Origin of the sequence: Streptomyces sp. NPDC101227 (genome assembly GCF_044767545.1) — a bacterium.
Classification (GTDB): Bacteria; Actinomycetota; Actinomycetes; order Streptomycetales; family Streptomycetaceae; genus Streptomyces.
The window spans coordinates 169,258-284,600 of sequence record NZ_JBIWOD010000001.1; the positions used below are offsets into that span (position 1 = coordinate 169,258).

Annotated in this window: 95 protein-coding genes and 2 tRNA genes (2 of these 97 only partly in view); 69 read left to right on the forward strand and 28 right to left on the reverse strand. The window is 71.3% G+C overall.

Annotation, left to right across the window (positions count from 1 at the left end):
• The 7 genes from ACIRPT_RS00800 to ACIRPT_RS00830 all read left to right on the forward strand — a co-directional run.
• Positions 1–274: the 3' end of a sialate:H+ symport family MFS transporter gene (locus ACIRPT_RS00800; RefSeq protein ID WP_403820196.1), read on the forward strand. 1,271 nt of this gene lie to the left of the window's left edge; only the last 274 of its 1,545 coding nucleotides appear in the window; its start codon lies beyond the left edge, outside the window; the stop codon is at positions 272–274.
• 812 nt (positions 275–1,086) lie between these two features.
• Positions 1,087–1,464, forward strand: coding sequence for an MmcQ/YjbR family DNA-binding protein (locus ACIRPT_RS00805; protein ID WP_403498662.1), 378 nt, complete (start codon positions 1,087–1,089; stop codon positions 1,462–1,464).
• A gap of 194 nt (positions 1,465–1,658) precedes the next feature.
• Positions 1,659–2,816, forward strand: a complete 1,158-nt coding sequence (locus ACIRPT_RS00810) for a CaiB/BaiF CoA transferase family protein (RefSeq protein WP_403820198.1) — start codon at positions 1,659–1,661, stop codon at positions 2,814–2,816.
• Positions 2,816–3,841 (forward strand): LLM class F420-dependent oxidoreductase, encoded by a 1,026-nt coding sequence (locus ACIRPT_RS00815; RefSeq protein WP_403820200.1) that lies wholly within the window; start codon positions 2,816–2,818, stop codon positions 3,839–3,841. Before ACIRPT_RS00810 ends, ACIRPT_RS00815 begins: the two co-directional genes overlap by 1 nt.
• A gap of 27 nt (positions 3,842–3,868) precedes the next feature.
• Entirely contained in the window at positions 3,869–5,011 is a 1,143-nt protein-coding gene (locus ACIRPT_RS00820) for an acyl-CoA dehydrogenase family protein (protein ID WP_403821722.1), read from the forward strand.
• Positions 5,012–5,091: 80 nt separating this feature from the next.
• Positions 5,092–6,306 carry an acetyl-CoA C-acetyltransferase gene (locus ACIRPT_RS00825; protein WP_403497844.1) on the forward strand — a complete coding sequence of 405 codons (1,215 nt, stop codon included), beginning with the start codon at positions 5,092–5,094 and terminating at the stop codon, positions 6,304–6,306.
• 35 nt (positions 6,307–6,341) lie between these two features.
• Complete coding sequence (locus tag ACIRPT_RS00830; protein ID WP_403820203.1) at positions 6,342–8,546, forward strand: 3-hydroxyacyl-CoA dehydrogenase NAD-binding domain-containing protein; 2,205 nt, start codon at positions 6,342–6,344, stop codon at positions 8,544–8,546.
• Positions 8,547–8,579: 33 nt separating this feature from the next.
• Here ACIRPT_RS00830 and ACIRPT_RS00835 read toward each other — a convergent pair whose 3' ends face one another.
• The gene (locus ACIRPT_RS00835; protein ID WP_403820206.1) at positions 8,580–9,326 is read right to left on the reverse strand and encodes a MerR family transcriptional regulator; all 747 of its coding nucleotides are present in this window, start codon (positions 9,324–9,326) and stop codon (positions 8,580–8,582) included.
• Between the two features lie 92 nt (positions 9,327–9,418).
• Between ACIRPT_RS00835 and ACIRPT_RS00840 the strand changes: the two genes are divergently transcribed.
• The 5 genes from ACIRPT_RS00840 (at position 9,419) to ACIRPT_RS00860 (ending at position 15,725) form a co-directional block, all read left to right on the forward strand.
• Positions 9,419–11,251 (forward strand): AMP-dependent synthetase/ligase, encoded by a 1,833-nt coding sequence (locus ACIRPT_RS00840; RefSeq protein ID WP_403820209.1) that lies wholly within the window; start codon positions 9,419–9,421, stop codon positions 11,249–11,251.
• 117 nt (positions 11,252–11,368) lie between these two features.
• Entirely contained in the window at positions 11,369–12,829 is a 1,461-nt protein-coding gene (locus tag ACIRPT_RS00845; protein WP_403497852.1) for an amino acid permease, read from the forward strand.
• 175 nt (positions 12,830–13,004) lie between these two features.
• Complete coding sequence (locus tag ACIRPT_RS00850; protein ID WP_403820213.1) at positions 13,005–13,847, forward strand: CPBP family intramembrane glutamic endopeptidase; 843 nt, start codon at positions 13,005–13,007, stop codon at positions 13,845–13,847.
• The gene (locus ACIRPT_RS00855; protein WP_403820216.1) at positions 13,837–15,111 is read left to right on the forward strand and encodes a sensor histidine kinase; all 1,275 of its coding nucleotides are present in this window, start codon (positions 13,837–13,839) and stop codon (positions 15,109–15,111) included. Before ACIRPT_RS00850 ends, ACIRPT_RS00855 begins: the two co-directional genes overlap by 11 nt.
• Positions 15,075–15,725, forward strand: a complete 651-nt coding sequence (locus ACIRPT_RS00860; protein WP_403820219.1) for a LuxR C-terminal-related transcriptional regulator — start codon at positions 15,075–15,077, stop codon at positions 15,723–15,725. The genes ACIRPT_RS00855 and ACIRPT_RS00860 overlap by 37 nt, the downstream gene beginning before the upstream one ends.
• 71 nt (positions 15,726–15,796) lie before the next feature.
• Here the strand turns inward: ACIRPT_RS00860 and sph are convergent, their stop codons facing one another.
• Positions 15,797–16,777, reverse strand: a complete 981-nt coding sequence (sph, locus tag ACIRPT_RS00865; RefSeq protein WP_403820222.1) for a sphingomyelin phosphodiesterase — start codon at positions 16,775–16,777, stop codon at positions 15,797–15,799.
• A gap of 115 nt (positions 16,778–16,892) precedes the next feature.
• Entirely contained in the window at positions 16,893–18,038 is a 1,146-nt protein-coding gene (locus tag ACIRPT_RS00870; RefSeq protein WP_403820224.1) for an acyl-CoA dehydrogenase family protein, read from the reverse strand.
• A 213-nt stretch (positions 18,039–18,251) separates the two neighbouring features.
• Between ACIRPT_RS00870 and ACIRPT_RS00875 the strand changes: the two genes are divergently transcribed.
• A complete protein-coding gene (locus ACIRPT_RS00875) occupies positions 18,252–18,839 on the forward strand; it encodes a TetR/AcrR family transcriptional regulator (protein WP_403821725.1) in 588 nt (195 codons plus the stop codon).
• A 44-nt stretch (positions 18,840–18,883) separates the two neighbouring features.
• Here ACIRPT_RS00875 and ACIRPT_RS00880 read toward each other — a convergent pair whose 3' ends face one another.
• The 4 genes from ACIRPT_RS00880 to ACIRPT_RS00895 are packed head-to-tail and all read right to left on the reverse strand — an operon-like array spanning position 18,884 to position 23,206.
• Positions 18,884–20,359, reverse strand: coding sequence for an aldehyde dehydrogenase family protein (locus tag ACIRPT_RS00880; RefSeq protein WP_403820227.1), 1,476 nt, complete (start codon positions 20,357–20,359; stop codon positions 18,884–18,886).
• The gene (locus ACIRPT_RS00885) at positions 20,356–21,237 is read right to left on the reverse strand and encodes an oxygenase MpaB family protein (protein ID WP_403820230.1); all 882 of its coding nucleotides are present in this window, start codon (positions 21,235–21,237) and stop codon (positions 20,356–20,358) included. The genes ACIRPT_RS00880 and ACIRPT_RS00885 overlap by 4 nt, the downstream gene beginning before the upstream one ends.
• 19 nt (positions 21,238–21,256) lie before the next feature.
• Positions 21,257–22,588 (reverse strand): DUF6114 domain-containing protein, encoded by a 1,332-nt coding sequence (locus ACIRPT_RS00890; RefSeq protein WP_403820233.1) that lies wholly within the window; start codon positions 22,586–22,588, stop codon positions 21,257–21,259.
• 18 nt (positions 22,589–22,606) lie between these two features.
• A complete protein-coding gene (locus ACIRPT_RS00895; protein WP_403820236.1) occupies positions 22,607–23,206 on the reverse strand; it encodes a DUF6230 family protein in 600 nt (199 codons plus the stop codon).
• 157 nt (positions 23,207–23,363) lie between these two features.
• Between ACIRPT_RS00895 and ACIRPT_RS00900 the strand changes: the two genes are divergently transcribed.
• Together ACIRPT_RS00900 and ACIRPT_RS00905 are read left to right on the forward strand one after the other, a co-directional pair.
• Complete coding sequence (locus ACIRPT_RS00900) at positions 23,364–24,293, forward strand: oxygenase MpaB family protein (RefSeq protein WP_403820239.1); 930 nt, start codon at positions 23,364–23,366, stop codon at positions 24,291–24,293.
• 4 nt (positions 24,294–24,297) lie between these two features.
• On the forward strand, positions 24,298–25,167 hold the full coding sequence (locus ACIRPT_RS00905; protein ID WP_403820241.1) for an oxygenase MpaB family protein: 870 nt from the start codon (positions 24,298–24,300) through the stop codon (positions 25,165–25,167).
• 89 nt (positions 25,168–25,256) lie between these two features.
• On the opposite strand, the gene ACIRPT_RS00910 is transcribed toward ACIRPT_RS00905, so the two are convergent.
• Positions 25,257–26,756, reverse strand: a complete 1,500-nt coding sequence (locus ACIRPT_RS00910; RefSeq protein ID WP_403820244.1) for a M1 family metallopeptidase — start codon at positions 26,754–26,756, stop codon at positions 25,257–25,259.
• 164 nt (positions 26,757–26,920) lie between these two features.
• On the opposite strand from ACIRPT_RS00910, the gene ACIRPT_RS00915 reads away from it, so the two are divergent.
• The 3 genes from ACIRPT_RS00915 (at position 26,921) to ACIRPT_RS00925 (ending at position 32,125) form a co-directional block, all read left to right on the forward strand.
• On the forward strand, positions 26,921–28,900 hold the full coding sequence (locus ACIRPT_RS00915) for a Xaa-Pro dipeptidyl-peptidase (protein ID WP_403820247.1): 1,980 nt from the start codon (positions 26,921–26,923) through the stop codon (positions 28,898–28,900).
• A 115-nt stretch (positions 28,901–29,015) separates the two neighbouring features.
• On the forward strand, positions 29,016–30,311 hold the full coding sequence (locus ACIRPT_RS00920) for a M14 family metallocarboxypeptidase (RefSeq protein ID WP_403821728.1): 1,296 nt from the start codon (positions 29,016–29,018) through the stop codon (positions 30,309–30,311).
• A 77-nt stretch (positions 30,312–30,388) separates the two neighbouring features.
• A complete protein-coding gene (locus tag ACIRPT_RS00925) occupies positions 30,389–32,125 on the forward strand; it encodes a BCCT family transporter (protein ID WP_403820250.1) in 1,737 nt (578 codons plus the stop codon).
• Positions 32,126–32,174: 49 nt separating this feature from the next.
• Here ACIRPT_RS00925 and ACIRPT_RS00930 read toward each other — a convergent pair whose 3' ends face one another.
• Entirely contained in the window at positions 32,175–33,161 is a 987-nt protein-coding gene (locus ACIRPT_RS00930) for an FAD-dependent oxidoreductase (protein ID WP_403820253.1), read from the reverse strand.
• Between the two features lie 185 nt (positions 33,162–33,346).
• On the opposite strand from ACIRPT_RS00930, the gene ACIRPT_RS00935 reads away from it, so the two are divergent.
• Together ACIRPT_RS00935 and ACIRPT_RS00940 are read left to right on the forward strand one after the other, a co-directional pair.
• Positions 33,347–35,341 carry an FUSC family protein gene (locus ACIRPT_RS00935; RefSeq protein WP_403821731.1) on the forward strand — a complete coding sequence of 665 codons (1,995 nt, stop codon included), beginning with the start codon at positions 33,347–33,349 and terminating at the stop codon, positions 35,339–35,341.
• 388 nt (positions 35,342–35,729) lie between these two features.
• A complete protein-coding gene (locus ACIRPT_RS00940; protein WP_403820256.1) occupies positions 35,730–37,292 on the forward strand; it encodes an SDR family NAD(P)-dependent oxidoreductase in 1,563 nt (520 codons plus the stop codon).
• A 93-nt stretch (positions 37,293–37,385) separates the two neighbouring features.
• Here the strand turns inward: ACIRPT_RS00940 and ACIRPT_RS00945 are convergent, their stop codons facing one another.
• The gene (locus ACIRPT_RS00945) at positions 37,386–39,824 is read right to left on the reverse strand and encodes a Tex family protein (RefSeq protein ID WP_403820259.1); all 2,439 of its coding nucleotides are present in this window, start codon (positions 39,822–39,824) and stop codon (positions 37,386–37,388) included.
• 165 nt (positions 39,825–39,989) lie between these two features.
• On the reverse strand, positions 39,990–40,859 hold the full coding sequence (locus tag ACIRPT_RS00950) for a hypothetical protein (RefSeq protein WP_403820262.1): 870 nt from the start codon (positions 40,857–40,859) through the stop codon (positions 39,990–39,992).
• 264 nt (positions 40,860–41,123) lie between these two features.
• On the opposite strand from ACIRPT_RS00950, the gene ACIRPT_RS00955 reads away from it, so the two are divergent.
• Positions 41,124–42,089 carry a GlxA family transcriptional regulator gene (locus tag ACIRPT_RS00955; RefSeq protein ID WP_403820265.1) on the forward strand — a complete coding sequence of 322 codons (966 nt, stop codon included), beginning with the start codon at positions 41,124–41,126 and terminating at the stop codon, positions 42,087–42,089.
• A gap of 318 nt (positions 42,090–42,407) precedes the next feature.
• Positions 42,408–43,052 (forward strand): DJ-1/PfpI family protein, encoded by a 645-nt coding sequence (locus ACIRPT_RS00960; RefSeq protein ID WP_403820268.1) that lies wholly within the window; start codon positions 42,408–42,410, stop codon positions 43,050–43,052.
• Between the two features lie 15 nt (positions 43,053–43,067).
• Here the strand turns inward: ACIRPT_RS00960 and ACIRPT_RS00965 are convergent, their stop codons facing one another.
• Positions 43,068–43,838: an enoyl-CoA hydratase/isomerase family protein gene (locus ACIRPT_RS00965; RefSeq protein WP_403820271.1), complete on the reverse strand. Its 771-nt coding sequence runs from the start codon at positions 43,836–43,838 to the stop codon at positions 43,068–43,070.
• Between the two features lie 54 nt (positions 43,839–43,892).
• On the opposite strand from ACIRPT_RS00965, the gene ACIRPT_RS00970 reads away from it, so the two are divergent.
• The 3 genes from ACIRPT_RS00970 to ACIRPT_RS00980 all read left to right on the forward strand — a co-directional run bounded on the left by ACIRPT_RS00970 (position 43,893) and on the right by ACIRPT_RS00980 (position 46,504).
• Positions 43,893–45,557, forward strand: a complete 1,665-nt coding sequence (locus ACIRPT_RS00970) for an ABC-F family ATP-binding cassette domain-containing protein (protein ID WP_403820274.1) — start codon at positions 43,893–43,895, stop codon at positions 45,555–45,557.
• Between the two features lie 67 nt (positions 45,558–45,624).
• Positions 45,625–45,698, forward strand: a tRNA-Met gene (locus tag ACIRPT_RS00975).
• A gap of 314 nt (positions 45,699–46,012) precedes the next feature.
• On the forward strand, positions 46,013–46,504 hold the full coding sequence (locus ACIRPT_RS00980; RefSeq protein WP_403820277.1) for an ATP-binding protein: 492 nt from the start codon (positions 46,013–46,015) through the stop codon (positions 46,502–46,504).
• On the opposite strand, the gene idi is transcribed toward ACIRPT_RS00980, so the two are convergent.
• A complete protein-coding gene (gene idi, locus ACIRPT_RS00985) occupies positions 46,479–47,090 on the reverse strand; it encodes an isopentenyl-diphosphate Delta-isomerase (protein ID WP_403497898.1) in 612 nt (203 codons plus the stop codon). The two genes, ACIRPT_RS00980 and idi, sit on opposite strands and share 26 nt — an antisense overlap.
• Before the next feature lie 548 nt (positions 47,091–47,638).
• Here idi and ACIRPT_RS00990 point away from each other — a divergent pair.
• The 18 genes from ACIRPT_RS00990 (at position 47,639) to ACIRPT_RS01075 (ending at position 69,594) form a co-directional block, all read left to right on the forward strand.
• Entirely contained in the window at positions 47,639–49,453 is a 1,815-nt protein-coding gene (locus ACIRPT_RS00990) for a DUF5941 domain-containing protein (RefSeq protein WP_403821734.1), read from the forward strand.
• Positions 49,450–50,187, forward strand: coding sequence for a sugar phosphate nucleotidyltransferase (locus tag ACIRPT_RS00995; protein WP_238576330.1), 738 nt, complete (start codon positions 49,450–49,452; stop codon positions 50,185–50,187). Before ACIRPT_RS00990 ends, ACIRPT_RS00995 begins: the two co-directional genes overlap by 4 nt.
• The gene (locus ACIRPT_RS01000; protein WP_403497900.1) at positions 50,175–51,236 is read left to right on the forward strand and encodes an iron-containing alcohol dehydrogenase family protein; all 1,062 of its coding nucleotides are present in this window, start codon (positions 50,175–50,177) and stop codon (positions 51,234–51,236) included. The genes ACIRPT_RS00995 and ACIRPT_RS01000 overlap by 13 nt, the downstream gene beginning before the upstream one ends.
• A complete protein-coding gene (locus tag ACIRPT_RS01005; RefSeq protein ID WP_403497902.1) occupies positions 51,214–51,993 on the forward strand; it encodes a CDP-alcohol phosphatidyltransferase family protein in 780 nt (259 codons plus the stop codon). Before ACIRPT_RS01000 ends, ACIRPT_RS01005 begins: the two co-directional genes overlap by 23 nt.
• Positions 51,994–52,016: 23 nt before the next feature.
• Positions 52,017–52,889 (forward strand): glycosyltransferase family 2 protein, encoded by an 873-nt coding sequence (locus ACIRPT_RS01010; protein ID WP_403821737.1) that lies wholly within the window; start codon positions 52,017–52,019, stop codon positions 52,887–52,889.
• Positions 52,890–52,967: 78 nt separating this feature from the next.
• Positions 52,968–53,897 carry an ABC transporter permease gene (locus ACIRPT_RS01015; RefSeq protein WP_403820282.1) on the forward strand — a complete coding sequence of 310 codons (930 nt, stop codon included), beginning with the start codon at positions 52,968–52,970 and terminating at the stop codon, positions 53,895–53,897.
• Positions 53,890–54,693: an ABC transporter ATP-binding protein gene (locus ACIRPT_RS01020; RefSeq protein ID WP_403820285.1), complete on the forward strand. Its 804-nt coding sequence runs from the start codon at positions 53,890–53,892 to the stop codon at positions 54,691–54,693. Before ACIRPT_RS01015 ends, ACIRPT_RS01020 begins: the two co-directional genes overlap by 8 nt.
• 483 nt (positions 54,694–55,176) lie before the next feature.
• Positions 55,177–56,043 carry a squalene synthase HpnC gene (gene hpnC / locus ACIRPT_RS01025; protein ID WP_403821740.1) on the forward strand — a complete coding sequence of 289 codons (867 nt, stop codon included), beginning with the start codon at positions 55,177–55,179 and terminating at the stop codon, positions 56,041–56,043.
• Positions 56,040–56,993 carry a presqualene diphosphate synthase HpnD gene (gene hpnD / locus ACIRPT_RS01030; protein WP_403820289.1) on the forward strand — a complete coding sequence of 318 codons (954 nt, stop codon included), beginning with the start codon at positions 56,040–56,042 and terminating at the stop codon, positions 56,991–56,993. Before hpnC ends, hpnD begins: the two co-directional genes overlap by 4 nt.
• Before the next feature lie 100 nt (positions 56,994–57,093).
• A complete protein-coding gene (gene hpnE, locus ACIRPT_RS01035; RefSeq protein WP_403820291.1) occupies positions 57,094–58,551 on the forward strand; it encodes a hydroxysqualene dehydroxylase HpnE in 1,458 nt (485 codons plus the stop codon).
• Positions 58,552–58,616: 65 nt separating this feature from the next.
• Positions 58,617–59,681 (forward strand): polyprenyl synthetase family protein, encoded by a 1,065-nt coding sequence (locus ACIRPT_RS01040; RefSeq protein WP_403497910.1) that lies wholly within the window; start codon positions 58,617–58,619, stop codon positions 59,679–59,681.
• Positions 59,682–59,846: 165 nt separating this feature from the next.
• Positions 59,847–61,853, forward strand: coding sequence for a squalene--hopene cyclase (shc, locus tag ACIRPT_RS01045; protein WP_403820294.1), 2,007 nt, complete (start codon positions 59,847–59,849; stop codon positions 61,851–61,853).
• Positions 61,853–62,509 carry a 1-hydroxy-2-methyl-2-butenyl 4-diphosphate reductase gene (locus ACIRPT_RS01050; protein WP_403820297.1) on the forward strand — a complete coding sequence of 219 codons (657 nt, stop codon included), beginning with the start codon at positions 61,853–61,855 and terminating at the stop codon, positions 62,507–62,509. The genes shc and ACIRPT_RS01050 overlap by 1 nt, the downstream gene beginning before the upstream one ends.
• Before the next feature lie 5 nt (positions 62,510–62,514).
• Positions 62,515–63,540 (forward strand): adenosyl-hopene transferase HpnH, encoded by a 1,026-nt coding sequence (hpnH, locus tag ACIRPT_RS01055; RefSeq protein WP_403820299.1) that lies wholly within the window; start codon positions 62,515–62,517, stop codon positions 63,538–63,540.
• A 174-nt stretch (positions 63,541–63,714) separates the two neighbouring features.
• Positions 63,715–65,616, forward strand: a complete 1,902-nt coding sequence (gene dxs, locus ACIRPT_RS01060; RefSeq protein WP_403820302.1) for a 1-deoxy-D-xylulose-5-phosphate synthase — start codon at positions 63,715–63,717, stop codon at positions 65,614–65,616.
• Positions 65,613–66,998: an aspartate aminotransferase family protein gene (locus tag ACIRPT_RS01065; RefSeq protein WP_403820305.1), complete on the forward strand. Its 1,386-nt coding sequence runs from the start codon at positions 65,613–65,615 to the stop codon at positions 66,996–66,998. Before dxs ends, ACIRPT_RS01065 begins: the two co-directional genes overlap by 4 nt.
• A 102-nt stretch (positions 66,999–67,100) precedes the next feature.
• A complete protein-coding gene (locus ACIRPT_RS01070) occupies positions 67,101–68,258 on the forward strand; it encodes a hypothetical protein (RefSeq protein ID WP_403820308.1) in 1,158 nt (385 codons plus the stop codon).
• A gap of 130 nt (positions 68,259–68,388) precedes the next feature.
• Entirely contained in the window at positions 68,389–69,594 is a 1,206-nt protein-coding gene (locus tag ACIRPT_RS01075; RefSeq protein ID WP_403820310.1) for a serpin family protein, read from the forward strand.
• A gap of 64 nt (positions 69,595–69,658) precedes the next feature.
• Here ACIRPT_RS01075 and ACIRPT_RS01080 read toward each other — a convergent pair whose 3' ends face one another.
• Entirely contained in the window at positions 69,659–70,465 is an 807-nt protein-coding gene (locus tag ACIRPT_RS01080) for a tyrosine-protein phosphatase (RefSeq protein ID WP_403497926.1), read from the reverse strand.
• Positions 70,466–70,742: 277 nt separating this feature from the next.
• Between ACIRPT_RS01080 and ACIRPT_RS01085 the strand changes: the two genes are divergently transcribed.
• Positions 70,743–71,543, forward strand: a complete 801-nt coding sequence (locus tag ACIRPT_RS01085; RefSeq protein ID WP_403820313.1) for an SGNH/GDSL hydrolase family protein — start codon at positions 70,743–70,745, stop codon at positions 71,541–71,543.
• Positions 71,544–71,612: 69 nt separating this feature from the next.
• Here the strand turns inward: ACIRPT_RS01085 and ACIRPT_RS01090 are convergent, their stop codons facing one another.
• Positions 71,613–72,074 (reverse strand): ATP-binding protein, encoded by a 462-nt coding sequence (locus tag ACIRPT_RS01090; RefSeq protein WP_403497930.1) that lies wholly within the window; start codon positions 72,072–72,074, stop codon positions 71,613–71,615.
• Between the two features lie 136 nt (positions 72,075–72,210).
• Here ACIRPT_RS01090 and ACIRPT_RS01095 point away from each other — a divergent pair, with 136 nt between their 5' ends.
• The 3 genes from ACIRPT_RS01095 to ACIRPT_RS01105 are packed head-to-tail and all read left to right on the forward strand — an operon-like array spanning position 72,211 to position 74,264.
• A complete protein-coding gene (locus ACIRPT_RS01095) occupies positions 72,211–73,077 on the forward strand; it encodes a helix-turn-helix domain-containing protein (protein WP_403820316.1) in 867 nt (288 codons plus the stop codon).
• Between the two features lie 6 nt (positions 73,078–73,083).
• The gene (locus ACIRPT_RS01100; RefSeq protein ID WP_403497933.1) at positions 73,084–73,362 is read left to right on the forward strand and encodes a DUF397 domain-containing protein; all 279 of its coding nucleotides are present in this window, start codon (positions 73,084–73,086) and stop codon (positions 73,360–73,362) included.
• Positions 73,359–74,264, forward strand: a complete 906-nt coding sequence (locus ACIRPT_RS01105; RefSeq protein WP_403820319.1) for an SAM-dependent methyltransferase — start codon at positions 73,359–73,361, stop codon at positions 74,262–74,264. Before ACIRPT_RS01100 ends, ACIRPT_RS01105 begins: the two co-directional genes overlap by 4 nt.
• Positions 74,265–74,276: 12 nt before the next feature.
• Here ACIRPT_RS01105 and ACIRPT_RS01110 read toward each other — a convergent pair whose 3' ends face one another.
• The gene (locus ACIRPT_RS01110; RefSeq protein WP_403497936.1) at positions 74,277–75,911 is read right to left on the reverse strand and encodes an FAD-dependent oxidoreductase; all 1,635 of its coding nucleotides are present in this window, start codon (positions 75,909–75,911) and stop codon (positions 74,277–74,279) included.
• Positions 75,912–76,159: 248 nt separating this feature from the next.
• Here ACIRPT_RS01110 and ACIRPT_RS01115 point away from each other — a divergent pair, with 248 nt between their 5' ends.
• The 7 genes from ACIRPT_RS01115 to ACIRPT_RS01145 are packed head-to-tail and all read left to right on the forward strand — an operon-like array spanning position 76,160 to position 81,419.
• On the forward strand, positions 76,160–77,284 hold the full coding sequence (locus tag ACIRPT_RS01115; protein ID WP_403820323.1) for a SchA/CurD-like domain-containing protein: 1,125 nt from the start codon (positions 76,160–76,162) through the stop codon (positions 77,282–77,284).
• A gap of 60 nt (positions 77,285–77,344) precedes the next feature.
• A complete protein-coding gene (locus tag ACIRPT_RS01120) occupies positions 77,345–77,779 on the forward strand; it encodes a cupin domain-containing protein (protein ID WP_403497939.1) in 435 nt (144 codons plus the stop codon).
• Entirely contained in the window at positions 77,776–79,044 is a 1,269-nt protein-coding gene (locus ACIRPT_RS01125; RefSeq protein WP_403820326.1) for a beta-ketoacyl-[acyl-carrier-protein] synthase family protein, read from the forward strand. The genes ACIRPT_RS01120 and ACIRPT_RS01125 overlap by 4 nt, the downstream gene beginning before the upstream one ends.
• Entirely contained in the window at positions 79,041–80,330 is a 1,290-nt protein-coding gene (locus ACIRPT_RS01130) for a ketosynthase chain-length factor (protein ID WP_403820329.1), read from the forward strand. The genes ACIRPT_RS01125 and ACIRPT_RS01130 overlap by 4 nt, the downstream gene beginning before the upstream one ends.
• Positions 80,331–80,346: 16 nt before the next feature.
• Positions 80,347–80,604: an acyl carrier protein gene (locus tag ACIRPT_RS01135; RefSeq protein WP_403820332.1), complete on the forward strand. Its 258-nt coding sequence runs from the start codon at positions 80,347–80,349 to the stop codon at positions 80,602–80,604.
• Between the two features lies 1 nt (position 80,605).
• Positions 80,606–81,076 carry an SRPBCC family protein gene (locus ACIRPT_RS01140; RefSeq protein ID WP_403497946.1) on the forward strand — a complete coding sequence of 157 codons (471 nt, stop codon included), beginning with the start codon at positions 80,606–80,608 and terminating at the stop codon, positions 81,074–81,076.
• A gap of 13 nt (positions 81,077–81,089) precedes the next feature.
• Complete coding sequence (locus ACIRPT_RS01145) at positions 81,090–81,419, forward strand: TcmI family type II polyketide cyclase (RefSeq protein WP_403820335.1); 330 nt, start codon at positions 81,090–81,092, stop codon at positions 81,417–81,419.
• Between the two features lie 95 nt (positions 81,420–81,514).
• Here ACIRPT_RS01145 and ACIRPT_RS01150 read toward each other — a convergent pair whose 3' ends face one another.
• The 4 genes from ACIRPT_RS01150 to ACIRPT_RS01165 form a co-directional block, all read right to left on the reverse strand.
• Complete coding sequence (locus ACIRPT_RS01150; RefSeq protein ID WP_403820338.1) at positions 81,515–82,543, reverse strand: methyltransferase; 1,029 nt, start codon at positions 82,541–82,543, stop codon at positions 81,515–81,517.
• Between the two features lie 61 nt (positions 82,544–82,604).
• Positions 82,605–83,666: a nitrous oxide reductase family maturation protein NosD gene (locus ACIRPT_RS01155; RefSeq protein ID WP_403820341.1), complete on the reverse strand. Its 1,062-nt coding sequence runs from the start codon at positions 83,664–83,666 to the stop codon at positions 82,605–82,607.
• Positions 83,667–83,827: 161 nt separating this feature from the next.
• The gene (locus ACIRPT_RS01160) at positions 83,828–84,037 is read right to left on the reverse strand and encodes a hypothetical protein (protein WP_403820344.1); all 210 of its coding nucleotides are present in this window, start codon (positions 84,035–84,037) and stop codon (positions 83,828–83,830) included.
• 65 nt (positions 84,038–84,102) lie between these two features.
• Positions 84,103–84,951 (reverse strand): caspase family protein, encoded by an 849-nt coding sequence (locus ACIRPT_RS01165; protein ID WP_403820347.1) that lies wholly within the window; start codon positions 84,949–84,951, stop codon positions 84,103–84,105.
• 237 nt (positions 84,952–85,188) lie between these two features.
• Here ACIRPT_RS01165 and ACIRPT_RS01170 point away from each other — a divergent pair, with 237 nt between their 5' ends.
• The 6 genes from ACIRPT_RS01170 (at position 85,189) to ACIRPT_RS01195 (ending at position 94,932) form a co-directional block, all read left to right on the forward strand.
• On the forward strand, positions 85,189–86,052 hold the full coding sequence (locus ACIRPT_RS01170; protein ID WP_403820350.1) for a DNA/RNA non-specific endonuclease: 864 nt from the start codon (positions 85,189–85,191) through the stop codon (positions 86,050–86,052).
• A 6-nt stretch (positions 86,053–86,058) separates the two neighbouring features.
• Positions 86,059–87,021, forward strand: coding sequence for an alpha/beta fold hydrolase (locus ACIRPT_RS01175; RefSeq protein WP_403820352.1), 963 nt, complete (start codon positions 86,059–86,061; stop codon positions 87,019–87,021).
• 75 nt (positions 87,022–87,096) lie between these two features.
• Complete coding sequence (locus ACIRPT_RS01180; RefSeq protein WP_403820354.1) at positions 87,097–88,218, forward strand: AAA family ATPase; 1,122 nt, start codon at positions 87,097–87,099, stop codon at positions 88,216–88,218.
• Entirely contained in the window at positions 88,199–92,353 is a 4,155-nt protein-coding gene (locus ACIRPT_RS01185) for a trypsin-like peptidase domain-containing protein (RefSeq protein WP_403820357.1), read from the forward strand. The genes ACIRPT_RS01180 and ACIRPT_RS01185 overlap by 20 nt, the downstream gene beginning before the upstream one ends.
• A 28-nt stretch (positions 92,354–92,381) precedes the next feature.
• Positions 92,382–93,449, forward strand: a complete 1,068-nt coding sequence (locus ACIRPT_RS01190) for a trypsin-like serine peptidase (protein WP_403820360.1) — start codon at positions 92,382–92,384, stop codon at positions 93,447–93,449.
• A 265-nt stretch (positions 93,450–93,714) separates the two neighbouring features.
• Positions 93,715–94,932: an MBL fold metallo-hydrolase gene (locus ACIRPT_RS01195; protein ID WP_403820363.1), complete on the forward strand. Its 1,218-nt coding sequence runs from the start codon at positions 93,715–93,717 to the stop codon at positions 94,930–94,932.
• 93 nt (positions 94,933–95,025) lie between these two features.
• On the opposite strand, the gene ACIRPT_RS01200 is transcribed toward ACIRPT_RS01195, so the two are convergent.
• The 3 genes from ACIRPT_RS01200 to ACIRPT_RS01210 all read right to left on the reverse strand — a co-directional run bounded on the left by ACIRPT_RS01200 (position 95,026) and on the right by ACIRPT_RS01210 (position 98,340).
• Positions 95,026–96,111: a PP2C family protein-serine/threonine phosphatase gene (locus tag ACIRPT_RS01200; protein WP_403820366.1), complete on the reverse strand. Its 1,086-nt coding sequence runs from the start codon at positions 96,109–96,111 to the stop codon at positions 95,026–95,028.
• Positions 96,112–96,375: 264 nt separating this feature from the next.
• The gene (locus ACIRPT_RS01205) at positions 96,376–97,131 is read right to left on the reverse strand and encodes an IclR family transcriptional regulator (RefSeq protein ID WP_403820369.1); all 756 of its coding nucleotides are present in this window, start codon (positions 97,129–97,131) and stop codon (positions 96,376–96,378) included.
• A gap of 78 nt (positions 97,132–97,209) precedes the next feature.
• Complete coding sequence (locus ACIRPT_RS01210) at positions 97,210–98,340, reverse strand: PP2C family protein-serine/threonine phosphatase (RefSeq protein WP_403820372.1); 1,131 nt, start codon at positions 98,338–98,340, stop codon at positions 97,210–97,212.
• 471 nt (positions 98,341–98,811) lie between these two features.
• On the opposite strand from ACIRPT_RS01210, the gene ACIRPT_RS01215 reads away from it, so the two are divergent.
• Genes ACIRPT_RS01215 through ACIRPT_RS01235 form a run of 5 tightly spaced genes read left to right on the forward strand, consistent with a single transcriptional unit; the run spans position 98,812 to position 102,798 of the window.
• Positions 98,812–100,725, forward strand: coding sequence for an ATP-binding protein (locus tag ACIRPT_RS01215; RefSeq protein WP_403820375.1), 1,914 nt, complete (start codon positions 98,812–98,814; stop codon positions 100,723–100,725).
• Positions 100,715–101,167, forward strand: coding sequence for a roadblock/LC7 domain-containing protein (locus ACIRPT_RS01220; RefSeq protein ID WP_403820377.1), 453 nt, complete (start codon positions 100,715–100,717; stop codon positions 101,165–101,167). Before ACIRPT_RS01215 ends, ACIRPT_RS01220 begins: the two co-directional genes overlap by 11 nt.
• A gap of 2 nt (positions 101,168–101,169) precedes the next feature.
• Positions 101,170–101,574 (forward strand): DUF742 domain-containing protein, encoded by a 405-nt coding sequence (locus tag ACIRPT_RS01225; protein ID WP_403497968.1) that lies wholly within the window; start codon positions 101,170–101,172, stop codon positions 101,572–101,574.
• Entirely contained in the window at positions 101,552–102,172 is a 621-nt protein-coding gene (locus ACIRPT_RS01230) for a GTP-binding protein (protein ID WP_403820380.1), read from the forward strand. The genes ACIRPT_RS01225 and ACIRPT_RS01230 overlap by 23 nt, the downstream gene beginning before the upstream one ends.
• A complete protein-coding gene (locus ACIRPT_RS01235; protein ID WP_403820383.1) occupies positions 102,169–102,798 on the forward strand; it encodes a GAF domain-containing protein in 630 nt (209 codons plus the stop codon). Before ACIRPT_RS01230 ends, ACIRPT_RS01235 begins: the two co-directional genes overlap by 4 nt.
• 63 nt (positions 102,799–102,861) lie before the next feature.
• Here ACIRPT_RS01235 and ACIRPT_RS01240 read toward each other — a convergent pair whose 3' ends face one another.
• Entirely contained in the window at positions 102,862–104,142 is a 1,281-nt protein-coding gene (locus ACIRPT_RS01240) for an acyl-CoA dehydrogenase family protein (RefSeq protein WP_403820386.1), read from the reverse strand.
• Positions 104,143–104,431: 289 nt separating this feature from the next.
• Positions 104,432–107,719 carry an amidohydrolase family protein gene (locus tag ACIRPT_RS01245; RefSeq protein ID WP_403820389.1) on the reverse strand — a complete coding sequence of 1,096 codons (3,288 nt, stop codon included), beginning with the start codon at positions 107,717–107,719 and terminating at the stop codon, positions 104,432–104,434.
• A 191-nt stretch (positions 107,720–107,910) separates the two neighbouring features.
• Between ACIRPT_RS01245 and ACIRPT_RS01250 the strand changes: the two genes are divergently transcribed.
• Complete coding sequence (locus ACIRPT_RS01250; protein WP_403820392.1) at positions 107,911–108,834, forward strand: alpha/beta fold hydrolase; 924 nt, start codon at positions 107,911–107,913, stop codon at positions 108,832–108,834.
• Between the two features lie 48 nt (positions 108,835–108,882).
• Here ACIRPT_RS01250 and ACIRPT_RS01255 read toward each other — a convergent pair whose 3' ends face one another.
• From ACIRPT_RS01255 to ACIRPT_RS01265, 3 genes are all read right to left on the reverse strand, one after another.
• Positions 108,883–109,785, reverse strand: coding sequence for a transketolase family protein (locus ACIRPT_RS01255; protein WP_403820395.1), 903 nt, complete (start codon positions 109,783–109,785; stop codon positions 108,883–108,885).
• A gap of 98 nt (positions 109,786–109,883) precedes the next feature.
• Positions 109,884–110,606 (reverse strand): transketolase, encoded by a 723-nt coding sequence (locus ACIRPT_RS01260; RefSeq protein ID WP_403820397.1) that lies wholly within the window; start codon positions 110,604–110,606, stop codon positions 109,884–109,886.
• A gap of 79 nt (positions 110,607–110,685) precedes the next feature.
• Positions 110,686–110,979 (reverse strand): YiaA/YiaB family inner membrane protein, encoded by a 294-nt coding sequence (locus tag ACIRPT_RS01265; protein ID WP_403497976.1) that lies wholly within the window; start codon positions 110,977–110,979, stop codon positions 110,686–110,688.
• A 169-nt stretch (positions 110,980–111,148) separates the two neighbouring features.
• Between ACIRPT_RS01265 and ACIRPT_RS01270 the strand changes: the two genes are divergently transcribed.
• From ACIRPT_RS01270 to ACIRPT_RS01280, 3 genes are all read left to right on the forward strand, one after another.
• Positions 111,149–111,222 (forward strand) — tRNA-Pro (locus tag ACIRPT_RS01270).
• 318 nt (positions 111,223–111,540) lie between these two features.
• Positions 111,541–114,255 carry a DUF4132 domain-containing protein gene (locus ACIRPT_RS01275; RefSeq protein ID WP_403820400.1) on the forward strand — a complete coding sequence of 905 codons (2,715 nt, stop codon included), beginning with the start codon at positions 111,541–111,543 and terminating at the stop codon, positions 114,253–114,255.
• Between the two features lie 142 nt (positions 114,256–114,397).
• Positions 114,398–115,343: the 5' portion of an AAA family ATPase gene (locus tag ACIRPT_RS01280; protein ID WP_403820403.1), read on the forward strand. Its footprint extends 224 nt past the window's final position; only the first 946 of its 1,170 coding nucleotides appear in the window; the start codon lies at positions 114,398–114,400; its stop codon lies beyond the right edge, outside the window.

Sequence of the window (115,343 nt, forward strand, 5' to 3'; positions counted from 1 at the left end):
CCGTGCCGCCTCACTCGGCTTCGTCTACAACGTGGGGGCACTGGGCGGGGCGGTGGCGCCGGTCCTGGGGGCCCGGCTCGCCGAGGGGATGTCCCTCGGGCGGGCGCTGGCCGTGCTCACGTTCGGGCTAACGCTCCTCGTCATCATCCTGGTGGGCGGGGATGTTCCACGAAGGCTGGGGCGGCTCCTGGACCGTGAGGCGCCCGATGACCACCTTGTCCCGACGGGCGGCCCCGGTGCCCTGCCGGAAGGGGCTCCCACCGGCTCCGGGTAGGGCACGGCTCACTCGGCGCCGTCGTCCCGCCCGCCCCGCACCACCCGCGCACTCCTTCGGGCGCCGTTCGCGCCTCGACCTGGGGATATGCCGCGCCGCTCCACCCCGAACGGAGCAGTACCCCGGCGGCGACGGGCTGGTTCTCCGCGCCGGCCTTCCCTTGGACCTCGGTCACCCCGGAAGCGCGCTGCCGGTGGTCTTCGCCAACATCCGCCCTGACCGTCCGCGTTGAGGGCGGCAAGCCAGGCGAGACACCATCTGGGTGCAGGGCGGTGCAGGGCGGTGCAGGGCGGTGCAGGGCGGTGCAGGGCGGTGCAGGGCGGTGCAGGGCGGTGCAGGGCGGAGGCGGTCCGTGACGCGGGCCAAGCCGGGGGCGAGGGGGAGGCGCAGCGCCGTGGCGCGGAGGGGAGGCCCCGGCGGGTCGAAGCCGGGGAGCGGCGCCCCCATGAACAGCGCGCTGCCCGCACCGGCCCGCATATGGGCCCGCGGCCCGGCGAGATTCTGCCGGACCTCGTGCTCCGGACCGATGAACGAGGACAGCGGCCGAGCAGCGGCAGCGGCAGCGGCGGCGCCGGCTCGGTGAACCGACGAGCCGAGGCGGCTTCGGAACGCTGCGGAAGTCGAACGGGCCGGCGGCGAGTTGCGGGTCCGGCATGGCCGCCTTGTCCCTCCGTCGGCCCTGCGTCCGGCGCTCCGCGGGCCGTTGTCAGTGGTCGCGGTTAGCGTGGAATGCGATGGGCCGGGCGTGCGCGCGACACGCCGGCAGGGGCATCGCGGGCGGTGCGGGAGGGGGCACGGACGTGGAGGAGCTCATGGCGAAGGCGGGTCCGGCGGCGGTACGGGCACGGGTGCGCAAGTTCGCGCTGGGGCTGCCCGGGGCGGTCGAGGAGTTTCCGTGGGGCGAGAGCGTCATCAAGGTCAACAAGAAGGTCTTTGTCTTCCTCGGCGTCGGTGACGGCAGCCATCCGCCGGGGATCACGGTCAAGCTCAAGGACCTGGAGGCGCATGCCCATGCGCTCACCGCGCCGGGCGCCAAGCCCGCCGGCTACGGCCTGGGCAAGGCCGGCTGGGTGCAGATTCCGCTGACGGAGACGGCGGCTCCGGCCGCCGAGCTGCTCTGTGACTGGACCGAGGAGTCCTATCGCGTCATAGCCCCGAAGAAGCTCATCGCCGAGCTCGACGGGGGATAGCGGCGCAGCGACAGCAGGCGCGAAAAGGCCCGTGACGGTGATGACAGTTGAGCATCGCCGTCACGGGCCTTTTCCGGTGGCCGGCACTTGGTCCGGGGGGCTTGTGGAAAGTGGAACACGTTCTTAACATCACGGGTGTTACATCAGAAGTGTCACAGTGGCTTTCGAAGTGCGGCGGAAGGACAGGGGGCGCGATGGCAGAGTCAGGGAACGGCCCGCTGAGCGGGGTGCGGGTGGTCGAGCTCGCCGGAATCGGCCCCGGCCCGTTCGCGGCCATGCTGCTGGCCGACCTCGGCGCGGATGTGGTCCGCGTCGACCGGCCCGGAGGCTCCGGGCTGCGCATCGACCCGGCGTACGACGTCACCAACCGCAACAAACGCTCGGTGCTGGTGGATCTGAAGGCCCCCGAAGGAGTCGCGCAGGTCCTCGATCTGGTCGAGCGGGCCGATGTGCTCGTCGAGGGATACCGCCCCGGCGTGGCCGAGCGGCTCGGCGTCGGCCCCGAGGAGTGCCTGGCCCGCAACCCCGGGCTGGTCTACGGCCGGATGACCGGCTGGGGGCAGCAGGGGCCGCTCGCCGACACCGCCGGGCACGACATCGGCTATATCGCCATCACCGGAGCCCTCGGCATGATCGGCCCGCCCGACGGCCCGCCCGCCATCCCCGCCAACCTGGTGGGCGACTACGCCGGCGGCTCCCTCTATCTGGTCATCGGCGTCCTCGCGGCTCTCCAGCACGCGCGCTCCGAGGGCGGCCGGGGCCAGGTCGTGGACGCCGCGATCGTCGACGGCACGGCCCATCTGACGGCGATGATCCACGGCATGCTGGCGGCCGGCGGCTGGCAGGACCGGCGCGGCGCCAATCTGCTCGACGGCGGGACGCCGTTCTACGGGGCGTACGAGACCGCGGACGGCGGCTATATGGCCGTCGGCGCGCTGGAGAAGCGCTTCTACGCCGAATTCATCCGCCTGCTCGGTATCGAGGAGGAGGCCCCCAGCCGCGACGACCTCGCCGCCTGGGGCGAGCTGCGTACCGTCATCGCCGCCCGCTTCAAGACCCGTACGCGCGACGAATGGACCGCCGTCTTCGAGCGGTCCGACGCCTGCGTGGCGCCCGTACTGTCCCTGCGCGAGGCCCCGCACCATCCGCATCTCGCCGCCCGCGGCACCTTCGTCGACCACGGCGGCATCAACCAGCCCGCGCCCGCCCCACGCTTCTCGCACACCCCGGGGACGGTGCGCAGACCGCCCGCGCAGCCCGGCGCGGACACCGAAGAGATCGCCCGCGACTGGCAGATCCCGGCCCTGATCCCCGGTCCGGCCCGCCCCGAGCCGCAGGAGGCGGACAACTGATGGAACTCGCCACGACGCTCCAGTACGCGGGCGACCCCCGCCAGTCCGCCGAAGAGGTCGCCGCCCTGGAAGCCGCCGGACTGGACGCCATCTGGGTCGCCGAGGCCTATGGCTTCGACTCGCCGACCATCATGGGTTTCCTCGCCGCCCGCACCGACCGCGCCAAGATCGGCTCGGCGATCCTGAACGTCTACTCCCGCACCCCCGCCCTGATCGCCCAGACCGCCGCCGGGCTCGACGCGATCTCCGGCGGCCGGGCGCTGCTCGGCCTCGGCGCCTCCGGCCCGCAGGTTGTCGAGGGCTGGCACGGCAAGCCGTACGACAAACCGCTGGGCCGCACCCGCGAGACCATCGACCTGTGCCGCCGCATCTGGCGCCGCGAGGTCATCGACCACCACGGCATCACCGATATGCCGCTGCCGAAGGAGAAGGGCGGAAAGCTCGGGAAGCCGCTGAAGATCCTCACCCGGCCGGTGCGCCCCGAAATCCCCGTCTATGTAGCGGCGCTCGGCCCCGCCAACGTCCGGATGACCGCCGAGGTCGCCGACGGCTGGCTGCCCGCCCTCTTCATCCCGGAGAAGGCGGGCGCGGTGTGGGGCACCGCACTCGCCGAGGGCGCCGCCCGCCGCGACCCGGCGCTCGGGCCGCTGCAGACGGTCGCCGGCGGCTTGCTGGCGATCGGCGAAGACGCCGCAGCCATGCGGGAGTTGGCGCGCCCGATGATCGCGCTCTACGTCGGTGGCATGGGCGCCAAGGGCCGGAATTTCTATCACGACGTCGCCGTCGCCTATGGCTACGAAGCGGCCGCGGACACCATCCAGGAGCTGTACCTCGCCGGGAAGAAGCGGGAGGCCGAGGCCGCCGTACCGGACGAGTTCTGCGAGCTGATGTCGCTGTGCGGGCCCGAGGGCTACGTCCGTGAGCGCATCGCCGCCTTCCGGGAGGCGGGCGTGACGATGCTCAACGTCCACCCCATAGGGCCCGAGCCCGCGAAGCTGATCGAGACCGTCAAGAACTGGCTCTGAGGAGGGCCCGCAGCGATGACCGCGCAGATGAAGCGCCAGATCTTCACCGAGGATCACGAGGCCTTCCGGGAGACCGTACGCACCTTCCTGACCAAGGAGGTGACGCCGCACTACGAGCAGTGGGAGAAGGACGGCATCGTCAGCCGGGACGCCTGGCGGGCGGCCGGCCGGCAGGGGCTGCTGGGCCTGGCGGTGCCCGAGGAGTACGGCGGCGGCGGGGAGGGCGACTTCCGCTACAGCGCCGTACTGGCCGAGGAGTTCACCCGGGCCGGCGCCGCCGGGCTCGCCGTCGGCCTGCACAACGACATCATCGGGCCGTATCTCACCACCCTCGGCACAGATGAGCAGAAGCGGCGCTGGCTGCCCGGCTTCTGCAGCGGCGAGATCATCACCGCCATCGCGATGACGGAGCCGGGGGCGGGATCCGACCTCCAGGGCATCCGCACCTCCGCCGAGGACCACGGCGACCACTGGATCCTCAACGGCTCCAAGACCTTCATCTCCAACGGAATCCTCGCCGACCTGGTCATCGTCGTCGCCAAGACGACCCCCGAGGGCGGGGCGCACGGCCTGAGCCTGCTGGTCGTCGAGCGCGGCATGGAGGGCTTCGAGCGGGGCCGCAACCTCGATAAAATCGGCCAGAAGTCGCAGGACACCGCCGAGCTGTTCTTCCACGACGTACGGGTGCCCAAGGAGAATCTGCTCGGCGAGCTGAACGGCGCCTTCGTCCATCTGATGACCCATCTCGCGCAGGAGCGGATGGGCATCGCCGTCGCCGCGATCGCCGGGGCCGAACACCTCCTGGAGATCACCAGCCAGTACGTCAAGGAGCGGGAGGCCTTCGGGCGGCCGCTGGCCAAGCTCCAGCACATCCGTTTCGAGATAGCCGAGATGGCCACCGAGTGCGCCGTCACCCGAGCCTTCCTGGACCGCTGCATCGCCGACCACTCGGCCGGCGAGCTGGACGCGGTGCACGCCTCGATGGCCAAGTGGTGGGCCACCGAGCTGCAGAAGCGGGTCGCCGACCGGTGCCTGCAACTCCACGGTGGCTACGGCTATATGACGGAATACCGCGTCGCCAAGGCCTTCACCGACGGCCGTATCCAGACGATCTACGGAGGCACCACCGAGATCATGAAGGAGATCATCGGCCGTTCCCTGCTCGGCTGACCCCGACCGGCCCCGGTCCCCGGCCCCGTCCGTCGCCCCGCCCCGCCCCGCCTCACCCCTCATCCGAAAGGCTTGTTGACTTGAGTACCGAAGCGTACGTATACGACGCGATCCGCACCCCGCGCGGCCGCGGCAAGGCCAATGGCGCACTGCACGGCACCAAGCCGATCGACCTGGTCGTCGGCCTGATCCACGAGGTGCGCCGCCGCTTCCCCGGCCTCGACCCCGCCGCCATCGACGACATCGTGCTCGGAGTCGTCGGCCCGGTCGGCGACCAGGGCTCCGACATCGCCCGGATCGCGGCGATCGCCGCCGGACTGCCCGACACCGTTGCCGGCGTCCAGGAGAACCGCTTCTGTGCCTCGGGCCTCGAGGCGGTCAACATGGCCGCAGCCAAGGTCCGTTCCGGCTGGGAGGACCTGGTGCTCGCGGGCGGCGTCGAGTCGATGTCACGGGTGCCGATGGCCTCCGACGGCGGCGCCTGGTTCGCGGACCCGATGACCAACTTCGAGACCGGCTTCGTCCCGCAGGGCATCGGCGCCGACCTCATCGCCACCGTAGAGGGCTACTCCCGCCGCGATGTCGACGAGTTCGCCGCGCTCTCCCAGGAGCGGGCCGCCGCCGCCTGGAAGGACGGCCGCTTCGAGCGTTCCGTGGTCCCCGTCCTGGACCGCAACGGCCTGGTCGTCCTCGACCACGACGAACACCCGCGCCCCGGCACGACCGCCGACAGCCTCGCCGGCCTCAAGCCCTCCTTCGCCGCCATCGGTGACGCGGGCGGCTTCGACGCGGTCGCCCTGCAGAAGTACCACTGGGTCGAGAAGATCGACCACGTCCACCACGCGGGCAACTCCTCCGGCATCGTGGACGGCGCGGCCCTCGTCGCCATCGGCTCCAAGGAGGTCGGCGAGCGCTACGGCCTGACCCCGCGGGCCCGCATCATCTCCGCCGCCGTCTCCGGATCCGAGCCGACGATCATGCTCACCGGCCCCGCGCCCGCCAGCCGCAAGGCCCTGGCCAAGGCCGGCCTGACCATCGACGACATCGACCTCGTCGAGATCAACGAGGCCTTCGCCGCGGTCGTGCTGCGCTTCGTCAAGGACATGGGCCTGAGCCTGGACAAGGTCAACGTCAACGGCGGCGCCATCGCCCTGGGCCACCCCCTCGGCGCCACCGGCGCGATGATCCTCGGCACGCTGATCGACGAGCTGGAGCGGCAGGACAAGCGCTACGGCCTGGCCACCCTCTGCGTCGGCGGCGGTATGGGCATCGCCACCGTCATCGAGCGCCTCTGACCCCCTCGTCCCACCCCACTACGGAGTACGCACCCATGAGTGAATCCGCTGCCTCGTCGACCATCCGCTGGGAGCAGGACGAGACCGGTATCGTCACCCTGGTCCTGGACGACCCCGACCAGTCCGCCAACACCATGAACAACGCCTTCAAGGCCTCCCTCACCGCGGTCGCCGACCGCCTGGAGGCCGAGAAGGACAGCATCCGCGGCATCATCTTCACCTCCGCCAAGAAGACCTTCTTCGCCGGCGGCGACCTGCGCGACCTGATCGCCGTCACCCCCGCCCTGGCCCAGCAGGCCTTCGAGGCGGGCAACGGCATCAAGCGCGATCTGCGCCGCATCGAGACCCTCGGCAAGCCCGTCGTCGCCGCGATCAACGGCGCGGCGCTGGGCGGCGGCTACGAGATCGCGCTCGCCTGCCACCACCGCATCGCCCTCGACACCCCCGGCACCAAGATCGGGCTGCCCGAGGTCACCCTCGGCCTGCTGCCCGCGGGCGGCGGCGTCACCCGTACGGTCCGCCTCCTCGGCATCACCGACGCGCTCCTGAAGGTGCTGCTCCAGGGCACCCAGTACAACGCCACCCGGGCCAAGGACAACGGCCTGATCCACGAGGTCGCCGAGACCCCCGACGAGCTGCTCGCCAAGGCGCGGGCGTTCATCGACGCACACCCCGAGTCCCAGCAGCCCTGGGACGTCAAGGGCTACCGCATCCCCGGCGGCACACCGGCCCACCCGAAGTTCGCGGCCAACCTCCCGGCGTTCCCCGCCAACCTCAAGAAGCAGGTCAACGGCGCGCCCTACCCGGCCCCGCGCAACATCCTCGCGGCCGCCGTCGAGGGCTCCCAGGTCGACTTCGAGACCGCCCAGACCATCGAGGCGCGCTACTTCGTCGAGCTGGTCACCGGCCAGATCTCCAAGAACATGATCCAGGCCTTCTTCTTCGACCTCCAGGCCGTCAACTCCGGCGCCAACCGCCCCAAGGACATCGAGCCCCGCACGGTGGAAAAGGTCGCCGTCCTCGGCGCCGGCATGATGGGCGCGGGCATCGCCTACTCCTGCGCCAGGGCCGGCATGCAGGTCGTTCTGAAGGACGTCACCCTCGACGCGGCGGAGAAGGGCAAGGCCTACTCCGAGGGCCTGCTCGCCAAGGCGCTGTCGCGGGGCCGTACGACCGAAGCCCAGCGCGACGAGCTGCTGGCGCGCATCACGCCCACCGCCGACCCGCAGGACCTCGCCGGCTGTGACGCCGTGATCGAGGCCGTCTTCGAGGACGTCGCGCTCAAGCACAAGGTGTTCAAGGAGATCCAGCACATCGTCGCCCCCGACGCGCTGCTGTGCTCCAACACCTCCACCCTGCCCATCACGCTGCTGGCCGAAGGCGTCGAGCGCGACCAGGACTTCATCGGGCTGCACTTCTTCTCGCCGGTCGACAAGATGCCGCTGGTGGAGATCATCAAGGGCGAGCGGACCAACGACGAGGCGCTGGCCCGCGCCTTCGACCTGGTCCGGCAGATCAAGAAGACCCCCATCGTCGTCAATGACTCACGCGGCTTCTTCACCTCGCGCGTCATCGGCCACTTCATCAACGAAGGCGTCGCGATGATCGGCGAGGGCCTGGACCCGGCCTCCGTCGAACAGGCCGCGGCCCAGGCCGGCTACCCGGCCAAGGTGCTGTCCCTGATGGACGAGCTGACCCTCACCCTGCCGCGCAAGATCCGTAACGAGACCAGGCGGGCGGTCGAGGAGGCCGGCGGCACCTGGCAGCCGCACCCGGCGGACGCCGTCATCGACCGCCTGGTCGACGAGTTCGAGCGGCCCGGCCGCAGCGGCGGCGCGGGCTTCTACGACTACGGCGACGACGGTAAGCGCATCGGCCTGTGGCCGGGGCTGCGCGAGCACTTCGCCAAGGAGGACGCGGCCATCCCGTTCGTCGACATGCAGGAGCGGATGCTGTTCTCCGAGGCGCTGGACACCGTCCGCTGCTTCGAGGAAGGCGTACTGACCTCGGTCGCCGACGCCAACATCGGCTCCATCTTCGGCATCGGCTTCCCCGGCTGGACCGGCGGCGTGATCCAGTACATCAACGGCTACCAGGGCGGGCCGGGACGGGAGAACCTCGTCGGCCTGCCCGGCTTCGTGGCGCGTGCCCGCGAGCTGGCGGCTGCGTACGGCGAGCGGTTCGAGCCGTCCGCGCTGCTGGTCGAGAAGGCCGGGAAGGGCGAGAAGTTCAGCGACTGAGTGAGGCGGGGGCGGGCCTCGGCGGCCCGCCCCTCAGCCCTCGGCCCCGTCGCTGCCGCCGCTCTCGCTGAACCACTCCCGCAGTTCCTGCTTCATCGACCGCTGGAAGGCGGTGACCAGTGCCTGCACGACCATCGGCTGCATATGGGCGGACAGCGACTTCATCCGTGCCACATCCTCCGCATCCGGCCCGCCCTCCCGGTACGGCTCCCATACCTCGTCCTTGAAGAGCCGGCTCAGCTCGCGGGCCGCGGAGCGGGTGTGCTCGATGACGACGGTGCGCGCCGCCAGGATCGTCTCCAGCGCGATCGGTACGTCCAGCAGCCGCGTGCCCAGATGCAGCAGGCCCGGATCGACCTGGAAGACCTCCGGGTCCTCGGTCCGTACGAGCACGCTCATGGCCGCCAGCCGGGCCAGATCCTCCTCCGTCAGCTCCCGGCCGACCCGCCGCTCCAGCTGTTCCCGCGTCGCATCCTCCGCCTTGTCCGGCACCCAACTCGCCACCAGCGCACGGTGGATCGCCAGATCCTGGGCGCTCAGATCGGGCGGCAGCTGCGCAAGATAGCGCTCGATCGCGGACAAGGTCAGGCCCTGGTGCTGGAGTTCCTCGATCAGCGCCAGCCGCGAGAGGTGGTCCGGTCCGTAGCGGCCCACCCGGCGGGGACCGATTTCGGGCGGCGGCAGAAGTCCGCGCGTGCTGTAGAAGCGGATCGTGCGGACCGTGACGCCGGCGCGGGCGGCCAGTTCGTCGACCGTAAGGCCGGTGGCGGACTCCATCATGTTCAACAGTATTGCTGTCTCACCACTCTTGTGAAACCTTCCGGATGCCCGTTCGGCCCGGGGATCAGGCTCTCACTCCTCAGGAGGCTGCCTTGACCACGATCCTGCGCATGCCCGGCAAACCAGACGAACTCACCCTTCCCGCCCTGCTGTTGCGCAACGCCGAGGACCATGGCTCGCTACCCGCGCTCTCCTGGCGCGCCGGCGACGGGCCGGGTGGCTGGCACACGCTGAGCTGGGCCGAGGTCCGCCGCCGGGTCGCGGAGCTGGCCGCCGGGTACCGCGCGCTCGGCGTACGGCGGGGGGAGATCGTCCTCATCATGATGGCCAACCGCCCCGAGCACTGGCTCAGCGACCTCGCCCTGGTGCACCTCGGCGCGATCCCGGTCACGGTCTACGGCACCGCCGCACCCGGACAGATAGCCCATATCGCCCGCCACAGCAGGGCCCGCCTCGCCGTGCTGGAGGGTGACCGGGAGCTCGGGCGCTGGCAGCCCCTGCTCGACGACGCGACCGCCCGGCTGGAAAAGCTAGTGATCGTCGAGCGGGACGAGGCGAGCGGGGCCGGCCCGTACGAGAGTCATGCCGCGCTGGCCGCCCGGGGTGCGGAGCTGTACGACCCCGAGGAGTTCGAAGCGGCCTGGCGGCGGGCGGACGCGGCCGACACCCTCACCGTCGTCTACACCTCCGGCACCACCGGCGACCCCAAGGGCGTCGTCGTCAGCCACCGCAATGTGCTCCTGAACGCCACGGCCCTGGACGCCGCCGTCGAGCTGCCCGACCACGTCGAGCACCTCTGCTACCTGCCCTTCGCCCATATCGCCGAGCGGATACTGGGCCTCTATCTGCCGGTCTTCCGCGCCTCGCACGTCTACCTCTGCGCGGACCCGTCGGCGGTCGCCGCGACGGCGCGCGAGCTGCATCCCGCGCAGTTCTTCGGCGTGCCGCGGGTCTGGGAGAAGCTGGCGGCGGCCGTACGGGCGGCGCTCGCGCAGCTCCCGGAGGAGCGGCGGGCGGCCGTCGAGGCGGCCGGCCGGACGGCCCGCGCGTATGTGGCCTGCCAGGAGCGCTCAGAGCGTCCCCCGGAAGCGCTGGTGGCCGCGTATTCCCAGGTCAAGGCCGAGGTGCTGGATCCGCTGCTGGCGACGGCCGGGTTCGATCGGCTGGTGTGGACCGCGAGTGCGTCCGCGCCGATGCCGCCGGATGTGGTCCGGTTCTGGGCCGGACTGGGCATTGTGATCATGGATGCCTGGGGGCTGACGGAAACGACGGGCGTGTCCACGACCAACGGCCCCGGGGCCTTCCGGCTCGGCTCGGTCGGCCGCCCGATCGACGGCCTCGAGGTGCGCACGGCCGCGGACGGCGAGATCGAGGTCCGCGGGCGCACGGTGTGCGACGGCTATCTGCGCGCCGACGGATCGGTGGAGTCGGCGACCGACGCCGACGGCTGGTTCGCGACCGGCGACATCGGCCGGCTGGACGAGGACGGCTTCCTCTGGCTGACCGACCGCAAAAAGGAAATGATCGTGACGTCCACGGGCAAGAACGTCTCGCCCGCGCTGGTCGAGAACACGCTCAAGGAGCACCCGCTCATCGGGCAGGCGCTGGCGTACGGCGACGGTCACTCGTACCTGGTCGCGCTGCTGGTGCTGGATCCGGAGCTGGCGCCGCTCTGGGCGGCGCGCCACGGCATCGAGGGGACGCTCGGGGAGCTGGCCGGGCATCCGGCCGTCCGGGAAGAGGTCGAGCGGGCGGTCGAGGCGGCGAATACGCGGCTGAACCGAACGGAGCAGGTCAAGCGATTTTTGCTGCTGGGCGAGGAGTGGAGTCCGGAAACCGGCGAACTGACCCCTTCGCTGAAGCTCCGGCGCCGCGTAATTCACGCGAAATACCGTCAGATCCTACAACGTTTTTACGCCGTGTGACCTTGGGCACAGACGGTTCGGCGGACTTCGTGGAAGGTGTGCCGTCGGCCGACTTCGCGCGATCCGCGGAGCCCGGCCTTTGCTCAAGCACCTGCCTGAAAGCGAGATCCACCAGCAGTGAGCACTGAAACCGTCACAGACGCAGCCCAGAAGTCACACGACGGGGGGAGCGGCGCGCGGCAGGACGCGGGCGACGCGGGGTACAGCAAGGGCCTCAAGGGCCGTCATATCAACATGATCGCCATCGGCGGGGCGATCGGCACCGGGCTCTTCCTCGGTGCCGGTGGCCGTCTCCACTCCGCCGGCCCCGCGCTGGCCGTGGCATATGCGGTCTGTGGACTCTTCGCATTCTTCGTCGTACGGGCCCTCGGCGAGCTGGTGGTGCACCGCCCGTCCTCCGGTTCCTTCGTCTCCTACGCCCGGGAATTCCTGGGGGAGAAGGGCGCGTACGTCGCCGGCTGGATGTATGTCGTCAACTGGTCCACGACCGGTATCGCCGACATCACGGCCATCGCGCTCTACACGCACTACTGGAGTCTGTTCACCACCATCCCGCAGTGGGTGATGGCGCTGATCGCGCTGGCGGTCGTGCTGACCGTGAACCTGATCTCGGTGAAGATCTTCGGTGAGCTGGAGTTCTGGTTCGCGATCATCAAGGTCGCGGCGCTGGTCATCTTCATGTTCATCGGCATCTTCCTGCTGGCCACCCAGCACCCGGTCGACGGACACACACCGGGACTGAACCTGATCACTGACCACGGCGGTCTCTTCCCGACCGGTCTGCTGCCCGTGGTGATCGTGCTCCAAGGTGTGGTCTTCGCCTACTCCGCCGTCGAGCTGGTCGGCGTCACCGCCGGCGAGACCGGTGAACCGCAGAAGGTCGTGCCCAAGGCCGTCAACTCCATCATGTGGCGGGTGGGCGTCTTCTACGTCGGCTCGGTGGTCCTGCTGGCGATGCTGCTGCCGTGGAACAAGTACGTCGACGGGCAGAGCCCCTTCGTGACGGTGCTGTCCAACGTCGGCGTGCCGGCGGCGGGCGATGTCATGAACCTCGTCGTGCTGACCGCGGCGATGTCCAGCCTGAACTCCGGCCTCTACTCCACCGGCCGCATTCTGCGCTCGATGTCGATGGCGGGCTCCGCGCCCAAGTTCGCCGGCCTGATGAACCGCAACCAGGTGCCGTACGGCGGCATCATGCTCACCTCCGCGGTGTGCGTCCTGGGTGTCGGCCTCAACTACCTCGTGCCGGGCCAGGCCTTCGAGATCGTGCTGAACATCGCGGCGCTGGGCATCATCAGCACCTGGTGCACGATCATGGTCTGCCACATGGTGTTCGTCCGCCGTACCAAGGAAGGGGTGCTCGAGCGTCCGCGCTTCCGGCTCCCGGGTACGCCGGTCACCGATATCGCGACCATCGTCTTCCTGCTCGGCGTCATCGTGCTGATGTGGTTCGACGACGGCGTCGGCCGGCAGACCGTAATGATCATCCCGGTCCTGGCCGCCGCGCTGGTCGTCGGCTGGTACGCGGTCCGCGGCCGGGTGGCCCGGATCGCCAAGGAACGCGAACTGGCGGAATAGCCGCGCAGTAGCGCACGCCTGAGAACGCACGGGCGGTCGCGGAGGCCCGAGAGGCCTCCGCGGCCGCCTTTGCGTTCCCTTGGCTCAGCCGCCGAGCAGGGGACAGTGATCGGAGACCTCGCCGAAACGGGCCAGGGGTGTATCTGGGTACACCCCTGCCCGGTATCCAGACCCAATGGCGGCGGGCCCGCCGGACGGCATCGTCGATGCCATGCGAAGCAAAGATGCCATGCAGAGCGAACCTGTCGACATCAGGGCGATGGCGCTGTTCCTCGCCGTTGCGTTTCTGGCGGCCGGAGCGCTGGGCGCGCTTCAGCCCGTGACCCGGATACCCGGTGAGGTCATTCAGCTGACGCAGTTCGGGCCCGCGCTCGGGGTGGGGCTTGCCGCGGTGCTGTGGCCGGGGCGGACGCGGGAAGTGCTCGCCGGCCGGGGGCCGGGCCGCAGCGGTCAGGGGGTGCTGCTGCTCGTCACGGCGCCGCTGATCATCGCGGTGAGCGCCGGTGCCTACGCGGTGCTCACCGGGGACGTGCATGCCACGCGGCCGGGTGCGCCGTTCCTGCTGATCGCCGTGGCGCAGCTGATCGGCGCGTGCGGAGAGGAGATCGGATGGCGTTGCTTTCTCCAGCCGCTGCTGCGCACCCGCTTCGGCCCGCTTGCGGCGTCGGTCGCGGTGGGAGTGGTGTGGGGCGTCTGGCACGTCCAGGTTTTCGCCCAACACCCCGCGTACGCGGCGGCGTTCATGATGGCGGCGGTGTCCATGTCGGTCGTGATGGGATGGGCCCTGGAAGGGGTGCGGGCCTTCAGACTGCCGCTCGCGGCGGGCTTTCACGCCCTGATCAACCTCGGCATGCTGCTGTTCATGGATGAGGAATCCGGCGCGGTCCTCCCCATGGTGCTGTTCGGCGCCGCGTGCCTGGCGGCGGCCGGACTGTGGACGTGGACGAGCGTCGGCAGGCCGCGGACGGCGGGGCCGGCAGCGGTTAGGATCCCTCCGATCATGGACGATGTTCGATAAGCCACGTGCGGTCGCCTTCCGCGCCGGTCTCGCCCTCGGCCGGTGCCAGCTGGCGAGCCTGCATGCCCTCGCGGTGTCGGCGGTGGGCTCGCTGGTGGTCCTCGCCCTGCTGCTGATGCCCGTGGGCGTGGGCTTCCTGCTGCTGCCGCCCGCCGCGCGGGCCCTGCGCGGACTGTCCGATCGTTCCCGTGCGCGCGCCGACCGGTGGACGGGCGTCCGTATCGGTCCACCGGAACCGCTGCCCGTGGACCGTTCCCTCAGCGCCCGCAAGAGGTCGGGCGCGATCATCGCCGACGAGGGGTTCTGGCGCGACCTGGCGTGGGCCTGGCTGGAGCCGGTGGCCGGCGGGCTCCTCGTCGCCGTCCCCCTCGCCCTGGCCGAGTACGGGGCGTTCGGCGCGCTGGTGCAGCCGTTCATCTGGCGGCTCATCGACGACGGCAACTGGTACGCGTTCGTCCCCGTGCACAGCGCCGCGACCATGTGTGCCGCGCTGGTGCTGGGACTCGCTTTCCTGGCCGTCGGACTGCTGGCCGCGCCCGCCACGCTCCGGCTGCACACCCGGATGAGCCGGCCGCTGCTTTCCGCGCCGCGCCGCATCCAGCTCGCCCGGCGGGTCGAGCGGCTCACCGACACCCGTACCCGGGCCCTGGACGCCCAGGCCGCCGAACTGCGGCGCATAGAACGGGACTTGCACGACGGAGCGCAGGCCCGGCTGGTCGCCCTGGGCATGACGCTGGACCGTGCCACCCGCCTGCTGGAGACGGACCCGGCGGCGGCGCGCGAGCTCCTGCTGGACGTCCGCCGAACGTCCGAGGGGGCCCTGCAGGACCTGCGCGACCTGGTGCACGGCATCCACCCGCCGGTCCTCGCCGACCGCGGCCTGGGCGACGCCGTCCGGTCGCTGGCGCTCGACTGCTTCCTCGACGTCCACGTCGAGACCCGGCTGCCGGACCGGCTCCCGGCGCCGGTCGAGTCCGCCGCCTACTTCGCGGTGAGCGAGGCGCTGACGAACGCGGCCAAGCACTCCCGGGCCCGCGCGGTCGGCATCGCCCTGACCTGCGAGAACGGCCTGCTGCGCGCAACCGTCACCGACGACGGTCAGGGCGGCGCCGACCCCGCGCGGGGGACCGGGCTGGCCGGTGTGCGACAGCGATTGGATACCTTCGACGGCACCCTCGACCTGCACAGTCCGCAGGGCGGGCCGACCACCGTGACGATGGAGATTCCGTGCGCGTTGTCCTCGCCGAAGACCTCTTCCTCCTGAGGGACGGGCTGATACGCACCCTCCGGGAACACGGCTGCGAGGTGGTCGCGGTGGACAACGGCCCGTCTCTGCTGCGCGCGCTGCTCGACGACGGGGACAGGGCACCGGATGTCGCCGTGGTCGATGTGCGGCTGCCGCCGACCTTCACCGACGAGGGCCTGCAAGCCGCACTCGAAGCCCGTCGCCGGCGGCCCGGGCTGCCCGTCCTCATACTCTCCCAGTACGTCGAGCAGCTGTACGCGAACGAGCTGCTGGCCGGGGGCGAGGGCGCCGTCGGATATCTGCTCAAGGACCGGGTGACCCACACCGGGCAGTTCATCGACGCGGTCCGCCGCGTGGCTGCCGGAGGCACCGTGATGGACCCGCAGGTCATCTCCAAACTGCTGTCGCGCAGCGATGCCCGTGGCACGATCGGCAGCCTGACCCAGCGCGAGCGGGACGTCCTGGAGCTGATGGCCGAGGGCAGGTCCAACGCCGCCATCGCCGCCGGCCTGCACATCAGCGAGAGCGCCGTCGCCAAGCACACCGCGAGCATTTTCACCAAGCTCCGGATCAGCCCGTCGGCGGACGACAACCGCAGGGTGCTGGCCGTCCTGGCCTATCTCAAGCGCTGAGCCGCTTCGCCGCCGGCCACCGGGCGGGCGACGAACGTCCCCCGCCCGGCCCGGTGTCGCCGCAAGGTCAACTAGCCGACATCGGCCACGACAGGGTAGTGATCCGAGAGATTGGTGTAGGTGTAGTCCTTGCCCCAGCTGGAGACCGTCCAGGGCGCCGACTCCTCCTTGATCACCTTGTTCTGCCAGTTGGCGGGCCGGGTGTTGCCCTTGCGGTACAGGACGTAGTCCAGGTCCTCGCGGGGGTCGTTCGGGTACCGGTACTTCGCGATGGAGTTCTCCTGCGTGTCGAAGGAGTACGGGTGGCCCGTGCGGCTGTCGGCGGGGGCGACGTCGGCGTTGCTGAGCAGCGCGCTGTACTCGTCGCTGTGCGAGTCGATGTTCAGGTCGCCGGCCAGCATGACCTCTTCGTCCGCCGGGATGTTCTTGGCGTCCAGGAAGGCGTCGATCTCCTTGAGCTGCTTGGCGCGGTCGGCGGCCGCCTCCCCCGCCTTGCAGCCCGAGTCGGTGGACTGGGTGTGGGTGCCGACGACGTGCACCCTGGTGCCGTTCACGTCCAGCACCGCATAGACGAAGCCCTTGTTGGAGTAGGAGTCCGCACCACAGGCGTCCTTGTAGACGTACTGCTCCTTGCGCACGATCGGCCACTTGCTCAGCAGCGTCACCCCGCCGTCCTCGGGGGTGACGGCCGAGTAGGCGCCGCCGGTGGCGTCCCAGCCGCTCTTGCTGCGGCCGACCACCGGGGTCTGGTGCGGGTACTGCGCCGAGGCGTTGGACTTCAGGGCGTCGGAGGAGGAGTTGTCGAAGGCCTCCTGGAGGACGACGACGTCGTTGCCCTGGAAGAAGTCCGCGGCCGCGATCGCCTGCGCGCGGTGGTCCTGGCCCCAGTTGGGATAGAGGTTCTTGCTCATGAGGAAGGTGTTGTACGTGAGCACCTTCAGTTGAGGGGTGGCGGCGGCCGATGCCGTGGGGGCTGCGGCGGTGAGCGTGACGGCGGCCAGGGCTGCGGCTATCGCGGCGGCCCGGGAAGTGCGCAGCGCTGAGTGCGGCACGGGAACTCCCTATGGGGGGTGGGGGCGTGATCCGGCGACGCTCATCCAACCAGCTGGGGTTACTTCTAGGTAACCGTCCGGGGGGAAGGAGATGGAGGCAAGGGAGATTTACCCGTTAAAGGCCGTAGCTCTTGCCGATGATGTCGCGCTGGATCTCGCTGGTGCCGCCGTAGACGGTGGAGACCACGGCCGTGCGCAGATGGCGTTCCATGTCGTACTCCGTGGCATAGCCGTAGCCGCCCATCATCTGCATGCCCTCCAGGGCGGCGCGTTTGGCGGTTTCGGTGGCCTTGAGCTTCGCCATGGACGCCTCGAGGGGAAAGAGCCGGTCCGGTTCCGCGTCGCAGCGTGCCGCCACCTCCCGTACGAGCAGGCCCGCGCAGGTGATCTCGGTGGCCAGGTCGGCGAGGCGGTGGCGCAGCGCCTGGAACGAGCCGACCGGGCGGCCGAACTGCTCCCGCGCGCGGACATGGGTGAGGGTGTCGTCGAGGATCCGGCGGGAGAGGCCGAGCATGTTGGCGGCCAGGAAGAGGCGTTCGGCGTTCAGGCCGGCCATCAGCTGGGTCCAGGCGTGATCGGCGCGCCCGACCACGGCGTCGGCGGGCAGGCGGACATCGGTGAGATAGACGTCGTTGACCTCGCGGCCGCCCATGGTGTCGATGCCGCGGATCTCGACGCCGATCGTGGCGGCCGGTAGATGAAACATCGTCAGCCCTTCGTGGCGGCCTCCGCCGGTGCCGGTCCTGGCCACGAGCAGGATGTACTCGGCAAGGTGGGCGTTGGAGATCCAGGTCTTGTGGCCATTGATCAGCCAGCCGCCGCCCTCGGTGCGTTCGGCGCGGCAGCGCAGCGCGGCGACATCCGATCCCGCGTCCGGTTCGGACATGGCGATGGACAGCACCTGCCCGGCGACGGCGCCGCCGATCGCGGACTTCTTCTGGGCCGGACTGCCGAATTTCTCGTACGCCTTGGCGGTGATCACGGACGTGATGAAGCCACCGACCGGCACGAGGCCATAGGCGCATTCCTCCAGAAAGAGACAGGCGTCGGTCATTCCGCCGCCGGCGCCGCCGTACTCTTCGGGAAGGCATACGCCGAGCCACCCCAGGGCCGCCAGCCGCGCGTAGAGGGAGGGGCTGTGCGGGCCGCCGGTCTCGGCGGTCAGGGCGTCGCGCTGTTCACGGGTGCCGCACTCGCGGTGGGCGAAGTCGCGCAGCGCGGTGACGAAGTCCCGCTGTTCCGGGGTGAGCGGCGTAGCCATCGAATGCCTCCTGTACAGGGCGTAGTTACAAAGCTATTCGGTTAGTGTCTTTGTTACGAGGACCGTGGGGGCCGATCCGGCCGATCCGCTCGAAGGGGCCGACCGGGCCACCGCATCGCGAGGACGGGAGGGCCGATGGGCCTGCGGAATACGGACGCGACGCCGGCTGTCGTGGCGGGCGGCGGGAATGACGGATCGCTGCTCGCGCGGGCCATGGAGAGCGCGCCGGCCGGGGATGCGCTGACCGAGAAGATTCTCGACGCGGCGCGGGAGCAGTTCATGACGTTCGGGCTGCGGCGGTCCACCGTTGACGATGTGGCCAAGCGGGCCAGGGTTTCGCGCGTCACGGTGTACCGGCGGGTGGGGAACAAGGACGAACTGGTGCAGCAGGTGCTGTTGCGGGAGTACCGGCTGTTCGTGGCGGAGGTGGACGCCGCCGTCGCGGGGCTGCCGACCATGGAGGAGCGGATGGTGGAGGGGTTCGCCGCCATCCTCCGGCTGATCCGGGGGCATCCGCTGATCGGGGGGCTGATGCGGTTGGAGCCGGAGACGATGCTGCCGTATCTGACGCTGGAGAGCGGGCCTTCCTTTCTTGCGATGCGCGGATATCTGGCGGGGCATCTGCGGCGGGCGCAGCGGGCGGAGGGGCGGGCGGAGAGCGATCCGACGCCGGTTGCCGAGCTGATGGTGCGGATCACGGTGTCCTTTCTGCTCAATCCGGTCAGCTGCTTCGCGCTGGACGACGACGATCAGGCGCGGGGGTTTGCGCGCCGGTATCTGACGCCGCTGCTGGGGCGCTGAGCGGGCGGGACGTATCGCGTCCCGTCGACGGGCGGGGGCGGGGCTCACCGGCGGGCGTGGAGCCGCCGCCCGAGCTCCACGGCGCGTTCCACCCGGCGCCGCGACCCCGCGAACGACGTCAGGTCGACGGGCGGCCGGAAGCGCCGCACGGTGACCGCCCGGGGCGCGGCGAAGGCCCGTAGCCCTTCGGCGCCGTGGATGCGCCCGTACCCCGACTCGCCCGAGCCGCCGAACGGCAGGGAAGGTACCGCGGCGAATCCCAGAACCGAATTGACCGACACCGCACCGGAGTTGAGGCGCCCGGCCACCGCCAGCCCGGTGCGCCGGCTGCCCGTGAAGACCGCCGCGCCCAGGGCGTAGCCGCCGGCGTTGGCGCGGGCCACCGCCTCGTCGAGGTCGCGGACGGCGTTGACGGCGACGAGCGGGCCGAAGGTTTCCTCGCGCATGGCGGGGGAGTCCTCCGGGACGTCCACCAGCACCACGGGATGCACATACGGCGGGCGGAGGGACTCGGGGCCGCCGTGGAGGGCGCGGGCGCCGGCGGCCAGGGCTTCCTTGATATGGCGTTCCACGGTGGCGAGTTGGCCGGGGAGGGTGAGCGGCCCGTACGCGGCGTCCGGGTCCGGCCCGGGGTGCAGCGCGCGCACCCGGCGCACGATGCGCTCGCACAGCCCGGCGTGGACCGAAGCGACGGCGTAGACGCGTTCCACCCCGGCGCAGGTCTGCCCGGCATTCGCCATCGCGCCCCAGACGACCGCCTCGGCCGCCTCGTCCAGATCGGCCGAGGCATCCACCAGGACGGCGTCCTTGCCGCCGCATTCGGCGAGGAGGGGGGTGAGCCGTTCGGCGCAGACGGCGGCCACCTTGCGGGCGGTGCCGGGTGAACCGGTGAAGGCGACCTTGTCGGCACCGGAGCGGGCCAGCGCCTCACCGGTCGGCCCCCGGCCGGTCACCGTCTGCAGCAGAGCGGCGTGTCCGGGCACCGCCTCACCGAAGCTCTCCGCCAGCAACTCCCCGACACCAGGCGTCAGTTCGGACGGTTTGAAGACCACCGCATTGCCCGCCGCGAGGGCATAGCCGATGGAACCCATGGGGGTGTAGAGCGGATAGTTCCAGGGCCCGATGACTGCGATGACGCCGAGCGGACGGTAGGCGAGCAGCGCGCGCTGATGGACGGAGAGCGGGCCGGCGGGGACGCGGCGGCGGCCCAGCACCCGGCGGGCATTGCGGGCCGCCCAGTCCAGATGGACGAGGGTCAGCAAGACCTCGGCCCGCGCGTCCCGGACCGGTTTGCCGGTCTCGGCGGAGATCAGCGACGCGAACTCCTCCGTGCGCCGCGCGAGAGCGCGCTTCCAGGCGAGCAGCCGGGCCCGGCGGTCCGCCCAGCCGCATGCGGCCCAGTGGCGCGCCGCCGCACGGGCCCGTTCGACGGCGGCGCGCACCTCCTCGGGGCCGTGCACCGGATGGTCGCCGACCGGTTCGCCGGTGGCGGGGGAGCGGACGGTGAAGCGGGTCGTCATGATGCCTCCTCGCAGGGCAGCGGCGTCAGCGGACGGTGCTGGGCCCAGGCGGGCCCGAGGTCGTCGAGGGTGTAGCCGAAGGGGTACGAGCGGGGCGGGGCGAGGCCGGGGCGCGATTCGGGGCGGGCCGGGGTGAGGCGCACGAAGGCGGCGCGGGCGCGTAAGGCGCAGACCGCCCATGCCGTTGTCCAGGCGGGCTGTCGGGGGAACCCGAGGGCGCGGAGCAGCGGCTCGTCGAGGAGGGCGAGGGAGAAGCGGGCGATGGCCGGGCGCAGTGCGGCCGGGTACCAGGCGGACATGACGCGGAAGGTGGCGTTGGCGACGCGGTGGTTGGCCGGGTCGTACGCGAACATCTCGGCCTCGTAGTCGTCGAGCAGCTTCTCGTACCCGGCCATGGTGCGGGGCGCGCCCTCGATGCCCATCATCTCCGCCATCTTGTGGCCGACCAGGGCGAGCGCCTGGCATTCGTTGGCGCACAGCGGCCGCCAGCCGAAGCGGTCGATCCAGCGTTTGGGGCCGACGACGGTGGTGGCCAGGACGAAGCGGTAGTCCTCGTTGGAGATCTTGTACTTACCGTGGATGCGGTTGAGGTGGCGGGCGGCGGCGCGGCCCCGTTCGGAGTCGAAGCCCTCGGCGGCCATCTCGTAGCCGAAGAGCACCGTGTCGTCGTAGCGCTTCTGCCCGGCGCGCTCGAACTCCTGGGTGCGGTCAAGGAGTCGGGAGATCCTGGGGACGCCATAGTCGCGCAGGAAGGCGATGCTGACGCCCTGCGCGTAGTCCCACGGGAACTCGTACTGGGTGATCCAGCGGAAGATCCGCTCGTAGTCGCGCTCGGGGTCCAGCCGGCGGATCGCGCGCAGGCGGCTGTAGCGGCCCATGGGTGGGTACCTCCTGGGGCTAGCTCTTGGGGTGGCTGCCGAGGACCGTGTAGCGCACCTCGGCGGCATCGACGAGGACCTGGCCCGCGGTGACCGGTTCCATGGTCAGTTCGGGGAGCTGGACGGCGATGGGGAGGTTGGCCGGAACGATGTCCGCACCGATGCAGATCTCCGGGGTGTTGACCTTCAGACCGGGGATCTCGAGGGAGCCCTTGAGGTAGGTGGCGTAGACATCGACGTTACGGATGTCGAGCTGGACGTCCAGGACGTGGGTGCGGCCGTCGGGACCCTGCACCTCGAAGTGGTAGTCGTCGGCGACGATCCGCTCGGCGTGCACCCACAGGACCTTGATGCGGCCGCCGCCCACGGTGGAGAGGTAGGTCGCGCCGTGGATGATCGCGTCGGTGGCGGCCAGACGGTCGGCGCTGACGGTCGGGTGGTACGGGCTGACGGGGTAGACCGCGCGGCCCGGCCCCGGCTGATCGCCCACGACCAGCGGTGGTCTGAGCGCGGTGAGGTCGTCGGGGGCGCCGACCGCGCCGGGCTCCGCCGTCCTGGTGGGGCGGTCGCCTCCGGAGGGCGGCGGCCCGGTCGGGGGGTCGGGGTTGTCGGCGCCTCCCGTGTCCACCCCGGTCAGGCAGGGGAGGGAGACCCGAGCCGCGGCGTCGCGCGGGTCGCCGGCGGCCGGCCGGGCCGCCGCCGAGGGGGCGGCCGTGACCAGCCCGGTGGCGAGCGCGAGCGGCAGTGTCAGGGCGAGGGCGGAAGCGCCCGGCAGCCGCCGGCGCCCCGCACCGGGGCGGGCCGGGGCAGGAGCCGTTGCCGGCCGCCGTTCACATCGTGGTTGCGGTGGTCGTCCGGTGTGTCGGACGCTCCAACCCTCACGCGCTTTTGGGCGGGCGGTCACCACCTCCGTGCCGGCCGCGTCGCGCCGGTGCGGCAGCCAGCCGAACGCCATGGACGAGCCGAGCAGCCCCAGTCCGCAGCCGATCCCGAAGCCGCCGAGGTTGGTGGTGGCGAGCGAGACGAGCGAGGTGATGGCGGTGACGACCGAGACGAACATCCGTTGCGCGGGGGCGAAGAGGAAGAAGAGGCCGCCCGCGATGAGCACCAGGCCGACGCCGATCGCGGACATGGCGCCGATGCCGACCTTGAGCATCAGCGGCAGCGGCGCCAGCGGCAGGACGATCATCTCGACGCCGCCGGCCACCGCCCACACCGCCGCCCAGAACGGCCGGCGCCGGCGCCACGCCCGTAGCGGCCGGCGCAGCCCGGGGGCGGGCAGTATCCGGTCGAACCAGCTGCCGAACTCCTTGGCCAGCTCGGCGAGAAAGCCGAGGACGAAAGTGATCACGGGTAGCTCACCTCCCGGCTAGTAGCACTCTTTGCCGCTGTCGCTCAGCTCGATCTCGACCTTGTCGAGGGTGAGCGAGCCGCCGTTCGAGGCCCAGGCCGTGCTCCGGACGTCACGGGCGAGCGCGGTGCTCGCCTGGACGCCGAACAGTCCCGGCGGGCCGCTGACTCCCGGTGCGGCGGTGAGCGTGGCGGCGTCCCGGCCCGCCTGTACTCCCGTTACCCGGCCTCCGCTGCTGGTCAGCGCGTCGGCGTTGACGACGAGGTTCTCGCCCTTGATGGCCCGTTCGCCGCCCGACCGGACGAGCAGCGACACCTCGCCGACCAGCGGCAGCCGCTGCTTCATCGACAGACAGACCCCCTTCGCCGTACCGGACTTGATGCCCGCGAGCAGTACGGCGTGCCCCTTGCCGTCCTTGCTGCCGAGGGACGACGGGAAGCTGGAGATCCCCTGGCCGGTGATCTCGTCGGCGGAGACCTTGAAGTTCTTGCCGGAGACGGCGAACGACGCGGCCATCGCGCCCTGCGCCAGCGCGATGACGACCGCGCCCATGCAGGCGACGCCGGGCATCAGCAGCACGGCGGCCCGCTTCCAGTGGGTGCGTCCTTCGGTGCTCAACTCACGTTCTCTGACTGCCATTTCGGGGCCCATGACAAGGTCCTCCCGATGAGTGAGTCAATGTTACAAAGACTATTGACTTGTTTCACGAGCCGCGTCAACACTGCTGACACGGATTCACATCCACCGGTGCCGCACGCGTACCCCAGGAGGCCGGATGAGCACCGCGACATCAGCCCACACCCCTCCCGAACCGGCGCCCGGACCGACCGCGCAGGTGCGGGCACCTCGCCGCGGCGGCGCTGCCTGGCGTCACTTCGGCGACACCCGAGCCTTCCTGACGTCACCTCAGCTGTTGCTCCTCCAGGTCGCCCACCCCGTCGTCGGCGCCGGCGTCGAGGACCACTCGGACTTCCGCGCCGAGCCCTGGCAGCGGCTGCTGCGCACCGTCGGCTCCCTGGGCACCGTCATCTACGGAGGTCAGAGCGCCGCCACCGCGGAGGCCCGGCGGCTGCTGGACGTCCACCGGGCGATGAAGGGCGTCGACGCGCAGGGCCGCCGCTACCACGCGCTGCACCCCGAGGCGTACCACTGGGTGCACGCCACCCTCGTCCGCGGTCCGGTCGACGCCCTCAGCCTCTTCGGCAAGGGCATGACCGAGGAGCAAACGGCCGAGTACTACCGCGAGATGAGGGACGTGGGACGCGTCTGGGGGCTCAAGGACCACCATCTGCCGCCCGACTGGGACGCGTTCTGCGCCTACTATGACTCCATGGTCGAGGACCGGCTGGAGATGAACCAGTCGGTACGGAACGTCCTCGACGAGCTGGCCCGTCCGCAGAAGCCACCGGTGTGGTGGGTGCCCGCGCCGCTGTGGCGGCCGTTCGCCGCCCTCGCCGCGCACTATGCGCTGCTGGTCACCGTCGGCGTACTGCCGCCCGTGCTGCGCGAGCGCCTCGGCCTGACCTGGACCGGGCGGCAGCAGCGACGGCTGCGGCGGTTCGCCCGGCTGGTGCGCGCCCTGATGGCGCTGGTGCCGCCGCCGCTGCGGATCGCCCCGGCCATGTTCCTGGCGTACTGGCACACCCACAGGCCGGGTACCGATCCTCGCGCCCGCCGTCCCCTGGGGGAGTCGTATGATGTCTAACGGGGTGAAACTGGTGAAACCCGGACGACAAGACCCGATACCCCCGCCGCCGGGAGGAGTCCTCTGGTCGCTGGTCGGGGACATCCGCATGCTGCTGACGCTGCCCGCCGCGCTGACGATGCAGGTCGCGCACCCCGCGGTGGGCGCCGGCGTGGACGAACACTCCGTATTCCGTACGGACCCCTGGGGCCGGGGCGAGCGCTCGCTGGTCTCCCTCCAGATGTGGGTGTACGGAGGCGAGGAGGCCGCCGAGGAGGGGCGCCGGCTGCGGCGGCTGCACAAGAGCATCCAGGGCACCGATGCGCACGGCAGGAAGTACCACGCGCTCAGCCCCGCCTACTACGCCTGGGTGCACGCCACCGGCTACCCCGTCTTCCGGCACGCACAGCGCTATCTGGGCCGCCCCTTCACCGAGGCGCAGGAGCGGCGCCTGTACGCGGAGTGGCTCCAGGTCGGCCGGGTCCTGGGCATCCGCGACCGCGATATGCCGCAGACGATCGAGGAGTTCTGGCCGTACTACCGCAAGGTCCTCGACAACGATCTCGAAGAGACCGCCGTCGTACGGGAGTTGCTCGCACCACAGCGGCCGATGCCGGTGCCCGGACGCGGCCCGCGCCCGCTGCTGGCACTGCTCCGGCTGACCTGGCCCTGGGTCTATCCGCGCTTCGCACGGCTGCGGCGCTTCGTCACCGTCGGGCTGATGCCGCCGGACGCGCGGTGCGCCATCGGCCTGGAGTGGACCGACGAGCAGGAGCGGGCCCTGCGCCGCTTCGGGCGGGTGGTGCGCGCCGTGGTGCCCCTGCTGCCGGAGCGGGTGCGCTATATGCCGCTCGCGCGCCGCGCCCGGGCGGCCCACCGGGCGGCACACGGCTGACACGGCGAGCGGAGCCGGGGGCGCGACACCCCCGGCTCCGCTCACTCGCTCCTCGCGCAGTCCTCATCGAGGCGCCGCGACGTCAGAAGTCAGTGCCCGTGCGCCTCGTGCACATCATTCGTGGCCGCGATCGACTGCCACGACTTCGGCTGTGCCACCGGGACCTTCCGCGCGTCGATCGCCAGGCCCTTGGCGGCCCCGGCGGACGGCTTCGCGGACCGGAACAGCCAGGCGTCGAAGAAGTCGCCGAGCTTCTTCCCGGACTTCTTCTCCGCGAACTTCACGAAGTCGGACACCGAGGCGTTGCCGTACCTGTTCTCCGTCGGCCAGGCCTTGAGGATCTTGAAGAAGACCTTGTCGCCGACCTTGTTGCGCAGCGCCTGGAGGGCCAGCGCGCCCCGGTCGTAGACCGCGATGTCGAACTGGTTCTCCGCGCCGGGGTTGCCGGGCTTGACCTTCCAGAACGGGTCGTCGGCAGGGTGCTGCTCGTAGACGTAGTCGGCGAGCTCCTGCGCGGTGCCCTCGCCCTCCTTCTCCGACCACAGCCACTGGCTGTAGCGGGCGAAGCCCTCGTGGACCCAGATGTCCTTCCAGTCCTTGAGGGACACGCTGTCCCCGTACCACTGGTGTGCCAGCTCGTGGACGACCACGGACACATTGGCGCCCTTGTCGAACGCCTTCGCCCCGTAGAACGGGCGGGTCTGGGTCTCCAGCGCGTACCCGGCCGGCACGTTCGGCACATACCCGCCCAGCGCGTTGAAGGGGTACGGGCCGAAGAGGCCCTCCTCCCACTCCACGATCTCGGCCGTGCGCTCGATGCTGGCCTTCGCCGCGTCCGCGTTGCTGCCCAGGTCCTTGCTGACGGCGTTGATGACCGGCAGGCCGTTCGCGGTGGTGTCCTTGGTGATGTCGAACTTGCCGACCGCGAGCGTGGTCAGATACGTCGACTGCGGCTTGTCCGAGCGCCAGTTGTAGCGCGTCCAGCCGAGCTTGGACGTCTCCGACAGCAGCACGCCGTTGCTGAGCGCCTGGGTGCCGTCCGGGACGGCCACCGAGATGTCGTACGTCGCCTTGTCGGTGGGGTGGTCGTTGCTCGGGTACCACCACACGGCGGCATCCGGCTCCTGCGCCACCACACCGCCGTCGGGCGTGCGGGCCCAGCCGCTGTACCCGTCGATCTTCACCTCCGAGGGCTTGCCCGCGTAGCGGACCACGACGCTGATCCGCTTGCCCTTCTCCAGCGGCGCGGCCGGGGTGACCTCCAGCTCGTGCTTGCCGGACGTCGTGTACGACGCCTTCTTGCCGTTGACCCGGATCTCGCTGACCTTGAGGCCGAAGTCGAGGTTGAACCGGTCGAGATCCTCGGTGGTGGTGGCGAGCAGCGTCGCCGTCCCCTCCAGCAGGTCCGTCTTGGGCTGGTACTTGAGCCGCAGGTCGTAGTGGGAGACGTCGTATCCGCCGTTCCCGCTCTCCGGATAGTAGGTGTCGCCCACGCCCGGAGCTCCCGGGTGGAAAGCGGCCGCGGATGCCGGGATCACCAGCAGCAGGCTGAGTACGGCCGCACCCGGGACGATAAGTCTGTGACGCACGAGTCCTCCAACTCGTAGGGGAGATGGATCTCTTGGGAGCCTATGTACTCATCCGGACCACCGTCATGTCCATGGCCACATCCGACACATGATCGACATCTCGCCGTCACGGACCTTCGAGTGCCCCCTTCTGCGGGGGAGTTGACCCGCGCTAACGTCCGCCCGTGACGATACGTGCGCGGATACCCCGCATCCCCTGGAAAGCGCTCGTGACGGCGGCCACCGTCGCCTTGTTGTCCCTGCTCATCGGACCGAACGGCGCGGGCGCCACGCCCGCCTCCGCCGCGCCCGGCGAGAGCAGACCCGTGTACTCCTACGACCACGCGATCCGCGAGACGGTCTGGGTGGACACGCGGCTGGACGGCGACGCGGACGGCAGAACCGACCGGGTCGCCGTCGACATCGTGCGGCCGCGCGAACCGGCCCAGCAGGGCCACCGGGTACCGGTGATCATGGACGCCAGCCCGTACTACTCCTGCTGCGGCCGCGGTAACGAGAGCCAGAAGAAGACCTATGACAGCAAGGGCCGCCCGGTCCAATTCCCGCTCTTCTATGATAACTACTTCGTGCCGCGCGGCTATGCGACCGTCCTGGTCGACCTGGCGGGCACCAACCGCTCCGACGGCTGCATCGACATCGGTGGACGCTCCGACATCCGGTCGGCGAAGGCCGTGGTCGACTGGCTGGGCGGCAGGGGGCGCGCCTATTCCGCCCGTACGGGAGGCAGACCCGTCGCCGCAGGCTGGTCCAACGGCAGCACCGGCATGATCGGCAAGAGCTGGGACGCCACCATCGCCAACGGCGTCGCGGCCACCGGGGTCAAGGGCCTCAAGACCATCGTCCCGATAGCCGGCATCTCCTCCTGGTACGACTACTACTTCGCCAAGGGCGCCCCGCTCTACGACTCCGGCCCCGACGCGCTGGCGACGGCGGTCGAGAGCCCCGAGGCGCAGAAACGTTGTGCCGCCGAACAGCAGAAGCTGGTCGAGGGCGCCCCGCGGACCGGGGACTGGACCGGCCTGTGGACCGAGCGGGACTACGTCCGCAACGCCGCCAAGGTCCGCGCCAGCGTCTTCATGGTGCACGGGATGCAGGACCTCAACGTCCGTACCCGGCACGCCGGACGCTGGTGGGACGCGCTCGCCCGGCACGGCGTCGAGCGCAAGGTCTGGCTGTCCCAGACCGGGCACGTGGACCCCTTCGACTACCGGCGCGGCGCCTGGGTCACGACCCTGCACCGATGGTTCGACCACTATCTGATGGGCTACGACAACGGCATCGAGCGCGCGCCGATGGCGGACATCGAGCGCGCGCCGGACAAGTGGTCCACCGATGCGCAGTGGCCCGCGGCCGGCACGGCGGCCACCACGTTGCGGCCCCGTAACGGCAGCGCGCCGGGCGTCGGCGTCCTGGGCACCAAGCCCGCACCGCAGGGCGCGCAGGCCGCCTTCACCGACGACCCGAAGCTGAGCGAGGCCGACTGGGCGGCGGAGATCGACCACTCGACGCCCGGCAAGGCCGGCTTCACCACCGGCCCGCTGTCCGCACCCCTTCGGCTGTCCGGCGCCGGCAAGGTGACCGTCACGGCCACCCCGAGCACCTCGACCGCCCATCTCTCCGCCGTCCTGGTGGACCTCGGCCCGGACACCATCCGCAACTACGGCGCCGAGGGCGAGGGCATCACCACGCTGACCGAGCGCACCTGCTGGGGCGTCGGCAACAAGGGCGACACCGGCTGCTTCAAGGAGACCGCCGCCGACACCCAGAAGGTGGCCCACACCGTCTTCAGCCGCGGCTGGGCCGACCTCGGCAACTACGCCGACGACCACAAGGGCCGCCCGCTCACCCCGGGCACGCCGTACACGATCACCCTGGACCTGGCCGCGAGCGATCACATCGTGCCGGCGGGCCACCGCCTCGCGCTGATCGTCGCGGGGACCGACGCGGGCCTGATCGACCCGCCGTCGTCCAGGCCGAAGCTGACCCTCGACCTGCGCCGTACCGCCGCCGAACTGCCGGTGACCGGCGGCGCCGCGGCGTTCGCCCGCGCCACGGCGGGCGCCTCACCGGGCGCCGTGACGGGTGCGCCGCTGGACGGGATCGCACCACCGCGTTCGATCAGCCGCATACCCTCCGCGGGCTGATCCGGCCGGGGCCGCCCCACCAGGGCGGCCCCTTTCCCCTCTCCTCGACCCAGGGAGGCACCTCGTGAGACCCCGCTCCCGCAGCCTGACCCTCGGCGCGCTGGCCGTCACTTTGATGTCCACGCTCGCCGCGACCCTGTCCACCGCCCCCGCCGGCGCGGCCGGACCGCATGTCCCCCGTACCGGCTTCGAGACCAGTCACGGCGCCCGGTGGACCACCCAGCCCGAGGAACAGGCCTTCCTCGCCGCCGTCGACCGTGCCACCCCCCGGGTACGGATCGACCGCATCGGCGTCACCCGGCAGGGCCGCCCGGTGCAGCTCGTACGGATCGGCGCCCCCGCCCCCGAGCGCCCCCAGGACGTCCGCCGCGGCAACTCCGTGCTGTTCATCTGCTCCCAGCACGGCGACGAACCCTCCGGACGCGAGGCGTGCCTCACCACCGTCCGGAACCTCGCCTACGCCAAGGACCCGGCGACCCTGCGGTTCCTCGCGCACACCACCGTGCTGGTCGTACCGACCGCCAACCCCGACGGACGGGCGGCGGACACCCGGGGAAACGCCGACGGCACCGACATCAACCGCGACCACCTCGCGCTGGAAACCCCCGAAGCCCGCGCCATGGCCTCCGTGATCCGCGACTACCGCCCCGACACCCTCTACGACCTGCACGAATACAGCGCCACCGCCCCGTACTACGTGAAGGACCTGCTGTCCCTGTGGCCGCGCAACCTCAACACGGCGGACGCGGTGCACCGCGAGGCGACCTCGCTGTCCAAGGAATTCGTCGAACCGGCCGTCCAGGAGCAGGGCTTCACCACCGGCGTCTACGGCATCTGGACCGACCCGGAGACCGGCGAGCCGGTCAAGCAGGTGGCCGGCGACGGCCAGGAGCGGATTCTGCGCAACACGGCGGGCGTCAAGGGCTCGGTCGGACTGCTCGTCGAGACCCGGGTCGATGCCCTCACGGACGCCGAGAAGGCCGATCCCGCGCTCAACAACAAACGCCGAGTCGCCTCCCAACTCGCCGCCCTGAACGGTGCGTTCACCTTCCTCGACCGTCACCGCGCGCGCATCGAGGCGGCCACCACCGCGGCCCGGACCGCCGGACACGCCGACCGGGGCCCGGTCTATCTCGGGGGCGCCGACAACGACCCGGCGTCGGACGACGAGGTGCTGGCCGACCCGCCGTGTGCATACCGCCTGGATGCCGGCCAGTTCCGGCGGGTCGAAAGCACACTGCGCCTGCACGGCGTCAGCTGGCGGCGGGCCGCCGACGGGGGCGCGGTCGTCCCTCTCAGGCAGTCGATGCGGAAGCTCGTCCCGCTGCTGTTGGACCGACGGGCCGGTTATCACCTTACGGTCGCGACGCCGGTGCGGTACTGCGACGCCGTGATAGGGGGTAACAGGTAAGGAAAATATGGCCAATTGAAAGGCAAACAGTGTCGGACACAGTCAAGGAATCGGGAGACGGAGGTGGCCCGCCTCCGGTGACGGAGCTGCCGGACGCCGCTCACCGGACGACGCCCCCACAGACCGACCGCGTGGTCTTCGGTGTCACCGCCCTGCTCACCCTGGCGTTCATCGCCTGGGGAGCGGGCTCCACCGAATCGCTCAAGAACGTCTCGACGTCGATGCTCCACTGGGTGATCGACAACGGCGGCTGGGCCTTTGTGCTCGCCGCCTCCGGCTTCGTCATCTTCGCGATCTGGCTGGCCGTCAGCAAGTACGGCCGGATCACCCTCGGAAAGGAGGGCGAGGAGCCGGAGTTCCGCACGGTGTCATGGGTCGCGATGATGTTCAGCGCGGGCATGGGCATCGGCTTGATGTTCTACGGCGTCAGCGAGCCGCTGGGGCACTTCACGAGCCCGCCGCCGGGCACCGCCCCCAAGGACTCCGCCCAGGCGATGGACACGGCGCTGGCCACCACGCTGTTCCACTGGACGCTGCACCCCTGGGCCATCTACGCGGTCGTGGGGCTGGCCATCGCGTACAGCTGCTTCCGGCGGGGGAGGCGGCAGACGATCAGCGCGGTGTTCACCCCACTCATCGGCGAGCGGCGGGCGAACGGCTGGGGCGGCCAGATCATCGACATCCTGGCCATCTTCGCCACCCTCTTCGGCTCCGCGGCCTCGCTCGGCCTCGGCGCCCTGCAGATCGGCAGCGGCATCAAGGTACTGGGCTGGATGGACAGCGTCAGCACCACGCTGCTGGTCGTCATCATCACCGTCCTGACCATCGCCTTCATCCTGTCCGCGGTCTCCGGCATCGCCAAGGGCGTCCAGATGCTGTCCAACATCAACATGGTGCTGGCGCTGATCCTGGCGGTCTTCGTCTTCGTCGTCGGACCGACCGTCCTCATCCTCAACCTCGTGCCGACCTCCATCGGCTCCTTCATCGGGGAGCTGCCGCAGCTGGCGGGCCGTACGGAGGCGAGCAGCGGCAGCGATGTGGGCGGCTGGCTGCGCAGCTGGACCGTCTTCTACTGGGCGTGGTGGATCTCCTGGACGCCCTTCGTGGGCATGTTCATCGCCCGGATCAGCCGCGGCCGGACGATCCGTCAGTTCATCGGCGGCGTCATCCTCGTCCCCAGCGTGGTCAGCCTGGTCTGGTTCGCCGTCTTCGGCGGCTCGGCCATGAAACTGCAGGACGGCAAGCAGCTGAACGGCTCGGCCACCTCGGAGGGCCAGCTCTTCGACGTGCTGCACCAGTACCCGGTCGCGACCGTCACCAGCATCCTGGTGATGATCCTGGTCGGCATCTTCTTCGTCTCGGGTGCCGATGCCGCCTCCATCGTGATGGGCACCCTCTCGCAGAAGGGAACCTTCGAGCCCACCCGGCTCGTGGTGGTGTTCTGGGGGGTCGTGACCGGCGCGGTCGCCGCGGTCATGCTGCTCATCGGCGGTGGCTCCGGCGATGCGCTGACCGGACTGCAGAATCTGACGATCCTGGTCGCGGTGCCGTTCATGCTCGTGATGATCGCCATGTGCTGGGCACTGATGCGGGATCTGCGCAGCGATCCGCTGATCGTGCGCGGGCAGAAGGGCGAGGAGGTCGTCGAGATGGCCGTGATCGCGGGGCATGAGCAGTACGACGGCGACTTCGCGATCCAGATCGGGCCGGGCAACGGCGAGGCGAGCGGCCAGGGGAGCGGCGACGGCGTGGCCGAGGTGGTCGTCGAGGTCTCCAAGGACGGCGGCCCCGGGAAAGCCGACGCCGAGAGGTAAGCGAGCGGAGGGGCGCGGAGGGCCGGGCGCACCGGCCCTCCGCGGCCGCTCAGCCCGGCAGCGCCGCCTCCCGGACCAGCGCGGCCACTTCGTCCGCACAGCCCCACGCCACGGTCACGCCCGCACCACCGTGCCCGTAGTTGTGCACGCACAGCGCTCCGCCCGGCAGCCGCTCCGCCGCCAGCCGCACCGCCGAACGGGCCGGGCGCAGCCCCACCTTGTGCGCCAGGACGCGGGCCCGCGCCAGCTCCGGGAAGCGCCGGGCGCACCGCGCCACGACCGCCTCCGCCACCGCCGGGTCCGGCTCCCGCGCCCAGGCGTGCGCGCGGGCCGTACCGCCGAGGACGACGCCGTACGGCTGAGGCAGGACGTAGGTCGTCTCGTCGGCCCCGGGGTCCGCGGAGACGTACCACTCCTCGATGCCGGGATTCTCCACGATCACCAACTGGCCCTGCACCGGGTGGACTTCGGGGTCCGGCACCAGCTCCCTGGCCCCCAGCCCCGAGCAGTTCACGACGACCGCGGCCTCCTGCCCGGCGGCCTCCAGGGAGGCCAGACCACGCCGTTCCACCGTGCCGCCCGCGTCCCTCAACCGCCCCTCCAGATAGCGCAGATGGGCCGGCATGTCGACCAGCGGCGTACGGGCCCGCCAGCCGGCCCGGCACCCCACGGGAAGCTCGTCCGGGCGCGCCCGCCGCAATCCGGGGACGGCGTCGTACCACGCGGCCAGGCCGTCGTCCCGGTCCGGGGCGGGGTCGGTCATGGTGCCCGTCACCATCCGCGCCCCCGTCTCGGCCGGGCGCCGCGCCAGAGCCTCGAACACCTCGAAGGACCGCAGGGACCACCGCACCGCCCGCTCGTACGGCCGGATGCGGTACGGCCAGCACAGCCCGCCGGCCACCGCCGACGTCGTACCGTCCGCCGCCTCCCGGCTCACCACCCGCACCCGGTGTCCCGCCTCCGCCAGCGCGACGGCCGACGTCAGCCCCGTCACACCGCCGCCGATCACCAGCACCTCATTTGCATGGATCGTCATGCCGGGACGCTAACCGTGGGCGGCACCGTCGAAAAAGAGGACGATGGCGGGGCGGCCCTGCCGCGCCCCGGAAGCCCCGCCCGGCGGCGCCATCGCCGCGTGATCTTCGCGTAACCCGCCGGCCGTCATCCGGACAAAACCGGACCTTAGGCTGGTAGCAGCACCGTCGGCCGATGAGGAAACCCATGCCCCGCGCCCCGCGCGCCCTGCCCGCCTGGCTCGCCCACCCCTTCCGCTGGCAGCGGCTGCCCGTGCCGTGGCCCGCCGTCGCCCGCGGCGCGCTGTGCGCGGGACCGCTGCTCGCCGCGGGCATCGCCACCGGCCATCTGGCGGCCGGCGTACTGACCGGGCTCGGGTCGATGCTGGCCGGCGTCAACGACCGTCCCGGCACCCGCCGCACCGGCATCGTCCACATCGGCCTGCCCGCCCTCGCCTCGGCGCTCGGCATACTGCTGGGCGCCACGCTCCAGGCGGCCGGCGCGGACTGGTGGACCGTGCCGGCGCTGTTCGCGGTCGGCTACGTCTCCGGCGCGGGAAGCGTCGCCGGACCCGTACGCTCCACCGCCGGCATGCAGATGCTGGCCACCACGATCCTGGGCGCCGGCATGCCGCTCCCCGGCGCGCCCTGGGAGAAGGCCCTCTACGTCCTCGCCGGCTGCCTGTGGCTGCTCCTGCTGCGTCTCGTACTGCGCCCGCCGCGCCCCGCGGGCGGCGCCCTCAGCGGCGAGCGCGCGGCCGTCGCCGCCGTCTTCGACGCGCTCGCGGACGCCCTGGGCGCGGCCGGCGGACCCGGCGCCGAGCCCGCCCGCCGCCGGCTGACCGCCGCCCTGGACCGCGCCGACGAGGCCCTGCGGCTGCGCCGCCTGACCCGTGGACTGCTGCGCCGGCCCGCCCGTACGGAAGAGCTGCTGCTCGCCGGGCGCTTCGCGGCGGGGACGGCCCTGTGCGAGGCCGCCGTGGCGCTCCTGTGGGAGGCCCGCCCGCTGCCGTCCCGCGTCGCGCAGAGCCCCCGGAGGTTCGCCGACGCGCTGCGGAGCGGGCGCCCACCGGGACGGCTGTCCGCGCCGGAGTCCAGTTCGGCGGCGCGGGGCGCCTTCGACCGCGCCCTGCTGGACGCCGCGGTCGCGTTCGCCCGCACGGAGCCGCTGCCGCAGCCGGACCGGCCGGCCTCCGGCGACACCGAGCGCCCGTCCCCGGCCCGCCGGGCGCTCGGCGTCATCGCCCGGCGGACCCGCCCGGGCCGGGGCCTCCTCGAACCCGCCGGACGGGACTACGGCCTGCGGGTCGCCCTCTGCATCACCGCCAGCGCCGCCGTCGCCCTGCTGCTGCGCGCCGACCACTGGTACTGGCTCCCGGTGACCGCCACCTTCCTGGTCAAACCGGACCTCGGCCCGCTGTTCTCCCGTACGGTCAACCGCTTCGCCGGTACCGTCGCGGGCGTACTGATCTTCGCCGCGGCCGGGCAGCTGCTGACCTGGTCGGGGGCCGGGGCGTGGTGGCCCGCCGCGGTGGCCGGAGCGGGCGGCGCGCTGCTGCCGTTCGCCACCCGCCACTTCGCGCTGCAGACCGTCGCGATCACCGTCATGGTGCTGTCGTTCGTCCACGTCGGCGGGGACCCGCAAGCCGCCGCGGAACGCATCGTCGACACCTCCATCGCCTGCGGCATCGTCCTCGTCGTCGGGCATCTGCCGCGCCTCGCCGACTCCCGCCGCCGGGTCGGCCAGCGGGTCGGCGCGGCGCTGCGCGCCACCGAGCGCTTTCTGCGGCACGTCCTTCGGTCCGCACCCGGACAGGACCCGACCGAGCGGCTGGCCCTGCGCCGCGCCGCCTACCGGGCACTGGCCGAGGCCCGCACGGCGGCCGAGACCGCCGCCGCCGAACTGCGCACCGCCCGCGACCGCGACCCCGACTGGCTGACCGCCGTCACCGCGGCCGAGCGCATCGCCGACGCCGCCACCGCCTGCGCCGTTCGCCTCGACCACGGCGCCCGCCGCCCCACCCCCGAAGAGGCCGAACGGCTGTGCCGGGCGCTCTCCGCGATGGCCGACGCCTTCGGACATCCGCGCCGCCGGGACACCGGCGCAACCGCCCCCGCGCTACGGGCCGACCCGGACTGCGCCACCCTCACGGACGTGGCCGCCGAACTGGAGCGTCTGCGGGGGTACGCGGGGACGGTGTAGCGGTCGTGCGGGCGGAGCGGCCGGCATTGCGCGTGGCCTCCGCTCTTATGGCGGCCTCGCCGGTGACGGTGACGGTGACGAGCTCGGCGTCGGTGAACGCGCCCGGGGGCGAATGGCGCGATCTCGGGAGCGGGGGGCGAGCCGACGGCCGTCGCTGGGCAGTACCCCGATCGCCGATGGCCGATCGGCGCGCCCGCCCGCGCGGACCGGTCGAACCGTCCAGGGCCGGACGGGTGTTGGCGATGGCCCGGCGCCGCGGTGCGCGCTGCGGAGGTGGCGGTCGCGGTGAGGGTGGTGAGGACGGCGAGACCGTATCGAGCCCCCGTTCCCGCAGGTCGCATAAGGTGATCGTTGGGTAAGGGGCGACAGCGCGTCACGGGGGTGGGTCATGCGGACCGAGGCGGATTCAGGGGGCGTGCCCAGGGCGGTGGAGGACGGCTCGGTCACAGTAGGCGGATCGATCACCGGTGACGGATCGATCACCGGAGCCGGCGCGGTCATCGCAGGCGCTGCCGTCACCGACGACGAACTCGCCGCCTTCGACCGCACGATCGCCCGGTTGCGTGCGCTGCCGCTCGACGACCCCAGGCGGGTAAGGGCGGAGCGGGCCGCAGGGACGCTCGTACGGGAGGCCCGGATGGTCCGGCGCAAGGAGCGCAGGCGGCAGCAGGCCGCGGCCGACGCCGCCGTACTGGCCGCAACGGCCACCGGTGCACCGGAGCGGCGCGAGGACACCGCCCTGGACCAACGGGCCGGCACGGTAGGCGAGTTGAGCCGCCCGCGCCGCTGCTACGTCTGCAAAGCGCTGTACCGGCGGACCGACTCCTTCTACCACCTGCTCTGTCCCCCGTGCGCCCGCGACAACGCCGGGCATCGCGCGCTCCGTACGGATCTGACCGGGCGCCGGGTGCTGCTCACCGGCGGCCGGGTCAAGATCGGGTTCCAGCTGGCGCTGATGATGCTGCGCGATGGCGCGGAGCTGCTGGTCACCAGCCGGTTCCCGCGGGACACCCGGCGCCGGTTCGCGGCCGCGCCGGGCAGCGCGGACTGGCTGGGCCGGCTCACCGTCATCGGCATCGACCTGCGCGACCCCCGCCAGGTGCTCGGGCTGTGCCAGGCGCTGCGGGAGGAGGGCCGCCCGCTGGACGTCCTCGTCAACAACGCGGCGCAGACCATCCGCCGGGCGCCCGCGTCGTACGCGCTGCTGACGGCCAGGGAGCGGGGCGAACTGCCGGACGGGATACGCCTCGCGCCCGGTTTCCGCAGCGACCTCGCGCTGCTGGACCGGCGGCATGCCGGCGCGCTCGGGCTCGTACCGCGGGCCGCAACCGCCCCCGTACCCGGGACCGCCGTCGCACCCGCGTCCGCATGCGTACCCACGCCCGCACCCGTACGCGCACCCGCCGCGACGCCCGGTCCGGCGGCGGAACTCACCGTCGACGAGGCCGGCCTGCTGCCCGACGCCTCGCCCGCCAACTCCTGGACGGTCCGCCTGGGGGACCTCGACCCCGCCGAGCTGCTGGAGACCCAGCTCGTCAACGCCCTTGCGCCCACCCTCCTGTGCGATCGTCTGCTGCCCCTGCTGCTCGCCTCGCCGCACCCCCGCCGCTATGTGGTGAACGTGAGCGCCGTCGAGGGGCGCTTCGCGGTCCACAAGAAGACCGGCCGCCATCCGCACACCAATATGGCCAAGGCCGCCCTGAACATGCTCACCCGCACCAGCGGACCCGAACTCGCCGCCCACGGCGTCCACATGTGCAGCGTCGACACCGGCTGGATCACCGATGAGAACCCGCTGCCCATCAAGGACCGGAGCGCACGGGCCGGCTTCCGTACGCCCCTGGACATCGTCGACGGCGCGGCCCGCGTCTACGACCCGATAGTGCGCGGCGAGGCGGGCGACCCCGTCTCCGGCGTCTTCCTCAAGGACTACCGGGAAGCCGACTGGTAGCGGTGCCCGGCATCCCGCGGAGCGCGACCTGACAGCCGGCCCGAATAGCCAGGCGGGCGGCGGCCGCGCCCCCGCCCGCCGTCACACCGCCGGCTACCGGCGGCCGCCGCCCTCCTTGCCCAGCAGCCCGGCCCGCCGCAGCGCATCGGCCATCGCGTCATTGGCCGGCCCGGCTTCGCGGCCGCCCCGGCGGTCCCCGCCGCGTCCCGCGCCGCCGCCCTGCCGCTGCCGTGGCGTGCCGCCCCGGCCGCCACCCTCGCGCGGCCCGGCGCCGCGGCGCTCGCCGCCGCCCCGCCGTTCGCCGCCGCCCGCCGCCGCGGCCTTGCCGTGCTCGTCGTCCAGGCGCAGCGTCAGCGAGATCCGCTTCCGCGGAATGTCGACATCGAGCACCTTGACCCGCACGATGTCGCCCGGCTTCACCACATCCCGCGGGTCCTTGACGAAGTTCTTCGACATCGCCGAGACATGGACGAGCCCGTCCTGATGGACGCCCACATCCACGAACGCCCCGAAGGCGGCGACATTGGTCACCACGCCTTCCAGGAGCATCCCCGGCTGCAGATCGCCGATCTTCTCCACGCCTTCCTTGAAGGTCGCGGTCTTGAAGACCGGACGCGGGTCGCGGCCCGGCTTCTCCAGCTCCTGGAGGATGTCGTTGACCGTCGGCAGACCGAAGGAGTCATCGACGAAGTCCGTGGCATCGAGCGTGCGCAGCGCGGTCGCATTGCCGATCAGCGAACCGACCTCGCCGCCCGCCGAGGCGACCATCCGGCGCACCACCGGATAGGCCTCCGGGTGCACGCTGGACGCGTCCAGCGGGTCGTCGCCGCCCCGGATGCGAAGGAAGCCCGCGCACTGCTCGTACGCCTTCGGGCCGAGCCGCGCCACATCCTTGAGGGCCTTGCGGGAGCGGAAGGGGCCGTTCTGGTCGCGGTGCGCGACAATGTTCTCGGCCAGGCCCGAACCGATGCCCGACACCCGCGAAAGCAGCGGCGCGGAGGCGGTGTTGACGTCCACGCCGACGCCGTTCACACAGTCCTCGACCACCGCGTCCAACGAGCGCGACAGCTTCAGCTCGGACAGATCGTGCTGGTACTGGCCGACACCGATCGACTTCGGGTCGATCTTGACGAGTTCGGCCAGCGGGTCCTGCAGCCGCCGGGCGATGGACACCGCGCCGCGCAGCGATACGTCCATGTCGGGCAATTCCTGGGAGGCGAAGGCGGAGGCGGAGTACACCGACGCGCCCGCCTCGGACACCATCACCTTCGTCAGCTTCAGCCCGGGCTGCGCCGCGATCAGATCGGCCGCCAGCTTGTCGGTCTCGCGGGAGGCGGTGCCGTTGCCGATCGCGATCAGCTCGACGTCGTGCTCACGCGCCAGCTTCGCCAGCGAGGCCAGCGAGGCGTCCCACTTCTGCTGCGGCACGTGCGGGTAGATGGTGTCGGTGGCGGCCACCTTGCCGGTCGCATCGACGACGGCGACCTTCACGCCCGTACGGAAACCGGGGTCCAGGCCCATCGTGGCGCGCGTCCCGGCGGGCGCCGCCAGGAGCAGATCGCGCAGATTCGACGCGAAGACCCGGACGGCCTCGTCCTCGGCGGCCTGCCGCAGCCGCAGCCGCAGATCGATCCCCAGGTGCACCTGGACGCGGGTGCGCCAGGCCCAGCGGACCGTGTCCTGCAGCCACTTGTCGGCCGGGCGGCCCCGGTCGGCGATGCCGAAGCGGTGCGCGATGGACCGCTCGTACGAGCTGGGGCCCTCGGTCGCGGACGACGGGGCCTCCGGCTCCAGCGCCAGGTCGAGGACCTCCTCCTTCTCGCCGCGGAACATGGCCAGCACCCGGTGGGAGGGCAGCTCGGTGAACGGCTCGGCGAAGTCGAAGTAGTCGGCGAACTTCGCGCCGGCCTCCTCCTTGCCCTCGCGCACCTTCGCCGCGACCTGCCCGCGCGACCACATCCGCTCGCGCAGCTCGCCGATCAGGTCGGCGTCCTCGCTGAACCGCTCGGTCAGGATGGCCCGCGCGCCCTCCAGGGCGGCGGCCGCGTCGGCGACGCCCTTGCCCTCGTCCACGAACGCCGCGGCGGCCGCGGCCGGCTCCACCGAGGGATCGCCCAGCAGCCCGTCGGCCAGCGGTTCCAGACCCGCCTCCCGCGCGATCTGGGCCTTGGTGCGCCGCTTGGGCTTGTACGGGAGGTAGATGTCCTCCAGACGCGCCTTGGACTCGGCGCCCCGGATCTGCGCCTCCAGGGCGGCGTCCAATTTGCCCTGGGACCGTACGGATTCCAGGATCGCGGTCCGCCGCTCCTCCAGCTCCCGCAGATAGCGCAGCCGCTCCTCGAGCGAGCGCAGCTGCGCGTCGTCGAGCATCTCGGTGGCTTCCTTGCGGTAGCGCGCGATGAACGGGACGGTCGAGCCGCCGTCGAGCAGTTCGACCGCGGCCTTGACCTGCCGCTCCTTGACGCCGAGTTCCTCGGCGATCCTCGCTTCGAGGGACCCGAGAGACCCGGTGGACACAGTGGATGCCGTCACGTTGATCCTGCCCCGCCTTCCAGCGCTTGCTTGAGCCTGCATTGTGCCGGGTAGGGGGCCGGACTGTCGCGCCGCCCAGCCGTGCGCGCCGGGGTGTGAGAAGGCGCACGCACACCCCGGCGACGCCTTATCACACGCCGATTCGCCGGCCGGCCGGGTACCGGGTCACTTGCCGAACATCTCCGCGGGGAAGGCCCCGGCACTCAGGGCGGCGCCGGCAAAATTGGCCGCCAGCTCGGTGAGCCGGGCCACGCCCTCGGCGCCCAGGTGCTCGTACGGCGCCCGGTCCAGCCGGTCCGTCGTCCGCTCCAGGTCCTTGCGCAGCTGGACACCGGCCTCTGTCAACTCGCCCTCGGCGTCCAGGAGTCCACGGCCGCGCAGCCGCTCCTGGGCGGCCTGCCAGTCCTCCTCCGACCAGCCGCGGGTCGCCAGCACGCCCCGGTAGCTCATGCCGCGGCCGCTGGCGGTGTGACTGACCAGCGCCTCCAGGCCGTCCAGCCCGGCGTCGAGCAGCGCCAGGAGGTGCCCGTCGCCGCGGTGTTCGCGCAGCAGGGTCGCGGCGTGCCAATAGGCCAGGTGGGGGGCTTCCGGCACCGGGAGGTCGGCGTGCGCGGCGTACAACGGCCGGGCGTGGCGGGCGCAGGCCTCGGTGGCACGCAGCGCCAGCTCGGCCGCCTCCGCCATCTCCGGGGACTCGAGAGCCGCTTCCCCGAGCAGCCGGCGCAGCGTGGCGTCGACCACGCGCAGCCGGGCCTCCAGTACGGCCTCCGGGGTGGCGACCGACCACACGTGCGGCACGTGCTGCGCGATGGCCTCGTGCTTGAAGTTGTAGAAGGTGGCCGTGATGGTACCGGGGCCCACCGCACCCATGGCGGCGCTGCGCGCGGCGAAGTAGGCGGCCCGGCGGTCCTCGAGACCGATCTTGGCCAGTTCGGCGGGGAACTCCGGCGCGAAGTAGTGCGCCGAGTGGTACGGGTTGATGACGTTGTGACACTGACGTCCGGCGTTCTCCGGCAGTGCGCTGGTAGAGGTCATGACAGCAGGTTACCGACCGCTCGGTATGGCCGCGCCGCGGCCCCCGGCCCCCTGGGTGTGGCAGCCCATGCCACGTGCATGCCACCTGCCTGGGCACCTGCATGCCACCTGCATGGCACGTGCCTGGCAGGGGCGGAGCGGGCCGTGCCGGGGAACGGCAAGCGATGGCAGACCCCTGGCCGACCATGCAGGCATGCAGGCCATGGCAGAAAAGGTGGGAAACTCGTCATTGCCGCCATCGTCGCCGCTGTCCAGGATGGAGTCATGGAACAGCGCAATGTGCTGGTCGTCCTCTACGACGGCCTGCAGAGCCTTGACGTCAGCGGGCCGGTCGAGGTCCTCAACGGCGCCAACGTCCGCACCCCGGGCGCCTACCGGATCCGTACGGCAAGCCTGGACGGAGCCCCGGTCCGTACCTCCAGCGGGCTGACCCTCATCCCGGACCTCGCGCTCGCCGACGCCGAGGCACCCCACACCCTCCTCGTGCCCGGCGGCAACGGCACCCGCACCCCCGACCCCCGGCTGATCGACTGGCTGCGGACCCAGGCGCCCCGCGCCCGGCGGAAGGTCTCGGTGTGCACCGGGGCGCTGCTGCTTGGCGAGGCCGGTCTGCTGGACGGGCGCCGCGCGACCACCCACTGGTCGGAGTGCGACACCCTGGCGCGCCGGTTCCCCGCCGTCCGCGTCGAACCGGAGCCGATCTACGTACGCGACGGTGACCTGGTCACCTCCGCGGGCGTCACGGCCGGAATCGATCTGGCGCTGGCCCTGGTGGAGGAGGACCACGGCCGGGATCTCGCGCTGATGATCGCCCGCCATCTGGTCGTCTTTCTGCGCCGGCCCGGCAACCAAACCCAGTTCAGCGCCCAGCTCGCCGCCCAGACCGCGGAGCGGCGCCCGCTGCGCGACGTCCAGCAGTGGATCACCGAGAACCCGGCGGCGGACCTGTCCGTCGACGCCCTCGCGGCGCGCGCCGGACTTTCGCCACGGCACTTCGCCCGCGCGTTCCGCGAGGAGGTCGGGATGACGCCGGGACGCTATGTCGACCGGACCCGCCTGGAGGCCGCCCGACGTCGCCTCGAGGACAGCGCCGACGGCATCGAGGAGGTGTCCCGGCGCTGCGGCTACGGCACCCCGGAAGCGATGCGCCGCGCGTTCATACGGGTGCTGGGCGCCGCGCCGGCCGAATACCGCCGCCGTTTCCAGCCGGCCACTGCGGCGGGGCGGTGAGCTGACCTGGCCGGGCCGGGCCGTACGCCTGGGGTTCGTACCCCTAGGGCGCGGTCGAACGCATCCCGTAGGGGTCGCAAGCACCCCCCCACGGGGCCCACAACGCGGCGGGGCCGGGCGGTATTTCCGTAACTCGCAGCGTGATTCGTCCCTGACTGCCAACCCGTGACGACGCTCAACTGCCAAGCCTCGGCCACGTCAGCTGCCAACCGTCGCCACTGCCAGCAACCGACGACCCGCAACGAACGAACCAACGACCAAACGACCAACCACCAATCGACCAACGACCGTGGTTGACCGACCAACAGGAGCCCTCAGATGCAGATCGCAATCCTTCTCTACGACCGCTTCACCACCCTGGACGCCGTCGGCCCGTACGAGACCCTCAGCCGGCTGCCGGGCGCCGAGACGGTCTTCGTCGCCGAGCGCCCCGGCACCTACCGCAACGACAACAGCTCGCTGGGCCTGGTCGCCGACGCCGCGCTGGCCGACGTCACCGCGCCCGACATCATCGTCGTACCCGGGGGCCCGGGGCAGATCGCGCACATGGAGAACGGCGCGCTGCTCGAGTGGATCCGTGCCGTGGACGCCCACAGCACCTGGACGACCTCGGTGTGCACCGGGTCGCTCATCCTGGCGGCCGCGGGCCTTCTCAAGGGCCGCCGGGCAACCTCCCACTGGCTGGCGCTGGACCAGCTGCCGGGATTCGGGGCCGAGCCGACGGGGGAGCGGGTGGTCTTCGACGGCAAGTACGTCACGGCGGCCGGCGTCTCGTCCGGCATCGACATGGGCCTGACCCTGGCGGGGCGGATCGCCGGGGACACCGTCGCCCAGTCGATCCAGCTCGGCATCGAGTACGACCCGCAGCCGCCGTACGACGCGGGCGCCCCCGACAAGGCCCCGGCCGAGGTCACCGCGATGATGCGCGAGCGCAGCCGGTTCCTGCTGACCGGCGAGGAGTAGGCCCCGCCTCGCCGCTCACTCCGCAGGCCAGGTGAAGCGCGGCGCCCGGCGCTCCAGGAAGGCGGCGGCACCCTCCACGGTGTCGCCGCTCGCGCGCGCCTGCGCCGCCCAGTACGCGCCCCGCTCCTCGGCCTCGGCGGGCAGGACGTCCCACGTCCCGTCGGCCAGTTCCTTCGCCGCGGTCTGCGTCAGCAGCGACCGCCCGGCCAATACGGCCGCGAAGTCCGCCACCCGCTTGTCCAGCTCGCCCTCGGGCAGCACCTCGTCCACCAGCCCGGTCCGCAGCGCCCGCGCGCAGTCGATCAACTCACCGGAAAAGAGCAGGTACTTGGCGGCCGAGGGCCCCACCAGCCGCACCAGCCGCCGGGTGGCGGACGCCGGATAGGCGACCCCCAGCTTCGCCGGTGTCACCCCGAACAGCGCCCCCTCCTCCGCGAACCGCAGATCGCAGGCGGCCGCCAGCTGAGCGCCGCCGCCGACGCAGTACCCGCGTATCGCCGCCAGCGTCGGCCCCGGGAACGCCGCCAGCGCCTCCTCCGCCGCCACCGCCAGCCCCTGTGACTCACCGGACGGGTCCCGCAGCGACCCGATGTCCGCCCCCGCGCAGAACGTCCCGCCCTCGCCCGTCAGCACCAGCTGCCGTACGGCACGGTCGCCCGCCAGCTGCTCCAGCAGCGGCGGCAGATCCCGCCACATCTGCACGGTCATCGCATTCCGCTTGCCGGTGTTGCTGATGGTGACGGTCGCCGTGCCGTCGCTGACATGCGTCTTCAGAGCCGGTTCCATGTCCCGGATATTAGAGCGACCCCCGTCGGGCGGCCGGATACGATCGACGGTCTGATGTCAGCAACCCTTGTCGCCAAAGATCTCGCCGCCGGTCATGGCGAGCGCGTCCTGTTCTCCGGTCTCGATCTGGTCGTCGCCCCCGGCGATGTGATCGGCCTCGTCGGCGCCAACGGCGCGGGCAAGTCCACCCTGCTGCGCCTGCTGGCCGGCCTGGACACCCCGGAAGAGGGCAAGCTCGCGCTCAGCCCGCCCGCCGCCACCGTCGGCCATCTTCCGCAGGAGCCCGACCGCCGCCCCGGAGAGTCCGTACGGGCATTCCTCGCCCGCCGCACCGGAGTCGCCGACGCCCAGCGCACCCTGGACGCCACCACCCAGGCGCTGGTCGAGGAGCGGCCCGGCGCGGACGACGACTACGCCGTCGCCCTCGAGCGCTGGCTCGCGCTGGGCGCCGCCGACCTCGACGAACGCGCCGAGGAGACCGCCGCCCAGCTCGGCCTCACGGTCAGCCTCGACCAGCCGATGACCTCCCTGTCCGGCGGCCAGGCCGCCCGCGCCTCGCTCGCCTCGCTGCTGCTCTCCCGTTACGACATCTTCCTGCTGGACGAGCCGACCAACGACCTCGATCTGGACGGCCTGCGCCGGCTGGAGTCCTTCGTCACCGGCCTGCGCGCCGGCACGGTCCTGGTCAGCCACGACCGCGAGTTCCTGACCCGCACGGTCAACCGCGTCGTCGAACTCGACCTCGCCCAGCAGCAGGTCAAGACCTACGGCGGCGGCTACGCCTCCTACCTGGAGGAGCGCGAACGGGCCCGGCGGCACGCCCGCGAGGAGTACGAGGAGTACGCGGAGACCAGGGCCGCTCTGGAAACCCGCGCGCACACCCAGCGCAACTGGATGGAGAAGGGCGTCAAGAACGCCCGCCGCAAGGCCCCCGACAACGACAAGATCGCCCGCAAGGGCCGGGTGGAAGCCACCGAGAAGCAGGCCGCCAAGGCCAAGCAGACCCAGCGGCTGATCGAGCGCCTCGACGTCGTCGAGGAGCCGCGCAAGGAGTGGGAGCTGCGGATGGAGATCGCCGCGGCGCCCCGGGCCGGCGCGGTGGTGGCCACCCTCCGCGGCGCAGAGGTCCGCCGCGGCGACTTCCGCTTCGGCCCGGTGGACCTCCAGATCGACTGGGCCGACCGGGTCGCCATCACCGGCCCCAACGGATCCGGCAAGTCCACCCTGCTCGCCGCCCTCCTCGGCCGGCTCCCGCTGGACGAGGGCCAGGCCTCGCTGGGCCCCGGCGTGGTGGTCGGCGAGATCGACCAGGCGCGCGGCCAGCTCTTCGGCGGAGGCGGACGCGGCCTCGGCGACGACCCCCTGATGGACGCCTTCCGGGCCTGCGTACCGGACCTGTCGCCCGCCGACGTCCGCACCCTGCTCGCCAAGTTCGGCCTGAAGGCGGCGCATGTGCTGCGCCCGGCGCGCACCCTCTCGCCGGGCGAGCGGACCCGCGCCGCGCTGGCCCTCCTCCAGGGCCGCGGGGTCAACCTCCTCGTCCTCGACGAGCCCACCAACCACCTCGACCTCCCGGCCATCGAACAGCTGGAGTCGGCGCTCGCCTCGTACCCGGGCACGCTGCTGCTGGTCACGCACGACCGGCGGATGCTGGAGGCGGTCCACACCACCCGCCGCATCGAGGTCGACGCCGGGCGGATCACCGATCGCGCGGTGTGAGCCGGGCCACCCCTCCGACAATCGATTTGGTCCTGCGCCGGGCGACCCGTAATGTGGTGTTCACCGACGCGGGGTGGAGCAGCTCGGTAGCTCGCTGGGCTCATAACCCAGAGGTCGCAGGTTCAAATCCTGTCCCCGCTACTCCTTGAACAGCAGGCCCGGTGCCCAGGCACCGGGCCTGCTGTCGTCTGTCGACGCGCAGCGGTCGCCCCTGCACGCCATGCAAAGTGGCCGGATCCGGTCCCTGACCCGGGGGACGGTTACGGCCGGCCGGTCGTGGCGGGTACCGTTCGGCCGCCGTTCCCTGCCCGTCCTGGAACAAGGAACAAAGCGGGCAGAACCGGTCGCCAGACCGATCGGGGCGCACCGCATCGGTCAGAAGGCGTCGATAAGCGCTGACTTGCGTTCAGCGGGCCGGTCCGGACCAACGCATTCTCAACACTCTTCCTGTGAGGATGCCTTCCGGACCCCCCGCAGAACCCCCCGAGGAGCTGACCTCCCCGCTCGCGTACGAAGGTGCCTGGCGCTTCACCGCCCCGGCGCTGGAGTCGTCGGTGCCGCAGGCGCGCCACGCGGTACGGGATCTGCTCGGCGAACAGCGTGTGCCGGTCGCCGCCGACGTCATGGACGGTCTGCTGCTGATCGTCTCCGAACTCGTCACCAACGCCGTCCAGCATGCCGCCCTGCTCTCACCCCAGATCGTCGTGCAGCTCACGATTGGGGCGAACTGGCTGCGGGTGGCGGTCGAGGACAACCACCCCTACCGCCCCAAGGCGCTCGAGGCGGACGAGGGTGATCTCGGCGGCCGCGGCCTGTGGCTGGTCAAGGCGCTGACCGCGGAGGCGGGCGGCAAGTGCGACGTCGAGCACACCGCGAACGGTGGCAAGGCCATCTGGGCCGAGCTGCCCCTCGTCCCGCTCGCTACCAGCCCGCCGACTGTCCCGTGAGCTCGCGGACCGCCGGGCGCGCCGCGTCCAGCACGGTCATGAACCACGCGGAGAACGGCACCTGAGAATGCCGCTCGGCCAGCTCCTGCGGCGTCACGAACGCGATCTCGCCGATCTCGTCGGGATCGGGCGAGGGCTCGGCCCGCACCAGCCCGACGAACAGGTGGTTGTACTCCTGCTCCACCAGGCCGGAGGCCGGATCGGGGTGGTTGTAGCGCACCGTGCCCGCCTCGGCCAGCAGCGCGGGCGCCAGGCCCAGCTCCTCCGCGGTGCGCCGGGCCGCGGCCGCGAACGGCGTCTCGCCCGGGTACGGATGCCCGCAGCAGGTGTTGGACCACACACCGGGGGAGTGGTACTTCGACAGCGCCCGGCGCTGCAGCAGCAGCCGGCCCTTCTCGTCGAAGAGGAAGACCGAAAACGCCCGGTGCAGCTGTCCGGGAGGCTGATGGGCGGCGAGCTTCTCCGCGGTGCCGATCGTCTTGCCGTCCTCGTCGACCAGCTCCAGCATGATCGGTACGGCGGCGCCGTCCGCTGTGCTCGCCGCCGGGATCCCGGCGGTCTGTCCGTTGGCAGGTGTGATCGGCATGCCCATCCTTGTCGTCGGTCTTCCCCGCCAAGTCTGCCCCACCTGCGTGCGCATCAGGCGCACAGCAAGCCAGGTCGTGCACGGTGCCGCGGTGTTTGCCGGGCGGGGCTCCCGGTGCGGATGCGTGTCCGGATATGTGTCCGATTGCAAAACGATCACGCGCGGCCGGTGCGGCCGACCGTGAGAGGGGCCACAGCGGCCGGCCTCCGCATGGCGCTCGCCACAGCCGCCCCGGCACAACCCGCATCACCCGTGACCAGCCCACTCATAACCGGCACCGGATCGAACGCCTGGTCAGCACGCCAGTTGTTCATGGACCGTCCGATCCACCATGATGATCGCGGCAGGCGCAGCCGTCGGTCACTCGATCGTGCGGTGAATGCGCGGTGAACGGCCGCATCCGGCGATCCGATAGCCTCTGCCGACGTGCAACCCAGCCCCTCCGGGCGCCAGGTGTGCCACGCCCGCTGCCCGGGTAGTTCGTATCGAATACGGATCGATTGCGGACCGTCCGTGCTGCCTTGTCAGCATCCAAGGAGTGAGTTCGTCTGTCGACCGCCATCCTCACCGGTACGCCGGTCGCCGGGTCGCCGCTCGAAGCCGACCTGCGCACGCTGGGCTTTGACGTCCGTACGGCGAACGATGCCACGGCCGCCGCCGAGCTGATCGCCGCCGCGCCCGCCCAGGAGCGGGTCGCCGTCGTCGACCCCCGTTTCGTCGGCCACCTGCACGCCCTGCGGCTGGCGCTCACCGACCCCCGCTTCCCGGCCGCCGCCGTCCCCGGGGCGCTCACCGCGCAGCCCGAGGCGCGCGCCGCGCTGGTGAGGGCGGCCGGCAAGATCCCGGTCGGCGCCGGTACCGCGCATCTCACCGACGTCCTGACCGAGACCCTCACCGAGTCCCTGGACCGTGAGGACATCGGCCTGCACCACGTCGAGCTGGGCAGCCTGGTCGCCACCGTCGCGCTCACCCCGGCGCAGCGCGAGAGCGCGCGGGAGTCCGTCGCCCTCGTCGACGACGAGGCCGTACGGCTGCGCACCGCCGTGAAGTCCCGCGACGGGTTCTTCACGACGTACTGCATCAGCCCGTACTCCCGCTACCTCGCCCGCTGGTGCGCGCGCCGCGGGCTCACCCCGAACCAGGTCACCACCGCCTCCCTGCTCACCGCGCTGATCGCGGCGGGCTGCGCGGCCACCGGGACCCGCGGCGGCTTCATCGCCGCGGGCCTCCTCCTTCTCTTCTCCTTCGTCCTGGACTGCACCGACGGGCAGCTCGCCCGCTACTCGCTCCAGTACTCGACGATGGGCGCCTGGCTGGACGCCACCTTCGACCGGGCCAAGGAGTACGCGTACTACGCGGGGCTCGCGCTCGGCGCGGCACGCGGCGGCGATGACGTATGGGCACTGGCGCTCGGCGCGATGGTGCTGCAGACCTGCCGCCATGTCGTCGACTTCTCCTTCAACGAGGCGAATCACGATGCGGGGGGTGCCACGGCCAACACCAGCCCCACCGCCGCGCTCTCCGACAAGCTCGACAGCGTCGGCTGGACGGTCTGGGTGCGCCGGATGATCGTGCTGCCCATCGGCGAACGCTGGGCCATGATCGCCGTACTGACGGCACTCACCACGCCGCGCATCGTCTTCTACGCCCTGCTCATCGGCTGCGCCCTCGCCGCCTGCTACACCACGGCAGGCCGGGTGCTGCGCTCGCTGACCCGCCGGGCCCGGCGCACCGACCGCGCCGCCCAGGCGCTCGCCGACCTCGCCGACTCCGGCCCGCTCGCCGAGCTGATCGCCGCCGGCGCCCGCGGCCGTGCCCGTACCGGTTCCTACCTGGCGCCCGCTATGGCGTTTCTCTCGGCCGCGGTGCTGCTGGTCTGGGTGATCTTCGAGGACGACCCCGCTTCCTGGCTGACCGTCGGCGTCGCCCTCTGCTCCGCCCTGCTGGCCGGTGCGGCCGTGTCCCGCCCGCTCAAGGGCGCCCTCGACTGGCTGGTGCCGCCGTTCTTCCGGGCCGGCGAATACACCACGATCCTGGTCCTGGCGGCGCGCGCGGACGTCCCCGGAGCGCTGCCCGCGGCGTTCGGGCTGGTCGCGGCCGTCGCCTACCATCACTACGACACCGTCTACCGCATCCGCGGTGGCACCGGGGCGCCGCCGCGGTGGCTGGTCCGGGCAACCGGCGGGCACGAAGGACGCGTCTTGGTAGTGACCGTCCTGGCAGCCGCGCTGTCCCCCTCAGGTTTCACAATCGCGCTCACGGCTCTTGCCGTGGTCCTGGCGCTGCTGGTGCTCATCGAGAGCATCCGCTTCTGGGTCTCTTCCGGAGCACCCGCCGTACACGATGAAGGAGAACCCGCATGATCGGCCTCGTGCTGGCAGCCGGCGCCGGACGGCGTCTGCGCCCCTACACCGACACCCTGCCCAAGGCCCTGGTGCCGGTCGACGGCGACACGACCATCCTGGACCTGACCCTCGGCAACTTCGCCGAGATCGGCCTGACCGAGGTGGCGATCATCGTCGGCTACCGCAAGGAAGCCGTCTACGAGCGCAAGGAGGCCCTGGAGCAGAAGTACGGCCTCAAGCTCACCCTCATCGACAACGACAAGGCCGAGGAGTGGAACAATGCCTACTCCCTGTGGTGCGGCCGTGACTCCATCAAGCACGATGTGATCCTCGCCAACGGCGACACCGTGCACCCGGTCTCCGTCGAGAAGACCCTGCTCGCCGCCCGCGGCAACGGCCAGAAGATCATCCTCGCCCTCGACACGGTCAAGCAGCTGGCCGACGAGGAGATGAAGGTCATCGTGGACCCCGAGAAGGGCGTCCAGCGCATCACCAAGCTGATGGACCCGGCCGAGGCGACCGGCGAGTACATCGGCGTCACCCTCATCGAGGGTTCCGCCGCCGAGGAGCTCGCCGATGCCCTGAAGACCACCTTCGAGCGGGACCCCGACCTCTACTACGAGGACGGCTACCAGGAGCTCGTCAACCGCGGCTTCAAGGTGGACGTGGCCCCGATCGGCGACGTCAAGTGGGTCGAGATCGACAACCACGACGACCTCGCGAAGGGCCGTGACATCGCATGCCAGTACTGACCCGCCTCATTCCGTCCCCGGTCGTCGTTGACATCAACGCCGGCGCCCTGGACGACCTGGCGGGCCTGCTGGCCGATCAGCGCATCTCCGCGTCCGGCAAGCTCGCCATCGCGATCAGCGGCGGCTCGGGGGCACGGCTGCGCGAGCGGCTGTCCCCCGCGCTGCCGGGCGCCGAGTGGTACGAGGTCGGCGGCGGCACCCTGGACGACGCGATCAAGCTCGCCGACGCCATGAAGAAGGGGCACTACGACGCGGTCGTGGGCCTCGGCGGCGGCAAGATCATCGACTGTGCCAAGTTCGCCGCCGCGCGGATCGGCCTGCCGCTGGTCGCCGTGGCGACGAACCTGTCGCACGACGGCCTGTGCTCGCCGGTCGCCACGCTCGACAACGACGCGGGCCGCGGCTCCTACGGTGTGCCGAACCCGATCGCCGTGGTGATCGACCTCGACATCATCCGTGAGGCCCCGGTCCGGTTCGTCCGCTCCGGCATCGGCGACGCGATCTCCAACATCTCCGCGGTCGCGGACTGGGAGCTCGCCCACCGCGAGACCGGCGAGGACATCGACGGGCTGGCCGCCGCCATGGCCCGCCAGGCCGGCGAGGCCGTGCTGCGCCACCCCGGAGGCGTCGGCGACGACAACTTCCTCCAGGTGCTGGCCGAGGGCCTGGTCCTGACCGGTATCTCGATGTCGGTCGCCGGCGACAGCCGTCCTGCCTCCGGTGCCTGCCACGAGATCAACCACGCCTTCGACCTCCTCTTCCCCAAGCGCGCCGCGAGCCACGGCGAGCAGTGCGGCCTGGGCGCCGCGTTCGCCACGCATCTGCGCGGGGACAAGGAGACCCGTGACCTGATGGTCGAGGTGCTGCGTCGGCACGGCCTGCCGGTCACGCCGGGTGAGATCGGCTTCACCGACGAGGAATTCGTCCAGGTCGTCGAGTACGCACCCAAGACCCGCCCCGGGCGCTACACCATCCTGGAGCACCTCGACCTGTCCACCGACCAGATCAGGGACGCCTACGCCGACTATGCACAAGCCATCGGTAGCTGAGCTCCGGCCGGTCGTTCACCCCCCGGGTGTGAAGGACCGGCGGAGCGGCGAGCACTGGGCCGGCCGGCTCTACATGCGCGAGATCTCCCTGCGCATCGACCGGCACCTGGTGAACACGCGGGTCACGCCCAACCAGCTGACCTATCTGATGACCGTCTTCGGCGTGCTCGCCGCCCCGGCACTGCTGGTGCCGGGGATCGCGGGCGCCGTGCTCGGCGTGCTGATGGTCCAGCTCTACCTGCTGCTCGACTGCGTCGACGGCGAGATCGCCCGCTGGCGCAAGCAGTACTCGCTCGCCGGTGTCTGGATGGACCGCGTCGGCGCGTACCTCACCGACGCCGCCGTGCTCGTCGGCTTCGGCCTGCGCGCCGCCGACCTGTGGGGCTCGGGCCGGATCGACTGGCTGTGGGCCTTCCTCGGCACACTGGCCGCCCTCGGCGCCATCCTGATCAAGGCGGAGACGGACCTGGTCGGCGTGGCCCGCGCGCAGAGCGGCAAGGAGCAGGTCAAGGAGACCGCATCGGAGATGCGCTCCTCCGGCATGGCGCTGGCCCGCAAGGCCGCCGCGGCGCTGCAGTTCCACCGGCTGATCCTCGGCGTCGAGGCGTCCCTGCTGATCGTGGTGCTGGCGATCGTCGACCAGCTCCGGGGGGACCTGTTCTTCTCGCGCCTGGGCGTCGCCGTGCTGGCCGGCATCGCCCTCGTCCAGACCCTGCTCCACCTGGTGTCCATCCTCGCCTCCAGCAGGCTCAAGTGACGGGAGCGGAAATGGACACGGGCCTGCGCGTCGGTGCGGTGGTGCTGACCATGGGCAACCGCCCCGACGAGCTGCGCGCGCTGCTGGACTCGGTCGCCAAGCAGGACGGCGACCGGGTCGAGATCGCCGTCGTCGGCAACGGTTCGCCGCTGCCCGAGCTCCCCGAAGGCGTACGGACCGTCGAGCTGTCGGAGAACGTCGGCATCCCGGCGGGCCGCAACGTCGGCATCGAGGCCTTCGGGCCCGGCGGCAGCGAGGTCGACATCCTGCTCTTCCTCGATGACGACGGGCTGCTGGCCAGGGAGGACACCGCCGAGCTGTGCCGGCAGGCGTTCGCCGCGGACCCCGAGCTCGGCATCATCAGCTTCCGGATCGCCGACCCGGACACCGGCGAGACCCAGCGTCGGCACGTACCGCGGCTGCGGGCCGCCGACCCGATGCGCTCCTCCCGGGTCACGACCTTCCTCGGCGGTGCCAATGCGGTCCGCACCAAGGTCTTCCAGGAGATCGGCGGGCTGCCCGACGACTTCTTCTACGCCCATGAGGAGACGGACCTGGCCTGGCGGGCGCTGGACGCGGGGTGGCTGATCGACTACCGGTCGGACATGCTGCTGCTGCACCCGACGATGGCCCCGAGCCGGCACGCGGTCTACCACCGGATGGTGGCCCGTAACCGTGTGTGGCTGGCCCGCCGCAATCTCCCCGCCCTGCTGGTTCCGGTCTACCTCGGCGTCTGGTTCCTGCTCACCCTGGCCCGGCGTCCTTCCTGGCCTGCGCTGCGGGTCTGGCTGGCCGGTTTCAAGGAGGGCTGGACCACCCCGTGCGGTGACAGGCGCCCCATGAAGTGGGCTACCGTTTGGCGACTGACCCGACTGGGCCGCCCTCCCGTCATCTGACAAGCTCGTATCCAAGAGCATCAGGCGCGATGCGGGGCGTGACCCCGGCAGCGCACATTGAGGACGAAAGTGTCAACTGTGAGCGAGACAACGCACGACAGTGCGGTCGCCATGAGTGCCCCGCCAGCTTCCGACGAAGGGCTCACTGCGGCCCAGCGGGCCCACAAGTACGGGCTCTCGCAGAGCGGGGCCCGCCCCAGCCTGCCGCAGTACGTCCGGGAGCTGTGGGACCGGCGGCATTTCATCTCCGCCTTCGCCAGCGCCAAGCTGACGGCGCAGTACAGCCAGGCGAAGCTGGGCCAGGTCTGGCAGGTGGCGACGCCCCTGCTGAACGCGCTCGTGTACTACCTGATCTTCGGGCTGCTGATCGGTACGCGGAAGGGCATTCCCGACTTCGTCCCGTTCCTGGTGACCGGCGTCTTCATCTTCACCTTCACCCAGAGCTCGGTGATGGCCGGTACCCGCGCCATCTCCGGCAACCTGGGCCTGGTCAGGGCCCTGCACTTCCCGCGTGCCTGCCTGCCGATCTCGTTCTGCCTGATGCAGCTCCAGCAGCTGCTGTTCTCCATGGGCGTGCTGGTGGTCATCCTGCTCGGCTTCGGGCAGATGCCGACCTGGTCGTGGCTGCTGATCTTCCCGGCGCTGCTGCTGCAGTTCGTCTTCAACACCGGCCTGGCGATGGTCATGGCCCGCCTCGGCAGCAAGACGCCCGACCTGGCGCAGCTGATGCCCTTCATCATGCGGACGTGGATGTACGCGTCCGGCGTGATGTTCAGCATCGACCTGATCCTCAAGGGCAAGCACGTCCCCGCCTTCGTGGAGACGCTGCTCAACGCCAACCCGGCCGCGGTCTACATCGACCTGATGCGCTTCGCGCTGATCGACAGCTTCACGCACGACAAGCTGCCGCCGCATGTGTGGGCGTTCGCCGGCGGCTGGGCGCTGCTGATGGGCGTCGCCGGCTTTGTGTACTTCTGGAAGGCTGAGGAGCGGTACGGACGTGGCTGAGGACAACAACGGCGTCCAGCCGACGGCGGCCGCGCAGGAGCGCGTGCCGACGGTGATCGCGGACGATCTGCACATCGTCTACCGGGTGTACGGCACGGGCGCGGGCAAGGGCAGTGCCACCGCGGCGCTGAATCGCATCGTCCGCCGCAAGCCCTCCTCGGGTGTGCGTGAGGTGCATGCGGTCAAGGGCGTCTCCTTCACCGCCTACCGGGGCGAGTCGATCGGACTGATCGGTTCCAACGGCTCCGGCAAGTCGACGCTGCTCAAGGCGGTCGCCGGCCTGCTGCCCGCGGAGCGCGGCAAGGTCTACACGCACGGCCAGCCCTCGCTGCTGGGCGTGAACGCGGCGCTGATGAACGACCTGACCGGCGAGAAGAACGTCCTCCTCGGCGGCCTCGCCATGGGCATGTCCCGCGAGCAGGTCCGCGAGCGCTACGACGGCATCGTCGACTTCTCCGGCATCAACGAGAAGGGCGACTTCATCTCGCTGCCGATGCGCACGTACTCCTCCGGCATGGCGGCCCGGCTGCGGTTCTCCATCGCGGCGGCCAAGGACCACGACGTGCTGATGATCGACGAGGCGCTGGCCACCGGCGACCGCAAGTTCCAGAAGCGCTCCGAGGCCCGCATCCGCGAGCTGCGCAAGGAGGCCGGCACGGTCTTCCTGGTCAGCCACAACAACAAGTCGATCCGGGACACCTGTGACCGGGTGCTGTGGCTGGAGCGCGGCGAGCTGCTGATGGACGGCCCGACGGACGAAGTGATCAAGGCGTACGAGAAGGAGACGGGCAAGTAGCCCGGTCTTTTTGACCCGCTCCGCTGTCGAAGGCCTCCGCGAGTCCGGCTCGCGGGGGTTTTCGATTGTTCGGGCGATCGTTAACAGATGATCAACTCTTCCGCGGGCGGGAACAGTTGAATCGTTGTCGATGTTGGCCGGATTGTTGCCCGAAGCTTCGGTACCCCCTCGTACGCGGGCGAGATGTACGGCGTAAGCTGTACAGGTACTGAACAGCACAAGTGGTGCAAGTCGGGCAATACTCACCTGAGCGGGCGAGGGAAGCTTCGTTCGGGGCGCGGCGTGACCTGCGGCGTGTCCGAAATAGGATGTTTTAGCTTGGCGGTGTAGAACGGGAGACGTGACGGCAATGGCTACTGGTTCGCTCCGGCTCCGAAATGCGCCGGGCAGCCCGCGGTGAGTGAAGGGGAGGCGTTGACGCGCACCGTCGTCCATCGACGGGCGAAGCTCACCGGCGAGCCGGCCGACGCACAGTCGCGCACCGTGCTCGACAAGGCCGCGCACGAGAATTTCCCGGTGGCGCCGTTCTTCCTGCCGCGCGCCTGGCGGGCCGACCTGATGGCCGTCTACGGCTTCGCCCGGCTCGTCGACGACATCGGCGACGGCGATCTCGCGCCCGGTGGCGGCGATGCCGTGCTGCTGGGCCTGGACCGCGCGGCGACCGAGGACCGCACCGCGATGCTGGACGCCCTGGAGGCGGACCTGCGGCGCGTCTTCAGCGACGGCGCCCCCGGCCCCCGGCATCCGCTGCTGCGCCGCCTGGGTCCGACCGTCCGTCGCTGTGGGCTCACCCCCGAGCCCTTCCTCGGTCTGATCGAGGCCAACCGTCAGGACCAGATCGTCACCCGTTACGGCACCTATGACGACCTGCTGGCCTACTGCGAGCTGTCCGCCAACCCCGTCGGCCGGCTCGTGCTCGGCATCACCGGCACCGCGAGCCCGCAGCGCATCCGTCACTCCGACCGGATCTGTACCGCCCTGCAGATCGTCGAGCACCTCCAGGACGTGGCCGAGGACCTCGGCCGTGACCGTGTTTACCTCCCCGCCGAGGACCTGAAGCGTTTTGGTGTCACCGAGGCCGATCTGGCCGCCCCGAGTGGGGGCGCATCGGTGCGCGCACTGATCGCGTACGAAGCGGAACGCGCCCGTGACCTGCTGGATGAAGGCAGCCCGCTGGTGGGTAGCGTCCACGGCAGGCTGAAGCTGCTGTTGGCCGGATTCGTCGCCGGCGGGCGTGCCGCACTCCGGGCGGTCGCGGCCGCCGATCACGACGTACTCCCTGGACCGCCCAAGCCGACCAAGCTCAGCCTGCTGCGCGAGGTGGGGGCGACATTGCGAAGAGAGGGGTGAGCCGGACCGTGGAGGCAACCGCACACGCGTCTGCGCCGGTGCTCGCTGCGTACCGCTACTGCGAGGCCGTCACCGGGCAGCAGGCACGGAACTTCGCCTATGGCATCCGGCTCCTGCCGACCGACAAGCGGCAGGCGATGTCGGCGCTCTACGCCTTTTCGCGCCGGGTCGACGACATCGGTGACGGCACCCTGGAGGCCGCCGCCAAGCAACAGCGCCTGGAGGACACCCGGGCGCTGCTGGGCCGTATCAAGGACGGCCGGATCGACGAGGACGACACCGACCCGGTGGCCGTCGCGCTCGCCGACGCCGCCCGGCGCTTCCCCGTACCGCTCGATGCGCTGGACGAGCTGATCGACGGCGTGCTCGCGGATGTGCGCGGCGACACCTACGAGACCTGGGACGACCTCAAGGTCTACTGCCGCTGCGTCGCCGGAGGCATCGGCCGGCTCTCGCTGGGCGTGTTCGGCACGGTCCCCGGCGCACAGGACGCCGACCGCGCCCCCGAGTACGCCGACACGCTCGGCCTCGCCCTCCAACTCACCAACATCCTCAGGGACGTTCGCGAGGACGCGGACAACGGCCGTACGTATCTCCCCGCCGAGGACCTCGCCAAGTTCGGATGCTCGGCCGGCTTCCACGGCCCGGTGCCGCCGGCCGGCTCCGACTTCGCCGGTCTGGTGCACTTCGAGGTCAAGCGCGCCCGTGCGCTGTTCGCCGACGGGTTCCGGCTGCTGCCGATGCTCGACCGGCGCAGCGGCGCCTGCGTGGCCGCGATGGCCGGCATCTACCACCGGCTGCTCTCCCGGATCGCCGCCGACCCCGAGGCGGTGCTGCGCGGCCGGGTCTCGCTGCCCGGCCGGGAGAAGGCGTTCGTCGCGGTGCGCGGGCTGTCCGGCCTCGACGCGCGCGCGATCGGCCGCCGGGAGTCCGTCAGGAGGCGGGGATGATCCGCCGGGCCGCGCACAGGGACGACGACCCCGCGTCGGCGTGGCGAGCAACCCTCATCCCGGCCGCTGCGTCACTGTCAGCGGTATGGGGGGAGAACGCATGACATCGGCAGCCACGGCGCCCGGCCGCAACGGTGCGCAGCCGCCCGGCCGTCCCGATGGGGCGGCCGCGGTGGTCATCGGCGGCGGACTCGCGGGCACCACGGCGGCGCTCGCACTGGCCGACGCCGGCCTGCGGGTCACCCTTGTCGAGGGCCGGCCCCGGCTCGGCGGACTGGTCTTCTCCTTCCGCCGCGACGGCGCCGCGGGCGAGCTGACCGTCGACAACGGCCAGCACGTCTACCTGCGCTGCTGCACCGCATACCGCGCCTTCCTGGAGCGCATCGGCGCCGCCCGTCTGGTGCCCCTCCAGGACCGCATGGACGTCCCCGTCCTCGATGCCGACCGGATGCGGCTCGGCCGCCTGCGCCGCACCGCCCTGCCCGTCCCGCTGCATCTGGCCGGGAGCCTGGCGTCGTACCCGCACCTCTCGCCCGCCGAGCGGGCCGGCGTCGTCCGCGCCACCCTCGCCCTCAAGGGCCTGGACCCGGCCGATCCCGCCCTGGACGGCGTGGACTTCGGCAGCTGGCTGCGCCGCCACGGTCAGTCCTCCCGCGCCATCGAGGCGCTGTGGGACCTGGTCGGCATCGCCACCCTCAACGCCACCGCCGACCATGCGTCCCTGGGGCTGGCCGCCAAGGTCTTCAAGACCGGCCTCCTCTCCGCGCCGGGTGCCGCCGACATCGGCTGGGCCCGGGTGCCGCTCGGCGAGGTGCACGACGAACTGACCCGCACGGCTCTGGAGAAGGCAGGCGTACGGATCCGCCTGCGCACCCGCGCCGCGGGCATCGAGCGCACCGACGGCAGTTGGCAGGTCGCGGTCGAGAACGGCCCGCACGGCCGCGAGCGGCTCGCCGCGGACACCGTCGTCCTCGCCGTACCGCAGCGCGAAACGCACGGTCTGCTGCCCGACGGCGCGCTGTCGCACCAGGACCGGCTGCTGGAGATCGGCACGGCGCCGATCCTCAACCTCCACGTCATCTACGACCGCAAGGTGCTGCGCCGCCCCTTCTTCGCCGCCGTCGGCTCCCCGGTGCAGTGGGTCTTCGACCGTACGGACGCCTCCGGGCTCGCCGGCCTTCCCGACGGGGCCGGCTGCCAGTATCTGGCCGTCTCGCAGTCCGCCGCGCAGGAGGAGATCGACGCACCGGTCGCCAAGCTGCGGACCCGGTATCTGCCCGAGCTGGAGCGGCTGCTGCCCGCCGCCCGGGGCGCCCGGATCCGCGACTTCTTCGTCACCCGCGAGCGCACCGCGACCTTCGCGCCCGCACCGGGCGTCGGCAGGCTCCGCCCCGCCGCCCGCACCCAAGCCCCCGGCCTGTACCTGGCCGGTGCGTGGACCGCCACCGGGTGGCCCGCGACCATGGAAAGCGCTGTTCGCAGCGGCACTGCCGCCGCTGGCGAGGCACTCACCGAACTCGGCTTCCCCCAGGGCCAGTTGCCTCAGGAGGCGGCATGACTACGAGTACGGCACGTATCACGAGTGCTCGCACGAGCACGAGCATCGGAAACAGAGGAGAAACCGTGAATCCGGCTTCCCCAGCTATCGACACCGCGAGCGTCACCGCGCTGCTGGAGCGCGGGCGGACACTTGCCACTCCCGTGCTGCGTGCCGCCGTGGACCGGCTCGCTCCTCCCATGGACACCGTCGCCGCTTACCACTTCGGCTGGATCGATGCCGCCGGCAACCCCTCGACGGGGGACAGCGGCAAGGCGGTACGCCCCGCGCTCGCCCTGCTGTCGGCCGAGGCCGCCGGCGTGGCCCCCGAGGTCGGCATCCCCGGCGCCGTCGCCGTCGAGCTGGTGCACAACTTCTCGCTGCTGCACGACGACCTGATGGACGGCGACGAACAGCGCCGCCACCGCGACACGGTCTGGAAGGTGCACGGCCCCGCACAGGCGATCCTCGTCGGCGACGCGCTGTTCGCCCTCGCCAACGAAATACTGCTGGAGCTCGGCACCGTCGAGGCCGGCCGGGCGACCCGCCGGCTGACCCTGGCCACCCGCAAGCTGATCGACGGTCAGGCCCAGGACATCTCCTACGAGCACCGCGAGCGGGTCACCGTCGAGGAGTGCCTGGAGATGGAGGGCAACAAGACCGGCGCGCTGCTGGCCTGCGCCGTCTCCATCGGTGCGGTACTCGGCGGCGCCGACGACCGCATGGCCGACATCCTGGAGAAGTACGGCTACCACCTCGGCCTCGCCTTCCAGGCCGTCGACGATGTGCTGGGCATCTGGGGCGACCCGGAGGCCACCGGCAAGCGGACCTGGAGCGATCTGCGCCAGCGCAAGAAGTCGCTGCCGGTCGTCGCCGCGCTGGCCGCGGGCGGCCCCGCCTCCGAGCGCCTCGCCCGGATCCTGGCGGCCGACGCCAAGAAGACCGAGACCGAGATCGCCGACTTCACCGAGGAGGAGTTCGCCTCCCGGGCGGCCCTGATCGAGGAGGCCGGCGGCCGCGAGTGGACCTCCCAGGAGGCCCGCCGCCAGCACGCCACCGCCATCGCCGCGCTGGACGAGGTCGACATCCCGGAAAAGGTCCGCGCGCAGCTGGTCGCGCTCGCGGACTTCGTCGTCGTACGAGAGAGATGATCACCATCGACACGAACTAGTTCGCAGTCGCCGGCCGGTGCCTGGGGGTACTTCCCCAGCTGCCGCTGGGGGTGCCCCCTCCCACGCCTTCGGGGCAGTGGGGGAGGGCGCCGGCCGACGGAATCCCTGAACACGCATTGACAGTTCACTGCAGAAGGGGAAGCCATGACAGCGACGACCGACGGAAGCACCGGGGCGCCGCCGCCCCGGGCCCCTTCGGCCAGCGATGCCACCGCTGAGAAGACCGACACCGCCGCGCGGCACGCCACCACCCGCGCCACCGACTATCTGCTCTCCCTCCAGGACTCCGCCGGCTGGTGGAAGGGCGACCTCGCCACCAACGTCACGATGGACGCCGAGGACCTGCTGCTCCGTCAGTTCCTGGGCGTGCAGGACGCCAAGCTCACCGACGCCGCCGCCCGCTTCATCCGCGGTGAGCAGCGCGCGGACGGCACCTGGGCCACGTTCTACGAAGGCCCCGGCGAACTCTCCGCCACCATCGAGGCCTATGTGGCCCTGCGGCTCGCCGGAGACGCCCCGGACGCGGCCCATATGGCCAGGGCGTCCGCCTGGATCCGCGAACACGGCGGGATCGCCGCCGCCCGGGTCTTCACCCGCATCTGGCTGGCCCTCTTCGGCTGGTGGAAGTGGGACGACCTCCCGGAGCTCCCGCCGGAGCTCATCTACTTCCCCAAGTGGTTCCCGCTCAACATCTACGACTTCGGCTGCTGGGCCCGGCAGACGATAGTGGCCCTGACCATCGTCTCGGCCAAGCGCCCGGTACGCCCGGCACCGTTCGCCCTGGACGAGCTGCACACCGACCCGCGCCGCCCCAACCCGCCGCGCCCGCTCGCCCCCGTCGCCAGCTGGGACGGTATCTTCCAGCGCCTGGACAAGGCGCTGCACGTCTACCACAAGGTCGCCCCGCGCCGGCTGCGCCGGGCCGCGATGCGCTCCGCCGCACGCTGGATCATCGAGCGGCAGGAGAACGACGGCTGCTGGGGCGGCATCCAGCCCCCCGCCGTCTACTCCATCATCGCCCTGCACCTCCTCGGCTACGACCTCGACCACCCGGTGCTGCGCGGCGGCCTCGAGTCGCTGGACCGTTTCACCGTATGGCGCGAGGACGGTCCCCCTGAGCCTGACGGCCCGGGAGGTGGCCCCACCCGGATGATCGAGGCCTGCCAGTCCCCGGTCTGGGACACCTGCCTGGCCACCATCGCGCTCGCCGACGCCGGGCTGCCGCCCGACCATCCGCAGCTGATCAAGGCCGCCGACTGGATGCTCGACGAGCAGATCGACCGGCCCGGTGACTGGTCGGTGCGCAGGCCTCAACTGGCCTCCGGGGGCTGGGCGTTCGAGTTCGAGAACGACAACTACCCGGACATCGACGACACCGCCGAGGTGGTGCTCGCGCTGCGCCGGGTAGAACACCCCGATCCCCAGCGGGTAGACGCCGCGGTCCGCCGCGCGGTGCGCTGGAACCTCGGGATGCAGTCCAAGAACGGCGCCTGGGGAGCGTTCGACGCCGACAACACCAGCCCGTTCCCCAACCGCCTGCCGTTCTGCGACTTCGGGGAGGTCATCGACCCGCCGTCGGCCGATGTCACCGCCCATGTCGTCGAGATGCTCGCCGACGTCGGCCGTACGCACGATCCGAGCACCCGGCGCGGCATCGACTGGCTGCTGGCCGAACAGGAGCCCAGCGGCGCCTGGTTCGGACGCTGGGGCACCAACTACGTCTACGGCACCGGTTCCGTGCTGCCCGCCCTCGCCGCGGCCGGCTTCCCCCCTTCGCACCCGGCGATCCGCCGTGCCGTCAGCTGGCTGACCCGGGTGCAGAACGACGACGGCGGCTGGGGCGAGGACCAGCGCTCCTACCAGGACAAGGCCTGGGCCGGACGCGGCGCCTCGACCGCCTCACAGACCGGCTGGGCGCTGATGGCGCTGCTGGCGGCCGGGGAGCGGGAGAGCGCGGCGGTCCGGCGCGGGGTGCGCTATCTGGCCGACACCCAGCGCCCGGACGGCTCCTGGGACGAGCCGTACTTCACCGGTACGGGCTTCCCCTGGGACTTCTCCATCAACTACCACCTGTACCGCCAGGTCTTCCCGCTGACGGCCCTGGGCCGCTATGTCCACGGCGGACATGCCGACGCGCCGTTGGGGGACTGATGCCGAGACCGGTCCCGGCAGACGTGGGTCCGCCGCTGCTGATCGCCTGTGCGCTCGGCATCGAGCGGCTCGCGCTGCGGGGCCGTGGCGGAAGTGGTACGCGTCCGCCGGTGGTCACCCTCCGTACGGGCATGGGCCCCCAGGCGGCCGAACGCGCCCTGGAACACGCGCTGCGCGAGGGCGCCGCCACCGCCCGATCACCGGTCGTGGCCAGCGGTTTCTGTGCCGGCCTCGTCCCCGGGATGCGGCCCGGGGACGTGGTGGTCGCCGAGGCCACCCGCGACCACCGGCCCGACGCCCCGGACATCGTCTGCCATGACAACGGCCCGCTGCTGACGGCCCTGCGGGAGCGCGGGCTGACCGTGCACACCGGCCTGCTGCGCGGCTCCGACCACGTCGTACGCGGCGCGGAGCGGGCCGCGCTGCATCGCGAGGGCGCGGTGGCGGTGGACATGGAATCCGCGGCGACACTGCGTGCCGCCCGGCGTGCCGGAAATCGTCCGGTTGCGGCCGTCCGGGTGATCGTGGACGCTCCAGAACATGAACTCGTACGTATCGGCACGGTGCGCGGTGGAATATCGGCCTTCCGTGTGCTGCGCTGCGTTCTTCCTGTTTTCTTCGAATGGCACCGTTCTTTGCTGCTCCCCAGGAGGTGAGCCAGATGGCCATGCCGCTTCGTCAGACCATCCGGGTCGGGACCTATCTTTTTGAACAGAAAGTGCTTCGCCGACGCGAGAAGTTTCCGCTGATCGTCGAGCTGGAGCCGCTCTTCGCCTGCAATCTCAAATGTGAGGGCTGCGGAAAGATCCAGCATCCGGCGGGCGTCCTCAAACAGCGGATGCCGGTGGCGCAGGCGGTCGGCGCGGTGCTGGAGTCCGGCGCGCCGATGGTCTCCATCGCCGGTGGCGAGCCCCTGATGCATCCGCAGATCGACGAGATCGTCAGACAGCTGGTAGCGAAGCGGAAGTACGTCTTCCTGTGCACCAATGCGATGCTGCTGCGCAAGAAGATGAAGGACTTCACGCCCTCGCCGTATTTCGCGTTCGCGGTGCATATCGACGGGATGCGGGAGCGGCACGATGAATCCGTCGCGAAGGAAGGCGTATTCGACGAGGCGGTGGCGGCCATCAAGGAAGCCAAGCGCCGCGGCTTCCGGGTCACCACCAACTCCACCTTCTTCAACACCGACACCCCGCAGACCATCATCGAGGTCCTCAACTTCCTCAATGACGACCTCCAGGTCGACGAAATGATGCTGTCGCCCGCCTACGCCTACGAGAAGGCCCCCGACCAGGAGCACTTCCTGGGCGTCGAGCAGACCCGGGAGCTGTTCAGGAAGGCCTTCGCCGGCGGCAACCGCCGCCGCTGGCGGCTGAACCACAGCCCGCTCTTCCTGGACTTCCTGGAGGGCAAGGCGGACTTCCCCTGCACGGCCTGGGCGATCCCCAACTACTCACTCTTCGGCTGGCAGCGGCCCTGCTATCTCATGAGCGACGGCTACGTGCCCACGTACCGGGAGCTCATCGACGACACGGACTGGAGCAAGTACGGCCGCGGCAAGGACCCGCGCTGCGCCAACTGCATGGCGCACTGCGGCTATGAGCCCACCGCCGTCCTGGCCACCATGGGCTCCCTCAAGGAGTCGCTGCGGGCCGCCCGGGAGACCGTCGGCGGAAACCGCGGGTGAGACGTTGAGCGGTGAGCCCGGGACGCCGGGGCTCACCGCCGCCCCGGCCCGGCCTGCGGCGGCGCGGCGGAGGGCGCGCCCGCGGCAGGCCGGTGCCGCGCGCATACAGGCCGGGGGTGCGCAGCCAGGCACCCCCGATGTCACCGTCGGCAGAACCCATGGAGGGGACGAAACATGACCCTGCTGGAACACATCCGCGAGCCGCGCGATCTCAAGGCGCTGCCCGAGGGGCGGATGGACGAACTCGCCGAGGAGATCCGGCAGTTCCTCGTGCAGGCCGTCACCCGCACCGGTGGCCATCTGGGACCCAACCTGGGCGTGGTCGAGCTGACCATCGCCCTGCACCGGGTCTTCGACTCGCCCGCCGACCGCATCCTGTGGGACACCGGGCACCAGTCCTACGTGCACAAGCTTCTGACGGGGCGCCAGGACTTCTCCAAGCTCCGCGCCAAGGGAGGGCTGTCCGGTTATCCCTCCCGCGCCGAGTCGCCGCACGACATCATCGAGAACAGCCACGCCTCCACGGTGCTGGGCTGGGCCGACGGCCTCGCCAAGGCCAACGAGGTCCTCGGCAAGGACGACCACGTCGTCGCGGTGATCGGCGACGGCGCGCTGACCGGCGGCATGGCCTGGGAGGCGCTGAACAACATCGCCGCCGCCAAGGACCGCCCGCTGATCATCGTCGTGAACGACAACGAGCGCTCCTACGCCCCGACCATCGGCGGCCTCGCCAGCCACCTCGCCACGCTGCGCACCACCGACGGCTACGAGAAGTTCCTGGCCTGGGGCAAGGACGTCCTTCAGCGCACCCCGGTCGTCGGCCAGCCGCTCTATGGATCGCTGCACGGCGCGAAGAAGGGATTCAAGGACGCCTTCGCGCCCCAGGGCATGTTCGAGGACCTGGGCCTGAAGTACCTCGGTCCGATCGACGGACACGACATCCCCGCCGTCGAGTCCGCGCTGCGCCGGGCCGCCGGATTCCACGGCCCGGTGCTGGTGCACTGCCTGACCGAGAAGGGCCGCGGCTATCAGCCCGCCCTGGAGGACGAGGCGGACCACTTCCACTCCGTCGGCGTGATGGACCCGCTCACCTGCGCGCCCGTCACGCCGCCCAGCGCCCCCTCCTGGACGTCCGCCTTCGCCGACGAGATGGTCCGGATCGGCGCCGAGCGCGAGGACGTCGTCGCCATCACGGCCGCCATGCTCCAGCCGGTCGGGCTCGGGAAGTTCGCCAAGGCCTATCCGGACCGGGTCTGGGACGTGGGCATCGCCGAACAGCACGCCGCGGTCTCGGCGGCCGGGCTGGCCACCGGCGGGCTGCACCCCGTCGTCGCCGTCTATGCCACCTTCCTCAACCGCGCCTTCGACCAGGTCCTGATGGACGTCGCGCTGCACAGGTGCGGCGTGACCTTCGTCCTGGACCGCGCCGGGGTCACCGGCACCGACGGCGCCTCGCACAACGGCATGTGGGACCTGTCGGTGCTGGGCGTCGTGCCGGGCCTGCGGATCGCCGCACCGCGCGACGCCGACCAGCTGCGCGCCCAGCTGCGCGAATCCCTGGACGTGGACGACGCCCCGACGGTCATCCGGTTCCCCAAGGCGCCGGTGGACGACCCGATCCCGGCGGTGGGGCGGATCGGCGGCGCCGACGTACTGCACCGCGCCCCGCAGCCGGATGTCCTGCTGATCGCGGTCGGCGTGATGGCGCCGGTGTGTCTGCGGGTCGCCGAACTCCTCACGGCGCGCGGCGTCGACGCGACGGTCATCGACCCGCGCTGGGTCAAACCGGTCGACCCCGCCATCGCCCCGCTCGCCGCGCAGCACGCCATGGTGGCCGTAGTCGAGGACAACAGCCGCAGCGGCGGTGTGGGGTCCGCGGTCGGCCAGGCGCTGCGGGACGCGGACGTGGACGTACCGCTGCGGACCTTCGGCATCCCCGAGCGGTTCCTGACCCACGCCAAGCGCGGCGAACTGCTCGCCGACCTCGGGCTCACCCCGGCCGAGATCGCCGGCCGGATCAGCGCCGAACTGGCCCGCAAGAACGCCGCGTCGCCCCATGAGGAGGGCGCCTCGTGACCGGATTCGACCTGGCGAAGCTGCTCGCCGACCGCGGCGCCGAACGCTATGACCTGCATGCCCGCCATCTCAACCACCAGCTCCCGCGGATGCTGGGCACCATCGGCTTCGACAAGGTCTACGAGCGGGCCGAGGGCGCCTACTTCTGGGACAGCGACGACCAGGACTACCTCGACATGCTCGCCGGATTCGGCGTGATGGGCCTCGGCCGCCATCATCCCGTCGTACGCCAGGCCCTGCACGACGTCCTGGACGCGGACCTCCCCGACCTCACCCGCTTCGACTGCCAGCCGCTGCCCGGCCTGCTCGCCGAGAAGCTGCTGTCCTACGCGCCCCACCTGGACCGGGTCTTCTTCGGCAACAGCGGCACCGAAGCCGTCGAGACGGCCCTGAAGTTCGCCCGCTACGCCACCGGCAAGCCCCGCATCCTCTACTGCACCCACGCCTTCCACGGCCTGACCACCGGCGCGCTCTCCGTCAACGGCGAGGACGGCTTCCGCGACGGCTTCGCCCCGCTGCTGCCGGACACCGCCCTGGAGATGGGCGATCTGGCCGCGCTGGAGCGGGAGTTGAAGCGCGGCGACGTCGCGGGCTTTGTCGTCGAACCGATCCAGGGCAAGGGCGTCCACCCCACCCCGCCCGGGTTCCTGGGCGCCGCGCAGGAGCTGCTGCGCAAGCACAAGGCCCTGCTGATCGCCGACGAGGTGCAGACCGGCCTGGGCCGTACCGGCGACTTCTTCGCCTACCAGCACGAGGACGGCGTCGAACCGGACCTGGTCTGTGTCGCCAAGGCGCTCTCCGGCGGCTATGTCCCGGTCGGCGCGACGCTCGGCAAGGACTGGATCTTCAAGAAGGTCTACTCGTCGATGGACCGGGTGCTGGTGCATTCCGCCAGCTTCGGCGCCAACGCCCAGGCGATGGCGGCGGGCCTCGCCGTGCTCGCGGTGATGGAGGACGAGGGGATCGTCGCCAACGCCCGGCACACCGGCGATCTGCTGCGCGAGCGGCTCTCCGCGCTGATCGGCACGTACGAGCTGCTGCACGACGTGCGCGGCCGGGGGCTGATGGTCGGCATCGAGTTCGGCAGGCCGAAGTCGCTGGTGCTGCGCGGGCGCTGGACGATGCTGCAGGCGGCCCGCAAGGGCCTGTTCGCGCAGCTGGTCGTGGCCCCGCTGCTACAGCGCCACCGCATCCTCACCCAGGTCTCCGGCGACCATCTGGAGGTCATCAAGCTGATTCCGCCGCTGATCATCGGGGAGCGGGAAGTGGACCGGTTCCTTCAGGCGTTCACGGCCGTCATGGACGAGGCCCACAACGGCGGCGGCCTGATGTGGGACTTCGGGCGGACGCTGGTCAAGGCGCAGCTCGGCCGCCTCGACTGACCGGGCGGCATCGAGCGCGACCACCGTGCGTCGACGCGTCAACTACCTTGTGGAACAGGCACGTTGCCCTGATTGTCAGTCCTCACTCCTACAGTGTCCACCATGAGTGAGTCGAGAGCCGACGACCGTGAGATGCAACGGCAACTGAGCATGTGGATCAGCCTCGTGCCCGAAGCGCAGCGCGCCCTGCCCCGGGTCCTGCTCCCCGCGAGGTTCCCGCTCGACCACAGCCCGGCGTCCCTGGACGCCCTGGAGGCTCGTCTGCTGGAGCATTACGAACCGGGCAGCACGGTCGAGAGGGGCACGGCAATGACCGAGAGCGCGATGACCTACCTCGGTGAATCCCTTCTGGCCGTGGCCGGCGGAACGTGGGGCTGGAACCGGCGGCCGGTCGGCGGCTACCGGTGGCGGGGACAGCCGGTCATCTGCCCCGACCCGGAGCTGCAACTCCAGCCGATTGCACCCCTGTTGCTCCTCACGTATGCGATGCGGAAACGCACCGGGAGCGCGTTCGCGGCCGAGGTCGCGCGGCTGCGCGAGGCGGTGCGGGAGCGGCGGGAGCGGGAGCCGGGCTGGGAGCCGGCCGTCAGGCAGGATCCCGGCCAGGAGCGGGCGCGCGCCGAACTCGCGGCATGGCTGGCCGATCGCCGTGCCGGCTTCGAGGAGTGGGCGAGGGAGACCGGCCGGCCGGACCGCTGGGACTTCAGCCCCGAATCCCTCGACGCACTCGAAGCCCTCGTCCGCAGCCGGCACACCGGAGAGGAGGAGATCGGCGCGGCGAGGCGGGGCCCCTTCCTTCAGGGCGCCGCCTGGTACATCGGGGAAGTGGTCTGTCGTGCCAAGGGGGCGCGCTGGAAGTTCGAGCCGTTCGCGGTCGGCGGCGGCGCACTGCCCGCCCTGTTCGGCGCCGAGGAGAGCGGGACCGTCGATGAGCCGTTCGCGGGGCCTCCCAAGGACGACGATGAGGCGGTGGTGTACCCGATGAGCCTGCTGCGCGGACTGTTCACGACCCACGACGAGCTTGACAATCCGATCGAAACGCATCTGAGCGATGCGCTGGGGGACTTGGACCCGCACGGCGAGGACGGCGAGGACGGCGAGGACGGCGAGGACGGCGAAGTCGAGGAGGACGACGAGGACGACGAGGACGACGAGGACGACGAGGAGGACGACGAGGCTGACGAGCGGAGTTCTGGGACCGCCCGACGGGCCCCGCACCGGGAGCCTTTCAGCAGTGCGGACGGGCCCGCGTCCCGCTAGTGTCATTTCCTGCCTGCTCCGGAAAGGCGCAGGCCAGAGCGTATGCGACGGTTTGGGAGAGCGCATCGGCCCGCGCGGCCGGTGCAGCGGGCGGCCGTCAACCGCTGACGAATCCGGGGGGATACGAAGAATGATCGCCGAGACGACGGTGCGGACCGTCAACGACATGACGGCCCGCTGGGCGCGGGCGGCGGTGGTGGAGGAGGGCACGGCCCTGGCCGCCGCCGGGCTGTGGCCGCTGCTGGCGCTGCTGGCCGGACCGGCGGCGGGCCCGGCCCGCGAGGAGCTGGCCGACGCGCTCGGCATTGACGCGGAATACGCCGTACGGGAAGGGTGCGCGCTGCTCGACGCGCTGACCAAGGCGGACGGCGTCGATGCCGCGGTGAGTCTGTGGACCCAGCGCACCCTGGAGCTGCATGCGCCATGGCTGCGCAGCCTGCCGCTGGATGCGCACGGGACGCTGACCGGGGATGCGGACGCGGACGCGCGGGCCATGGACGAGTGGGTGCGCCGGCGCACCGACGGCCTGATCGACAAGATGCCCGGACCGGGCGGCGCCGGCACGCTGTTGCGCCTGGCGAGCGCGCTGCTGGTGCGGACGACGTGGCACCGGCCCTTCGATGACTTCCCGTGGGAGGCGACCGAGGGACCGTGGGCCGGGCGGCGGATGACCGGCCTGCGGCGGTCCGGCGGAGATCCCGAGCGGATACGGGTGCACACCACACCGGACGGTGCGCTGACGTCCGCGGAGGTCGCCGGTGACAACGGCCTGGACGTTCACCTGCTGCTGGGCCCGCCGGCGATGCCGGGCGGCGAGGTGCTGCGCCATGGCGTCGCGGCGCTGGGCGGCGCGTATCCGACGCTGTCCGGGACGGAACTGGCCGACGGTGCCGGGCCGGGGGTGGACGTGCGGACGGTGACGAGCTGGGACCGCAGGCCGCTGGCGAGTCTGACCTGCGTGGGGTTCACCGTCGAGGCCGACCACGATCTGCTGAAGCGGGCCGAGTTGTTCGGGCTCGCCTCGGCCACCGATACCTCCCGCGGGCACTTCCCCGGGATCAGCCCGCAGCCGTTGGCGGTGTCCTCCGCGCGGCAGGCGGTCACCGCCACGTTCGGGCCGCAGGGCTTCCGGGCGGCGGCCGCGACCAGCATCGATCTGCAGTTGGGCTCCGCGCTGCGGCCCCAGGAGCGGGCACAGCTGGTGTCGGCCGTCTTCGACCGGCCGTTCGGCTTTCTCGCGGTCCACCGGGAGTCGGGGCTGGTGCTGGTTGCGGGCTGGGTCACCGACCCGGACGGCTGGACGGAACGCCCGCCGTGGATCGGCGAGGTCTGGTGACGCACGGCACACACAACGGCCCGGCGGGCATCCGCCAGGCCGTCGTCGTGGTGTACGGGAAAGGTCAGTCGGTCAGCAGCTGGGCGCGCAGCCGCTCGCGGGTCGCGGGGGTCAGCTTGAGGCCCTCGGTGAGGTAGGTCTCCGTCGAGCCCCAGGTCTTCTCGATCGTGTCGAAGGCGGCCGTGAGGTAGTCGGTGTGCGCCCCGAACAGCGGTGAGAGCAGCTCCATGACCTCCGCCGACATCCCGACCGCGGAGTTGTCGCTGCGGCGGATCTTGTAGCGGCGGTGGGGATCGTTGGACTTGAGGTAGTCCGCCTCGATGGCGTCCGGCTCCACACCGACCGCCAGGAGCGTCACCGCGACGGACAGTCCCGCGCGGTCCTTGCCGGCCGCGCAGTGCATCAGTGCGGGGACGCTGTCCTCGGCGAGCGCGTGCAGCACCCGGCTGTGGTCCTCGGTGCGGGTGGTGATGATGTGCCGGTAGGTCGCGGTCATCCGGGCGGCGGCCTTGCCGTCGCCCAGCATGCCCCGCAGCTGTTCCAGGTGGCCGTCGCGCACCATCGACCAGAATTCCGCGCCGTCGGCCGGGTCCGTGAGCGGGATGTTCACGTTCCGTACGCCCGGGAGCGCGACATCGGGGCCCTCGAGCTTGATGTCCGCGGCATTGCGGAAGTCGAAGACGGTGTGCAGCCCGAGGCCGGCGAGGAACGCCGCGTCCGCTTCGGTCGCATGGGCCAGATGCCCGCTGCGGAACAGCCGTCCCTGACGTACCCGACGCCCGTCCACGGTCGGCAGCCCACCCACATCGCGGAAGTTGCGGACCTCCGCGAGCTCGAACTGGTCCTGCGGGACCTGCGGCGTCTGCGTCACGGGCGCTCCTTTGGTTCGGCCGCCGACGCTGGCCGTCGACGCGGCGGGCAACTCTGACGATACGACATTGATGCAATACGCAATCAGGTGGCAACGGTCCCGGCGTACAGTGCGGCCGGACGACCACGCGCGACCGTTTATGGGTCGGAGCTGAAGCAGTTTGTGATCGATCATTATTCCAACTTGAGAAGAATTTGACCTGGTGGCATTAATCACCTCCCGTCAACCCCTGGTTACGGTGGCGTAAGTCACTTCTCAAGGTGAAGTATGTCCTGACGTGGCAGACGATTCGAAGAACTTCAGCAGCGGCGCCCATGGCGCCATCGGGTCGTACGCAGCCGTCGGGGACAGCTTCACCGAGGGGGTCGGGGATCCCGGCCGTGACGGGGCGTACATCGGTTGGGCGGACCGGCTAGCGGTCCTCCTGTCGGACCAGCGGGAAGAGGGGGACTTCCGCTACGCGAATCTCGCCGTCAGGGGGCGGCTGCTTGACCAGATCGTCGAGGAGCAGGTACCCCGGGCGAAGGAGCTTGCCCCCTCGCTGGTGACTTTCTGTGCCGGCGGCAATGACATCCTGCGGCCGGGCTCGGACCCGGACGCGGTGGCCGATCGGTATGAACGGGCGGTCGCCGACCTGCGGACCTCGGTCGGAACGGTGCTGCTGTGCACCGGCTTCGACACCCGCGGAGTGCCGGTCCTCAAGCATCTGCGCGGCAAGATCGCGACGTACACGGCCCATGTGCGGGCCATCGCGGACCGGCACGACTGCCCGGTTCTCGACCTGTGGTCGCTGAAGTCGGTGCAGGACCGACGGGCGTGGAGCGATGACCGGCTGCATCTGTCGGCCGACGGGCACACCCGGGTGGCGCTGCGCGCGGCGCAGGTGCTCGGGATCCAGGTGCCGGCCGACCCGGACCAGCCGTGGCCTCCGGAGGCTGAGCGGTCGGCCGCCGATGCGCGGCGGGACAACATCCACTGGGCGCGCGAACACCTCGTCCCGTGGATCGGGCGCCGGCTGCGCGGCGAGTCCTCGGGCGACCATGTCGAGCCCAAGCGGCCCGACTTGCTGCCGCTGTAGCGGCGGCGCCCGGTAGCGCGGGCGCGACACGACAAAGGCCCCGGTTGCCGCGAAGGGCGGACCGGGGCCTCAGTGCGCCGCTGAGGTGTACGGCAGATCCGCCCAGACGACCCGGCCGCGGCCGCCGTCGTCGGTCCGCGTTCCCCAGCTCTCGGACAGCGCGCCGACCAGGAACAGGCCTCGTCCGCCTTCCTGGTCCACGCTGCTGGGCTGGGCGTGCGGCGCCGAATCGCCGGGGCCGCCCTCGTCCGTGATCTCGACGCGGATGTACGACCCGACGAGCGTCAGCTCACAGCCGACCTTCTCGCTGTCGGTGTGCCGTACCGCATTGGTGAACAGCTCGGACACCACCAACTCCACGTCATCGCGGACTTGTTGAGCCGCGCCCCATGCATGCAGCAGCGCGATGACCCGCTTACGTGCCTCGGGGACCGAGGTGCGCCGCGCCGGCAAATGGAACGCGTCCTGGGGGTGCTCGGCGGCAAAGCCGCACCAGCGCCCTAACGAAGGAGCGTTTTTGGAGGAAGCCACCACGTAACTATGTGCGATGTTGGTCACCGATGGCAAGGATCACTCTGCAATTTGCAGAATCGCATATGCAGTCTGTTCGTCCTCATGACGACATGACACACTGCTGACCACATAAGTCAGTTGGAGGGGATCAGACGTGGTGGATCCACGTTCGGCCGGAGCGCCGACCGTCCTTCGGGTGGTGCTCGGCAAGCGACTGCAGGACCTGCGCGAGAAGGCGGGACTGTCCTTCGAACAAGCCGCGCGGGCCCTCGATGTCACCCACGCCACGATACGGCGAATGGAAAAGGCCGAGGTCGGCCTCAAGATCCCCTACGTCGAGAAGCTGCTGGTGACCTATGGCGTCACCGACCAGGACGAGACGGAGGGCTTCCTCTCGCTCGCGCGCGAGGCCAACAAGCCCGGCTGGTGGCACCGGTTCCGTGACGTACTCCCCGAGTGGTTCAGCGCATTCGTCAGCCTGGAGAGCGAGGCCAACCTCATCCGGGCCTACCAACCGCACTACATCCCCGGCCTGTTGCAGACCGAGGACTATGCCGCCGCCGTCCTGCGGGCCGGCATGCCGCACGCCCCGGCCGCGGACATCGACCGCATCGTGGCGCTGCGCATGGAGCGGCAGTCGCTGCTGACCCGCGAGCAGGCACCGATGCTGTGGCCCGTGATGGACGAGACCGTCCTGCGGCGCCCGATCGGCGGCCCCAAGGTGATGCGGGACCAGATCACCCGGCTGATGGAGGCCACCTCCCTGCCGAACGTCCGGCTCCAGGTCATTCCGTTCGCTTCCGGCCCGCATCCCGCGATGTACGGGCCGTTCCACATTTTCCGCTTCCCGATCCCGGAACTCCCGGACATCGCGTACGCGGAAAGCCTCGTCGGAGCCGTGTACTTCGACCAGCGCAACGACGTCTCGCAGTTCCTGGAAGCCCTGGACCGGATGTGTGCGCAGGCCGCGCCGGCACACACCACCAGGGCCATTCTGGGTGGCTTTCGCAAGGAGATCTAACCCCCCATGGATCGCATACGCATCTACAACGGCATGCCCGCCAATGAACTGGGCAACGAAGGCTGGCACAAGCCGTGGAGTGGCGGAAACGGAGGCGAGTGCGTCGAAGCCATGCGGCTCAAGGACGGCCGGGTGGCCCTGCGCCAGTCCACCGACCCCAACGGACCGGCGCTGATCTACACCCATCACGAAATGGTGAGCTTCATCGAGGGAGCGAAGGCCGGTCACGCCGACTTCCTGCTCACCTCGGCACCGTGCCGGCGCGTGGAGCGGAGGACGGCATGAGCGAGCACGACTTCCCCCGGGAAGCGGCCGGCGACGAGGCCGCCGAGTTCGGACCGTACGTCAAGGGGCCCGAGCACTCCGGCTTCTCGGCCGAGGAGATCGACACCAGCAGGCCGCACCCGGCCCGGATGAACGACTACTACCTCGGCGGCTGGGACAACTACGAGGTCGACCGCGAGGCCGGGGACCGCATCCTCGCCATGCACCCCCAGGTACGCGAGAGCGCCATCGCCAACCGCGCCTTCCTGGGCCGGGCCGTCCGCGAGCTGGTCGGCGGCGGCATCCGCCAGATCATCGACATCGGCACCGGCATCCCCACCTCGCCCAACGCCCATGAGATGGCCCGCGAGACCGCGCCCGACACCGCTGTCGTGTACGTCGACAACGACCCGATAGTCGCCACCCACGCCTGGGCCCGGCTCACCAACACCGAACGCACCGCATTCGTGCTCGGCGACCTCCGCGACCCCAAGTCGGTCCTCGACCACCTCGCCGTCCGCGAGCTGATCGACTTCGACCGCCCCGTGGCGCTGGTGATGTCCGTCGTACTGGCCTTCATCCAGGACGAGGAGGACCCGGCCGCCCTCATCGCCGCCCTCGCCGACGCGCTGCCCGCCGGCAGCCACCTCGTGCTGTCCCACGCGACGTACGAGCCGTATGAGGGATACGAGGCGGGCGAGGTGGACGAGCGGATGCGCGCGGAGGTGGAGGACGTCTACAACGGCGCCGCCGCCCGGCTCAACCTGCGCTCCAAGGCCCAGATCGCGTCGCTCTTCGGACCGTTCACCCTGCTCGACCCGGGCGTCGTACGGGTACCGCTGTGGCGGCCCGACGGCCCGGTGCCCGGCGCCGAAGAACTCAACGACAACGTCTTCTACGGCGGAGTGGGCCGCAAGGACTGAGCCCGGCGGCCGTCAGCCGCGGCAGAGCAGCGCCGCCAGCACCTGATCGAGCTCCGCCTCCGGGTCGGCCGCCATGCTCACCGACCGCCACGCCACGAACCCGTCCGGGCGCACCAGTACCGCACCCGCCGGCGTGGTGCCGTGGACATCGGCCCAGTCGGAGCCCTTCTCCGGGGCCAGATCGTCCTCGGGACGGGTGCCGATGCTGTACGCGGGAAGGTGGACCGACCAGCGCTCGGCGACGTGCGCGGCGGCGGTGCGCCACGGGGCGCCGGTGGGGCCGGTGAGCAGGACCAGCGACTTCTCGTAGAGGTCCAGGGTCGACATCCGCACCCCGGCACGCTGGACCCACATGTGCGGCGCCCGCGTGCCGGGGGCACCCGTGAGCTGCATCCGGGCCGGGACGACGGGGAGTTCGGGGTCGGCGCCGACCACCGCGCCGTTCGGATAGCTGTAGCCGAGGGCGACGGTGAGCACGCCGCTCTGCCGGCCGCCGCCCGCACCGGGGGCCGCCGCGTACCCGGGGTGGCTGTGTTCGGCGGAGCGGGCGGAGGCGCGGGCGCTGGTCGCCCGGGCCACCGGCCGGCGCTCCGATTCGTAGGTGTCCAGCAGGCCGGGGCCCGCCCAGCCGTGCACCACGGCGGCCAGCTTCCAGGCGATGTTGTGCGCGTCCTGGATGCCGGTGTTGGAGCCGAACGCCCCGGTGGGGGACATCTCATGGGCCGCGTCACCGGCGAGGAAGACCCGGCCGGCCGCGTACCGCTCGGCGACGCGTTCGGCGGCGTGCCAGGGGGCCTTGCCGGTGATCTCCACCGCCATGTCCGGGACGCCGGTCGCCCGGCGGATGTGGTCGATGCACCGCTCGTCGGTGAAGTCCTCCAGGGTTTCGCCCGTGTCGGGGTGCCAGGGCGCGTGGAAGACCCAGTCCACCGTGTTGTCCACCGGAAGCAGACAGCCGTCGGCCTCCGGGTTGGTCAGATAGCAGGCGATGAAGCGCCGGTCGCCCACCGCGTCCGCCAGCGCGGGGGCCCGGAAGGTGATGCTCACGTTGTGGAACAGGTCGCCGGGACCCGTCTGGCCGATGCCCAGCCGCTCCCGGGCCGGGCTGCGTGGGCCGTCCGCCGCGATGACGTAGTCCGCGTGGATGGTGGTGTGCTCCCCGCTCTCCCGGTTCTTGACCACCGCCGTCACGCCCTCGCGGTCCTGGTCGAAAGAGAGCAGCTCGGTGCTGAAGCGCAGATCGCCGCCGTGCTCGCGGGCGCAGCGCACCAGCACCGGCTCCAGGTCGTTCTGGCTGCACAGACACCATCCGGCGGGGCTGAATTTGGCCAGCCCGCCACCCGGGTCGATCTCCTTGAACAGCCACTCCTGCTCCTCGCCGGTCAGCGAGGGGGCCTGGAGGATGCCGTGATTGTCCGAGAGCACGGATGCGGCCTCGCGGATCCGCTCCTCGGCGCCCGCAACCCGGAACAGCTCCATCGTGCGGACGTTGTTCCCCCGCCCGCGCGGATGCCGTGACGTATCGGAATGCTTCTCCACCAGGATGTGCCGTACGCCCAGGCGCCCCAGGAACAACGACGCGGACAGGCCCACCAGGGAACCGCCCACGACAAGTACCGGAACCCGCTCTTCGACCGCTGCATTCATTCCTTGCTCCAGCTCCTGTGGCGCCTACGGAGCTGGAGTTTCCCCGGCGGCCGGAGCGTTCGATCATGGTTCACCCGCATGGCCCACACATCTCGCGCGCCCCGGGGGTCCCGTCCACGATCGATTCCGGGACGGCCACCCCCGCCGCGGGGCCGGTCGTCCCGGTACGCCGGGTCAGTGACCGGATCACCTCCGGAACTGACGACGCACCACAGGAGCCGGATCGCTCCGAGGGAGATGCGTAGACGATGACAACAGTGTCGGAACGAATATCGCAGTCCGCGTTCGACGGCTCGAGACTCCGGGTCGTCCTGATGCTGGACCTCCACGAAGGCGCCCAGCAGCGCTTCCTCGAAGCCTACGAGTACCTGCGCAACCAGGTGGCCTCCGTCCCCGGTCACATCACCGACCAGCTGTGCCAGTCCATCGAGAACCCCTCGCAGTGGCTGATCACCAGCGAATGGGAGAGCGCACCGCCGTTCCTGGCCTGGGTCAACAGCGAGGAACACGTCAAGATGGTGCAGCCCCTGCACGGCTGCGTGCGCAACACCCGGTCGCTGCGCTTCAGCGTGCTGCGCGAGACCTCGAACGTCTCCGCGCCCGCCCCCGACGCGCACGCCAAGGGCCGGCTGCAGGCCGCCCCCCGCGTCGGCGACGGTGTGGTCCGGCACGCCCTGACCTTCACCGTGAAGCCCGGCAGCGAGTCGATGGTCGCCGAGATCCTGGCCGGCTACAGCTCCCCGGAATCGCAGGTCGACGACACCACCCGGCTGCGCCGCACCTCGCTGTTCATGCACGACAACCGCGTCGTGCGGGCCGTCGAGGTGCAGGGCGATCTCGTCGCGGCGCTGCGTCATGTGTCGGAGCAGCCCGAGGTCCGGGCCGTCGAGGAGGCCATCAACCCCTACCTCGAGCAGGACCGCGACCTCACCGACCCCAACTCCGCCCGGGTGTTCTTCACCCGCGCCGCGCTGCCCGCGGTGCACCACATCGGCACGGACGGACCGGAGTCCCGCGACGCGCGGCGGCACGCGCTGTACTACCCGGCCAAGGAAGGCTGCGGGATGGCGCTGGCGCGGCTGCTGGCCGGGCAGGACGAGCTGGCCGCGGACGACCCCACCTGCCCGATCGAGGGCAGCACCATCTTCCAGCGCGACGACATCGTCGTCCGGCTCGTCGACCTCCGGGCCGACCTCGACGAGATCGACCCCGACCTCGTCATCGGCGTGCGCGGCACCCGCAAACGGGGCGTCTTCAAGCGCCTGATGGACACCGACGAGGCCGGCGGTCTGACGACCGACCGGGAGCTGGCGCACTTCCTCGCGCGCTCCGACATGGACCTGATCACCGACCGCCGGGCACCGGACTCCTGACCGCGCATCCGGCCGTCCAAGGCCCCCACCCGTCGGCCCCCGTACCAGGAGGAAGCAGCCATGACCACGCACCGCCCACGCATCGTGGACCTCAACGAGACCAAGCCCAACCGCCGGCGCGGAGGCGACCTGCGCGCCATGCTGACACCCACCGCGGTGGGCGCCACCAGCGGCTTCATGGGCATGGCCCTCGTACAGCCCGGGGAGCGCATCGGCGAGCACTACCACCCGTACTCCGAGGAGTTCGTCTACGTCGTGAGCGGCGCGCTCGAAGTCGACCTCGACGGCGAGCCGCACCCGCTGCATCCGGACCAGGGGCTGCTGATCCCGCCGTATCTGCGCCACCGCTTCCGCAACGTCGGCGACGTGGAGGCCCGGATGGTCTTCCACCTCGGGCCGCTGGCCCCGCGCCCGGACCTGGGGCACGTCGACACCGAGGAGACGGACGGCGGTGCGCCTGCGGGCCCACCGGAACGGACGGAGCCGGTGTCATGACGCGCCGTGTTGCGGTCACCGGTGTCGGTATCGTCGCGCCGGGTGGCGTGGGAGTACCCGCTTTCTGGGACCTCCTGTCCGCCGGGCGCACCGCGACCCGGGGCATCACCCTCTTCAACCCGGAGGGCTTCCGCTCCCGGATCGCCGCCGAATGCGACTTCGACCCGGCGGCCCACGGGCTGGGCCCGGAGCAGGTGGCCGCGCAGGACCGGTACATCCAGTTCGCGATGGTCGCCGCCCGCGAGGCGGTGCGCAACGCGGGCCTGGACACCGACAGCGAGGACCGCTGGCGCATCGGGGTCTCCCTGGGCACCGCGGTCGGCGGCACCACGCGCCTGGAGCACGACTATGTCGCCGTGAGCGACTCCGGTCAGCACTGGGACGTGGACCACCGCCCGGCCGGCCGCCACCTGCAGCGGGCGTTCTCCCCCAGTTCGCTCGCCTCCGCGGTGGCGGAACAGATCGGCGCCCACGGGCCGGTACAGACCGTCTCCACGGGCTGCACCTCCGGCCTCGACGCCATCGGCTACGCCTTCCACTCCATCGAGGAGGGCCGGCTGGACGTGTGCATCGCGGGCGCGTCGGACTCGCCGATCTCCCCGATCACGGTGGCCTGCTTCGACGCGATCAAGGCGACCTCCGCCAACAACGACGACCCCGCCCACGCCTCGCGGCCGTTCGACGCCCACCGCGACGGATTCGTCATGGGCGAGGGCGGCGCCGTCCTCGTACTGGAGGAGCTGGAGCACGCCCGCGCCCGCGGCGCCACCGTGCACTGCGAGATACGGGGCTACGCCACGTTCGGCAACGCGTACCACATGACCGGGCTCACCCAGGAGGGCCTGGAGATGGCCGAGGCGATCAATCGCGCACTCGCCCACGCGCAGGTCGACAGCTCGCAGATCGACTACGTCAACGCGCATGGCTCGGGCACCCAGCAGAACGACCGGCACGAGACCGCCGCCGTCAAGAAGTCGCTGGGTGAGCACGCCTACAAGGTGCCCATGAGCTCCATCAAATCCATGGTGGGCCACTCGCTCGGCGCGATCGGGGCGATCGAGATCGTCGCGTGCGTGCTGGCGCTCGCCCACCAGGTAGTACCGCCGACGGCCAACTACGAGACCCCGGACCCGGAGTGTGACCTCGACTACGTGCCCAAGACCGCGCGGGAGCTGCCGCTGCGGTCGGTGCTCTCGGTCGGCAGCGGGTTCGGCGGCTTCCAGTCCGCGGTGGTGCTGACCAGACAGGGTGGGAGGGCCCGATGAGCTCCCAGCAACAGCTGCCCCAACGTCAACAACTGCCCCAACGTCAACAGCGACGGGCTGTCGTCACGGGCATCGGTGTGATCGCCCCCAACGGCGTGAGCACCGAGGCCTTCTGGAAGGCGACCAGCGAGGGCATGAGCGTGCTCGACCTGGTCACCAGGGAAGGGTGCGAGAACCTGCCGCTGAAGGTCGCGGGCGAGGTCCGCGACTTCGACCCGGCGGTGCTCATCGAAGAGCGCTACCTGGTGCAGACCGACCGGTTCACGCACTTCGCCATGGCCGCCGCCAACCTCGCGCTGGACGACGCCCGGCTGGGCCGCGCCGACTACAACGACTCGCCGTTCGCGGTGGGCGTCGTCACCGCGGCCGGTTCCGGCGGCGGCGAGTTCGGCCAGCGGGAACTGCAGCACCTGTGGGGCCAGGGCTCCAAGCACGTCGGGCCCTACCAGTCCATCGCCTGGTTCTACGCGGCCAGTACGGGCCAGATCTCCATCCGCGGCGGCTTCAAGGGCCCCTGCGGCGTGGTGGCCAGCGACGAGGCCGGCGGCCTGGACGCGCTGGCGCACGCGGGCCGCACCATCCGGCGCGGCACCGATGCCGTCGTCGTCGGCGCGGCCGAGGCGCCGCTCGCCCCGTACTCGGTGGTCTGCCAGCTCGGGTACGACGACCTCAGCAAGGTCGAGGACCCCTACCGCGCCTACCGTCCCTTCACCGACGCCGCCTGCGGCTTCGTCCCCGCCGAGGGGGGAGCCATGCTGGTGGTCGAGGAGGAGAGAGCGGCCCTCGACCGAGGGGCGGACGTCCGCGCCGTGGTGGCCGGGCACGCCGCGACCTTCACCGGGGCGGGCCGCTGGGAGGAGTCCCGGGAGGGCCTGGCCCAGGCGATCACCGGCGCGCTGGAGGACGCGCGGTGCGCTCCCGAGGAGGTCGACGTGGTGTTCGCGGACGCCTTCGGAGTGCCGGCGGCCGACCGCGCCGAGGCGCTCGCGATCGCGGACGCGCTGGGCCGGCATGCCAAGGCCGTACCCGTGACCGCACCCAAGACCGGCACCGGCCGGGCGTACTGCGGCGCCCCCGTCCTGGACGCGGCGGCCGCGGTGCTTTCCATGGAGCACGGCGTCGTGCCCCCTACCCCCAACGTCTTCGAGGTGAGCTGTGACCTCGACCTGGTCATCGTCTCGGCCCGCCCGGCCGAGCTGCGGACGGCGTTGGTGCTGAGCCGGGGACTGATGGGCTCGAACGCGGCGCTGGTGCTGCGTCAGGGCTCCACCGGGTCCCCCTCGTGAGAAGGAGAAACCCGTCATGATCGCTGAACTGACCTTCGAGGAGCTGGCCTCGCTGATGAAATCGGCCGCCGGTCTCACCGTCAAGCCGGAGGACTTGGCGGGCCGGCCCGATGCGACCTTCGCCGACTTCGGTCTGGACTCGCTCGGCCTGCTCGGCATCGTCGGTGAGCTGGAGAACCAGCTGGGCCGGTCGCTGCCGAACGACGCCGAGCGCAGCAAGACGCCGCGCGACTTCCTCGACCTCGTCAACACCGTGCCTACGACAGGAGCCTGACATGCCCGGTCACACCGAGAACGACATCAAGATCGCGGCCCCTCTCGACCTCGTCTGGGACATGACGAACGACCTCGAGAACTGGCCCCAGCTGTTCAGCGAGTACGCCTCCGTCGACGTGCTCTCGCGGGAGGGCGACAAGACGACCTTCCGGCTGACCATGCACCCCGACGACAACGGCACCGTCTGGAGCTGGGTCTCGGAGCGGGTGACCGACCGCAAGGGGCTGTCCGTCCGCGCCCGCCGCGTGGAGACCGGGCCGTTCCAGCACATGGACATCCACTGGTCCTACCGCAAACTCCCCGGCGGCACCGGGATGTACTGGACCCAGGACTTCGCGATGAAGCCCGAGGCCCCGGTCGACGACAAGGGCATGACCGAGCACATCAACCGCAACTCCAAGATCCAGCTGGAGCTCATCCGGGACAAGATCGAGGCGCGCGCCACCCGGGACTCGGCCGGCCCCAACTGAAGGGAGCCCACTGATGCACCATGCCCTGATCGTGGCCCGCATGGCACCGGAGTCGGCTCCGAAGATCGCCGAGGTCTTCGAGGCGTCCGACCGCACGGAACTGCCGCATCTGATCGGCGTCTCCCGGCGGAGCCTGTTCCAGTTCGGTGAGGTGTATCTGCACCTCATCGAGTCCGAAAAGCCCCCGGGCCCCGAGATCGCCAAGCTGACGGACCACCCCGAGTTCCGGTCCATCAGCGACAGGCTGTCCGCGTACGTCAGCGCGTACGACCCGCAGACCTGGCGGAGCCCGAAGGACGCGATGGCCCGTCAGTTCTACAGCTGGGAGCGCGCCGCCGGCTGACGCGCCCACGCGCCCATGAGGGCCGGACGCCAAGGTGCCCGCGATCAGCGTCGATCGCGGGCACCTGCGCGGCGCGGACGGCTACCCGGCCCAGCTCACCCCGGAACGCTGCACTCGAAGGCGTGCAGATACGGGTTGACCGGCATGATGTCGTGGACCAGCAGACCGGCCTCGGACATCCGGCTGATGAGGCTCTCCTTGGTGTGCTTGGCCCCGCCGACGTTCAGGAGCAGCAGCAGGTCCATGGAGGTGGTGAACTTCATCGAGGGACTGTCGTCGACGAGGTTCTCGATGATCACGACCCGGGCGCCGGGCCGGGCGACCTCCAGGATGTTGCCCAGCGTCCGCCGGGTGCTGTCGTCGTCCCATTCCAGGATGTTCTTGATGATGTAGAGATCGGCCTGGACCGGGATCTCGACCCGGCAGTCGCCGGGCACGATCTCCACGCGGGAGGCGAGCGGGCCGCCGTCCCGCAGCCGCGGGTCCGCGTTCGTCACGACATTGGGCAGATCGAGCAACGTCCCCCGCAGATCCGGGTGTTTCTCCAGCAGACTGGCCAGCACATGCCCCTGGCCGCCGCCGATGTCCGCCACCACGGACACCCCGGTCAGATCGAGCAGCTCCGCCACGTCCTGCGCGGACTGCTTGCTGGAGGTGGTCATGGCCCGGTCGAAGACCTGCGCCGAGTCCTGGGCGTCCTGGTGCAGATACTCGAAGAACCCCTTGCCGTACAGGTCGTCGAAGACGTTCCGGCCGGACCGCACCGCCTCGTCGAGCCGCGGCCAGGCCTCCCAGGTCCATGGCTCGGTGCACCAAAGGGAGATGTACCGCAGGCTGTTGGGCGCGTCCTCGCGCAGCAGCCGGGACATCTCGGTATGGGCGAACCTTCCGTCGTCGGTCTCCTCGAAGATCCCGTAGCAGGACAGGGCGCGCAGCAGCCGCTGCAGCGGCCGTGCCTCGGTCCGCACCGTGGCGGCCAGCTCCTCGGCGGTGGCGGGCGCGTCCCCCAGCGCATCCGCCACGCCGAGTCTGGCTGCCGCGCGTACGGATGCCGCGCACGCGGCTCCGAAGACGAGTTCCCGCAGCCGCATGGCGGGCTGGGGAGTGGGGCTTACGGTGGTCATTCCGCCTCGATTCTGCTGTTCGGTGCTCCTGCTCGATGCCGCTGAAGGGTGGGACCAACCGTCAGCACAGGCCTGCCGGTTCGGAGGTCCGGCACTGATTGCCGACGAACCGGTTCCCGGTACCGGCGTGGTCCCGGTTGATCAGGTCGGCCGGCTGGTTGCGCAGCGCGACGTTGCCGCTGATGACATTGCGTTCGTTGAGGGCCTTGGCAAAGCTGGGGAAGAGGACGATGCCGCCGGAGAGCGGGGACTTCCCGACGTTGTTGTTGACCATGTTTCCCCCCACTCGGGTGTCCTCGGCGCCGGTCAGGACGATGCCGATGCCCTGGAGGAACGGCAGGCGCTTGGTGGCGGGGCAGTGCTTGTTGTTGTCCGATACGTTGTTGCCGCTCACCGACATGTCGCCCGCCCGGGGCCGCGATTCGTCGCCCACGACGAACACCCCGCCGCAGTTGCCGGTGATTTCGTTGCCGTCGACCCGGAGCTTTCTCACCCGCCGGACGGTGATGCCGATCCGGTTCTCCCGCACACGGTTGTCGGTGACCTCGGTGCCGCGGGTGTCCAGGGCGCCGCCCTCCTCCGCGACGGTGTTCGCGAGAAAGATGCCCGCGTCGCCGTTGCCGCGGGCGGTGTTGCGCTGGATGGCGCTGCGGATGGACTTCTCCAGGGCGATGCCCCACTGGCCGTTGTTCCGCGCGCGGACGCTGCGCACCCGCAGCCGGCTCGTCCCGGTGGCCCAGATGCCGTTCTTCTTGAAGCCCGAGACGGTCAGGGAACGGATGGTGACGCCCCGCAGGCGGTGCTTCGGTCCGCCGATGACACAGATGCCGTTACCGTCCCGGCCGCAGGCGTTCTCCGCCCGTGCGGTCGGCGGTCCGATCACGGTGCGCCGGCCCGATCCGCGCAGCGTCACCCGAGGCTCCTTGATCAGAACGCTCTCGCGGTAGACGCCGGGCTCGACGAAGACGGTGTCCCCGGGCTTCGCCGCGTCCACCGCCTTCTGGATCGACTCGCCCTGGTGGACCACATGCCGTTCCGCGGCGTCGGCCGGCGGGGTGGTGACCAGGCCACCGACCGCGGCCGCTGTCAGGCATGCCAGGTACTTCATCTGTCGAATCGTCATGAGGCGAAGCTATGGGCGATCGCGACCGCACGCCACATGCGGTAACCCAATGACTACGGTAAGTACATCGTTCGGCGCATCATCAGGACTCTGGCGCACCGTCAGACGGGCCGGCGCCGGGCCGGACGGCGTACCCGGGCGGCGCGCCCGGACCTCACCGCTCACGACCAGACGTCGTGGTCCCCGCCCTGCCACTCGATCACCTCACGGTCGTCGAGCGACACCATGTCCGTGTCCAGACCGGCCCGGCGCAGGAATTCGAGGACATCGACGCTGCTGTGGGCGCGGCCGACGCTCTCGCCCCCGATGGTCACCTGCCGGCCACCGCCGGGGGACGGCGGATGCACGATGACGGGCGGATGCTCAGCCATACCCCCAGCCTGCGACCGGGGCGGCGGCGACGCACGTCAGCCGTCGTCCACCGGGGCCGCCCGGCTCACACCGTGAACGGCTGCTGCTCCAGGAACCGCTTGCCGGGCTGCCCGGTCACAAAGAAATTCGGGCTCTGCGTGGGCGGCATGTTCCGCTGGATATCGCGGTGAAAGGCGCGGTAGCCGCCGCGGAACGCCCCGCGGTTCCAGACCTCCAGCAGCGTCCCGGTGAACTTGCCGTTGACCGGGCCGTCGGAGGCGAGCTGATTGTCCTGGCAGGCGGAGATCAGCAGCGCGCTGGTGGCCTTGCGGTCGCTTTTCGCGCCGAGTGCGCGCTGGATTTCCTGGAAGGACGCCTTGTCCCGTTCGTAGATCTGGCTCTGCTTGACGACCGGCATCAGGCGTGACGTGTTCTCGATCTGGCCCGGGTCGGTGGTCTGGAACTGCTCCCGCATCGCCTCGGTATTGAGGACGTCCCGTACCTCGATGCCGGACCCGCTGTGGCAGCTGTCGTGCAGCGCCAGGATCCGCACGCCGTCGGCGAATCGCCCGAATTCCCGGTAGAGCTCGTCGTCGAGGAATTGCCGGTCGTAGAACACCAGCGTTTCGTCGAATTCATCCGGTTCCTCGTCCGCGCCGTCGAGATTCGGCACCTGCCCGCCGTGCCCCGAGTAGGTGAACAGGAAGATGTCGCCGCTGCGCAGGCGCTTGGCCGCATCGCGCAGCTCGCCCGTGATGTTCTCGGTGGTGCATTCCTGGGTCAGCAGGACCGTCTCGTCGAACCCGGCCTGATGGGCCAGCCGGGCCATGTCGTGGGCGTCGTTCTCGCAGGCGACGAGCTCGCCGTCCCAGCCGTCGTATTTCGCTGGATCGACATTGTTGAGTCCGACATGGAGGGAGAGGCCGGTGGCCATGGGATATCTCCTTGCGCCTGGGGTCAGGGAGGTACGGAAAACGCCTGGATGCATTCCGTAACTCCGGTGACCGGAATCCGGCGGCAGGCCCAACCGCCTGAACGGTCCCTCCGGTCCAACGGCGACACGCGCGGCCGTTCGAGTGGCTTCGGCGCCCGCACCGAGGAGCGCCGCCCGCCACCGGGAAGCGCTCACCGCATGATCCCCTCAGATTCTCCGCGGGCCGATGGGGCCGCTGTGGCCGGCGGGGCGGCACCCCGCGACGCGCTGACGCACCGCGCGGGCTACGACGAGAACTTCCTCGGTCCCACGGTGCCGCTGCCGACGCCCCTCGCTCCGGACATCGAGACGGTGGTACTGCCGTACACCCACTTCAGCGTGGTGCTGCGCCCGGACCGGCGGCTGGCGGCGGCCACCGCCGTGTGCATCGACGGGCAGCGCCTGCTGGCGGAGGTGATTCCGCGGGACGACAACTGGCGCTTCGACCCCCGGCTGCCCGAGGACCGGCAGGTCGGCGAGGACATCTACCACGACAACACCCTCGACCGCGGGCATCTGGTGCGCCGCCTGGACCCCGTATGGGGCGAGCCCGCCGAATGCGAGGCGGCCAACGACGACACCTTTCATTTCACCAACGCCGCCCCGCAGGCGAATGTGTTCAACCAGGGCAAGAAGCTGTGGCAGGGCCTGGAGAACTATCTGCTGGACCACGCCGCCGAGTTCGACCGGAAAATGACCGTGCTCACCGGGCCCGTACTGCACGACGCCGACCCGCCCTACCGGGGCGTACAAGTGCCGCTGCGCTTCTGGAAGGTGGCGGCCTTCCTGCAGGACGGCTCGCTCGCCTCCACGGGATACGTGCTCGATCAGAGCCCCGACCTCAGCCGGGACACCGGCCGGGCGCCGGCCCCGGCGGAGCCGGGCGGACCGCCGCCGCTGGGCGCCTTCCGGACCTTCCAGGTGCCGGTCGCGGACATCGCCGAACTGACCGGGCTGGGCCTCGGCCCGCTGCCCGCCTGCGACCTGATGCCGCTCACCCGCGCCCCGGCGGAACGCTGGAAGCGGCTGGAATCGCACGACGACATGGTCCTGAACGGCTGACCGGCGATGACATCCACCCCGCGGCCGACGGTCGTCTATATCCATGGCATCGGTAACAAAGTCCGCGCGGAATTGCTGAAATCCCAGTGGGACAGCGCGCTTTTCGGCAGGGACATGGGCGGCGCCTCGCGCATGGCGTACTGGGCCTCGCTCCGGTACGAAACCCCGTTGCCCGATTCCCGGTCCGACCCGCTGGACGGCGGTCTGCGGCACAGCATGGAGAGGGCGGGCCCGCACGGCACCGAAGGGCCCGAGGAATTCATCGGGAGAACCCTCGCCGAAGCGCGGTTCGCGGCCGGCGACGGCACGCGGGCCGCCGGGCCCGGCCCCGCGGCCGAGGACGCCCTCGCCGACTGGCTGCGCGACATGGTCTATCTCGCGGATGCGCTCGCCGAGAGCGATCGGACCGAGGAAGCGGGCCCCGCCGATGAGCCCCTCCCCGAGGCGCTGCCGCTGCCCCGGCCCGCTCGTAAGGCGGTGTTCCGGCTGCTGGTCCAGCACACCTTCAAGGACCTCCACGCCTATTTCTTCGGCGGCGACGGACCGGCGATCCGCGAGACGTTCAAGAATGCGCTGGAGGGGCTGGACGGCGGCCCCGTCGTGGTCGTGGGGCACAGCCTCGGATCCGTCGTCGCCTACGAGGTACTGGCGGAGTGGCAGGGCGAGGTGCAGCTTCTGGTGACCGTCGGATCACCGCTGGCGATCACCGAGGTACAGGACCAGTTGGCGCGGCCGCCCGCCGTCCCGCCCGGCGTGCTGGCCTGGCGCAACGCCTCGGACCTGCGGGATCTGGTGGCCCTGGACCACACCCTGCGACCCGAGTACGCGCCGCAGGACCGGGTCACCGATCTGCTGGTCGCCAATGACAGCCCGAACCACCACAACGTCACCCAGTATCTGGCGAATCAGCAGGTCAGAGAGCCGGTGCAGCGGATCTTCAACTGCCTTGCGCAGGACGAAAAGGGGTGAAAACATAATAAGTGTCAGTAGATCGGCCGTGCGTCGAGTCTGCATCCGCCGCGGCTTGGTAGGTGCGTCATGCCGTTGACCGACGAGGACTGGGACCTCGTGACGATCTGGGTGCGGGAATATCTCCTGAGTACCGTGGATCCGTATGGACAGCTCAGCCTTTACGATTTCCCTCCTGATTTCATCGCCGCACTTCCGCTGACACACGTCCCCGCCACCAACGCCCGGGTGCTGGTATGCGCCTCCCGCAAGGACATCAAGGGCCAGGTGAGGCTGCTCAAGGTCGTCATCTCCATCAACGCACTGGCCGTTCGGCCCGACGTCAAGAAAGCCGAGGAATTTCTGCGCAAATTGCGCGCGGACGAGGAATTGGAGGAGGGAACCTCGCCCGGGGTGAGGGACAACTTCCGTACCAGCGTATTCGGCGACGAGGTATTCATCGACCGCCTGGCGCTACGCGACACCCTGCGGGAATTCGTCGCCAACCCCAACAAGTTCGTGCTGCTCGTCGACGGCGAACCGGGCAGCGGCAGATCGTACACCTACACTTTTCTCCGGCACCTCGGGCAGCAGCACGGATTCCGTCCGGTGCGCGTCACCCTGTCCCGGAACTCCACCGCCGACAAACTCATCCGGAGACTGGCCGATATCGTCGACGCCCCTTCAGCCCGCCCTTCCGTGGACCCCACGGGCCCGAATGATCCGCTGTCGTCTGTCGACGAAGCGGTGCACTGGGTGGTCGGCCGGGCAACCGCCCTCGACAAGCCGCTCTGGCTGGTCCTCGACGAATGCGACAAGCTCGAACCCGGCTCCGATGTCTGGGACGTCATCGGACAACTCGCCCTCGCCATCTACGAGCAGGCATGTGGCAACCAGGCACCCCGCCTGGTGCTCCTCGGCTACGGACCCGGCATGTACCCCCTCCCGTACGACCTGAAGGCGAGTCAGTGCCGGGACACGGCACGCATCATCGGGGAGCGCGAGCTGCACGATTTCTTCGACCAGTACTTCCGCGAATCCCCGCCCGCCTGCCTCGGCGAAGGCGAGCTCGCCGCAAAGCGCCTCTCCGGAATGGTCGATCTCGCCGTCGAAGAGGTGCTGCACGCCGCGCGGAAGGGCGGCAACGGCGGCGAATGCTATATGCGCAAGGTCTGCGTGGCAGCGGAGGGAGCCGTCAGTGCCTATCGATCCCTCTGAGGTGCAGAACGTCTTCGCCGCCCGGCTGCGCCAGGAACTGCGCGCCGCCGAGGACCGGTCGGACACCGTCTCGGACGCCCGCCGCGCCTACCGCGAAGCGGCCTGCCTGCTCTCCCGGTTCGACCCCCGCCTGCTCAGGCTCCCCGGAGAAACCGCCGCCACGGGAGACGCGGCCCTGGAACTGCTCGACGACTGCACCACCACGAGCATGCAGGGCACGGTCGTATGGAGCCTCCGATCCGACATCCGGCACGCCGTCCTGCGCGCACTGCCCGGCCCGGAAGCCGCCCGCGGCGCCCTGGAGACCAACCGCGACCAGTTCTGCGCCGACTCCGGACCCGAACACCTCTGCCTGGACTATCTCTCCGGCCGCCCGCCACCCGACCGGGACCGCACCCCCGAAGAACTGGCCGACACCCTCCAGGCGGTGCGCTGGCTCTCCCTCGTACCGGGCACGCACGGCCTGCCGGACACCGGAGAAGTCCAGCACGCCCTGGAACGCGCCCGGCTCCTGCAACCCCTGGAACGCTTCGTACGGGGACCGTTCGAGGGCCGTCCCGACGAACTCGCCGCCATCCGCTCCTACGTGCTCGACGCGCACCCGCCACCGGTGCCGCCACTGGTCATCCACGGCCCCGGAGGCATGGGCAAGAGCACCCTGCTCGCGGCGTTCCTGCTCCGCAGCATCCGCTGCGACAGGCCCGGCTTCCCCTTCGCCTACATCGACTTCGAGCGGCCCACGCTCTCCATCCAGGAACCGGTCACCCTCATCGGAGAGGCCGCCCGGCAGCTCGGCGTCCAGTACCCCGCGCACCGCGCCGAGTTCAACGCGCTGGCGCAAGAGTGCCGGCAGGTGGCCGGCAGCCAGCGGGAGGAAGAGGACCGGGTGACCCAGCTGTACGGCCTCGCCACCACCCGCTCCGTCCTGGGGCGCAGCTCCTCCCATGCGTTCCAGACCCTGGCCACCGGGAGGGAGAGCGACCTCCTCGCGCGGGTCGCCGATGTCCTGCGCCGGGCGGTGGCCGGATCGGACCAGGAAGACCAGCCGTTCGTGCTGGTCATCGACTCGTACGAGGATGCCCAGTACCGCGGATCGCCGGTGCTGGGCCGGCTGTGGGCGACCTGCCGCGCCTTCGAGAGCGTCTATCCGCGGATGCGGTGGGTCGTAGCCGGCCGCGCCCCCGTGGACCATCCGGCGCGCGACGTCACTCCGCTGGAGATCGAACTCCAGGAACTCGAACCCGCGGCGGCCGTGGCCCTCTTGAAGGACTGCGGCGTCACCGACCCCGGTGTGGCAACGGTGCTGGCCGAGCGGGTCGGTGGCCACCCCCTCAGCCTGAAGCTGGCGGCGCGGGCCGTCGCCCTCGCCCGGAGCGACGGCGCCGACCTGACCGACGATCTCCTGCAGAGCCTGCCCCCCCGCCGGGAGGAGGACTTCCGCCGCGTCGACCAACTGCTCGTCCAGGGCATCCTCTACGACCGCATCCTCAGCCACATAGCCGACGAGAACGTACGCCGCCTCGCCCGTCCGGGCCTGGCACTGCGGACCATCACCCCCGAGATCATCAAGGACGTCCTCGCCGAACCCTGCGGACTGCCGGTGCCCACCCAGGAGGCCGCCCGGGCGCTCTTCGACGAGTTCTGCCGCCTCGACATGGTCGAGCCCACCGGTCCCGACGCCGTCCGCTACCGTGCCGATGTCCGCGCGATCATGCTGCGGCTGCCCGACGGCGACCACGCCGCCGTACTGCACGAGGTCGAACGCCGCGCGATCGACTACTACGCCGCACGGGACGGGGTGGCGGACCGCGCCGAGGAGATCTACCACCGGCTGCGGCTGGACGAGGACCCCCGCGCGGTGGAGGAACGCTGGCAGCCCGGCGTGGAGCGGTTCCTGCTCGGCGCCCAGCAGGACCTGCTGCCCCCCAGGGCGGCGGCGCTGCTCACGGCCCGGCTCGGCACCGGGGCGCCCGACAAGATCACCGAGGCCGCCGACCAGACGGACTGGGAACGCATCACCGCCCGCGAGGTTGCGGACCTGCTCGCCCAGGGCTTCGCGCAGGAGGCCCACGAACGGATCCGGCGCCGCCGCCCCTGGGCACCGTGCAGCCCGCTGCATCCGCTGTTCGCCGAGACACTGTGCCTGCTCGGGCGCCGGGACGACGCCCGGCAGGCCGTGGCGGACGCCCTCGCGGGGATCCGGGACGCGGACTGCGCCGCACGGCGGCTGGAACTGCTGTTGCTCTCCGCCCGCCTCGCGGAGAACGCCGGCGACCTGGCGGGCGCCGACCGCGCTCTGCGGGAGGCGGAAGACACCGCGGTCTCGCTGGGGCAGGACCTGGAGGCCATGGGCGCCCTGCTGGCCCGTACCCGGCTGGCCGCCGCGGCCGAGCACCAGGACACCGAAGCGGGCGGTCAACTGGCCGAAAAACTACGGGAGATGCCCGACGCCGTACTCGCCGACCAGCCCGTCCTCGTACGCGCCGTCGCCTCGCAGATCTACGAACGGGACCCCGGAGCGCTCGACCATGCGCTGAAGATCGCCGGACTGCCGGCTGACGACTCGACGCTGGAGACCCTCGGTGGGGCGATGCGCCGCGCCACCACCCGCCGGCCGGAGCTGCTCGGACCCGTCATGGGCATCCTGAACGACGCCATCGGCACGTACCGCAGACCCGGCGAGGAACAGCGCGGCATCGCCGACCTCCTGCGCCTGGCCCGCGACCGCGGCACCCTCGGCCAACTCGCCCGCCGGCTGCTGACGGTGACCGACCCCAGCGGCGAGATCGACGCCGGGGTGGCCGCGGCCATGGGCGTGGGCACCGGCGGCCGGCCGACCTGCGACGACCCGCCCGCCGAGACCGGCGGCCGGCCGATCAGCGTCCCCCCGCGGGTGGCCCCGGCCACGGGCGTGGGCACCACCGTCCGTACGACGCAAGGGACCTCTGCCCGCCCGCCCGCCGGGACCGACAGCCCGCCGGAGACAGAACGAGAGGGGAGCCTGGTGACCATCTACCTCCCGACGGAGCAGGTCCGGAAGGTGCTCGACGCCATCCTGGAGACCGGCCTCGCCGACCCCTCCCTGCGCCCGCTCCTCTTCGACGGCATCATGCTGAGGTACCAAGGCACCCTGCCGCGGCTGGCAGCGCCCGGTCAGCAGGTGCACTCCGACCTCAACTCGATGAACAAGGTGGAGCGGCTGGTGGACGGCTCCGTGCCGCTGGAGATCTGGCTGCGCAACGCCGTCGCCCAGACCGTCGAGGCCGCACCGCTCGCCGTCTTCCAGCGCGCCCTCGACGATGTGGCGCGGCAGGCCGGAGGCGAGCCGGACGTCCTCGCCGGGGTGGGCGCCCCGGAGACCAAGGAGGAGATCGTCCACCGGGACGACACCGTGCCCATCGGCTTCCTGCGGGGCGGAGATGTGGCCGCCACGGCCGTCGCCCGGCTCAAGGTCCTGCCGTTCGAGGGCGGCGCCCCGCTCCAGCCGAACGGCTTCCCGCACTCCGGTACGGGCTGGCTCGTCGCCCCCACCCTGCTGATCACCAACCACCATGTGATCAACGCCCGGACCGGCACCGGCGAGGGCCGCCCGGCCGCCGGGCCGGACGACCTGAACCTCCAGGCGCAGCACGCCCACGCCCGCTTCGACTACGACACCGACACCGACGGCACGGAGACCGAAGAGGCCGCCATCACCGCACTCGTCGCCGCCGACCCGCAACTCGACTACGCCGTCCTGCGGCTGGCCGCCGAACCCGCCCGTCCGGTCCTGAAACTGGCGCAGAAATCGCTGACCGTCGCGGACGGCGACTACGTGGCCGTCAACATCATCCAGCACCCCGGCGGCCTCTCGAAACGCGTCGCACTGCGCAACAACCTCGTCTTCGAGACGGACGCGAACGACGTGCGCTACTTCACCGACACCCGCGGCGGCTCCTCCGGATCGCCCGTCCTCACCGACGACTGGAAGGTGGTGGCGCTCCACCGGGGCACGCGCCGCGTGGAGAACGTGATGTTCCAGGGCAAGACCACGGCCTTCGTCAACGTCGGCACCCAGATGGACGTCGTCATGCGCCACCTGGAGGCCACCCACCCCGATATCCACGCCGAGATCGCCACGGCTCAGCAGAGCTGAGCCACGTCATCGCCGCAAGGAGGACAGGATGCGCAACCGGAGCCGATCACCGGTGGCCACCGGTCCCGAGCAGGTGTTCTCCGACCTGCGGGAGGTCGCCCAACGCGTACGGGACGGCCTGACCTGGGAAGTCCCCGAGTCCGCGCCGGATCTCCCCGCCGAAGAGCTCCCCGCGGGACAGATCTCCCGGTACGCCCAGCAGGAACGCACCCGGGTGCTGTCCGCGGGCGCCAACGGCCTGGAGAAGCTGGCCGAGGGGCGCGCCGACGAGGTCAGCGAGGACGAATCCTTCGGGATGGAGGCCATCGTCCTCCTGGAAGGCAGGCCCGCCCTCCTGGTACAGCACCACGACTTCGTCCCGCCCGCCGGGGACTGGGCCGTACTCGACGGCCACCGGGCCGCGATAAGGGAATCCCTCGTGCGGGTCGGCCGGGTCGAGGTCCGCGGACACGTCAGCCTGGACTGGCTCGGTACGGCATTCCTGGTCGGCCCGGATGCGGTGATGACCAACCGTCATGTCGCGGTCGAGTTCGCCCGCAGCGAGGGCACCGGGTGGACCTTCCAGCAGGGCATGAGCGCCGAGCTCGACATGGCCGAGGAGTACGGCACCGTCGCCCCGGACGACGGCGGCGCCGCCTACCGCATCACCGAGGTACTGGGCGTCCACGAGGACGTCGACATGGCCCTGCTGCGAGTCGTCCCGAGCGACGGCCGCGCCCCGTCGCCCGGCCCGGTCGCCGTCGCCGCGGACGCGCCGCCCGACCTGCCCGGACGGCCGGTGTACTGCGTCGGCTATCCCGCCTGGGACGGCCGCCGCAACGAACCGGAATCCATGCGCCGGATCTTCATGGACATCTACAACGTCAAACGCCTCCAGCCCGGCACCACCACGGAGCTGCTGCCCGAGCGCACCACCATGAAGCACGACTGCTCCACCCTGGGCGGCAACAGCGGCTCCCCGGTCTTCGACCTCACCGACCACCGCGTCCTGGGCCTCCACTTCGGCGGCCGCTACGGCTACGGCAACTACGCCGTCCCGCTCTGGCAGATGGCCGACGACCCCCTGCTGCAACGCGCCGAGGTCAATTTCGTCTGAGGGACCCGAGCCCGGGCCCACGCCCCGCGGTCGCGCCCGGCGGCGGACCCGCCGGAAACGCTCGCGCCGTCGCCCTGCCGTGACGCTCGTCCCAGCGGGCGGGGAATGCCACGGCCGGTCGCGCTGTTCGTGCCAGGGGGTGAAGGTGATGAGGTACGGGTGTGGTGGTGCGGCAGCGCCGGCGGACGCCGCGTGGCCCGATGCGCCGGAACCTGCCGTTCGCGTGGTGCGTTCACTTCGCGACCGCCCCGACCCTGGAGGTGCCGTGCCCGGTTCCCGCCCCCGTCCCACGCCCCTGCGCGCCCTGCGCCCCGCAAGCTTCGGCGCCGAGCCCACCGGCGAGCGGCTGGCGAGGATACGCAGATCGCCGCAGTTCCGGGACGGCCAGTTCCGCAACCCCGCCCCCACCCGGCAGCTGCTGCGGGGGTCCGCGCTGCAGATGGCCCGTGCCCAGCTGAGCCGCGAGGGCCGGCTGCGCCGCGCCCCGATCGGCCGGATACCGGTACACCACCCGACCGCCGCGGACTGGGGCCGGCCGCCCGATTCCGGCCTGCGGATCACCTGGATGGGCCATTCGAGCGTGCTCGCCGAAATCGACGGCCACCGGGTGCTCTTCGACCCGGTCTGGGGCGAGCGCGCCTCGCCGTTCAACTGGATCGGGCCCAAGCGGCTGCACCCGGTGCCGGTGAAGCTCGCCGAGCTCGCTCCGATCGATGTCGTCGTCATCTCGCACGACCACTACGACCATCTCGACATGCCCACGATCCGGGGCCTGCGGGACTCCGGCGCGGCCTTCGTCGTACCGCTCGGCATCGGCGCCGACCTGGAATTCTGGGGCGTGCCGGCCGGCCGGATCACCGAGCTGGACTGGCACGAGTCCACCCGGGTCGGCGGGCTGACCCTGACGGCCACCCCCGCACAGCACTTCTGCGGCCGCGGGCTGCGCGGCCTCCAGCACACCCTCTGGGCCTCATGGGTGGTGGCAGGACCCGAGCACCGCATCTACCACAGCGGCGACACCGGCTACTTCCCCGGCTTCGCCGAGATCGCCGCCGCACACGGCCCGTTCGACGCGACGATGATCCAGATCGGCGCGTACTCCGACTTCTGGCCCAGGAACCACCCGCAGGACGCGCCACTGCCGGGAGCCTGGCCCGACATTCACATGACTCCCGCTCAAGGGGTCCAGTCCCACCTTGACCTGCAAAACGGCCAGGCGGGCGGGGTCCTGCTGCCGATCCACTGGGGCACGTTCCAGCTGGCGCCGCATCCGTGGGCGGAGCCGGCCGAGTGGACCATGGCCGCCGCCAGGGCCGTGGAGCAGGACGTTGCGTTCCCCGTTCCGGGGCAGCCCTTCGAGCCGGGGGGAGACCTTCCGACGTCCCCGTGGTGGCGGGACCTGTCCCTGCCACTGACCCGGAAGTGGCCCGTTCCGCTGGCGCCGGCGTTCGTGGAATCGCTCGACCTGGCAGGGGAGAACTGACGCGGGAGGATCCGCGCCGGGGGCGGCACAGCTCCTGTGGCAGCGCCGTTCGGCAGGCCCTGCCGAGTGGACATTCCGCCCCCCAACTCCCGTTCAGGGGGCCGGTGTTGGCCCGGTCGCCCGGTGGCGCGATGCCGTCGCCGGGCCGGGGCCGTTCGTCGCATCGCGGGCGCGGTCGGGCTTCCGGAGGAGCAGCATCGCGGCGTCGTCGTGCAGCTGCCCGCCCACGTGCCGCAGCAGGTCTTCATGGAGCGCGGCGAGGGTGCCCGCGGGCTCCTTGGTGACGTGCCTGGCCAGCCGCTCGGCGAGCGGATAGAACTCCCGTGCGTGGTCGCGCGCCTCGGTCACTCCGTCGGTGTGGAAGAGCAGCTGGTCGCCGTCCGCCAGCAAGACGTCCTGGACGGTGGGGGGCTCGCCGGCCAGGGCCCGGAGGCCGAGCGGCGGAGCCGGCCGGACGGGTTCGACGGGAATCACGTCCGCGTCGCGGACCAGCAGCGGAGCCGCGTGTCCGCAGTTGATCAGCTCCATCCGGTCCGCCTCGGGGTATCCGGCGAGTACCGCGGTGACGAAATCGTCCGGGCCGAGGTCACGGGCCAGGCTCCGCTCGATCCGGTGGACGACGTCGAGGAGATCCGGCTCGTCGTACGCCGCCTCCCGGAAGACCGCCAGAACAACGGCGGCGACCCCCACCGCGGGCAGCCCCTTGCCCCGCACATCGCCCACGATGAGCCGGACCCCGAACGGCGTGGGCACCAGTGCGTAGAAGTCGCCGCCGATCCTGGCTTCGGCGGCCGCGGCGCTGTATCTGACCGCAGCCTGGAACGGTCCGATGGTCTCCGGTACCGGCTTGAGGACGGCGTGCTGCGCCGCCTCGGCGACCGAACGGACATCGGCCAGCACCCGCTCGCGGCGCCTGCGCAGCGCTCCGGCCAGCGCGCCCGCCAAGGTCACGGCGGCCACCGTGGCCAGCAGTATCGCCTGCTGGCCACCCGGCTCCCCGCCACGGAACCCGAGCGCGGCCCCCAGCGCCGTGGCCAGGGCGCCGATCCGGACCACACCCCAGGGCCCGCTGGTGGCGGCGGCCAGCGCGGGGCCGACGACCAGCAGCGGCAGCCAGCTCGTACCGGCTCCGCAGACGAGGGCGAGCAGCGCCACGGCCACCGTGATCAGTACGGGCACGCCGGAGGCGTGGTGGCGTCCGGCGTACGACGTGCCCGACGACCTCCGGTTCGGGGGAGGGGAAGGGCGCCGGTGGCTCTTGCCGTGCCGCCGCAGCGGCGAGAGACGCTCGGTGAACTGCCACTGCGGCCGGTGATCTGGATGGATTCGGGCTTGGCGCATCCTCGTCCGCAGCTCGCTTCCCTACTCGCAGCACATACATGCCGAAATGTCCGTTTCATCAAGGAAACGGGCAGGTGCGCGTCCGCCGCAAGGGCCGGAATTTCAGATAGTGAGCGAGAGTGCCCTGGTCACGCGGTTCGCAGCCGGGATCAGCCGGTCGCGGACCTGGTTGATCGACGAGAGCCGGTTCACCCGCAGTGACACCCCGAGAGAACCGAGCGTCTGCCCGCGGAGCACCGGTACCGCGACGCAGAACGTCCCGAGGGAGTACTCCTCCATGTCCGTGACGGCCGGCGGAAGGGGAGAGGTCTCGAGCCGCCGCAGGAGTTCGGAGCGGCCGGTGACGGTGCGCGGCGTGAGATCGGCGAGGTGATGCCGGGAGAGGTACTCGTCGCGGGCCTCGTCGCCGAGTTCGCGCAGTACGCACTTGCCCAGCGCCGTGGCGTGCGCCGCGTCCTCGAAACCCACCCACAGGTCGACCCGCGGCGCCCGGGGGCTGTCGACGATCTCGGCCACCCGGATCTCGCCGTCCTCGTAGAAGGTCAGGTAGGCGGCGGCCGAAAGATCGTCCCGCAGCGACGCCAGGGCCGGGCGGATGTGGCTGAGCCGTGCCTGCTCACGGCCGCCGGCATGCAGGGTGCCCAGCTTGTCCCCGAGGACGAAGGAACCGTCGTCCAGCTTCCGCAGGTACCCGTCGTGAGTCAGCGTGCGCAAAAGGTGATACGCGGTGGCCAGCGGCAGCCCCGTCTCCCGTGCCAGCTGCTTCGCCGGCGCGCCGCCCTCGTGCGCGCCCACGGCCTCCATCAGGCGGAAGGCACGCTGCACGGAAGTGATGAGAGTGGGGCCCTCGCCGGCCATATGCCCAGCCTGCGCCCGCCGCTCGGCGCAGGCAAGGCGGCGCCTCCTCGGGCCCCCCGAAAGGCGCGTCGGGCGCTCTCAGGCGGCGGGGCCCGAGGGCGCCCCCGGGCCGCCGTCCTGCGCCCCCGTCCGGGTGATCGCGAGGACCGCCATATCGTCGTCGCGCGGCCCGCCGCTCCAGCGCTCGACCTCCCGCACCAGAAGGTCGATGAGCTCCCGGGGGTCGTCGAACGGGCCGAGCCCCGCCAGCTCGGCCACCGGGTCGAAGAACGCGCCGTTCCGGTCCCGGGCCTCGGTCACTCCGTCCGTCACCAGAAGCAGCGTGCTGCCCACCGGGAACGGCCGGTCGACCGGCTCGGGCCGGGCCACCCCCAGGCCGCCCATCCCCAGCGGAAGCCCCGCATCCGCGGACTCCAGCGCGCGCAGCTCGCCGCCGTGGCAGAGGTACGGCGCGGGATGTCCGCAGTCCAGCAGCCGCAGCCCACCGCCCGGGAGTACTTCGCAGATCAGGGCGGTGATGAACCCCTCCAGCCGGATCTCCTCGGAGGTCTGCTCGCTCTCCCGCAGCAGTGCGCGCTCCATCCGGTCGGCCAGCGCCGTCAGCTCCGCTTCCTGCTCCGCCGCCTCGCGGAACGCGCCGAGCAGCACCGATACCGCGCTCACCGCGCCGAGCCCCTTGCCGCGCACGTCGGCGATCAGCAGCCGGACCCCGAACGGGGTGCGCTGCACGGCGTAGGCGTCACCGCCGATCCGGGCCTCGCTCTGGGCGGCCTGATAGCGGGCCGCGATGGCCAGCGGTCCGATGCGCTCCGGCGGCGCGGGCAGCACCGCACGCTGGGCGGCCTCGGCCACCGTCCGCACGAGATCCAGCCGGCGCCCGAACCGGGCGATCACCCGGTTGACCCCGACGCCCATCAGCGCGGCGAAGAGGGTGTTGAAGAGCTCCAGATGGCCCACGACATTGTCGGCGGTGCCGTCCTTCACCGTCAGCGCGAAGACGCCGCAGACGATGGCGATGCCGACCGCGAGGGTGTGCCGCAGCGAGAACAGCGCACCCGCCGTCACGGCGGCCGCCGTCAGCATCGGGTCTCCCCAGTAATCCTGCGGGGAGAACGCGTTCCATACGAGCCCGCCCGCGACCAGCACGCCGGGGGCGAACCGGACATACCGGAGCCACCGGCCGCTGCCGCGCGGGCGCGGGGAGCTCACCGCCGGGCCCGGCCGCCGACGCTCAGCGATGCCCGGGACCGGCAGGCGCCGCCCGGCGGCAGGCCGCCCGCCCGGTGCGCTGACCGGTGTGCTGACCGGTGTGCTCGATGTGACGGTGGGTGGGGGACATCGGAAGCTCCTTGTGCGGACGGACGCGTCCCTCAGCCTTCAGCCCTCGCGCCCCAGGGGCCACCCGGACCGCCCGAACGTGTGTCACCTCATTGCCGATGGCCGGCGATCGACGGCCGATGCGGGGCGGGCCGGCGGCCGGCTCCCGCAGGCGCCGTCGCAATGGAAGCAACTCACCTGACAGGAACGCGAGTTCGCATGAATTCGCACTGTCGTGCGTGTCGCGCCCACTTAAGGAGGTAGCGAGGGGTAGCGAAACCTCGAAGTGGGTCCGACCCCCACCCCGGCAACAACTAGCGTGCGTGCTCCGCGAACTGCCAACGGCCGATCCGGAGGGCGCCGATGCCTACCGCATTCCCCCAGGGGACCCAGACGTTCCCGGAGGTTCAGAGGTCCCCAGAGGTACAGAGTTCCTCCGGGGACCAGCGTTCCCCGGGGAGCGCCCCCCTACCCATTCCCCCGCGGCGCCGGGAGCGGGAAGGCGGACGGCACGGCCGGGCCGCCTTCCCCGAGTCGGCCGCCGACTCGGCGATACGGTCCCGCCTGGTCCGGCTCGCCGCCGTCCCCTGCCTCCTCGTCGCCGTCATCTGTACCGCCGTTGCCGCCTTCGCCGTCCAGTCCGGCGGCGCCCACCTCACCGGCCGCGAGTGGCCGGTGCTGGCCGGCGGGCTGGGCCTGGTCTGCGTCATCGTGCTCGCCGCGGGCGCCACCGCCAACGCCGAGGCCCGCGCCGTCGTACAGCGCTACGCCCGCCTCCGCGAGGTCTGCGCCCGCAGCCAGTCCGACCTCTACGACCTCCTGGACCGGGTGCGGCAGGGCGACCGCCTGCACCACCGCGAACCCGGCCACGAGCCCGCCCCCGCGCCCACCGGCGACACCCTCGACCTCCTCGCCCACGAAGTGACCGCCGCCGGACGGGCCGCCGAGGCCGCCGTCATCGACGCCGTCGCCATCGCCCGCAGCAACGCCACCGGCAGCGAGCAGAAGGTCGAGGTCTTCGTGAACCTCGCCCGGCGCCTGCAGTCCCTCGTCCACCGCGAGATCCTGCTGCTGGACGAGCTGGAGCACCAGGTCGAGGACCCCGACCTGCTCAAGGGAATCTTCCACGTCGACCACCTGGCCACCCGCACCCGCCGGCACGCCGAGAACCTCGCCGTCCTCGGCGGCGCCATCTCGCGCCGCCAGTGGACCCGCCCGATCTCCATGATCGAGGTCCTGCGGTCCGCCATCGCCGAGGTCGAGCAGTACCCGCGGGTCAAGCTCGTCCCCTCGATCGAGGGCCATCTGCAGGGCCACGCCGTCGCCGACGTCGTCCACCTGCTCGCCGAACTCGTCGAGAACGCCGCCATCTACTCCGCCCCGCAGACCCCGATCATGCTGCGCGCCCAGCTCGTCACCGCCGGCCTCGCGGTCGAGGTCGAGGACCGCGGTCTGGGCATGGACCTCGACGAGCAGACGCAGATGAACGCGCTGCTGGCCGACCCCGACCACGTCGATGTCGCCGAGCTGTTGAGCGACGGCCGGATCGGACTCTTCGTCGTGGCCTCGCTCGCCCGCCGGCACGGCATCGTCGTACAGCTGCGGAGCAACATCTACGGCGGCGTGCAGGCGGTACTGATCGTGCCCAAGGAGCTGCTCGGCGACGAACCGGCCGAGTCGGCGGAGCAGGGCGCGGCGACACCCGGCGCACCGGAGACCGCCCCGCCGCTCGAGCGCGACGACCACTACCCGTACGACGACGCGTACGCCGGCCCCCGGCACGCCGCGGACCACCGGAGCCTCGACGGTCTCGACGCCGCCCCCGGCCTCGCGCTCGAAGCTCCCCGGCACAGCGACGACGACCGCTCGGCCATGCCCCCGCCCCGCCCCGTGCACCACCGCCCCGACGCCGACCCCGGCCCCGTCCAGCTGCCGCCCGCCCCGCCCGTGGACCTGGACAACGGCACCCGCCCCCGGCTGCCGCGCCGCATCAAGCAGACGCATCTGGTCCCCGAACTCCGCGGCGACCCCATCCTGCCGACGACCGGCACCGGCCCCGAACGCGACCACGACCCGACCCTGATGGCCACCTTCCAGCGCGGCTTCAGCCTCGGCGACGACACCTACGCGGCCGGCCTCGCCGCCTACCGCAACCGCAACACCGCAGGCCAGGGCGGCGACACCAGCGGCCCCGGCGGCACTGAGCTGCTTGACGAACGTGACCACGAGGCCCCGACGGCCCGCCCACGAGGAGACGACCACAACCATGGTGAGTGATGTGCACACGCAGTCGCATGCGCAGCTCCAGGGCCAGCAGCAGGGGGAACTGTCCTGGCTGCTGACCGGACTCGTGCAGCGTGTCCCGCATACCAACCGCGCCCTCCTGCTGTCCTCCGACGGCCTGGTCAAGGCCGCTCACGGCTTCGACCCGGACAGCGCCGACCATATGGCGGCCCTCGCCTCCGGCCTCTACTCCCTCGCCCGCAGCACCGGAGCGCGCTTCGCGCCGGGCGACAAGGTCCTCCAGGTCGCCGTCGAGCTGGAGTCCAGCTTCCTGTTCGTCTCCGCCGCCGGATCGGGTGCCTGCCTGGCCGTCCTGGCGGGGCGCGACGCCGATGTGGGCGTGCTGTCGTACGAGATGGGGATGCTGGTCAAGAGCGTCCGGCCGTATCTGTCCACCCCCGCCCGCCGGCAGACACCGGCGGCAGGCGGTCGCTGAGCATGCCGCTGCGCCGCCGGACGCGGCATGGCGGCCAGGACCCGGCCTGGTACGACGACGCGGCGGGCCGGCTCGTCCGGCCGTACACGATCAGCAACGGCCGGACCCGCCCCACCGCGCACTTCGATCTGCTGACCATGGTGATGGCCACGGGGCGGCGGCCCGTGGCCTGCCAGGGACCGGACTACGCCCAGGTGCTGGGGCTCTGCGGCGGGCCGGTCTCGGTCGCCGAGATCGCCGCCCACATACGGCTGCCCGCCGTCGTCACCAAAGTGCTCCTCGCCGACCTCGTCGACTGCGGAGCGCTCACCGCGCGGGCCCCCGCAGCCGTTTCGGCGGATCCCGCGGCCCGTACCGACCGAGCCCTGCTGGAGGCGGTGCTGAATGGACTTCGCAAACGACTGTGACCCCTCGACCCCGGAGGATCCCTCATCCGACCTCTTTCCGACCGCGCTCAAAATCCTGGTCGCGGGCGGCTTCGGGGTCGGCAAGACCACCTTCGTCGGAGCGGTGAGCGAGATCGAACCGCTCAGTACGGAGGAACTCCTCACCCAGATCGGCATCGGCACCGACGATCTGGCGGGCATCGAGGACAAGAACACCACCACCGTCGCCATGGACTTCGGCCGGATCACCCTGGGATCCGAGCACGTCCTCTACCTCTTCGGCACGCCGGGCCAGCAGCGCTTCTGGTTCATGTGGGACGAACTGTCCAACGGCGCGCTCGGCGCGGTGATCCTCGCCGACACCCGCCGCCTGGACCAGTGCTTCGCCGCCGTCGACTTCTTCGAGCGGCGCGGTATCCAGTTCATCGTCGCGGTCAATGAGTTCGACGGCTCCTATCACTACGAACCGGACGAGGTGCGCGCCGCCATAGACCTCTCGGAACGGACCCCGGTCGTCCTCTGCGATGCCCGCCAGTGCAGTTCGGCCACCAACATCCTGGTCTCGCTCGTCGAGCATCTGCTCACCCCCGCCCTAGCCGCCACCCAGGAGCTGCCATGAAGCATCCCGCCTCCCGTGTTCCGTACGTCCCCTACGACCCCACGCGCCGGCTGCTGCTCACCCCCGAGGACAACGAGGCCCCGGCGCGCGTCGCCAGGCTGCGCGAACTGGGCATCGGCAGCTCCCCGTTGCCCGCGTTCGACGACTTCGCCCGCAAGCTGGCCAGTACCACCCGGACGCCGTACGCGATGGTCAACTTCATCGACGAGAAGCGGCAGTACTTCGCCGGGCTCTACGCCCCCGACCTCGACCAGGCCGTCGAGCTGGGACCGGCGCCGCCCAGCGGCCGCCCGGGCCGGGTCATGGCCCGCGACCACGGCTACTGTCCGCATGTCGTGGTCCGCCGCAAGGCCCTGGTCCTGGAGGACGTCTGCGACTACCCGCGCTTCGCGGGCAACCCCGTCGTCGACGAGATCGGCATCCGCTCCTATATGGGCGCGCCGCTGATCGACCGTACGGGCATGACGCTGGGCACCGTCTGTGTGGTGGACCTGGAACCGCGCCCCTGGGGGCGGGAGGGACTGGCGACCATCAAGTCGCTGGCCGCGGAACTCGTCGAGCAGATTCATCACATGGAAGACCAGCAGCAACAGCGGCAGGGACAGCAGCAGTCCGACGCGTCCTGACCCGGCGCCCGCGTGACGGGCCGCGGTATCGGTTCCGGTGACCGAGAGCCGCGGCCCGGCTGCTCACTTCTGCGGCACGAACCAGGCGTATCCCCGCCACGGCCGGGTGCGCTGGCCCGGCACCGTGGGCGGGGCGGGCTCCTCCGGCCGCTCGGCGGGCTCCAGCCGCAGCAGCTCCGCCAGCCGGCTCGACCACTCGCCCTTCACCTGGCCCAGCGCCAGCTCGCCCAGCCGCAGCAGCTGGACGTCGGACGTCCCGGCCGGCGCGAAAATATGGTGCGCATCGCGCAGGAACCGCTCCACCGGCCGGTCGGTGAACAGCCCGCACCCGGCGTGGATGTCCATCGCATCGCGCGCCGACTCCAGCGCGGACTCCACATTGACCAGCTTGGCGTTCATCAGCTCGGCATCGCACGGCAGCCCCTGGTCCAGCAGATGCACCGCGTGGTACGCGGACAACCGGGCCAGCAGCAGCCGGGACTGGATGCGGCCCAGCTTGAGCTTGATGTTGCTCAGCTCGGCGAGCGGTTTGCCGTAGCGCTGCCGCTCGGCGCAGAACCGCGAGGTCTCGTCCAGCACCGCCTGATGGATCCCCAGCGACACCGCGGTCAGATTGGGCCGCCCGTAGAGCACGCTGGAGGAGTACGCCACGGACAGCCCGTCGCCCTCCCTGCCCAGCAGATTGGCCGCCGGGACCCGGCAGTTGTCGAAGAACAGCTCGCCGAAGCTGAAGCCGTGCAGGCCCATCGCGGGCTGCTGTTCCCCGACCCGGAAGCCGGGGGTGTCGGACTCGACGAGGAACGCGGACAGGCCCTTGGAGCCCTCGCCGGTGCGGACCACCACGCCGTGCAGATCGCCGACATGGCTGTTGCCGACGTAGATCTTGCGGCCGTTGAGGACGTAGTCGTCACCGTCGCGGACCGCGGTGCTCTCCATGCCCAGGACATGGCCGCCGGACTGTGGTTCGGTCACGGCTATGGTCGGCAGGCAGTCGCCGGAGGCGATGGCCGGCAGCCAGGTCTTCTTCTGCTCCTCGTTGCCGAAGTGGACGATCTTCGCGACACCCAGCTGGGACGCCTGCACCATCGCGCCCATGGCGGCGCTGACCCTCGACAGCTCCTCGATGATGATGGTCTTGGCGATGTGTCCGGCGCCCATCCCGCCGTATGCGCGCTGTACGGTCGCGCCGATCCACCCCTGGCGGGCGATCAGGCGCGAAAGGTCGTGGCAAACGGAACGGCTCGCCTCCATTTCGGCAATCCGGGGGCGGACCTCGCACTCTGCGAAGTCCCGCACCCGCTGCCGGAGTGCTTCATGTCGCTGGTCGTTGAAATAGCGATGCAAGACGAGCCCTCCTCCGCGATCCATCCCGCGCTGGTCGCACCTCGCCCAGGGACGGCACTGGCGATGCCGTCTACCTCGTCGTTCCGGAACGTGATCTGTCGCTTACCGCGTGCAATACCCGTTGGCATACCTACTGCGGGGCGCATAAAACATCAACTGGTGGCATTTAAGCGATGAGTTGAAGCGCGAAGTAGTTGCGCACACCCCCCTCCCAAGAAGGGCGGTGGCGCGGCTCCGGACGCCCCGGAAAACCGCGCCACCCCACGCCTCCCCGGCGGGCTCGGACCGTTCAGTGCGCGGCGTCGCAGCAGGACTCGCGACGCTGCTGCCGGCCCACCTCCAGCCAGTCGACGGCGGTCCGTGCCGCCGTCCGCGCCGACCGGTCGGCGGGCGCGGCGTGCGAGTCGGGCGACTCGGGCGCCGGGAAGGAATCGACCAACTCCCGCCGCTCGAAGACCCGTCCGCCCCGCAGCACCGCCGAGATCCGTACCAGCGAGGCGAAATCGGTGAACGGATCGCCGTCCACCAGCGTCATATCGCCGAGCTTGCCGACCTCCAGCGTCCCCAGATCCCGTTCCGCGCCGAACATCTTGGCGGGCAGCGCGGTCGCCGTCCGCAGCGTCCGGGCCACGCTCAGCCCGCCCCGGTGCAGCGCCCGCAGACACAGATGCAGGGACAGCCCGACCGGCGACAGGGGCTGGTCGGTGCCCAGTGCCACCAGCCCGCCCCCGTCCAGCACGCGCCGGTAGATGGCGACTTCGGTCCCGATGTCGGCCAGCTGGGCGGGCGTGGGCCGGTGCCCGGCGTGCTCCCGTACGAAGGCGGTGTCCCAGGGCGGCATCAGCCTTTGCACCCGGTCGTCGTCCACCAGCGAAGGATCGTCGCCGAGCAGTGCGGCCGCCGAGAACGGCGTCGCGAGAAGGTGGAAGTCGGTACCGGTGTAGATCTCCTCGACGTCCTGATAGGAGTGCGCGGAGCCGGAAACGGCATGCCCGAACTCCAGCCGCTGCGTGGCCTGCAGATGGGTGGTCAGGTCCTGACCCAGCTGTAAGCCGGGGGACAGCAGATGGCTGCCCGCGCGCACGCCGAGCCGCTGGTGGGCGAAGCGCGCGGCCTCCGCCATCACCCAGCCCGGCGCCCGGACATAGGTCTTGACGAAGTCCCACTCCAGGGCCGCACCCCGCGCCAGCGAACGCCGCAGCCCGGCGCGGGTGCCGTGCGCCCGCCCCATGCTGTACGCGACCCGCCCGCCATCGAGCAGCTCCCCGCAGGTCAGCAGCCGTGGCCCGGTGAGCGCCCCGGTCGCCACCGCCTCCCGGATGCGGACCTGCTCGTACGAGAAGCCACCGCAGGAAACCGCGGTGGTGATCCCGTACGCCAGCTGCAGCGCCGTCTGCCGGCCGCCGTAGGTCGTCTGCCACGGGTGGGTGTGCGCGTCCCACAGGCCGGGCAGCACCGTCTGTCCGGAGGCGTCCACCCGCCGGGCCGCGCCCGCGCGGGACGCCCGGTGCGGCTCCACCGCCGTGATCCGCCCGTCCCGCACGACCACATCGACGTCCTCGCGTACCTCCTCCCCGGTGCCGTCCCAGAATCTGCCCGCGTGGACGACGGTGTCCCGGGCGCGCGTCCGGCGATGCTCCAGCGCCACGGGTACGGTCCGGGCCGGGCCGCCGTCCACCCCGATCAGCCGCAGCTTGCCGGCCGAGAGGTACAGGAGCGACAGCGAGCCGGAATCCCCTGACCACGACGGGTGGTCGGCGCTCTCCTCGGTCAGCTGCCGCGGCGCACCGTCCGGCGTGCCGTCGGGCCGTACCGGCAGCACCCACAGCGCGGATTCGGCGATCAGCGCCATCCAGCGCCCGTCCGGGGACCAGACGGGCCCGGAGTCGTACCGGTCGGCGATCGAGAGGTGCTCGGCGGGCGTGTACAGGCGTCCCTGCCCGGTCTCGGTGTCGAGGACCCGGATGACGTTGTAGCCCTCGCGGAAGCGATGGTTGAGGCGATTGCGGTCGCAGTAGGCCAGATAGCGGCCGTCGGGCGACCAGCTGGGACGCCCGGGCAGCCCGCCGCCGCCCATCGGCGCGGCCAGTACCTTCTCGGTGCCGTCCGCCAGGGTGCGCACGACGAGATTCCCCGACATGTCGAGCGCGGCCAGCCGCCCGCCGTCCGGCGACAGTGCCGGCTGCACCCGGCCCCCGGCGGCCAGCACCGTCTCCTCGCCGGTGGCGAGCTCGCGCCGGCGCACCGCGAACAGCCCGTCCCGGTCGTCCGCGTAGACCAGCGCACGGCCGTCGCGTGACCAGCTCGGCGCCAGGACGTACCGGGTGGCCGGCGCCTGGACGATCCGCTGGGGCGCTCCGCCCTCCGAAGTGGGCGCGATCCAGAGGGAGTTGAGGGCGGCAAAGGCGACCCGGCGGCCGTCGGGGGACAGCGCGGGCAGATGCACCCCGCGTACCGGCCCCGCCCCCGCCCGCTCGAACCCGTAGTCCTTGACGCGGTAGCGCGGGCGGTCCAGCGGCAGCTTCGCGCGGAACGGGAGGGTCTCGGCCCGCGCCGGAGCGTCCACCGGGACGATCCGGAACTGACCGCCGACCGTCAGCAGCAGGGCCTCCCGCGAGACCCAGCGCGGCGGTACCGGCTCCACGTCCCCCTCGACCTCGACCCGGGTGCCGTCCACCACCAGGGTGCAGGTGGGGCCCGGATAGTCGGTCGTCCGCAGATACGCCAGCCGCCCGGCGGGGGACAGTGCGGGCGTCATCACCTGGGCGGCCGCCGTCTCGGTGTGCTCGGTGCGCACCTCGCCGCCACCGTCGGCCGGCACCGAGGCCACCGTGCGGGAGGTCAGCGTGGCGCCGGTGACCCGGCCCCGTACGAAGGCGATCCGGGAGCCGTCCGGTGACCAGCAGGGATCGAAGTCCTCCCAGGCGCCGTCCTGGTGGGGCCCGTCCTGACCGGGCAGCCCGGTCACCCGCGTCAGCCGATTCGTCGCCACCTCCAGCACCCAGATCCGGTACGGGCCGCCCGCCACCGCGTCGCCGCCCCGCTCCGAGGCGAACGCGATCCGGGTCCCGTCGGGGGACCAGGCGGGGCCGCGGTCGTCCCAGGGGCCGTCGGTCAGCTGCTTCAGGCCGGTGCCGTCGGCGCCCAGCGTCCACAGGTGGAAGCCGCCGCCCCGATAGGCGCAGACGGCGATCCGGCGGCCGTCGGGGGAGTGCACCGGACGGGTGGGCTCCAGGTCGGGCGGGGTCAGGGCCACCGCGTCGCCGCCCGTACGCGGCAGCGACCACAGGACGTTCTGGACCTCGGCGATCAGCCGGTCGCCCGCCGGGGAGAGGGAGGCCGCGCCGTTGGTGGCGGCCGTGAAGGAGAGCGCCGTACCGGGGGAGCCGGCATCCTCGGCCCATGCGCCTGGGGCTGCGGTCCCGGCCAGCCCGGCCACGGCGGCCGCCGACGCCGTGCCCTGGAGAAATCTGCGGCGGGACAGCGGCGGGGGAGGGGACGGCAGCAGGGGGGAGGCGGCGGAGCCGGGGGAATCGGGCGAGCGGGGAGCGTCCTCGGGACGGTCTGTGGTGTCCAACGATCCTCCTGGGAAAGGGGGTTGCGGCAGGAGCCGGGAAAGAACCGGCCGATCCTGTCACGTCGCGCGGGTACGTCGCGCGGGTACGGGGTCAGCCGCGGCACGCGCGCCCCATGGCGCACCGCCGCCCGGCGCGGAAGAGTGGCCCCGACGACTCTCAGCCATCACCCCGGCAGTCAGGAGACGACGCCATGCAGGCCATGCAGCAGGACTTCCACCAGGCCCCGGACGGTGCCCGCATCGCCACGTACACCTGGCTCCCGGAGTCCGGCCGGCCGCGTGCCCTCGTCCAGATCGCCCACGGCGCCGCGGAACACGGCAGGCGCTACGACACCTTCGCCCGCTTTCTGGCCGGCAACGGCTATGGCGTCATCGCGTCCGACCATCGCGGCCACGGCGGCACCGCGCTCTCCACCGGGGGCCGCGGGGTGGTCGGCGAGGAGGCCTGGCGGGCGATCGTCGCCGACCTCAAGGGCATCGGCAACCATGCCGCCGCCGCCCACCCCGGCGTCCCCCTGGTCCTGTTCGGCCACAGCATGGGTTCGATGCTGGCCCGCGACTACTCCCAGGAATACGGCGCCGACCTCGCCGGACTGATCCTCTCCGGCACCTTCCGCACCCTGCCCGGCCTGGACATCGACGCCGCCGTCGGTGCACTGGAACAGGAGGTCGCCGCGCACGGCCGCGGCCACCTCTCCTCCTTCATCCCGCGCACCTTCAGCTCCTTCAACGATGCCTTCGCCAGCCGCACCGGCTACGAATGGCTCTCCCGCGAGGCCACCGAGGTCGACCGCTACGTCGCCGACGACGACTGCGGCTTCCCCTTCTGCGCGGGCCTCGCCCTCGACTGGGTCCAGGCCATCCGCAAGATCAACGACCCGGCCAACCTCGCCCGCATCCCCCGCGGCCTGCCCGTCCATGTGGCCGTCGGCGACCAGGACCCCTGCCACCAGCACATGACCCTGGTCCACGAACTCCTCGAGGACTTCCGCTACCTCGGTACCCGCGACCTCACCTGGAAGGCGTACCCGGACGCCCGCCACGAGATCCTCAACGAGACCAACCGGGACGAGGTCCACAGCGATCTGCTGGCGTGGCTCGACAAGCACGTCTGAGGCGACGGGCGGGCCCCGCGCTGCCGGCCCCTCCGGCGGTGCGCCGCCCTACCGCCCCAGGAAGCCCGCGATCCGCTCTCGCATGCCGCGCGGGTCGAGACCGTGCCCGGCCAGGTGTTCGTCCATCCCTCCGTAGCGGCGCAGCTCCTGGCGGCCGACGCCCAGCCCCAGTACGCGGTGCGGGCGGTCCTCCAGGGCCTCGTTCGCAAAGCGGGTCGAGGTGCCGGCGAGGTACGGCTCCACGATCACCACATTCGCGGCGTCGGCCGCCCCGGTTGCGGTCCGCAGCGTCTGCGCGTCGAACGGCCGGACGGTCGTCGCGTACAGCACGGTCACGTCCAGCCCCTCGGTCGCGGCGAGCACCGGGTCCAGCATCGGCCCGACGGCCACCACCACCCCGTCGCGCCCCTCCCGCAGGGTCAGGAAGCGGGCTCCGTCGACCGGCCGCGGCGCCTCGTTGGCCTGCACGGACAGCCGTACGTAGACCTTGTCGTCACCGGCCGCGGCGGCCCGCCGCAGCAGCACCTCGGCCTCGTCCGGGTGGCCGGGCACATGCACCGTCCAGCCGTCGAGGGTGTCGAGCAGGCCGACATCGCCGGGCGCCATATGGGTGAAGCCGCCGCTGGGCCAGTCGTACGAGCCGCCGGCGCTCACCAGTACCCCGCCGACGCCCTGGTGGCCGAAGTCGAGCTTCACCTGCTCGAAGGGGCGCTCCACCAGGAAGCTGGCGAACGTGTGCAGCACCGGCCGCAGACCGGTGAGCGCCAGCCCGCCGCCCACCCCGATCAGCAGCTGCTCCCTGATGCCCACGTTCACCACCCGGTCGGGGTGCCGTCGGGCCGCATCGGTGAAGCCGTCCTTGCCGATCTCGGCGAGCACGACGGCGAGCCGCGGGTCCTCGTCGAGCAGCCGCGAGGTGACCGAGGCGAAACGCTCACGCATGGTGTCCATCACTGAATCCCTTTCGAAGTGCAGAAGTGCGGAAGTGCGGAAGTGCGGAAGTGCACAAGCACGCGAGCCCGGAAGAAGGGGGGCGGTCAGGCGGGCGGTCAGGCGGTCTTGGGCTCGACGCGGGCGACCACCGCATGTGGACGGCCCGGGTGCGGCGCGGCGAAGGCCTCGTACAGCGCCTCGTGGTCGCGGCCGTCGACGGTGGCCACGGACCAGCCGGCGGCCTCGAAGCGGGCGGCGATTCCGCCGGGCCGGGCGTGCGAGGCGGAGGAATTGTCGATGACGAGGGTGCCCAGCCGGTCCAGGCCGGTGGCGCCCGCGTAGGCCAGTGCCTCGTGGTTGCTGCCCTCGTCCAGTTCGGCGTCGCCGATCAGCACCCAGACGGCGGGCCGCGTCCGGCCCTGCGCCCGTAGCCCGAGGGCGGTGCCGACGCCGAGCGGCAGCCCGTGCCCGAGCGAGCCGCTGCCGATCTCCGCGCCCGGTACGAGCATCCGGTCGGGGTGGTGCCCGAGCGGCGAGTCGTACGAGCCGAAGCCCGGAAGCCAGTCGGCGGGGAAGAAGCCCTTGGCGGCCAGTACGGCGTAGTAGGCCATCGGTCCGTGGCCCTTGGAGAGCAGAAAGCGGTCCCGGTCGGGGTCCTCGGCGGTGGCGGGGGAGACCCGCAGTATCCGGTCGTAGAGCACCCAGAGGGCGTCGAGTGTGGAGGTCGCGGCCGGGCCGTGCTTCTCATCGCCCGTCATCAGGCTCATGAGAGCGGGGAGTTCGTCGAATCCGGCCGGGGTGGTGGTCGTGAGGGGCGGCGTGAGGGCTGCGTTCGTCATACGGCAGAGCCTGCAACCTCAAGCGCCCTTGAGGTCAAGCCTGGGGTGCGGGCCCTCCCCGCGCCCCAGGCGGCCGGAGTCAGGCCTGGCTCGAATTGAAGACGTCCTGCTCGATGAGGATCTTGTCGATCCGGGCCTTGTCCACCCGGTTCGTCACCTCCGCGACCTCCTGCCGGTCGCGAATGCACTTGGCCAGCGTGAACGCCGACGACACCACGAAGACCAGCCCGAGTGCGAGAAACCCGCGCTCCCAGGGCCCGACCGGCAGCTTGATGATCCCGATCATCAGCGCCACCAGCGACAGTCCGAACGAGGTCGCGGCCTGCACAAAGAACGCCGTGGTCGTCGGCCGCTGAATGGATGGAGTAGTCATGCGCGTAGCGTGGCGGCGCGGTGACGCGGGCGCATGAGTACGGGTACTCATCCGCGGCGCCCGCCCCGGCGGTCCGCCGCGCCGGAATGTGGCGGCGCCGACCCTCTGACATGGGGTATTGTTCTCGTGCGCGGTCGGTCCGGGACATCTCCCGGCCGGAACGGGCAAACGGGACGTGGCGCAGCTTGGTAGCGCACTTGACTGGGGGTCAAGGGGTCGCAGGTTCAAATCCTGTCGTCCCGACAGTGAAGTCGGATTGTTTCACCGCTCAGGGGTCATCTTCGGATGGCCCCTGATGTGCGTTGCGGGCTTCTTGCCGACGTATCCGACCCTCCACTTTCTGAGATATCCGATCTCCTTGTGCCCTTGTGCCCTTGTGCCCTTGTGCCGTTGGCCGGTGGTGAGAGGCGGGCGCTCGGCGCTTGTCAGGGCGACCGGCCGGAGCGGGCCTCGGGGGATGTCGCCGGGGCGGCCGCAGGACGCCGACGCGCGACGGGCAGTGTCAGACCCCCCAACTAGTCTTGGCGCCAACGATGTTGATGTTCAACGGGGAGGCGCGAAATGGGCCGGTCGGAGCGGGTACGCGACGTCGGGGACGGGGCCGCGGGGGAGGACGGGTTCGTCGTTCCCGAGGCGTGGCGGGAGCGGGTCCATGTGCGGCGTGGGGGAATTGCCGGACCGCCGGTCGAGACCGACTCCCGGGCGGCCGGGGTCATCCGGCGCAGGCTGACGAAGGTCCGGGCCGATCTGGACGGGGTCCTGGACCACTCGTCGAGTGACAAGGGGATGGCGGACGCGGCGCGTGCCCATCTGAACGGGGAGCCGGATCCGCTGGGCGCGGCCGTGGTCGCGGCGGCCATCTGGTCGATGTCGGGGTGGGACGAAGAGAAGTGCGAGGGCTTCACGGACGCCTGGGCCGAGCGGCACGGGCTGCTCTTCGCCGCCGTGGCGACCGCGGAGCTCAGCCGCGTCCTCGTCCTGAGCAGGACGAAGAAGCCGACTTTCGACGGCTGGGTGACGGTCCTGGGCGATGACAACTCCGCCTCCGGTTTCGACGACGTCGAAGGGGCCGCCCGCCGGACGAGGGAAATGCTGGCGGCCGCCGACGAGGCGGAATACCAGGAGGTCGTCGCCGCGCTGGCGGACCACCGGCTGACCCAGTATCAGCGGGTGGTCGTCTCCTACCTGGCGCCGACCCGTACGGACTGGTCGGACGAGCTGGTCGCCACCCCGTTGACGGCCCGGTATGCGCGGCGCTCGCCGCTGCTGGTGTGTGCGCTGAGCTCGGGGGAGCAGCTCGCTCTGCTGAGGGAGCGGCAGAGCGAGGCCTGGCTGCAGATTCCGCCGGTGGCACAGACGGTGGCCGAGGGTGTCGGCCCGGCGCTGGTGCCGACGCTGGTCGAGCTGCTCGACGACGACCGGGAGCATCCCGTCCTGTGGGGTCTCCACCAGATCTACGGGGCGCTGGTCGCCATGCCGGGCGATGAGGCGTTCGGTGCGCTCGCCTCCCGGCTCGGGCGGCCGGGTGTCCATGGGGCCGTACTGGAGGCGAAGAAGCGGTTCCCGGTGCGGGCGGTGCGGCTGCTGGCCGATGCGGCCACCGGCTCCTCCCGCAGGGCGCGGATGGCCCAACGGCTGCTGCGGGAGCACCTCAACGCCCACCCCGCCCTGGCCGAGGACGTGGTGCCGACCCTGCCCGACGCCGCACGGAAGACGATCGGGATGGCCATGCGGGCCAGGGAATGGGTGGTGGAGGCGGCTCCGGACACGCTGCCCGACGTGCTGGTGGACCCGCCCTGGGGGCGCGAGGACGCGGTGGGCACCGAGCCGGCCCCGGGCGACGAGATCGATGTCCATCTGCTGCCTCAGGTGCTGCTGCGCGGGAGCCGGCGGGCCCTGCCGGTGCCGTCCGTTCGGCATCTGGTGAGGATGCTCGCCGTGGCCCGGCCCGGTGCGGCGGGCCACGCGGGTGCGGCGGATTCCGGTGTCGACGTGGTCAAGGAGCTGTGCGAACCGGCGTCGCTGGATGAATTCGTGTGGGCGCTGTTCCGGCAGAGCGCCGAGGCGCCGGCCTGGGCGCTGGCCGCGCTGAAGCGGCTGGGCGGCGAGGAGACGGCCCGCGAGCTGACCCACCTCATCCGCGCCTGGCCGCGGCGGGGGCACTACCGCAAGGCGATGGTCGGGGTCGATGTGCTGGCCGCCATCGGGAATGACGTCGCCCTGATGCATCTGAGCGGGATCGCCCAGCGGACCAGGCACAACAGCGTCAAGAAGGCGGCCTGGGACCACCTTCACCGGCTCGCCGGTGAGCGCGGACTGACCGCGGAGCAGTTCGCCGAGCGGCTGGTCCCCGGCTTCGGACTGGAGCAGAACGGCAGTCTGACCCTCGATTACGGCAGCCGCCGGTTCACCGCCGGCTTCGACGAGCAGCTCCGGCCGTATGTCACCGATGGGGACGGCAAGCGGCGCAAGAACCTGCCCCGGCCCGGTGTGCGCGACGACCAGGTCCTCGGGCCGCTCGCCTACCGGCGGTTCGCCGGGCTGAAGAAGGACGTGCGGGTGGTCGCCGCGGACCAGATCCGGCGCATGGAACGGGCGATGGTGTCCCAGCACCGATGGTCCCTGGCCGAGTTCCGCGCGACCTTCGCGGAGCATCCCTTGCTGTGGCACCTCGCCCGGCGGGTGGTGTGGACCGGCGAGTACGGCGACACCCGTCGCGACTTCCGCCTGGCGGAGGACCGCACCCTCGCCGACGTCGAGGACGAGGCGTTCGCCCTTCCGCGCGCGGCAAAGATCGGCATTCTTCATCCCGTCCATCTGGCCGCGGACCACAACTGGGCGGAAGTACTCGCCGACTACGAGATCCTCCAGCCGTTCGCCCAGCTCGAGCGGCCCGTCCATGCGCTGGCCGACGACGAGCGGGACGGCGCGGACCTTACGCGCTTCCACGGCATCACCGTGCCGACCGGCGGGGTCCTCGGGCTGGAGAAGCGTGGGTGGCGGCGGGCTGCTCCCCAGGACGGCGGCGTACAGCCGTGGATCTCCCGCGAGATACCCGGCGGCCTCTCGGTGGTGGTGGGGCTGAACCCGGGCATTGTCGTCCGCGCGCCCTATGAGCGGCCCGAGCAGGCCATCACCGGCGTCACGGTCCGCGACCTCTCCGATGGCGGGCGGCGCCGGAAGAAGCGTCCCCAGCGGACCTTCGGCGACCTCGACCCGGTGACCGTCAGCGAACTGCTCACCGATCTCGTCGACCTGACCGGGCCGGGCTCCTGACCGGGTCCAACCCTCTGGCCCGGCCGAACCGCTGACCGTGCCGAACTCCTGAACCGTGCCGAACTCCTGAACCGCGCCGACCTTCCGAACCGCGCCGACCTTCCGAAAATGCGCCGACCTTCGAACCGCGAGGCACCACATCGTGACATCACCACCCGTATCCACCCCTGGGCCCATCCCGGGATCCACGTCCGAGTCCAACCCCGGATCGAACGGATCCGCGTCCGCCCAGCGGCCGCCCGCCGAAGTCCGCTTCGCGGACGAACTGGCCCGGCTCCGCGACACCGACGACGGCCACCGGCCGCCCGGCTGGGCCCTCAGCCTGGACGCCGCCCGACGGTTCATCGTCGGGGACGACAAGCGCGGCATCAGCCGCAAGTTCGTCGGCGACTCGGCCCTGGTCGACCGCGCCCTGGTCACCCTGGCGACCAGCCGCGGGCTCATGCTGGTCGGCGAGCCGGGAACGGCCAAGTCGCTGCTGTCGGAGCTGATCGCCGCCGCCGTCAGCGGAGAGTCCACGCTGACCGTCCAGGGCGGCGCGGCCACCACCGAGGACCAGATCAAGTACTCCTGGAACTACGCCCTCTTGGTGTCCGAGGGGCCGTCCACACGGTCCCTGGTGCCGGCGCCGATGCTCCGCGGAATGACCGGCGGCAAGATCGTCCGCTTCGAGGAGATCACCCGCTGCCCGCTCGAGGTCCAGGACTCGATGCTCTCGCTGCTGTCCGAGCGGGCCCTCGCGATTCCCGAACTGGCCGGCGCCGAGGGCATGGTGTTCGCCACTGAGGGGTTCAACGTCATCGCGACCGCCAACACCCGTGACCGCGGCGTCAACGAGATGAGCGCGGCCCTCAAGCGCCGGTTCAACTTCGAGACCGTATTCCCCATCGCCGACCCGGCCACCGAACTCGACCTGGTCGAGCGGGAGGCCAACAACCTGCTGCGGCGCTCCGGAGTGGAGATACCGGCACCCCGGGACGTACTGGAGGTGCTGGTCACCGCGTTCCGCGAACTGCGCACCGGCAGCGCGGAGTCGGAACACGGCGGAGGGTCCACGGACCGGCTCTCCACGGTGATGAGCACCGCCG

Excerpts from the sequence above, each read along its gene's own strand:
- ACIRPT_RS00805 (WP_403498662.1), top strand. The coding sequence starts at position 1,087 with ATGGCGAAGGCGGGTCCGGCGGCGGTACGGGCACGGGTGCGCAAGTTC.
- ACIRPT_RS00810 (WP_403820198.1), top strand. The coding sequence starts at position 1,659 with ATGGCAGAGTCAGGGAACGGCCCGCTGAGCGGGGTGCGGGTGGTCGAG.
- ACIRPT_RS00815 (WP_403820200.1), top strand. The coding sequence starts at position 2,816 with ATGGAACTCGCCACGACGCTCCAGTACGCGGGCGACCCCCGCCAGTCC.
- ACIRPT_RS00820 (WP_403821722.1), top strand. The coding sequence starts at position 3,869 with ATGAAGCGCCAGATCTTCACCGAGGATCACGAGGCCTTCCGGGAGACC.
- ACIRPT_RS00830 (WP_403820203.1), top strand. The coding sequence starts at position 6,342 with ATGAGTGAATCCGCTGCCTCGTCGACCATCCGCTGGGAGCAGGACGAG.
- ACIRPT_RS00835 (WP_403820206.1), bottom strand. The coding sequence starts at position 9,326 with ATGATGGAGTCCGCCACCGGCCTTACGGTCGACGAACTGGCCGCCCGC.
- ACIRPT_RS00850 (WP_403820213.1), top strand. The coding sequence starts at position 13,005 with ATGGCGGCGGGCCCGCCGGACGGCATCGTCGATGCCATGCGAAGCAAA.
- ACIRPT_RS00855 (WP_403820216.1), top strand. The coding sequence starts at position 13,837 with ATGTTCGATAAGCCACGTGCGGTCGCCTTCCGCGCCGGTCTCGCCCTC.
- ACIRPT_RS00870 (WP_403820224.1), bottom strand. The coding sequence starts at position 18,038 with ATGGCTACGCCGCTCACCCCGGAACAGCGGGACTTCGTCACCGCGCTG.
- ACIRPT_RS00875 (WP_403821725.1), top strand. The coding sequence starts at position 18,252 with ATGGAGAGCGCGCCGGCCGGGGATGCGCTGACCGAGAAGATTCTCGAC.
- ACIRPT_RS00880 (WP_403820227.1), bottom strand. The coding sequence starts at position 20,359 with ATGACGACCCGCTTCACCGTCCGCTCCCCCGCCACCGGCGAACCGGTC.
- ACIRPT_RS00885 (WP_403820230.1), bottom strand. The coding sequence starts at position 21,237 with ATGGGCCGCTACAGCCGCCTGCGCGCGATCCGCCGGCTGGACCCCGAG.
- ACIRPT_RS00900 (WP_403820239.1), top strand. The coding sequence starts at position 23,364 with ATGAGCACCGCGACATCAGCCCACACCCCTCCCGAACCGGCGCCCGGA.
- ACIRPT_RS00920 (WP_403821728.1), top strand. The coding sequence starts at position 29,016 with ATGTCCACGCTCGCCGCGACCCTGTCCACCGCCCCCGCCGGCGCGGCC.
- ACIRPT_RS00930 (WP_403820253.1), bottom strand. The coding sequence starts at position 33,161 with ATGACGATCCATGCAAATGAGGTGCTGGTGATCGGCGGCGGTGTGACG.
- ACIRPT_RS00935 (WP_403821731.1), top strand. The coding sequence starts at position 33,347 with ATGCCCCGCGCCCCGCGCGCCCTGCCCGCCTGGCTCGCCCACCCCTTC.
- ACIRPT_RS00940 (WP_403820256.1), top strand. The coding sequence starts at position 35,730 with ATGCGGACCGAGGCGGATTCAGGGGGCGTGCCCAGGGCGGTGGAGGAC.
- ACIRPT_RS00950 (WP_403820262.1), bottom strand. The coding sequence starts at position 40,859 with ATGACCTCTACCAGCGCACTGCCGGAGAACGCCGGACGTCAGTGTCAC.
- ACIRPT_RS00955 (WP_403820265.1), top strand. The coding sequence starts at position 41,124 with ATGGAACAGCGCAATGTGCTGGTCGTCCTCTACGACGGCCTGCAGAGC.
- ACIRPT_RS00960 (WP_403820268.1), top strand. The coding sequence starts at position 42,408 with ATGCAGATCGCAATCCTTCTCTACGACCGCTTCACCACCCTGGACGCC.
- ACIRPT_RS00965 (WP_403820271.1), bottom strand. The coding sequence starts at position 43,838 with ATGGAACCGGCTCTGAAGACGCATGTCAGCGACGGCACGGCGACCGTC.
- ACIRPT_RS00970 (WP_403820274.1), top strand. The coding sequence starts at position 43,893 with ATGTCAGCAACCCTTGTCGCCAAAGATCTCGCCGCCGGTCATGGCGAG.
- ACIRPT_RS00980 (WP_403820277.1), top strand. The coding sequence starts at position 46,013 with ATGCCTTCCGGACCCCCCGCAGAACCCCCCGAGGAGCTGACCTCCCCG.
- idi (WP_403497898.1), bottom strand. The coding sequence starts at position 47,090 with ATGCCGATCACACCTGCCAACGGACAGACCGCCGGGATCCCGGCGGCG.
- ACIRPT_RS00995 (WP_238576330.1), top strand. The coding sequence starts at position 49,450 with ATGATCGGCCTCGTGCTGGCAGCCGGCGCCGGACGGCGTCTGCGCCCC.
- ACIRPT_RS01000 (WP_403497900.1), top strand. The coding sequence starts at position 50,175 with ATGCCAGTACTGACCCGCCTCATTCCGTCCCCGGTCGTCGTTGACATC.
- ACIRPT_RS01005 (WP_403497902.1), top strand. The coding sequence starts at position 51,214 with ATGCACAAGCCATCGGTAGCTGAGCTCCGGCCGGTCGTTCACCCCCCG.
- hpnE (WP_403820291.1), top strand. The coding sequence starts at position 57,094 with ATGACATCGGCAGCCACGGCGCCCGGCCGCAACGGTGCGCAGCCGCCC.
- shc (WP_403820294.1), top strand. The coding sequence starts at position 59,847 with ATGACAGCGACGACCGACGGAAGCACCGGGGCGCCGCCGCCCCGGGCC.
- ACIRPT_RS01050 (WP_403820297.1), top strand. The coding sequence starts at position 61,853 with ATGCCGAGACCGGTCCCGGCAGACGTGGGTCCGCCGCTGCTGATCGCC.
- hpnH (WP_403820299.1), top strand. The coding sequence starts at position 62,515 with ATGGCCATGCCGCTTCGTCAGACCATCCGGGTCGGGACCTATCTTTTT.
- dxs (WP_403820302.1), top strand. The coding sequence starts at position 63,715 with ATGACCCTGCTGGAACACATCCGCGAGCCGCGCGATCTCAAGGCGCTG.
- ACIRPT_RS01070 (WP_403820308.1), top strand. The coding sequence starts at position 67,101 with ATGAGTGAGTCGAGAGCCGACGACCGTGAGATGCAACGGCAACTGAGC.
- ACIRPT_RS01075 (WP_403820310.1), top strand. The coding sequence starts at position 68,389 with ATGATCGCCGAGACGACGGTGCGGACCGTCAACGACATGACGGCCCGC.
- ACIRPT_RS01100 (WP_403497933.1), top strand. The coding sequence starts at position 73,084 with ATGGATCGCATACGCATCTACAACGGCATGCCCGCCAATGAACTGGGC.
- ACIRPT_RS01105 (WP_403820319.1), top strand. The coding sequence starts at position 73,359 with ATGAGCGAGCACGACTTCCCCCGGGAAGCGGCCGGCGACGAGGCCGCC.
- ACIRPT_RS01110 (WP_403497936.1), bottom strand. The coding sequence starts at position 75,911 with ATGAATGCAGCGGTCGAAGAGCGGGTTCCGGTACTTGTCGTGGGCGGT.
- ACIRPT_RS01115 (WP_403820323.1), top strand. The coding sequence starts at position 76,160 with ATGACAACAGTGTCGGAACGAATATCGCAGTCCGCGTTCGACGGCTCG.
- ACIRPT_RS01120 (WP_403497939.1), top strand. The coding sequence starts at position 77,345 with ATGACCACGCACCGCCCACGCATCGTGGACCTCAACGAGACCAAGCCC.
- ACIRPT_RS01125 (WP_403820326.1), top strand. The coding sequence starts at position 77,776 with ATGACGCGCCGTGTTGCGGTCACCGGTGTCGGTATCGTCGCGCCGGGT.
- ACIRPT_RS01130 (WP_403820329.1), top strand. The coding sequence starts at position 79,041 with ATGAGCTCCCAGCAACAGCTGCCCCAACGTCAACAACTGCCCCAACGT.
- ACIRPT_RS01135 (WP_403820332.1), top strand. The coding sequence starts at position 80,347 with ATGATCGCTGAACTGACCTTCGAGGAGCTGGCCTCGCTGATGAAATCG.
- ACIRPT_RS01140 (WP_403497946.1), top strand. The coding sequence starts at position 80,606 with ATGCCCGGTCACACCGAGAACGACATCAAGATCGCGGCCCCTCTCGAC.
- ACIRPT_RS01145 (WP_403820335.1), top strand. The coding sequence starts at position 81,090 with ATGCACCATGCCCTGATCGTGGCCCGCATGGCACCGGAGTCGGCTCCG.
- ACIRPT_RS01150 (WP_403820338.1), bottom strand. The coding sequence starts at position 82,543 with ATGACCACCGTAAGCCCCACTCCCCAGCCCGCCATGCGGCTGCGGGAA.
- ACIRPT_RS01155 (WP_403820341.1), bottom strand. The coding sequence starts at position 83,666 with ATGACGATTCGACAGATGAAGTACCTGGCATGCCTGACAGCGGCCGCG.
- ACIRPT_RS01160 (WP_403820344.1), bottom strand. The coding sequence starts at position 84,037 with ATGGCTGAGCATCCGCCCGTCATCGTGCATCCGCCGTCCCCCGGCGGT.
- ACIRPT_RS01165 (WP_403820347.1), bottom strand. The coding sequence starts at position 84,951 with ATGGCCACCGGCCTCTCCCTCCATGTCGGACTCAACAATGTCGATCCA.
- ACIRPT_RS01175 (WP_403820352.1), top strand. The coding sequence starts at position 86,059 with ATGACATCCACCCCGCGGCCGACGGTCGTCTATATCCATGGCATCGGT.
- ACIRPT_RS01190 (WP_403820360.1), top strand. The coding sequence starts at position 92,382 with ATGCGCAACCGGAGCCGATCACCGGTGGCCACCGGTCCCGAGCAGGTG.
- ACIRPT_RS01205 (WP_403820369.1), bottom strand. The coding sequence starts at position 97,131 with ATGGCCGGCGAGGGCCCCACTCTCATCACTTCCGTGCAGCGTGCCTTC.
- ACIRPT_RS01215 (WP_403820375.1), top strand. The coding sequence starts at position 98,812 with ATGCCTACCGCATTCCCCCAGGGGACCCAGACGTTCCCGGAGGTTCAG.
- ACIRPT_RS01220 (WP_403820377.1), top strand. The coding sequence starts at position 100,715 with ATGGTGAGTGATGTGCACACGCAGTCGCATGCGCAGCTCCAGGGCCAG.
- ACIRPT_RS01225 (WP_403497968.1), top strand. The coding sequence starts at position 101,170 with ATGCCGCTGCGCCGCCGGACGCGGCATGGCGGCCAGGACCCGGCCTGG.
- ACIRPT_RS01230 (WP_403820380.1), top strand. The coding sequence starts at position 101,552 with ATGGACTTCGCAAACGACTGTGACCCCTCGACCCCGGAGGATCCCTCA.
- ACIRPT_RS01235 (WP_403820383.1), top strand. The coding sequence starts at position 102,169 with ATGAAGCATCCCGCCTCCCGTGTTCCGTACGTCCCCTACGACCCCACG.
- ACIRPT_RS01250 (WP_403820392.1), top strand. The coding sequence starts at position 107,911 with ATGCAGGCCATGCAGCAGGACTTCCACCAGGCCCCGGACGGTGCCCGC.
- ACIRPT_RS01255 (WP_403820395.1), bottom strand. The coding sequence starts at position 109,785 with ATGGACACCATGCGTGAGCGTTTCGCCTCGGTCACCTCGCGGCTGCTC.
- ACIRPT_RS01260 (WP_403820397.1), bottom strand. The coding sequence starts at position 110,606 with ATGACGAACGCAGCCCTCACGCCGCCCCTCACGACCACCACCCCGGCC.
- ACIRPT_RS01265 (WP_403497976.1), bottom strand. The coding sequence starts at position 110,979 with ATGACTACTCCATCCATTCAGCGGCCGACGACCACGGCGTTCTTTGTG.
- ACIRPT_RS01275 (WP_403820400.1), top strand. The coding sequence starts at position 111,541 with ATGGGCCGGTCGGAGCGGGTACGCGACGTCGGGGACGGGGCCGCGGGG.